The organism is Limimaricola cinnabarinus (assembly GCF_047631075.1).
GTDB lineage: Bacteria > Pseudomonadota > Alphaproteobacteria > Rhodobacterales > Rhodobacteraceae > Limimaricola > Limimaricola cinnabarinus.
In genome coordinates this window covers 112,603-195,939 of sequence record NZ_JBLHYX010000004.1, presented here as the reverse complement: position 1 = coordinate 195,939, position 83,337 = coordinate 112,603, and the positions used below count along the sequence as shown (strand labels likewise).

Annotated in this window: 74 protein-coding genes and 4 tRNA genes (1 of these 78 only partly in view); 36 read left to right on the top strand and 42 right to left on the bottom strand. The window is 67.4% G+C overall.

Annotated features, from left to right (window positions below; genetic code table 11):
• Positions 1–181: 181 nt before the first annotated feature.
• From ACJASC_RS05425 to ACJASC_RS05415, 3 genes are all read left to right on the top strand, one after another.
• A complete protein-coding gene (locus ACJASC_RS05425; RefSeq protein ID WP_415144194.1) occupies positions 182–709 on the top strand; it encodes a methyltransferase domain-containing protein in 528 nt (175 codons plus the stop codon).
• A complete protein-coding gene (locus ACJASC_RS05420; RefSeq protein ID WP_415144192.1) occupies positions 699–1,859 on the top strand; it encodes an NAD(P)/FAD-dependent oxidoreductase in 1,161 nt (386 codons plus the stop codon). Before ACJASC_RS05425 ends, ACJASC_RS05420 begins: the two co-directional genes overlap by 11 nt.
• Positions 1,860–1,990: 131 nt before the next feature.
• Positions 1,991–2,155, top strand: coding sequence for an RSP_7527 family protein (locus tag ACJASC_RS05415; RefSeq protein WP_415144190.1), 165 nt, complete (start codon positions 1,991–1,993; stop codon positions 2,153–2,155).
• A gap of 7 nt (positions 2,156–2,162) precedes the next feature.
• Here the strand turns inward: ACJASC_RS05415 and ACJASC_RS05410 are convergent, their stop codons facing one another.
• From ACJASC_RS05410 to ACJASC_RS05345, 14 genes are all read right to left on the bottom strand, one after another.
• The gene (locus ACJASC_RS05410) at positions 2,163–5,663 is read right to left on the bottom strand and encodes an indolepyruvate ferredoxin oxidoreductase family protein (protein ID WP_415144188.1); all 3,501 of its coding nucleotides are present in this window, start codon (positions 5,661–5,663) and stop codon (positions 2,163–2,165) included.
• The gene (paaZ, locus tag ACJASC_RS05405) at positions 5,663–7,708 is read right to left on the bottom strand and encodes a phenylacetic acid degradation bifunctional protein PaaZ (RefSeq protein ID WP_415144186.1); all 2,046 of its coding nucleotides are present in this window, start codon (positions 7,706–7,708) and stop codon (positions 5,663–5,665) included. The genes ACJASC_RS05410 and paaZ overlap by 1 nt, the downstream gene beginning before the upstream one ends.
• A 3-nt stretch (positions 7,709–7,711) precedes the next feature.
• Positions 7,712–8,782, bottom strand: coding sequence for a 2Fe-2S iron-sulfur cluster-binding protein (locus tag ACJASC_RS05400; protein ID WP_415144184.1), 1,071 nt, complete (start codon positions 8,780–8,782; stop codon positions 7,712–7,714).
• Positions 8,782–9,267, bottom strand: a complete 486-nt coding sequence (paaD, locus tag ACJASC_RS05395) for a 1,2-phenylacetyl-CoA epoxidase subunit PaaD (protein ID WP_415144182.1) — start codon at positions 9,265–9,267, stop codon at positions 8,782–8,784. Before paaD ends, ACJASC_RS05400 begins: the two co-directional genes overlap by 1 nt.
• Positions 9,268–9,272: 5 nt before the next feature.
• Positions 9,273–10,022, bottom strand: coding sequence for a 1,2-phenylacetyl-CoA epoxidase subunit PaaC (gene paaC, locus ACJASC_RS05390; RefSeq protein ID WP_415144180.1), 750 nt, complete (start codon positions 10,020–10,022; stop codon positions 9,273–9,275).
• On the bottom strand, positions 10,022–10,306 hold the full coding sequence (gene paaB / locus ACJASC_RS05385; protein ID WP_415144178.1) for a 1,2-phenylacetyl-CoA epoxidase subunit PaaB: 285 nt from the start codon (positions 10,304–10,306) through the stop codon (positions 10,022–10,024). The genes paaC and paaB overlap by 1 nt, the downstream gene beginning before the upstream one ends.
• Positions 10,303–11,280, bottom strand: coding sequence for a 1,2-phenylacetyl-CoA epoxidase subunit PaaA (gene paaA / locus ACJASC_RS05380; protein WP_415144176.1), 978 nt, complete (start codon positions 11,278–11,280; stop codon positions 10,303–10,305). Before paaA ends, paaB begins: the two co-directional genes overlap by 4 nt.
• 153 nt (positions 11,281–11,433) lie before the next feature.
• Positions 11,434–12,285, bottom strand: coding sequence for a PaaX family transcriptional regulator (locus tag ACJASC_RS05375; protein ID WP_415144174.1), 852 nt, complete (start codon positions 12,283–12,285; stop codon positions 11,434–11,436).
• Positions 12,286–12,468: 183 nt separating this feature from the next.
• Entirely contained in the window at positions 12,469–12,912 is a 444-nt protein-coding gene (paaI, locus tag ACJASC_RS05370; protein ID WP_415144172.1) for a hydroxyphenylacetyl-CoA thioesterase PaaI, read from the bottom strand.
• 279 nt (positions 12,913–13,191) lie between these two features.
• Complete coding sequence (locus ACJASC_RS05365; protein WP_415144170.1) at positions 13,192–14,214, bottom strand: dipeptide ABC transporter ATP-binding protein; 1,023 nt, start codon at positions 14,212–14,214, stop codon at positions 13,192–13,194.
• Positions 14,211–15,188, bottom strand: coding sequence for an ABC transporter ATP-binding protein (locus ACJASC_RS05360; RefSeq protein ID WP_021692511.1), 978 nt, complete (start codon positions 15,186–15,188; stop codon positions 14,211–14,213). Before ACJASC_RS05360 ends, ACJASC_RS05365 begins: the two co-directional genes overlap by 4 nt.
• A 4-nt stretch (positions 15,189–15,192) precedes the next feature.
• Positions 15,193–16,101 carry an ABC transporter permease subunit gene (locus tag ACJASC_RS05355; protein WP_415144167.1) on the bottom strand — a complete coding sequence of 303 codons (909 nt, stop codon included), beginning with the start codon at positions 16,099–16,101 and terminating at the stop codon, positions 15,193–15,195.
• Positions 16,101–17,108, bottom strand: a complete 1,008-nt coding sequence (locus ACJASC_RS05350; protein WP_415144165.1) for an ABC transporter permease subunit — start codon at positions 17,106–17,108, stop codon at positions 16,101–16,103. Before ACJASC_RS05350 ends, ACJASC_RS05355 begins: the two co-directional genes overlap by 1 nt.
• Positions 17,109–17,443: 335 nt before the next feature.
• Positions 17,444–19,027, bottom strand: coding sequence for an ABC transporter substrate-binding protein (locus ACJASC_RS05345; protein ID WP_415144163.1), 1,584 nt, complete (start codon positions 19,025–19,027; stop codon positions 17,444–17,446).
• A gap of 223 nt (positions 19,028–19,250) precedes the next feature.
• Between ACJASC_RS05345 and ACJASC_RS05340 the strand changes: the two genes are divergently transcribed.
• The 4 genes from ACJASC_RS05340 (at position 19,251) to nadC (ending at position 24,218) form a co-directional block, all read left to right on the top strand.
• Positions 19,251–20,684 (top strand): hypothetical protein, encoded by a 1,434-nt coding sequence (locus ACJASC_RS05340; RefSeq protein WP_415144161.1) that lies wholly within the window; start codon positions 19,251–19,253, stop codon positions 20,682–20,684.
• Positions 20,685–20,756: 72 nt separating this feature from the next.
• Positions 20,757–21,809, top strand: coding sequence for a quinolinate synthase NadA (nadA, locus tag ACJASC_RS05335; protein ID WP_415144159.1), 1,053 nt, complete (start codon positions 20,757–20,759; stop codon positions 21,807–21,809).
• Positions 21,810–21,816: 7 nt separating this feature from the next.
• On the top strand, positions 21,817–23,379 hold the full coding sequence (locus tag ACJASC_RS05330; RefSeq protein WP_415144157.1) for an L-aspartate oxidase: 1,563 nt from the start codon (positions 21,817–21,819) through the stop codon (positions 23,377–23,379).
• Positions 23,376–24,218: a carboxylating nicotinate-nucleotide diphosphorylase gene (nadC, locus tag ACJASC_RS05325; protein WP_415144155.1), complete on the top strand. Its 843-nt coding sequence runs from the start codon at positions 23,376–23,378 to the stop codon at positions 24,216–24,218. The genes ACJASC_RS05330 and nadC overlap by 4 nt, the downstream gene beginning before the upstream one ends.
• Here nadC and ACJASC_RS05320 read toward each other — a convergent pair.
• The 5 genes from ACJASC_RS05320 to ACJASC_RS05300 form a co-directional block, all read right to left on the bottom strand.
• Positions 24,215–25,426, bottom strand: coding sequence for an OpgC family protein (locus ACJASC_RS05320; RefSeq protein WP_415144153.1), 1,212 nt, complete (start codon positions 25,424–25,426; stop codon positions 24,215–24,217). The genes nadC and ACJASC_RS05320 overlap by 4 nt on opposite strands.
• Complete coding sequence (gene mdoH, locus ACJASC_RS05315) at positions 25,419–27,179, bottom strand: glucans biosynthesis glucosyltransferase MdoH (RefSeq protein WP_415144151.1); 1,761 nt, start codon at positions 27,177–27,179, stop codon at positions 25,419–25,421. The genes ACJASC_RS05320 and mdoH overlap by 8 nt, the downstream gene beginning before the upstream one ends.
• A 1-nt stretch (position 27,180) precedes the next feature.
• Positions 27,181–27,390, bottom strand: coding sequence for a hypothetical protein (locus ACJASC_RS05310; protein ID WP_415144149.1), 210 nt, complete (start codon positions 27,388–27,390; stop codon positions 27,181–27,183).
• Positions 27,375–28,985, bottom strand: a complete 1,611-nt coding sequence (locus ACJASC_RS05305; protein ID WP_415144147.1) for an OpgD/OpgG family glucan biosynthesis protein — start codon at positions 28,983–28,985, stop codon at positions 27,375–27,377. Before ACJASC_RS05305 ends, ACJASC_RS05310 begins: the two co-directional genes overlap by 16 nt.
• 138 nt (positions 28,986–29,123) lie before the next feature.
• Positions 29,124–30,944 (bottom strand): PAS domain-containing protein, encoded by a 1,821-nt coding sequence (locus tag ACJASC_RS05300; protein ID WP_415144145.1) that lies wholly within the window; start codon positions 30,942–30,944, stop codon positions 29,124–29,126.
• A gap of 233 nt (positions 30,945–31,177) precedes the next feature.
• Here ACJASC_RS05300 and ACJASC_RS05295 point away from each other — a divergent pair, with 233 nt between their 5' ends.
• Entirely contained in the window at positions 31,178–32,362 is a 1,185-nt protein-coding gene (locus tag ACJASC_RS05295) for a M24 family metallopeptidase (RefSeq protein ID WP_415144143.1), read from the top strand.
• A complete protein-coding gene (gene argE / locus ACJASC_RS05290) occupies positions 32,359–33,483 on the top strand; it encodes an acetylornithine deacetylase (protein WP_415144141.1) in 1,125 nt (374 codons plus the stop codon). The genes ACJASC_RS05295 and argE overlap by 4 nt, the downstream gene beginning before the upstream one ends.
• A 45-nt stretch (positions 33,484–33,528) precedes the next feature.
• On the opposite strand, the gene ACJASC_RS05285 is transcribed toward argE, so the two are convergent.
• A complete protein-coding gene (locus tag ACJASC_RS05285; protein ID WP_415144139.1) occupies positions 33,529–34,059 on the bottom strand; it encodes a copper chaperone PCu(A)C in 531 nt (176 codons plus the stop codon).
• Between the two features lie 189 nt (positions 34,060–34,248).
• Between ACJASC_RS05285 and ACJASC_RS05280 the strand changes: the two genes are divergently transcribed.
• A complete protein-coding gene (locus ACJASC_RS05280) occupies positions 34,249–35,265 on the top strand; it encodes a glycosyl transferase family protein (RefSeq protein ID WP_415144137.1) in 1,017 nt (338 codons plus the stop codon).
• On the top strand, positions 35,262–36,212 hold the full coding sequence (locus ACJASC_RS05275) for an NAD(P)-dependent oxidoreductase (protein ID WP_415144135.1): 951 nt from the start codon (positions 35,262–35,264) through the stop codon (positions 36,210–36,212). Before ACJASC_RS05280 ends, ACJASC_RS05275 begins: the two co-directional genes overlap by 4 nt.
• Here the strand turns inward: ACJASC_RS05275 and ACJASC_RS05270 are convergent.
• Entirely contained in the window at positions 36,209–36,751 is a 543-nt protein-coding gene (locus tag ACJASC_RS05270; protein WP_415144133.1) for a L,D-transpeptidase, read from the bottom strand. The two genes, ACJASC_RS05275 and ACJASC_RS05270, sit on opposite strands and share 4 nt — an antisense overlap.
• Before the next feature lie 66 nt (positions 36,752–36,817).
• Positions 36,818–37,018: a heavy-metal-associated domain-containing protein gene (locus ACJASC_RS05265; RefSeq protein ID WP_415144131.1), complete on the bottom strand. Its 201-nt coding sequence runs from the start codon at positions 37,016–37,018 to the stop codon at positions 36,818–36,820.
• A gap of 173 nt (positions 37,019–37,191) precedes the next feature.
• On the opposite strand from ACJASC_RS05265, the gene ACJASC_RS05260 reads away from it, so the two are divergent.
• Positions 37,192–39,645, top strand: a complete 2,454-nt coding sequence (locus tag ACJASC_RS05260) for a heavy metal translocating P-type ATPase (protein WP_415144129.1) — start codon at positions 37,192–37,194, stop codon at positions 39,643–39,645.
• Positions 39,642–40,028 carry a Cu(I)-responsive transcriptional regulator gene (gene cueR / locus ACJASC_RS05255; RefSeq protein ID WP_021692534.1) on the top strand — a complete coding sequence of 129 codons (387 nt, stop codon included), beginning with the start codon at positions 39,642–39,644 and terminating at the stop codon, positions 40,026–40,028. The genes ACJASC_RS05260 and cueR overlap by 4 nt, the downstream gene beginning before the upstream one ends.
• A gap of 4 nt (positions 40,029–40,032) precedes the next feature.
• Here the strand turns inward: cueR and ACJASC_RS05250 are convergent, their stop codons facing one another.
• The 4 genes from ACJASC_RS05250 to ACJASC_RS05235 all read right to left on the bottom strand — a co-directional run bounded on the left by ACJASC_RS05250 (position 40,033) and on the right by ACJASC_RS05235 (position 44,521).
• Entirely contained in the window at positions 40,033–41,529 is a 1,497-nt protein-coding gene (locus ACJASC_RS05250; RefSeq protein ID WP_415144126.1) for a replicative DNA helicase, read from the bottom strand.
• A 212-nt stretch (positions 41,530–41,741) separates the two neighbouring features.
• On the bottom strand, positions 41,742–42,416 hold the full coding sequence (locus ACJASC_RS05245) for an orotate phosphoribosyltransferase (protein WP_415144124.1): 675 nt from the start codon (positions 42,414–42,416) through the stop codon (positions 41,742–41,744).
• A gap of 24 nt (positions 42,417–42,440) precedes the next feature.
• Entirely contained in the window at positions 42,441–43,493 is a 1,053-nt protein-coding gene (gene pyrC / locus ACJASC_RS05240; RefSeq protein WP_415144122.1) for a dihydroorotase, read from the bottom strand.
• Between the two features lie 74 nt (positions 43,494–43,567).
• Complete coding sequence (locus ACJASC_RS05235; RefSeq protein ID WP_021692538.1) at positions 43,568–44,521, bottom strand: hypothetical protein; 954 nt, start codon at positions 44,519–44,521, stop codon at positions 43,568–43,570.
• Between the two features lie 246 nt (positions 44,522–44,767).
• On the opposite strand from ACJASC_RS05235, the gene ACJASC_RS05230 reads away from it, so the two are divergent.
• Both ACJASC_RS05230 and ACJASC_RS05225 read left to right on the top strand, forming a co-directional pair.
• The gene (locus tag ACJASC_RS05230) at positions 44,768–47,008 is read left to right on the top strand and encodes an OmpA family protein (RefSeq protein ID WP_415144120.1); all 2,241 of its coding nucleotides are present in this window, start codon (positions 44,768–44,770) and stop codon (positions 47,006–47,008) included.
• A gap of 103 nt (positions 47,009–47,111) precedes the next feature.
• Positions 47,112–48,086, top strand: coding sequence for an XdhC family protein (locus tag ACJASC_RS05225; RefSeq protein WP_415144118.1), 975 nt, complete (start codon positions 47,112–47,114; stop codon positions 48,084–48,086).
• A 56-nt stretch (positions 48,087–48,142) separates the two neighbouring features.
• Here the strand turns inward: ACJASC_RS05225 and infC are convergent, their stop codons facing one another.
• Entirely contained in the window at positions 48,143–48,688 is a 546-nt protein-coding gene (gene infC / locus ACJASC_RS05220; RefSeq protein ID WP_369385339.1) for a translation initiation factor IF-3, read from the bottom strand.
• 179 nt (positions 48,689–48,867) lie between these two features.
• On the opposite strand from infC, the gene ACJASC_RS05215 reads away from it, so the two are divergent.
• Positions 48,868–49,461, top strand: a complete 594-nt coding sequence (locus ACJASC_RS05215) for a hypothetical protein (protein WP_415144116.1) — start codon at positions 48,868–48,870, stop codon at positions 49,459–49,461.
• A 105-nt stretch (positions 49,462–49,566) separates the two neighbouring features.
• Here ACJASC_RS05215 and ACJASC_RS05210 read toward each other — a convergent pair whose 3' ends face one another.
• Genes ACJASC_RS05210 through ACJASC_RS05190 form a run of 5 tightly spaced genes read right to left on the bottom strand, consistent with a single transcriptional unit; the run spans position 49,567 to position 53,624 of the window.
• Entirely contained in the window at positions 49,567–50,397 is an 831-nt protein-coding gene (locus tag ACJASC_RS05210; RefSeq protein ID WP_415144114.1) for a ferredoxin--NADP reductase, read from the bottom strand.
• A 52-nt stretch (positions 50,398–50,449) separates the two neighbouring features.
• Positions 50,450–50,857 (bottom strand): DUF934 domain-containing protein, encoded by a 408-nt coding sequence (locus tag ACJASC_RS05205; RefSeq protein WP_415144112.1) that lies wholly within the window; start codon positions 50,855–50,857, stop codon positions 50,450–50,452.
• A 49-nt stretch (positions 50,858–50,906) separates the two neighbouring features.
• Positions 50,907–51,650, bottom strand: a complete 744-nt coding sequence (locus ACJASC_RS05200; RefSeq protein ID WP_021692545.1) for a phosphoadenylyl-sulfate reductase — start codon at positions 51,648–51,650, stop codon at positions 50,907–50,909.
• Complete coding sequence (locus ACJASC_RS05195; RefSeq protein ID WP_021692546.1) at positions 51,640–53,322, bottom strand: nitrite/sulfite reductase; 1,683 nt, start codon at positions 53,320–53,322, stop codon at positions 51,640–51,642. The genes ACJASC_RS05200 and ACJASC_RS05195 overlap by 11 nt, the downstream gene beginning before the upstream one ends.
• 2 nt (positions 53,323–53,324) lie before the next feature.
• The gene (locus ACJASC_RS05190; protein WP_415144109.1) at positions 53,325–53,624 is read right to left on the bottom strand and encodes a DUF2849 domain-containing protein; all 300 of its coding nucleotides are present in this window, start codon (positions 53,622–53,624) and stop codon (positions 53,325–53,327) included.
• Positions 53,625–53,765: 141 nt separating this feature from the next.
• On the opposite strand from ACJASC_RS05190, the gene ACJASC_RS05185 reads away from it, so the two are divergent.
• On the top strand, positions 53,766–54,227 hold the full coding sequence (locus tag ACJASC_RS05185; protein WP_021692548.1) for an Lrp/AsnC family transcriptional regulator: 462 nt from the start codon (positions 53,766–53,768) through the stop codon (positions 54,225–54,227).
• Between the two features lie 7 nt (positions 54,228–54,234).
• Here the strand turns inward: ACJASC_RS05185 and ACJASC_RS05180 are convergent, their stop codons facing one another.
• Positions 54,235–55,401, bottom strand: coding sequence for a cytochrome P450 (locus ACJASC_RS05180; protein ID WP_415144107.1), 1,167 nt, complete (start codon positions 55,399–55,401; stop codon positions 54,235–54,237).
• 59 nt (positions 55,402–55,460) lie between these two features.
• Here ACJASC_RS05180 and ACJASC_RS05175 point away from each other — a divergent pair, with 59 nt between their 5' ends.
• From ACJASC_RS05175 to ACJASC_RS05155, 5 genes are all read left to right on the top strand, one after another.
• A complete protein-coding gene (locus ACJASC_RS05175; protein WP_415144105.1) occupies positions 55,461–57,176 on the top strand; it encodes a sensor histidine kinase in 1,716 nt (571 codons plus the stop codon).
• The gene (locus tag ACJASC_RS05170; RefSeq protein WP_415144103.1) at positions 57,173–58,420 is read left to right on the top strand and encodes a sigma-54-dependent transcriptional regulator; all 1,248 of its coding nucleotides are present in this window, start codon (positions 57,173–57,175) and stop codon (positions 58,418–58,420) included. The genes ACJASC_RS05175 and ACJASC_RS05170 overlap by 4 nt, the downstream gene beginning before the upstream one ends.
• Before the next feature lie 216 nt (positions 58,421–58,636).
• Positions 58,637–59,641: a DctP family TRAP transporter solute-binding subunit gene (locus ACJASC_RS05165; protein WP_415144101.1), complete on the top strand. Its 1,005-nt coding sequence runs from the start codon at positions 58,637–58,639 to the stop codon at positions 59,639–59,641.
• An 89-nt stretch (positions 59,642–59,730) separates the two neighbouring features.
• Positions 59,731–60,423 carry a TRAP transporter small permease gene (locus tag ACJASC_RS05160; protein WP_021692553.1) on the top strand — a complete coding sequence of 231 codons (693 nt, stop codon included), beginning with the start codon at positions 59,731–59,733 and terminating at the stop codon, positions 60,421–60,423.
• A gap of 2 nt (positions 60,424–60,425) precedes the next feature.
• Complete coding sequence (locus ACJASC_RS05155) at positions 60,426–61,853, top strand: TRAP transporter large permease (protein WP_021692554.1); 1,428 nt, start codon at positions 60,426–60,428, stop codon at positions 61,851–61,853.
• A 69-nt stretch (positions 61,854–61,922) separates the two neighbouring features.
• On the opposite strand, the gene tpiA is transcribed toward ACJASC_RS05155, so the two are convergent.
• The 6 genes from tpiA to ACJASC_RS05125 form a co-directional block, all read right to left on the bottom strand.
• Complete coding sequence (gene tpiA / locus ACJASC_RS05150) at positions 61,923–62,672, bottom strand: triose-phosphate isomerase (protein WP_415144098.1); 750 nt, start codon at positions 62,670–62,672, stop codon at positions 61,923–61,925.
• Between the two features lie 118 nt (positions 62,673–62,790).
• Positions 62,791–63,171: a HesB/IscA family protein gene (locus tag ACJASC_RS05145; protein ID WP_415144096.1), complete on the bottom strand. Its 381-nt coding sequence runs from the start codon at positions 63,169–63,171 to the stop codon at positions 62,791–62,793.
• Between the two features lie 63 nt (positions 63,172–63,234).
• The gene (locus tag ACJASC_RS05140) at positions 63,235–64,896 is read right to left on the bottom strand and encodes a mechanosensitive ion channel family protein (RefSeq protein ID WP_415144094.1); all 1,662 of its coding nucleotides are present in this window, start codon (positions 64,894–64,896) and stop codon (positions 63,235–63,237) included.
• Between the two features lie 127 nt (positions 64,897–65,023).
• Positions 65,024–65,380, bottom strand: a complete 357-nt coding sequence (locus ACJASC_RS05135; RefSeq protein WP_021692558.1) for an SUF system Fe-S cluster assembly protein — start codon at positions 65,378–65,380, stop codon at positions 65,024–65,026.
• Between the two features lie 136 nt (positions 65,381–65,516).
• Entirely contained in the window at positions 65,517–66,530 is a 1,014-nt protein-coding gene (gene arsB / locus ACJASC_RS05130; RefSeq protein WP_415144206.1) for an ACR3 family arsenite efflux transporter, read from the bottom strand.
• 29 nt (positions 66,531–66,559) lie between these two features.
• A complete protein-coding gene (locus ACJASC_RS05125; RefSeq protein WP_415144092.1) occupies positions 66,560–66,904 on the bottom strand; it encodes an ArsR/SmtB family transcription factor in 345 nt (114 codons plus the stop codon).
• Positions 66,905–66,985: 81 nt separating this feature from the next.
• Here ACJASC_RS05125 and tgt point away from each other — a divergent pair, with 81 nt between their 5' ends.
• From tgt to ACJASC_RS05105, 4 genes are all read left to right on the top strand, one after another.
• Positions 66,986–68,110, top strand: a complete 1,125-nt coding sequence (tgt, locus tag ACJASC_RS05120; RefSeq protein WP_415144090.1) for a tRNA guanosine(34) transglycosylase Tgt — start codon at positions 66,986–66,988, stop codon at positions 68,108–68,110.
• 176 nt (positions 68,111–68,286) lie between these two features.
• Entirely contained in the window at positions 68,287–69,384 is a 1,098-nt protein-coding gene (locus tag ACJASC_RS05115) for an alkene reductase (protein WP_415144088.1), read from the top strand.
• A gap of 205 nt (positions 69,385–69,589) precedes the next feature.
• Positions 69,590–72,004 carry an endopeptidase La gene (gene lon / locus ACJASC_RS05110; protein ID WP_415144086.1) on the top strand — a complete coding sequence of 805 codons (2,415 nt, stop codon included), beginning with the start codon at positions 69,590–69,592 and terminating at the stop codon, positions 72,002–72,004.
• 104 nt (positions 72,005–72,108) lie between these two features.
• Positions 72,109–72,183: transfer RNA gene (locus ACJASC_RS05105), tRNA-Val, on the top strand.
• A 41-nt stretch (positions 72,184–72,224) separates the two neighbouring features.
• Here the strand turns inward: ACJASC_RS05105 and ACJASC_RS05100 are convergent.
• Positions 72,225–73,148: a 5'-methylthioadenosine/S-adenosylhomocysteine nucleosidase gene (locus ACJASC_RS05100; protein ID WP_415144084.1), complete on the bottom strand. Its 924-nt coding sequence runs from the start codon at positions 73,146–73,148 to the stop codon at positions 72,225–72,227.
• 172 nt (positions 73,149–73,320) lie between these two features.
• Between ACJASC_RS05100 and ACJASC_RS05095 the strand changes: the two genes are divergently transcribed.
• The 4 genes from ACJASC_RS05095 to ACJASC_RS05080 all read left to right on the top strand — a co-directional run bounded on the left by ACJASC_RS05095 (position 73,321) and on the right by ACJASC_RS05080 (position 74,604).
• The gene (locus tag ACJASC_RS05095; RefSeq protein WP_415144082.1) at positions 73,321–73,950 is read left to right on the top strand and encodes a histidine phosphatase family protein; all 630 of its coding nucleotides are present in this window, start codon (positions 73,321–73,323) and stop codon (positions 73,948–73,950) included.
• Positions 73,951–73,962: 12 nt separating this feature from the next.
• Positions 73,963–74,038 (top strand) — tRNA-Val (locus ACJASC_RS05090).
• A gap of 378 nt (positions 74,039–74,416) precedes the next feature.
• Positions 74,417–74,493 (top strand) — tRNA-Asp (locus ACJASC_RS05085).
• Between the two features lie 34 nt (positions 74,494–74,527).
• Positions 74,528–74,604: transfer RNA gene (locus ACJASC_RS05080), tRNA-Asp, on the top strand.
• A 232-nt stretch (positions 74,605–74,836) separates the two neighbouring features.
• On the opposite strand, the gene ACJASC_RS05075 is transcribed toward ACJASC_RS05080, so the two are convergent.
• Entirely contained in the window at positions 74,837–76,219 is a 1,383-nt protein-coding gene (locus tag ACJASC_RS05075; protein WP_415144080.1) for a M20/M25/M40 family metallo-hydrolase, read from the bottom strand.
• Between the two features lie 207 nt (positions 76,220–76,426).
• On the opposite strand from ACJASC_RS05075, the gene hemA reads away from it, so the two are divergent.
• The 5 genes from hemA (at position 76,427) to ACJASC_RS05050 (ending at position 82,002) form a co-directional block, all read left to right on the top strand.
• Positions 76,427–77,650 carry a 5-aminolevulinate synthase gene (gene hemA / locus ACJASC_RS05070; RefSeq protein WP_415144204.1) on the top strand — a complete coding sequence of 408 codons (1,224 nt, stop codon included), beginning with the start codon at positions 76,427–76,429 and terminating at the stop codon, positions 77,648–77,650.
• A 122-nt stretch (positions 77,651–77,772) separates the two neighbouring features.
• A complete protein-coding gene (locus tag ACJASC_RS05065; protein ID WP_415144202.1) occupies positions 77,773–79,071 on the top strand; it encodes a helix-turn-helix domain-containing protein in 1,299 nt (432 codons plus the stop codon).
• A 47-nt stretch (positions 79,072–79,118) separates the two neighbouring features.
• The gene (ispG, locus tag ACJASC_RS05060; RefSeq protein ID WP_415144078.1) at positions 79,119–80,249 is read left to right on the top strand and encodes a flavodoxin-dependent (E)-4-hydroxy-3-methylbut-2-enyl-diphosphate synthase; all 1,131 of its coding nucleotides are present in this window, start codon (positions 79,119–79,121) and stop codon (positions 80,247–80,249) included.
• Positions 80,250–80,421: 172 nt separating this feature from the next.
• The gene (locus ACJASC_RS05055; RefSeq protein WP_415144076.1) at positions 80,422–81,213 is read left to right on the top strand and encodes a DUF1236 domain-containing protein; all 792 of its coding nucleotides are present in this window, start codon (positions 80,422–80,424) and stop codon (positions 81,211–81,213) included.
• A 177-nt stretch (positions 81,214–81,390) separates the two neighbouring features.
• Positions 81,391–82,002 (top strand): DUF1236 domain-containing protein, encoded by a 612-nt coding sequence (locus ACJASC_RS05050; RefSeq protein ID WP_415144074.1) that lies wholly within the window; start codon positions 81,391–81,393, stop codon positions 82,000–82,002.
• Positions 82,003–82,323: 321 nt separating this feature from the next.
• Here the strand turns inward: ACJASC_RS05050 and ACJASC_RS05045 are convergent, their stop codons facing one another.
• Positions 82,324–83,076 (bottom strand): DsbA family protein, encoded by a 753-nt coding sequence (locus ACJASC_RS05045; RefSeq protein ID WP_415144072.1) that lies wholly within the window; start codon positions 83,074–83,076, stop codon positions 82,324–82,326.
• 139 nt (positions 83,077–83,215) lie between these two features.
• On the opposite strand from ACJASC_RS05045, the gene ACJASC_RS05040 reads away from it, so the two are divergent.
• Positions 83,216–83,337, top strand: partial view of a pyridoxal phosphate-dependent aminotransferase gene (locus ACJASC_RS05040; RefSeq protein ID WP_415144070.1) — the start only. Its footprint extends 1,039 nt past the window's final position; only the first 122 of its 1,161 coding nucleotides appear in the window; it begins with the start codon at positions 83,216–83,218; the stop codon falls past the right edge of the window.

Genomic DNA, 83,337 nt, shown 5'->3' with positions numbered 1-83,337 from the left:
CGGCTTCCTGCTCCTTGATCATCCCGATGATCTGCGCCTCGGTGAAGCGGCTCTTTCGCATCGTCTGCTCCTTTGCAATTGAGCAAACTCTACATCAGACTGAGGGATCTCGAGGGGGGCAGGTCACACCCATACGGCCGCCGCGCTGATCCGGGCGCATGTGACCGGACCGGTACGCGAGATGGTTGACCTGGGCTGCGGTGACGGCGTCGGTGCGCTGCGGCTCGCGCGCAGGCTCGGTCCGGTGAAAGATGCGCCGCATCTGGTGCTGCTCGACATGCAGCCCGTCGTGTCGCCCGAGACCCAAGCCGCGCTGGTCGCGCTGGGGTGGCGGGTCGATATCGTTGCCTCCGACGCCGAACGCTGGATCGCGGCGCAGGCAGAGCCGGCCGATCTGGTGGTTGCCAACCTGTTTTTGCACCATTTCGAAGGCGCGGCGCTTGAGTCGCTGCTTGATGCGACTGCCGCTCATGCGCGCCACCTCGTGGCGACGGAGCCACTGCGCACGCGCCTGTCCTATGCCGCCTCCCGCATGGTGGGGGTGATCGGGGCCAACGCGGTGACACGGCACGACGCACCCGCCAGCGTCAGGGCCGGGTTCCGGGATGACGAGCTGTCTCGGCTCTGGCCTGGGCAGGTGAAGTTCGAGGGCCGCAAGGGGCCGTTCGGCCATGGCTTTGCCGCCCTTGGGGTCGGTCATGACGCATGACGCCATCATCATCGGCGGCGGGCCGGGCGGCGCGTCGACGGCGATCGGATTGGCACGGGCGGGGCTGCGCGTGGCGCTGGTCGAACGCTCCGAGTTTCCGCGTCGCAAGGTCTGCGGCGAGTTCATGTCCGCGGCCAGCCGGCCCGTCCTCGAAGCCCTTGGTGTGGTCGAAGAATGGGACGCCGCGGCAGGGCCCGAGATCGGGCGGCTGGCGCTGTTCACGGGCGAGCGTGTGGTGACGGCGCCGATGCCCGTCTCTGCCGGGCGGGGGCGCGGGCTGGGACGCGACGTTCTCGATGACCTGCTCGTGGCGCAGGCTCGCCGCTGTGGCGTCGAGATCATGCAGCCCTGCCGCGCGACCGGGTTCGAACGGGATGCAGGTGGGCATCATGTGACGCTGGCCACCTCGCAGGGCACAGCCGCGTTGGCCGCACCGATCCTCGTCGCGGCGCATGGCTCGTGGGAACGCGGACCGCTCTTCACGCAGGCCCCAAAGATGCACGCGCCAAGCGATCTCCTCGGTTTCAAGGCGCATTTCCACGGCGGCACTCTCGCGGCCGACCTGATGCCGCTTCTGTCCTTTCCGGGGGGCTATGGCGGTATGGTGCGGGTCGATGGCGGGCGGTTGTCTCTGTCGTGCTGCATCCGGCGCGACACGCTCGAAGCGTTGCGGCGTCCGGGCGATACGGCGGGGGCCGCGCTGCAGGCGCATCTCGTCCGTTCGTGTCGCGGCATTCGCGAGGCGCTGGGCGGGGCCGTGCTCGATGGGCCATGGCTGGCGGCGGGGCCCATCCGCCCGGCGCTGCGGCCCTGCTACGCGGAGGGAATCTACCGCGTGGGCAACCTCGCGGGCGAGGCGCATCCGGTGATTGCCGAAGGAATTTCCATGGCGATCCAATCGGGCTGGCTGCTGTCGCGGATGCTGGGCGAGATCGACGTGCACGACGCGCAGGCGCGCGATGCCGCCGGGGCGCGCTATCAGGCGGCATGGCGGCGCCAGTTCTCAACCCGCATCCGTGCCGCCAATGCCTTCGCCAATCTCGCGATGCGGCCTGATCGATTTGCCGCGTTGGGCCGGGTCATCGCGGCGATGCCGGCGACACTCACGCTTGGTGCCCGGCTCAGCGGCAAGGTGAAGCCGTTGGGTTGAGCCCGCCGGGGCAGGGCCGCCTAGTGCCATGCGGAGGCTGCATGGCGGCAATGACTGGTATTCCGCGGGGTTCGCGGCCATTTCGGTGGTGCGGGCGACAGCGCTCGCAGTTGAGCCCAAGAGAGCCGAAGATGACCCAGATCGTTCGTTACACCCACCCCACCCCGTCCGAAATCGATGCCGTGATGCTCGAAGCCCGCCAGATGCGGTCCAAGATGGTTTCGGCCATGGCGCGTGGACTGCGCATGAAGCTGCGCGGTTTGTTCGCCGGCGGCAAGGCGACCGCCGCCGCCTGATCCCGGCTCAGCGGAGCGGCGCCGCGCCGCTCCGCTGCCGATGCAATGTCGCGCGTTGCACCTCGACACGGGGCCGAACCTTGGCCGCCGCCTCGGCCTTGACCGGACCAAAGCCGCGGATTTCCATCGGGGCCGACAGCAGTCCTACGCAAAGACCGGGTTCGCATGATCCGGCAGCCTCGGCACAATCCGACATCACCCCTTCGAACCAGCCGATCAATTCGCGCTCCATGCGCCGTTCTTCGGTGCGGCCGAAGGGATCAAACACGGTGCCTCTGAGCCGCTTCATCCGGGCAAGCCCCCCAAACACCGGGCGGATCCAGCGGCCGAAGCCATGCTTGCGCGGACGTCCGCGCGAATCGCGTCCCAATGGCAGAAGCGGCGGCGCGAGATGGTGCCTGAGCGTGAAGCCCTCCTCGAACTCGGCCGCGAGCCGGGCGTGGAACCCGGCATCGCCATGCAGCCGCGCGACCTCGTATTCGTCCTTGTAGGACATCAGCTTGAACAGCGAGATCGCGGCCAGCCGCGTCAGGGCTTCGGCCTCGGGCCGCGGCAGGTCGAGCGCGGTATGAAAGCCCGAGAGCCTGTCGCGGTAGCGCTGGGCCCATGCGGCGTCCTGATACTCGGTCAGGAATTCGGCGCGGCGCGATATCAGCCACTCAAGCGGCTCCGGCGCAGTGGGCGTCTGACCCAGAGCCTCTGTCAGAAGATCGGGCCGCGCCGCCATCAGCCGACCATAGGCCAGCGCCATGTGGTTCGTCTCGACCGCGACGCCGTTCAGCTCCACCGCCCGCTCCAGCGCGGCGAAGCCGACCGGCACGAGCCCGCTTTGCCATGCATGGCCCAGCATCATCACATTCGAGAACACCGCGTCGCCCAGAAGCGTCTCGGCGGCGGCATTGGCATCGAAGGCGTCGATCCGGTTCGCGCCGACGGCGGCCGCGATCGCGGCCTCGCGCGCATCGACGCGCAGATCGGCGTCGCGGTGCAGCACCAGATCGCCGGTGGGCATCTCGGCCCGGTTGAGCACGACACGCGTGCCACGCCGGTAGCACACGCTGGCCCTCGGCGAGGACGAGGCGACGATGTCGCAGGCGATCACAGCATCTGCCATGCCCGCCTCGACGCGGACCTGATGAATGTCTTCGGGGCTTCGGGCGAGGCGGATATAGCTCAGCACCGTACCGAACTTCTGTGCGAAACCGGTAAAGTCGAGCACGCTCGACCCCTTGCCCTCCAGATGCGCGGCCATGGTGATCAGCGCGCCCACGGTGACGACGCCGGTGCCGCCGACACCCGAGACCAGAAGCTCGTAGGGTGTCGAAAGATCGGTCAGAGCAGGCACCGGCAACTCGGCGGCCATGGTCCGCGCGTCCAGCCCCGCGCCCTCGCATTTTCTGCGCGTCGCGCTCTCGACGGTGACGAAGCTCGGGCAGAAGCCTTCGAGGCAGGAGAAATCCTTGTTGCAGCTCGAGAGGTTGATCTTCCGCTTGCGGCCGAACTCGGTCTCCTTCGGCTCGACGCTGAGGCAGTTCGAGGCAACCGAGCAGTCGCCGCAACCCTCGCAGACCAGCTCGTTGATGACGGCAAAGCGCTTGGGGTCCTCCAGCGTGCCGCGCTTGCGGCGGCGGCGCTTTTCGGTGGCACAGGTCTGCTCGTAGATCAGCACCGTGACGCCCGGGATCTCGCGCAGTTCGCGCTGGATCCGGTCGAGATCGCGGCGATGGTCGATGGTCGTGCCGACCGGGAAATCGGCGTGCTCGAACTTCAGCGGGTCGTCGGAGACCAGAGCGATCCGCTCGACCCCTTCGGCACGGCAGGACTGGGCGATGCCCTGCACGCTCACCGGGCCGTCCACCGGTTGGCCGCCGGTCATGGCGACGGCGTCATTGTAGAGGATCTTGTAGGTGATGTTGGCTTTCGCCGCGACCGACTGCCGGATCGCGAGGCTCCCGGAGTGATACCAAGTGCCTTCGCCCAGGTTCTGGAAGATGTGGCGGCCGCCATTGAACTTGGACGCTGCGACCCAGGGCACGCCTTCGCCGCCCATCTGTGCGTAGCCCAGCGTCTCGCGATCCATCCAGGACGCCATGACGTGGCAGCCGATGCCCGAATTCGCTTGGCTGCCCTGGGGCAGCTTGGTCGAAGTGTTGTGCGGACAACCCGAGCAGAAATAGGGCGTGCGGGTCGCGCCGGGGATCGACAGGATCGGGGGCGGCGTCTCGGTCAGCGCGCGCGCCTTGGCCGGAAACCCCTCCTCGGGAAACAGCTTGTCGAGCCGCTTGGCCAGCACCGGCAGCAGCACCTTGGGCGACAGCTCCCCTGTCCATGGCAACAGCGCATTGCCCGGCCCGTCGAACTTGCCGACCATGCGCTCGGGCTTGTGGCCGGGCCAGTCGTAGAAATATTCCTTGAGCTGGCTTTCGATGATGCCGCGCTTTTCCTCGACGACCAGCACCTCCTGCTTTTCCTGAACGAAGTCGAGCGCGGCCTTTCGCGCCAGAGGCCAGACCATGCCGACCTTGTAGATGTCGATCCCGAGACGGCGGCATTCGGCCTCATCGAGCCCGAGCAGCCGCAGCGCCTCCATCAGGTCGAGATGGCCCTTGCCGGTGCTGACGATGCCGAAGCGGGCATCCTCGATGCCGTATATCGCGCGGTCGATCGGGTTGGCCTCGGCAAAGGCCTGCACGGCGGCGAGCTTGTGCTGCATCCGCGCCTCGATCTCGGGGCTGGGCAGGTCCGACAGCCGCACATGCAGCCCACCTTGGGGTGCCAGATAGTCGGGCTGCCTAAAATCGCGCGGCGGCGACAGCTCGACCGACTGGCCGCTCTCCACCGTCTCGGAAATCGCCTTGAAGCCGACCCAAGCGCCGGAAAAGCGCGACAGCGCGAAGCCCCATTCGCCGAAGGGGAGGTATTCGGCGACCGAGGCCGGGTTCAGCACCGGCATGAACCACGCCATGAAGGCGACGTCGGACTGGTGCGACATCGAGGACGACACGCAGCCATGATCGTCGCCCGCCACCACCAGCACCCCGCCCTTGGGCGATGAACCATAGGCGTTGCCATGCTTGAGCGCGTCGCCCGAACGATCGACGCCCGGCCCCTTGCCGTACCACATGGAAAACACGCCCTCGACCTCGGCACGGGGATCGAGCGCGACCTGCTGAGCGCCGAGCACGGCAGTGGCGCCAAGATCCTCGTTCACGGCGGGCAGGAACTCGATCCGGTGCTCTTCGAGCTGCATCTTGCCGCGCCACATCTCCATGTCGAGCGCGCCCAAGGGCGAGCCGCGATAGCCCGAGACAAAACCGGCGGTGGTCAGCCCTGCCGCCCTGTCGCGGCGAGACTGGTCGAGCATGATCCGCACCAGCGCCTGCGTGCCGGTTAGGAACACGCGGCCTTGGGTCTGCCTGTAGCGATCCTCCAGCGCATAGGCGGCGAGCGTCCCGGACGGTTGGGCGGGCTGCGGGGCGGCGTCCTGCTGTGTGATATCGCGGACCATCACCATGTCCTTTGCTCCTTGGCCACCAGTGTCAGCACGTCGTATTGCGCCACCACCTCGGCATCCTCGCGCAGCACGGTGCAGTCCCAGCGCACCTCGCCGTAATCGTCGATCTCGCGTGGATTGATCTGCTTGGCGGTGAGCTGGGCGCGCAAGCTGTCGCCTGCGTTGACCGGGGTCATGAAGCGCAAATTGTCGACGCCGTAGTTCGCTAGCACCGGACCCTCGTCGGGCTGCACGAAGAGCCCGGCGGCGAAGGAGACGATCAGGTAGCCATGTGCGACGCGGCCCTCGAAGAACGGGTTCCGCCGGGCAGCGGCCTCGTCCATGTGGGCGTAGAAGCTGTCGCCGGTGAAATTGGCGAAATGCTCGATATCCTCGAGCGTCACCTTGCGGGTCTTGGTGACGATGGTGTCGCCGATCTCCAGCTCGGCGAGCGACTTGCGGAACGGGTGGATGTCGGTCTCGCGGCGGCTCGCGCCGGGCATCCACTGGCCGATCACGGCCGTCAGTTGGTCGGGCGTGCCCTGCAGGGCGGTGCGCTGCATGAAGTGCTTCACCGCGCGCATGCCGCCCAACTCCTCGCCACCACCGGCGCGGCCCGGCCCGCCATGCACCATCTGGGGCAGGGGGGAGCCATGGCCGGTCGAGGTCTTGGCCGAGCGCCGGTTGCCGAACAGCACCCGGCCATGCAGCTTGGCGATGCCGCGCCCGAGGGACTTCGCGACCTCCGCATCGTCGGTGAAGACCGAGGCCACCAGCGAACCCGAGCCGCGATTGGCGATCTCGATTGCCTCGTCGAGGCTGTCATAGGGCATCAGCGTGCAGACCGGGCCGAAGGCCTCGATCTCGTGCGGGGCCTTCGCGGTCAGCGGCGCGTCGCAGACCAGCACGCAAGGAGACATGAAGGCGCCTTTCTCCGGCACCGGACCCGGCGCGATCACGATGCGTGCCTCGGCCCCGATCGCCTCGACGGCGCGGCGAACTTCTTCGACCTGATCGATCGAGGCCAGCGTACCCATGCGGGTGGCCGCATCGCCGGGATGCCCGATCACGGTTTTCTCGATCCGTGCCCGCAGCGCCTCGATTGCCGGTTCGATCAGCGCGCGCGGCAGGATGGCGCGGCGAATCGCGGTGCACTTCTGGCCCGCCTTGGCGGTCATTTCTCGATGCACTTCCTTGATGAACAGTCCGAATTCAGGGCTGTCTGGCGTGGCGTCTTGACCAAGGATGCAGGCGTTCAGACTGTCGGCCTCGGCGGTAAAGCGCACCGCGTTCTCGATGATCGCAGGCGTGTGGCGCAGCTTGCGCGCGGTCGTGGCGGAGCCGGTGAAGGTCACCACGTCCTGACAGGTCACGCGGTCCAACAGGTCGCCGGTGCGACCGCAGATCAATTGCAGCGCGCCCTCGGGCAGCTTACCGGTCTCAAGGATCAACCGCACGCAGGCCTCGGTGAGATAGGAGGTCTGGCTTGCGGGCTTCACGATGGCGGGCATGCCCGCGAGCCATGTCGGCGAGAGCTTCTCCAGCATCCCCCAGACCGGAAAGTTGAAGGCGTTGATGTGGATCGCCACCCCCTCCAGCGGCATCAGGATGTGCTGACCGATGAAGCTGCCATCCTTCGACAGGATCTCCGGCGCGCCATCGGGAACGACATGGGCATTGGGCAGCTCGCGCCGGCCCTTGGAGGCGTAGGAGAGCATCGTGCCGATGCCACCCTCGATATCGATCCAGCCATCCGAACGGGTCGCCCCCGTGGCGGTGGAGATCGCGTAAAGCTCCTCCTTGCGCTCCATCAGCGCCAAACCGATCCGCTTCATAATCATCGCGCGCTGATGCGTCGTCATCTCGCGCAGGGCGGGGCCGCCGACCTCGCGGCCATGGCGCAGCATCTCGCCCATGTCGATGCCAGTGGCGTCGACGCGGGCCACTGGATCACCGGTCGCGGCATCGGCCACGACCTGACCCTCGCCGGTGCCGGCCTGCCAGCGGCCCGCGACATAGCTTTCAAGGTGGCGCGGCTCGGTGGGGATGGCGTCCCGCATCTCTCAGTGTCCTTCGTATTCGATGACGATCTCATCCGACAGCGGCAGGCACTGGCAGGTCAGCACCAGACCGTCCGCCACCTCGTTGTCCTCGAGAGCGTAGTTCTGCATCATCTCGACCGCGCCCGACTTCACCCGGCCGATGCAGGTCGAACAGACCCCCGCCTTGCAGGAGAAGGGCGCGTCGATCTCGTGTTCGCGCGCTGCCTCCAGCACCGATTGACCGGTGCGCGGCATGGTGAAGCTGCGCGACACGCCGTCGAGGATCACGGTCGCGCTGATCATCTCGCCGCTCTCGCGCGCGGCCTGGGCGGCCTTGCGCATCTTGGCGCGTCCGGGCTGCGCCGCGCCGAACAGTTCGAACTTGATGCGGTCCTTCGGCATGCCCGCTTCCTCAAGCGCGCGCGCCACGTCCTTCATCATTGCCTCGGGGCCGCAGATGAAGGCCATCTCGGCCTCTGGGCTCACCCATGACCCGAACAGCGCATGGCATTTCTCGGCGTCGATCCTGCCCGAGAACAGCTCGATCTCCTGCGCCTCGCCGGAAAAGACATGCACGACATTCAGCCGGTCGAGATAGCGGTCCTTGAGATCGCCGATCTCGCGCTTGAACATCACCGATGACAGCTGCCGGTTGCCATAGACCAGCGTGAAGCGGGCGCGGTCCGAGCCCGCGAGGATGCTCTTGGCGATCGACAGAACCGGGGTGATGCCCGATCCGGCGGCGAAGCCGAGATAATGCCTTTCACCAGCGTCCTCGGGGGCGGCGAAGCGGCCCTGCGGCGGCAGCGCGTCGAGCGTGTCGCCAACCTTCAGTCCGTGCTTGGCAAAGCTCGAAAACGCCCCGCCTTCGACCTTCTTGATGCCGACCCGCAGCCCTTCCTCTGGCGCGGCGCAGATCGAGTAGGAGCGGCGCAGTTCCTCACCTTCGAATTCGCGGCGGAAGGTGAGGTACTGGCCGGCGCGGAAACGGAATTTCTCGCAATCGCCTTGGGCGGGGGCGAGCGAGACCACCACCGCGTCGCGGGTGTCGTGATCGATGCCGGTGACGGTCAGCGGATGAAACTCTTGCATCAGATCGCCTTGAAGTAATCAAAGGGCTCGCGGCAGTCGCGGCAGCGGAACTGCGCCTTGCAGGGGGTGGAGCCGCGCGCCGCGATGGCCTCGGTGTTTTTCGACCCGCAAAGCGGGCAGGCGGCGCTCTGAGCCGACAGCATGCCCGCACAGTTGACCGCGTTCAGCTGTGGCGGTGCGATGCCGTAATCGAGCAGCTTCCGCCGGCCCTCGGGGCTGATCCAGTCGGTCGACCATGGCGGCGACATGCGGCGGCGCACCTCCACCTTGTCGATGCCGCGGTCATGCAGCGCGGTTTCGATATCAAGCGCGATCACCAGCGTCGCGGGGCAGCCTGCATAGGTCGGCGTAACGTCGACGACCAACGTCTCATCCTCCCAGCCGACACCGCGAACGATGCCGAGGTCGACGACCGAGATCGCCGGGATCTCGGGGTCGGGCACCTTGCCCAGCCAGCCACGCACGGTGTCGGGATCGGGGCGCATCGCACTTACCAGCGCGCGTCGGGGAAGCTGCGCGGGACCTGCTGCATCTCGGCCAGAATGTAGCCCATGGTCTCGGTGTGGATGCCGGTGCGGCCACCGGTGCGGGCGTGACCGTTGCCGGGGATCGCCAGCGTCGCGCGGTCCAGCGTTACGGCAGTTTCGGCCTCGAAAGCGCATGCCACGCGGTCGAGCGGGGGCAGCATGCCGATCCCGACGAGCGCCTGCTCGACGGCGTCGGTTGCCATTAGGTCGGCGGCATAGGGCCAGAGCGCATCAAGCGCGCCCTGCATCATCGCGTGGCTTTCCTCCGAGCCGTCGCCCAGCCGCACGATCAGATCGCGCGAGCGGTCGATGTGATAGCGCACTTCCTTGACCGACTTCTGCGCCAGTTCGCGGATCGCCTGATGGCCGCTCTCGCACAGCGTCTCCTGCATCGGCAGGTGCCACGCATCGAACAGGTATTGCCGCATCAGCGCGTGGGCGAAGTCGACATCGGGCCGCTCCACCAGCTGCGCGTTGAGGAACTGCCGCTCGGTGCGGAAGAAGGCGAGGTCGTCAGGCGTGCGGCCTTGTCCCTCGGCTTGGGCGGCGATCTTGTACCACAGCTGGGTCTGGCCGATCAGGTCGAGGCCCATATTGGCGAAGGCGATGTCCTCTTCCAGCACCGGCGCGTGGCCGCACCACGCCGCCGTCTGCTGTCCGAGGATCAGCGTCGTGTCGCCCATGCGCAGGCAGAAGGTGACGAGCGGGTCCATCACATCGCCCCCACGTCGTCGGGAATCTCGAAGAAACTCGGGTGGCGATAGACCTTTGATTTCGGCGCGGCAAAGTTCTGCTCGGCCATGTCGGGATCGAAGGCGGTGATCTTGTTCGATTCCACCACCCAAATGCTCATGCCCTCGTTGCGACGCGTATAGACGTCACGCGCGTTCCTGAGCGCCATCTCGGCGTCGGGCGCGTGCAGCGAGCCGACATGCCGATGCGACAGCCCGTGCTGGCCGCGAATGAAGATTTCCCACAGAGGCCATTCCTTGCTCATGCCGCCCCCTCCGCCACCATGTTCCGTCGTTTCTCGGCATGGGCAGTCAGCCCGTCGCGATACCACGCGCCGTCGTCCCATGCCTTGTTGCGCGCCGCCAACCGGTCGCGGTTGCATGGGCCGTTGCCCCTGAGCACCTCGTGAAACTCGGACCAGTCCGGCTCTCCGAAATCATGGCCGCCCTTCTCTTCGTTCCAAGCGAGGTCCGGGTCGGGCACTTTGAGGCCCAGCCACGCGGCCTGTGGCACGGTCTGGTCGACGAATTTCTGGCGCAGTTCGTCATTGGTGTTCTGCTTGATGCCCCACTTCATCGACTGCTCGGAATGCACCGAGTCCTTGTCGGAGGGGCCGAACATCATCAGCGAAGGCCACCACCAGCGATCGAGCGCGTCCTGCGCCATCGCCTTCTGGTCATCGGTGCCCTGGCACAGCTGGCGCATGATATCGAAGCCCTGCCGCTGGTGGAAGCTCTCTTCCTTGCACACCCGGATCATTGCACGGGAATAGGGGCCGTAGGAGCAACGTTGCAGCGGCACCTGGTTCATGATCGCGGCGCCATCCACGAGCCAGCCGACGGCACCGATATCGGCCCAGGTCAGGGTCGGGTAGTTGAAGATCGAAGAGTACTTGGCCTTGCCCGACAAGAGCTGCGCCGTCATCTCGTCGCGGCTGATGCCGAGCGTCTCGGCGGCGCAGTAGAGGTAGAGACCATGGCCCGCCTCGTCTTGCACCTTGGCGAGCAGGATCGCCTTGCGCTGAAGGCTCGGCGCGCGGGTGATCCAGTAGCCCTCGGGCAGCTGGCCCACGATCTCGGAATGGGCGTGCTGGCTGAGCTGGCGGATCAGCGTCTTGCGATAACCCTCGGGCATCCAGTCATTCGCCTCGATCCGCACGCCGCGATCGATCTTCTCCTGAAACTCCCGGTCCTTCTCCGAAGCTTCGGCGGCCCCGGTCTCGACAAGCTGTGCATACATGTCGGATCTCCTGCGGCGGCTACGGTCCATCCCGCACACGAAGCACGGGGCTTCTTGGAAGGTGTGACATATTAAGGGGCACATTTCAAGATACGCTTGCTATAATAGGTGATGCTTCACCGCAGGCCTGTCCTGTCAGGTCTGCGAAACAGGTCAGTCGTAGGAGAGATCTGCGATGCGCCGGGCGATCCGTGTCGGATCGGCCCGCAGCGGTCCGTCGCGATCGATGAAATCACGTAACACGGCGGCATCGGCGCCGGGGGTGAGATGCAAATAGAGCCGTGCGAACAGCGCGCGCACCTCCGGCCCCTGCCAGTCGTCCGGCAGCAGGCCCAAGGGCAGGGCCGGGTCCGACAGCGCGATGTCGCGGTAGACATGAACCAGAAGAAGCCGCAGGCCCAGCGCCTCCTCGGGGCTGCAAGCAAGCCTTTCCAAGGGCGCGAAGCCTTCCATGAAATGCCGCATCCGTTCGGCCAGCGCATCAAGCGGCCATGCGGCGCGGGCCATCTCGCTGAGATCGTCCCCGGTTGTCGCGCGAAAATGCGGCGCGCCCAAAGGGGGCAGGCCATCGCCCCGGTCGGGCAGGATCGCGAGGTAGGGCTCTGCCATGCCGAAGCGCAGCCGGGTGAGCCGCGTCACCAGCGCCTCGCGTCCCGGCCCCTGCGGCAGCGTCACGAGGTGCCAGCCCCTGAGCGGCTCGACGCGCGGGCGGCGATAGATCAGCCGCGCCGCGCGCTGAAATTCGTCCTCGGCGGCAGGTGTGAGGCGGTAGAAGCTGCGGCGTCCGTCCTTCACCCCCTCGATCCGCTCGGCCGCCACCAGGCGCGAGACGGCGGTGCGGACCCTGCTTTCGCTCAGCCCCACGGCGGCGCAGGCGGTGATGATGTTGCCCATCCAGATCTCGCCGCCCCGCGGGGCCACCACATCACCATAGAGTGTGACGATGAAGGCTCCGGCGCTGACCGGGTTGGCGGCGACGGCTCGATCGAGAAGGTCAGGCGACATGTCGGCTCCGGATGATGCGCAAGGGGCGGTGTACTGCCCTCGGGTCAAAGGCACAATTCACCGGGCGAAACCGGCGCATGCCCCGGCACGACCGAGAAGCGGCCCCGGCGCGGACGTGCCGTGTCCTGCGCCGAACCCGATGGCTCCATGCGCCGAAGGCGCGCGTAGGGGCCTCGGCACCGGTCATCCGCGACGCGGCACCACGATCCGCGAGGTGCCGCGAAAGCTGGCGATCAGGGTCCCGTCCTCGCGCCGCACCGCCACGTCGTAGAGCCCCGAGCGTCCGGCTCGCGTCACCTCGGTCCCGGTCCCGATCAGCAGGTCTCCAAGCCGCCCCGGCGCGTGGTAGACGATGTCACACTGAACGCCGACGGCCTGATAGTCATAGCTGTTGGCAGCGAAGGCAAAGACGCTGTCGGCGAAGGCGAAGGTCAGGCCGCCATGCAGCGTGCCATGGCCGTTCACCATGTCCTCGCGCACCCGCATCGTCATGACGGCCCGGCCGGGGCCGACCTCCACAAGGGCCATTCCCATCGCCTTGCTGGCCGTGTCTTCGGCCCACATCTCTGCGGTGCGCTTCTCGGCCTGCGCCTGCGCGTCGGGGATCCGTTCCACCCCGCCGCTCAAGGCAGTTCTCCGGCGCGGCACGGAATGCCCTTTTGTGTCGCGGGGGCTGTGCTCATGATCCGAGGTTCTGGGGCGAGATGTTCGCTCATGACCTCTCCCTGAAATATCGAATGCCCGACAAAAGGGCCACGCATTCTATGGCTTTCCTCAAGAATTGTGCGGCATGGAGGTGCGGCTGGGGCTGGCACGGGGTGGCCGATCGCCGACCCCGGCAAAGAAGCGCCGCGGTGTCTGCCCCGGCTGCGTCAAGGGCATCACTCTGCTCTCCTTTCGCACGCCTCAGCCTGCCGGTGCCTCGGCCGATGGTTTGCCGTCCCCTTCGGGAAAGAAGCAGGCCGATTTCTGCGTCGCCCCGTCGAGCAGGGGACGCGCGGCGCGGCACTTGTCCTGCGCCTTCCAGCAGCGCGGCGCGAAGGCGCAGCCCGGTGGCACCGCCAGCGGCGACGGCAATTCGCCCTGAAGCTTGATGCGTTCCTTGCTGGCCTCGGGATCGGCGCGCGGCGTCGCCGACAAGAGCGCCTTGGTGTAGGGGTGCTGCGGGTTGTCGAAGATCATGTCCTTCGGGCCCGTCTCCACCGCCCGGCCCAGATACATCACCGTCACGTCGTCGGCGACATGACGCACCACCGACAGGTCGTGGCTGATGAAGAGATAGGCCAGCTGCATCCGCTCCTGCAGGTCGATCAGCAGGTTCAGCACCGAGGACTGGATCGACACGTCGAGCGCCGAGACCGGCTCGTCGAGCACCAGCACCTCGGGCTCGAGCATCAACGCCCGGCCGATGGCGATGCGCTGGCGCTGTCCGCCCGAGAACATGTGCGGGTAGCGGTCGAAATGCTCGGGGCGCAGGCCCACGAGGCGCAGCATCTCGCGTGCCTTGGCCTCGCGCTCGGATTTCGGCATCGAGGCGCGGTTGATGAGCAGCGGCTCCATCAGGATCTGCCCGATCCGCTGGCGCGGGTTGAGCGAGCCGTAGGGGTCCTGGAATACGATCTGCACCTTGGACCGCAGGCCTTTCCAAGCGTCCGGCGTGGCGTCGGTGCCCGAGATCGACAGCTCGCCGCGCGTCGGCTCCTCGATCAGGGTCACGACGCGGGCCAGCGTGGACTTGCCGCAACCGGATTCGCCCACCACGGCCAAGGTACGGCCGGGGCTCAATTCGAAGTCGAGATCCGACAGCGCGCGCACGGTCTTCGGCTTGCTGAACAGCCCGCCGCCCACCTCGTAGTGGCGAGTCAGCCCGCGCGCGGTGACGACGGGGCCGGTCTTGGTAGTCGGGGCGTCGGTGGTCACGGCACTCACGAGGCAAGCCTTTCGTCGGTGTTGAGCGGGTAGTGGCAGCGCGCGAGGCCGAGATCCGGCCCGCGCGGTGCGGGGGGCACCTTGCGGCAATGGTCGTCCGCATAGGGACAGCGCGGCGAGAAAAGGCAGCCCTGCGGCCGGTCGAACTGCCCCGGCACCACACCGGGGATGGTGGGGAGCCGCTTGTCGGTCGCGCGCTCGGGCAGGGCGGCCAGAAGCGCCGAGGTGTAGGGGTGATGCGGCGACCGGAACAGCGGGCGCACCGGTTGCTCCTCGACCTTTTGGCCCGCGTAATGCACCGAGACGCGCTGCGCCGTTTCCGCAACCACGCCCATGTCGTGAGTGATCAGCACCAGCCCCATGCCGGTTTCGTCGCGCAGCCGTACCAGCAGATCAAGGATCTGGGCCTGGATCGTCACGTCGAGCGCGGTGGTCGGTTCGTCGGCGATCAGCAGCTTGGGGCTGCACGAGATCGCCATGGCGATCATCACCCGCTGGTTCATGCCGCCCGACATCTGGTGCGGAAAGGCTTTCAACCGCTGTTCGGGGTCGGGGATGCCGACCAACTCAAAAAGCTCCAGCGCCCGCGCCTGTGCGGCGCGACGGTCCATCCCGAGATGGATGCGCAGCGCCTCGCGGATCTGGAAGCCCACGGTGAAGCAGGGGTTGAGCGAGGACATGGGCTCTTGGAAGATCATCGCCAGATCCTTGCCGACGATCTTGCGGCGGGCGCGGGCCGACATCTTCGACAAGTCGTGCCCGTCGAAGACCATCTCGTCGGCCGTCACCTTGGCGGTCCAGGGCAGCAACCCCATCAGCGCCAGCATCGACACCGACTTGCCCGATCCGCTTTCGCCGACGATGGCGAGAACGTCGCCCTTGTCCACGTCGAGATCGACTTGGTCGACGGCGCGGAACCGACCGCCGGTGGTCGCGAACTCGACCGAGAGGTTGCGCAGTCTCAGAAGGCTCATGAGATCAGCTCCGCTTCAGTTTCGGGTCGAGCGCGTCGCGCAGACCGTCGCCCATCAGGTTGATGGCGAGCACGGTGATCAGGATCGCGAGGCCGGGGAGGGTAACCACCCACCACGCACGCAGGATGAACTCGCGCGCTTCGGCCAGCATGGTGCCCCATTCCGGGGTCGGCGGCTGCGCGCCCATGCCGAGAAAGCCCAAGGCAGCGGCGTCGAGGATCGCGGTCGAGAAGCTGAGTGCAGCCTGCACGATGATCGGCGCGAGGCAGTTGGGCAGCACCGTGACGAACATCAACCGCCACAGCCCGGCACCCGCAACGCGGGCCGAAGTGACGTAATCCTTGCCCAGCTCGCCGATAACGCTGGCGCGGGTGAGGCGCACGTAATGCGGCTGCAGCACGATCGCGATGGCGATCATCGCATTGGTGAGCGACGGCCCAAGGATCGCCACCAGAACCAGCGCCAGCAAAAGCGACGGGAAGGCGAGGATGATGTCCATCAGCCGCATGATCAGCGCGTCGAGCCATTTCGGAGAGAAACCCGCCAGAAGACCCAAAAGGATGCCGCCCGACGCCGCGACGACGACCACGACGATGCCGACGAAGAACGAATACCGCGCGCCGTTCAAGAGCCGTGAGAGCATGTCGCGACCTAGCGGATCGGTGCCCAGCGGGAAGCTCCAGTTGCCGCCCTCCTGCCAGACCGGCGGGATCAGCGCGAATTCGCGGAACTGCTGGGTGGGGTCGTGCGGTGCGATCCACGGCGCGGTGGCGGCAACGATCACGAAGACGACGAAAATCCAGAACCCGAACACGGCACCGCGGTTTTCGCGAAAATAGAACCAGAACTCGCGCAGGCGACCGGGGCGCTGCTCGACCTGGGTTTCCACCTCTTTGGAGAGTGCGTGGTCCATCAGCGCTTCCTGATCTTGGGGTTGATGAGGCCGTAGAGCAGGTCGACGGTCAGGTTCACCACCATCACCATCACGGCGATGAGCAGCAGCCCGCCCTGCACGACCGGGTAGTCGCGGCGGAAGATCGAATCGACCATCCACTTGCCGATGCCCGGCCATGAAAAGATCGTCTCGGTGAGGATCGCGCCCGCGAGCAGCGTGCCGACCGAAAGGCCGATCACGGTGATGACGGGAATGAGCGCGTTGCGGAGCGCGTGGATGCCGTTGATCCGGCCCGGCGGCAGGCCCTTGGCACGCGCCGTGCGGATGTAGTCTTCACCAAGGACTTCCAGCATCGCCGAACGGGTCTGTCGCGCGATCACCGCGAGCGGGATGGTCCCGAGAACGATGGTCGGCAGGATCAGGTGTCGCACGGCGGAGGTGAAGGCGCCGCTCTGGCCCGACAGCAGGCTGTCGATCAGCATGAAGCCGGTGGTGTCGGGAAAGTAGTAAAGCAGGTCGATCCGACCCGAGACCGGGGTCCAGCCGAGATTGCCCGAAAACACGATGATCAGCAAAAGCGCCCACCAGAAGATCGGCATCGAGTAGCCGATAAGGGCGGTGGACATCAGCGCACGGTCATAGAACTTGCCACGGTTCATCGCGGCGATGACACCCGCCGGAAGGCCAAGGGCCACCGCGAAGATCATCGCACAGATCGACAGTTCCAGCGTTGCCGGGAACAGGGCGAAAAACTCGTCCCACACGGGCCGCTTGGTGACATAGCTGGTGCCGAGGTCGCCTTGCAGAACGCCGGTCAGATATTCCCAGTACTGTACGAGGACGGGGCGGTCGAAGCCGAACTGGATCACCAGCTCGTCATAACGCTCCTGCGACATGCCGCGTTCGCCCGCCATGACGATGATCGGATCGCCCGGCAGCACGCGGATGAAGGCGAACGAGATGAGGGTCACGCCGATGAAGGTCGGCAGGAAGGTCGCGAAGCGCAACAGCACGTAGCGCAGCATCTAGCGGCCCGCCTTGCAGTGGCCCCGGCGCGCGGACGCGACGGGGCTGATGAATGAGAGGATGACCATGCCGGTTCGGGTCTCCTGTTGCTGGTGCATCTGGGCGTCGGTCGGGGCGATCGAGGTCGAGGAAGGGAGGCATTCCAGCGCGGGAACGCCCCCGCAGTGGGCCAAATAGCACAAGGATCACGAAACTGTCGAGTTATCGTGATCCTTGACGCGGGGCCCGGTCCAGCCTGCGCCCCGGCCCCCGGCACGGTCAAGCGACAGGCCCCAAAGACGCGTAGGGCCCGGAGCCATGACAGCCCCGGACCCCGGAGTTCAGCGCAAGCGGATTACTCCGCGATGCTCACATCGTGGAAGATGTGGCCGCCCAGCGGGTGCACCACATAACCTTCGACCTCTTCGCGCATCGGCATCGACACGACCGAATGGGCGATGGTGGCCCAGGGCGCCTGCTCCTTGAACACCATCTGCGCCTGCTCGTAGAGCGCCGCGCGCTCTTCCTGCGTGGTCTTGGTCTTGGCGTCCTGGATCAGCGCCTCGAACTCCTCGTTGCACCACTGGGCACGGTTCGAGCCGCCGACGCCGTCACAGCCGAGCAGCACGGCGAGGAAGTTGTCCGGATCGCCGTTGTCGCCGGTCCAGCCGAGCAGCACCGCGCCGTCGCGATCGACCTCCTTGGAGCGCTCGAGATACTCGCCCCACTCGTAGGAGACGATTTCGACATCGACGCCGATCTCGGACATGTCCTCTTGGATCAATTCGGCCATGCGCCGCGCGTTCGGGTTGTAGGGGCGCTGCACCGGCATCGCCCAGATCTTCATCGACAGGTCGGTGACGCCGGCCTCTTCGAGCATTGCCTTGGCGGCTTCGGGATCATGCTGATCGTCTTCGACCGCGTCGTTGTAGGACCACATGGTCGGTGGGATCGGGTTCTTGGCGACCGAGCCCGAGCCCTGGAACACCACGTCGAGGATCGCCTGCTTGTCGATCGCCATGTTGAGGGCGCGGCGCACCTCGGGCTGGTCGAACGGCGCCTGCTGGGTGTTGTAGGCAAGGTAGCCGACATTGAGGCCCTCTTGCTCCATCACCTCGATGCCCTCGGCCTCCTTCATCGCGGCGATGTCGGCGGGGTTGGGATAGGGCATGACGTGGCACTCGCCCGCCTGCAGCTTCTGGTAGCGCACGCTCGCGTCGGGCGTGATCGCGAAGATCAGGTTCTCGACCTTGGCAGGCTCGCCCCAATAGTCGTCGAAGCGCGCGAAGCGGATCACCGCGTCCTTCTGGTAGGCGACGAAGCTGAACGGTCCGGTGCCGATCGGCTGCTGGTTCAGCATTTCGGGGTTGTCCTTGACGCTCTCGGCGTATTCGGCCGAAAGGATCGAGGCGAAGTCCATCGCCATGTTGGCGATGAAGGGCGCCTCGGGACGGGTCAGCGTGAACTTGACGGTGTAGTCGTCGATCTTCTCGATGCTCTCGACGAGATCGGGCATCGACATGCCTTGGTAATATTCCCAGGTGCCGCCGGAGGCCTTGTTGAAGGGGTGGTTCTCGTCGCCCTGACGCTCGAACGAGAAGATCACGTCATCGGCGTTGAAGTCGCGGGTCGGCGTGAACTGGTCGTTGGAGTGGAATTTCACGCCCTGACGCAGGTTGAAGGTGATCTCAGTGCCGTCCTCGGACACGTCCCAGCTCTCGGCGAGGCCGGGCACCACTTCGGTGGTGCCTGTCTTGAACTCGGTGAGGTGGTTGTAGACCGTGTGCGACGAGGCGTCGAAGGTGGTGCCGGAGGTATAAAGCGCGGGGTCGAAGCCCTCGGGGCTGCCTTCCGAGCAATAGACGAGGTTCTGCGCTTGCGCGGCGCCCGCGAGGGCAAGGGTGGCCGCGCCTGCGGCGAGCCATGTCTTCATCTTCATGTTGTTCTCCCTGACTGCCCGGCCATTCCGGCACACGAGGTGACGGCAGGCCGATGCGTTGTGACGGCAGGTTGTCCCAGCGGGCCACGTCAGGCAAGACCCTGCGTCCCTCTGACCCGGCGGAAACGCGACGGATCGTCCTCATTGCCCGCCATGTCCGGGCCGTCTTGCGGCTGCGGGGCCGCGCGGGCATGGTCGCGCCAGTTTTCCCGGACCCGGACTCATGGCCACCCGATCGCCCCTTCGTCGCACCGCCCCCTCCAATGCGGATGCGCCACCCGTCGCCGCGCGGGCCGAGCCGCTGCTCGGCGCGGCGCTGGTCGCCATGACGATCTTCGTCACGCTCAAGGATTGGGCCCCATCAAGCGGCGCGGGCCTGTGGGCCGCTTGGAGCGTGCCCCCGGTGATGGCGCTGCTGGCATGGCGGTTGCGCGGGCGCAGGCTGGGTTTCGTGGTGGTGGCGCTCGCCGTCACTGCGGCGCTCCGGGCGCAGGGCGGCGACTGGACGGCGCGCGTGCTGGCTGGGCTCGGCTCGGCGGCTTTCATCGGCGGGTTCTTCGTCGCGCTGGCGACGTTGCGCTCTGCGGCCGAGACCTCGCCTGCGATCCGCGCCTGCGGCCGTTATCTGGCGGGGCAGCCGCCCGGTCGGCGCTACCTTGCGCTGACGCTGGGCGGGCAGGCCTTCTCGGTGCTCTTGAACTACGGCTCCATCGCGCTTTTGGGCAGTCTCTCGGTCGCCAGTTCGGCCCGCGAGAGCGACCCGGAAATTCGGTTCCACCGCACGCGGCGGATGCTGCTGGCGATCCAGCGCGGCTTCGTGTCGGTGCTGCCATGGTCGCCGCTGTCGTTCTCGGTGGCAATCACCGGCGCGCTTTTGCCCGCCGCGCCCTACAAGGCCACGGTCCTGCCCGCCCTCGTCACCGGGCTCATCGTCGCCGGCACGGGCTGGGCCATGGACCAGATCTTCAAGCCCAAGCTCACCCATACTCCGCTGCGCCACACCCCGGAGGGCGGGCCGGGCGCGGTGTTGCCGCTGTTGTTGCTGCTGGCGCTTCTCGGCGTGCCGGTCTGGCTTCTGCACGTGGTGTTCGAGGTGCGCGTGGTCGGCGCGGTGCTTCTGGTGGTGCCGCTGCTGGCGCTGGGCTGGCTGGTGCTGCAGGAGGGCGCGCGCGGTGCCGTCGGACGGGCGGGGCATTACGCCGCCCGGGAGCTGCCGCGCTACCGTCCCGAGCTGACGCTGCTGATGATGGCGGGCTATATCGGCACGACCGGGGCGGGGCTGCTGGCACCGCATGTGGCCGAGTTCGCGCCGCTGATCGAGGCGCTGCCCGGGCCGCTGATCCTCGGACTGCTGGTCTGGTTCATCCCCGTCACCGGCCAGCTCGGCATGAACCCGATCCTGAGCGTGACCCTGCTGTTTCCGCTCCTGCCCGCACCCGAGGCGATGGGGGTGAGCCCGGTGGCGCTTTTCGTCGCGATCACCGCCGGCTGGGCGCTGTCGGGCATCACGTCGCCCTTCACGGCGACGACGCTGCTCACCGGCAATTTCGCCGGCAAGAGTGCGCTGCATATCGGGCTGAAATGGAACGGTGCCTATGCGCTGGTCACCGGTACGCTGCTCACGCTTTGGGCGGTGGGCTTCGGATTGTGGTCCTGAACGCGCGATCTGGAACTTCTCGTTCCGCCCCTGTATGAGGCAACCCCAACCGGCTGACGCAAGGTGAGGCACATGTTCGAGACACGCATCATGCGCGAGGAACTCGCGCGGCACTACGACCTCGCACCATCGCTGGAGTCCGCCGAACGGCAGGCCCATCTCTATGCGCGCATGAACAAGGTGCTGAGCCCCGTCGACTGGGCGACCTACGCGCCCTATGTCGAGGCGATCAACACGCTCAAGCGCGAGCGTGACGCGGTGATCCTCGCGCATAACTACATGACGCCCGAGATCTATCATGGCATCGCCGATGTGGTGGGGGACAGCCTGCAACTCGCCATCGAGGCCACCCGCGTCGAGGCGCAGGTGATCGTGCAATGCGGCGTGCACTTCATGGCCGAGACCTCGAAGATCCTGAACCCGGCCAAGATCGTGCTGATGCCCGACATGAACGCGGGCTGTTCGCTGGCCGAAAGCATCACCGCCGAGGGCATCGCCGAGATGCGCCGCCAATACCCGGGCGCGCCGGTGGTGAGCTATGTCAACACCACGGCGGAGGTGAAGGCCGCCTCCGACATCTGCTGCACCTCGGCCAACGCGCTGCAGATCGTCGAGGCGATGGAGAGCGATACGGTCATAATGACCCCTGACCAGCACCTCGCGCGCAACGTGGCCAAGGACAGCACCAAGCGCATCGTCTGGTGGGAGGGCAGCTGCATCGTCCACGAGCAGTACACCGCCGAGGAGATGCGCGCCTACCGCGCCGCCGATCCGGAGGTGAAGATCATCGCCCACCCTGAATGCACGACCGAAGTGACGGCCGAGGCGGATTTCACCGGCTCGACCAGCGGCATCATCGACTGGATCGACCGCGAGCGGCCCAAGAAGGCGCTTCTGGTCACCGAATGCTCGATGGCCTCGAACATCACCGACGCCTTCCCGGACGTGGCGTTCCAGAAGCCGTGCAACATGTGCCCCTACATGAAGATGATCAGCCTCGAAAAGGTTCTGTGGTCGCTGCACAGCATGTCGCCCGAGGTGATCGTGCCCGAAAAGATCGCGGTGCCGGCGCGCCGCGCCGTGGAACGGATGATCGAGCTGTCGCGCAGCCTCGCCAAGGCCTGATGTGACGATGACCCGCCTGCGCACCGAGCGCGTCGTCATCATCGGGGCCGGTCTCGGCGCGATTTCCGCCGCCCTTGCCCTCGCGCCGCGCCCGGTGCTGATGATCGCGCCGGAGCCGCCGGGGCAGGGCGCGAGCAGCGCCTGGGCGCAGGGCGGCGTCGCCGCCGCCATGGACGCCGCCGACAGCGCGCAGGCCCACGCCGCCGACACGGTGGCGGCGGGTGCCGGCACGGTCAATGCGGCCATCGCCGATCTGGTCACGCAGGCAGCGCGTGAGCATATCCACGAACTGACCGGCCTCGGCACGCCCTTCGACCGCGATGCGCAGGGCGGCTACGTGCTGTCGCGCGAGGCGGCGCATGGCGCGGCGCGGGTTGTGCGGGTCAAGGGCGATCAGGCCGGTCGGCAGATCATGGACACGCTGATCGCGGCGCTGGCGCGCACGCCGTCGGTGCAGATCCTGTCCGGCGCGCTGCTCACCGGCATCGAAGCATCAGGCGGTCGTGTCACGGGCGTCGAGATCGAGAGCGTCGATGGCTCGGCCCCCGTCATCATCGAGGCGCCCGCCGTGCTGCTGGCGGGGGGCGGCTCTGGCGGGCTGTGGCTGCACACGACCAACCCGGCCCGCATCCGGGGCCAGGTAATCGGCGCCGCGGCGCGCGCGGGCGCCATCATCGCAGATGCCGAGTTCGTGCAGTTTCACCCTACCGCCATCGCGACGGGCGGGGACCCGCTGCCGCTTGCGACCGAGGCGCTGCGCGGCGAAGGGGCGTGGCTCGTCAACGATGCGGGCGAGCGGTTCATGACGGCGCTGCATCCGGACGCCGAGCTTGCGCCGCGCGACATCGTCGCCCGTGCCGTCTTTGCCGAGCGGCAGGCAGGCCGCGATCCGGCGCTCGACACTCGCGCGAGCCTTGGCGCGAGTGTGGTCGAGAAGTTCCCGGCGGTAGCCGAGGCCTGCGCGCGCGCCGGGATCGATCCGGTCCACGGCACCATCCCGGTCGCCGCGGCCGCGCATTACCACATGGGCGGTGTCGAGACCGATGCGCAGGGGCGCAGCAGCCTCGCAGGGCTCTGGGCCTGCGGCGAGGCCGCCTCGACCGGCCTGCACGGGGCGAACCGCCTCGCCTCCAACGGTCTGCTCGAGGCGCTGGTCTTCGCGCGTCGCTGCGCCGAGGACATCATGCACGGCGCAGGCGTGCCCGAGGCTGCGCCCGAGATCGCCGTCGCCTTTGCTGCCGGTGGCCGTCGTCCCGCCTCCGAAAGCGTGGCGGCGCTGCGCCGCCTGATGACCGACCACGTCGCGGTGCTGCGCGACGGGCCGGGCCTGCGCCGGGCGCTGGCGGGCATCGCCGCGCTGGAGGCCGTCGAGCCCGCGCCCGCGTTCCGCACCATGACCGCGACCGCGACGTTGATCGCCGCTGCCGCCCTGCGGCGCACCGAAAGCCGGGGCGGCCACTGCCGCACCGATTTCCCCGAGACCGACCCTGCGCAGGCGCATCGCAGCCGCCTGACGTTCCAAGATGCCCTGACCATCCGCGCCGACTGCGCGGCCACGGAGACCGCATGACCCTGATCCCCGACCTGTTGCTCGAGCCGATGGTGCGCCATGCGCTGCACGAGGATCTGGGCGCTTACGGCGACGTCACCACCCGCGCCGTGATCCCCGCTGGGACGACCTATGCCGCGCGGATCAATGCGCGCGAGGCGGGCGTGGTCTCGGGGCTTCAGATCGCGGCCATCGCCTTTCGTCTCGTCGACCCGGCGCTGAAGATCACGACGCGTCTCGGCGACGGCGCGGCCTGCGCCCCTGGCGACACGCTGATGGAGATCGAGGGATCGGCCGCGTCGATCCTCACGGCCGAGCGCGTCGCGCTCAACTTCGCGGGGCGGCTCTCGGGGATCGCCACGCTGACCGCCGGTTTCGTGAAGGAAACGGCAGGGACGGCCACCCGCGTCACCTGCACCCGCAAGACCACGCCCGGCCTGCGCGCCGCCGAGAAGCTCGCGGTGCTGCATGGCGGGGGCTTCAACCACCGCTACGGCCTCTCGGACGCGATCCTGATCAAGGACAACCACATCGCCGCCGCGGGCGGCATCCGCGCCGCCTTGGAGGCCGCGACGGCCTCGGCCTCGCACATGCTCAAGATCGAGATCGAGGTCGATACGCTCGATCAACTCGCTCAGGTGCTGGAGGTCGGCGGCGCCGATGTCGTGCTGCTCGACAACATGTCGACCCCCGATCTTGCGCGCGCCGTCGAGATGGTCGGCGGGCGTCTCGTCACCGAGGCCTCGGGCAACATGCGGCGCGAACGGGTGGCCGAGGTCTGCGCCACGGGGGTCGACTACGTGTCGTCGGGCGCGCTGACCCATTCGGCGCGCACCCTCGATCTGGGGCTCGACTTCTAGGCGGCGAGCGCCTTTTCCGGCGTGGTCGGAGCTACCGTGGCAGGCGCCGCCCTGTCGCGATCAGTAGGCCAGTGGTGCCGCGCAGCCGCGAAGGCGAGCTGCAGCGCCAGTCCGGCCCCGAGCATCATCGTGTCGAGGACGAAGTTCTCGCCCGTCTCGGTCTTGATGCCTTGGATCAGGTAGATGGTGATCGACCCCAGAGCGAAGACCGGCAGCGCCTGCCGCCCCAGAAGCGCGAAGGGGGCGGCGAGCCGCGAGGCGCAGGCGCGCCGCACCATGCCCCATGAGGCCAGCACATAGAACAGCGCCAGCAGATGCAGCAGGCGCGGCAGGCTCAGATAAGGTTTGCTGAAGCCGGTCATGAAGCCCGGCGCACCATGCTGGTTGGCCATCCACAGCAGGTGATTGCCGGTCTTGCCGAAGCCCGGCAGGTTCATCCAGGCCAGCGACAACACAAGGAACCCCACCGCCAGCGCCATGAGCCATCGCCGCGCGGGCACCAGCCTGCGGCCCTCTTTGGCAGCGATGCCGCTGACGATGCCCAGCACGAACAAGAGCTGCCACGCGGGCGGGCTGAACTGCCAGCCGCCGGTGGGGTAGTTGGGCAGGGTCAGCCGGAAATGCGCCGCCGCCATCCACAGGAGCCCCGAGGCCGCGAGCGCCCACAGAGGTCGGCGCACCGCCGCCCAGAGCACCAGCGGCGCCGCCATCAGCAGCACGAAATAGAGCGGCAGGATGTTGGCATAGCCGATCTGGAAACCCAGCGTCGGCACCCCGATCAGGAAGCCCAGAGGATCGCGGAACAGCAGGCCCATGCCGTGCTTCCACAGCATTGCGGGGATGTCGGCGAAACTCGCCAGCGCCGCCGCGATCGCCAGCGCGCCGAAGGTGATCAGAAGATGCACGAGGTAGAGCGTCCAGGCGCGACGCCAGATCCGGGCCACGCCCTGCCAAGGCCAACGGACGCGAAAGCCCGCCGAATAGGCCAGCCCCGCCGAGATCCCCGCCATCAGCACGAAGCCCTCGGCGGCGTCCGAGAAGCCGAAGTTGCGGCTGGTCCAATTCTCCCAGAAGTTGCCCGGTACGTGATTGATGTAGATCATTACCAGCGCAATGCCGCGCAGAACGTCGAGCCGCGGGTCGCGGGTTTTGGGAAGCTGGCGGGCCACTGGGATCGAGACGGGTGCCGGCGCGGAGGTGTCAGGCATGTTGCGGCTCCTGCCGGGGTGGGGCGGCGTCGGCGTCGGTCAGCGGCCCCCACCGGTCGAGCGCCTCGTCCTGACGGGCGAGGATCGGGTCCGGGCAGGTTTCGGAGGGCACGGAGAACAGCGCGCGGCAGGGCAGGGAGGTGGCCCAGATCACCAGCGGCGCAGCGATCATCGGCCCTGCGATAGGCAGCAGCCAGCCCACCAGTTCAGGCGAGAGCCGCCATGAAGCGATCAGCCCGCCCAGCCCTATGAGCGAGATCCAGCGGCTCGCCTGCCAGCTCTCGAAAAGGCTCAGACGCCCTTCGCCGCGCGCCGATGCCGGCCAGCCGCCGTCGCGACCCGACAGCACCTGCAGCACCGAGCGGGTCTGGAACATCAGGAAGATCGGCGCGGTAACGCTCGACATGGCGATCTCGGCCAGCGTCGAGACCATCAGCCGCCACGCTCCACCGAACCCCGTCGCCCGGCCCGAGCGGATCGCCTGAATCGCGATCAAGAGCTTGGGCAGGATCAGGAGCCCCAGAACGCCGATGATGAGCCCGGCGGTGCGGGTGGTCTCGTTGGGCGGCAGCACCGGGAAGGACCAGCCCGCCAGCGGAAAATAATCGGGCTCGGCGCGCAAGGCGGGCGCGAGGATAGAGGTGGCCAGAAACCCGAGCCAGAACAGCGATGAGACATAGGCGAGGATGCCTTGCAGAAACACGAAGCGGCTCCATGGGAGCAGGCCGGGGGCCGTCAGCAGCCGCGCGTGCTGCAGGTTGCCCTGACACCAGCGGCGGTCGCGCTTGGCATGGGCGAGGATGTTCTCGGGGCCTTCTTCGAAAGAGCCCGCGAGATCCTCGTCGAGCCGCACGATCCAGCCTGCGCGCGCCAGCAGCGCGGCTTCGACATAGTCGTGGCTCAGGACATGGCCACCGAAGGGAGGCGGACCCGACAGGTCCGGCAGCGCGCAGCTTTCGGCGAAGGCGCGCACGCGCACCATGGCGTTGTGACCCCAGAACGGGCCGGTCTCGCCCTGAAGCCGCGCCACGCCGCGCGCGAAGACGGGCGAATGCAGCGCCGCCGAGAATTGCATCGCGCGACCGAAGAGCGAGTTCGCGCGGATCACGCCGGGAAGGCTCTGCAGCAGGCCGAGGCGTGGCTCCTCCTCCATGCGGCGGGCCATCTCGATGATGGTTTCGGGCGACATCAGGCTGTCGGCATCGAGGATCAGTGCAAACTCGTAGGCCGCCCCCGAGGTCTTGATGAAATCCTCGATATTGCCCGCCTTGCGGCCATGGTTGGAGGTCCGGCGGCGGTAGAAGATGCGCGCTTCGGCGTCACGCGCGCGCAAGAGCGCGAGATACCACGCCGCCTCGCGCGCGGCACCATGGGGAGAGCGGGTGTCCGAAAGGATCGCGAAATCGAAGAGCCCGGCCTGCGGCGTCTCCGACAGCGCCTCGTCCATCGCGGCGATGCGGGCGAAGGTGGCGCGCGGGTCTTCCTCGTGCACCGGCACGAGGATCACGCAGCGGCCCTTCGGCTCGGCACGGCGCGGCACGACCGCACGGCCCGGCCATAGGCCGAGCATCGCCTGCGACGCCCCCCATGCCAGCCAGAAGGTGGCCATGAGGATCAGCAGGCTGCGCGCGAACTCGACCCACAACCCGCCGGTCTGACGCTGTGCAAAGAACAACGTGAAGGCGCCGGCGGCAAGCGCGAGGCTCGCGCCCAGCGCCACCACCCGTGCCCGCGTCGGGCCGGTTCGGCTCATGTCAGGCGTCCAGTCTCGGCGCGAGAAGCGCCCTCAGGCGGGCCAGCAAGGCAGGTGTCACGTCACGCTCCAGGCGTTGGCGCGGCATGGCCAGCGGCGCGTCGGGCAGCGCGCCGCGTCGCGCGGCCTCCGCCTCGAAGGTGACGATGCCGGTGTCGGTGTCGGTGTCGTGCCGCGAGTGGGTCCGGTCGAGCATCAGGCGTTGATCCATTGATAGAGCCAGCTTTCCGAGAGCTTGCGGCCATAACCGGCCACATGCGCGGTCAGTTCGACCGTGGCGTTCGGCGCTGCCGAGACGTCGAGCACCGCGCGCCACTGGCCGCTGGCCTCGATCCGCTCGAGCGTCCGGGACGTGATCTCGCCGCCATGTGCCTCGGCCTTGAGCTCGACCTCCGCGTCCCCGGACAACCGCTCCAGCGCGCCGCCCTTGAGATCTATGACGAATTTGCGGGTACCGGCGGTGCTTTCGACGCCCGACACCCCGCCCGCGCCGGCGCGGGTCTCGGCCACATGGGCAATCTCGGCGGCGGGGTCGAGGGGCAGGTCGCCCCAGAGCAGGCGGTAGGAGAACTCCCGCTCATCGCCCGCGGAGATTTTTCCTTCGGGCACCCAGAAGGCAACTATGTTGTCGTTTGCCTCGAGATCAGTCGGAATCTCGACGAGCCGCACCGCGCCGCGGCCCCAGTCGCCCGTAGGTTCGACCCTGAGCGAGGGGCGGCGGTCATAGCGCGCGCCGCTGTCCTGATAGGCCTCGAACGCGCGGTCCCGCTGGTAGAGTCCGAAGGCGCGCGGGCTTTCCTCTCCGAAATAGGACGAGGCGAGGCGCGGGGGGTTGTTGAGCGGACGCCAGATCACGTCGCCGTCGCGCCGCTCGATCCTGAGCCCGTCGCTGTCATGAACGGCGGGGCGGTAATCGTCGAAGGCGGCGCGGTTCTTTTCGGAGAACAGGAACATCGAGGTCAGCGGCGCGATGCCGAGCTGTTCGGGCGCGCGCCGGAAGAACAACCGCGCCGTCACGTTGATCTCGGTCTCGCGGCCCGGCGTCACCACGAGGCGGTAGGCTCCGGTCAGCGTCTCGCCTTCGAGCGCGGCATAGATCGTCACCGCCCGCTCACCGGTTTCGAGCCAGAACCGGGTGAAGCGCGGAAACTCTTCGGCACGCGAGGTCGCGGTGTCGATAACGACGCCGCGCGCGCTCAGGCCATAGCGGCTGTCACGGCCCAGAGCGCGAAAGTAGCTGGCCCCGAGAAAGGCCACCATCTCGTCCTCCCGGTCGGGACGGTTCAGCGGCGCATTGAGCCTGAACCCCGCGACGCCGGGCAGATCGGCCATCTCCCCGGCTTTGTCGCTGAGCCGCCCGCGATAATCGAAGTCCTGCGTGCCGAACCGCATCGGCCGGGCCATGCCCTCGCGCAGATCGTAGAGCCGCACCGGTTCCTCGAACAGCCAGCCCATGTGGAAGGCATGCAGCCGGAACGGCGTTTCAGCGCCACGCCAGCGCGCGCGCTCGGCCTTGAAGGCGATGAGACGGTAATCGTCGTAGCCCAGCGGCCCGAGCGGCAGCTCGGCCTGTTCCGGGGCGGCGGGGGCCTTCTTGGCGCGGGCGCGCATCTCCGCCGTCAGGCTGTCGAAGTCGAAGGGCCGGGGCATGTCCTCCTCGGCGGGGGGAATGACCTTCGGAGGGGCGTTCTGGGCCAGCAGCGGGCCGGCGCCGCCGAGACCGGCGAGAAGCGTGGCGGACGCACCGATGGCGCGCAGCAATCCGCGGCGATCGAAGCACGGTGTGGTGGGGTCGAAATCGGGCATGTCTGATCTTTGAGTACTGGGAGCGCTGCCGGAATCGACCGGCGCGGTTGGTTCTCCCATGCGGCAGTGCGGCGCGGGTTGCAATGCGGATATGGATACGGTGGCCTCGCGCGCAAGAAGGCGCGACCCGCGCGCCTGTCAGAGTGGCGCAAGTGTGATCTCGTGATGCATTCCGGGCAGGCTGCGGCTCTCGATCCGTGCGCCGATCTGCGCGCACAGCCCCGCGACCAGCCCCGAGCCGAGACCCGAATCCCGATCCGGTCTCGGCTGCGCGCCCTGAATCGGCCCGACCCCGTCATCGGCGATGATGACCCGGACCTCGCCTTCGGGGCCATGCATCAGCCGCAACGTGATCTGTCCCGCGCCCTGCGGAAAGGCGTGCTTTATGGCATTGGTCACCAGTTCGTTCACCACGAGCCCCAGCGGCACCGCGCGGTCGAGGTCGATCTCCACCGGCACCACCTCGCAGGCGAGCCGGATGTCGGTCTGCGCGAGCGCGGAACGGCGCAGTTTTTCGGCGAGATCCCCGAGATAGGCGTCGAAGCGCAGCCGTCCCGTGCCCTCCGCAAAGCCGAGCTGCGCGTGCAGGTCGGCCACCGCCTCGATCCGCTTGGTCGCCGCGGCGAAGGAGCCGGGCTGGCCCGAACGGTTCGCCTCAAGCCGCAGCATCGACAGGATCAGATGCAGATTGTTCTTCATGCGGTGGTTCAGCTCGGTCAGCAGCATCTGGCGGCGGGCCAGCTCGGCCTCGCGCTCGACCTCGTGGCGCTTGGCCGCCGTGATGTCGGTCATCGCACCGATCATCCGGGCGCTGCCATCGGCGAGCCGGACCAGGCGTCCGCGCGTGCTGACCCAACGGGTTTCGCCGCCATTGCCCGGCCCGGACACACGGTAGACGCGCGCCATCTCGCCACCCGCCTTCAGCGCGCCGAGCACGCCCGCGCGCAGCGCCTCGCGGTCCTCGGGATGCACCCGGTCGAAATAATCCGACATCGGCGCCGGGGCGTCGTCAGGCGCCATGTCGAACAGCGCGCGGGTGCGGGGCGAGGCCACGACCTCGCGGCTGACGGGGTCAAGCTCCCAGGTGCCGACGGCGGCGACCTCGATGCTCATCCCCAGCATCATCGCCGCGCGCTCGCGCGCCACCTCGGCCTCGCGCTGCTCGGTCACATCGAAGTTCACGCCGGTCAGCCGCAGGGGCCGGCCCCTCGCATCCCGCAAGATCCGTCCCCGCCCCTCGATCCAGCGCAGGCCGGTCTCGGGATGATCGACCCGAAAAGACATGTTGAGCTGGCTCGCGCCGTTCGGATCGAGGCAGCCTTGGAGGTCCAAGGCGCAGCGTTCGCGGTCCTCGGGATGGAGCCGGCCGAGCCAAGCCGCGATCAACCCATCAGGTTTGCCCTGCGCGCCTAGATCGGGCGACAGCGCATAAAGCCGGAACATCTCGGGGGACCACGTGATGCGATCCTCCACCATGTCCCAATCATAGATGCCGAGAGCGGCCCCTTCCTGCGCCAGCTGCAGCCGCGCCTGCGTGCAGCGCAACGCGGCCTCCGTCTCGTGGCGGTCGGTGATGTCGACGCAGCTGCCGATGAATCCGACGAGACGGCCGCACTCCGACAGCCGCGGCTTGCCGGTGTCGAGAAACCACCGCCAGACCCCGTCATGGCGGCGCAGGCGATACTCGATCTGGAACGGGCGGCCGTCGGACAGCGCCGAGGAGTAGCTGTCGAGACCCGGCAGGTCGTCGGGGTGGATGCCGGTGATCCAGCCGCCGCCGATCTCCTCATCGAGGGTGCGTCCGCGAAACTCGAGCCATGCGCTGTTGAAATAGGTGCCTTCGTAATCTGGGTCCGACAGCCACATCGGCAGGGGGGCCTGATCGAGAGCAGCCAGGAAGGCCGCGTCCTCGCGGCGGCGTCCGGAGCCGCGCAGGTTCCCCGTGTCGATCGCTTCCATGACCCCCTCCACCTGCCGGCGCTCTTATACTTTGGTGTAGCCGCAACCCGGCAATCTTGCCAAGAGAGCCGGGCGGGAGGCCGGCATCGGCGGATCGACGCCGAAATGCGCAATGTCATGGCAGGAAGTCGCGTCTTGACCGTCGGTCGGTTTCGGGCAGAGAAATGGCGCGGAAGCGATTGACCCCGAGACCCGCCGCGCGCTCGCCTGATCCCATGTCTTCAGGAGTGCCTATGGGACCGCATGCCGCCCCCTTCGACCGCCCAGAATACGACCGCCGTCTCGTCGCCGCGCGCGAGGCGATGGCGCGCGCTGGGATCGACCTGCTCTTTGTCACCGATCCGTCGAACCAGAACTGGCTCACCGGCTATGATGGCTGGTCCTTCTACGTGCATCAGGGCGTCATCCTGCCGATGGAGGGCGCGCCGGTCTGGTGGGGTCGGCTGCAGGACGCCGCCGGGGCGCAGCGCACCGTCTGGATGGGCGAGGATCGAATCCTCGGCTATGACGACCGCTACGTGCAGTCCGCGACGCGCCACCCGATGCAGGATCTCGCCGCGCGGCTGATCGGCATGGGGCAGGGCGGCGGACGGATCGGCGTGGAGATGGACAACTACTACTATTCAGCCAAGGCCCATGCCGTGCTCGAGACCGCGCTGCCGCAGGCCACGCTGATCGACGCCACGGCGTTGGTGAACTGGTGCCGGCTGGTGAAATCGGCGCCTGAAATCGCGATGATGCGCCGCGCCGCGCGCATCTCCGAGACGATCGCGCGGCTGGCGATCGAGCTGGCCGAACCCGGCCTGCGCAAGAACGACCTCGTGGGCGAGGTGATGCGCGCCGCCATGCGCGGCGTGGGCGAGGATTGGGGCGATTATGCCGCCATCGTGCCCTTGATGCCCTCGGGCGCCGATGCGAGCGCGCCGCATCTGACCTGGAATGGCGAGGAGATGAAGCGCGGCGAGGCCACCTTCTTCGAACTGTCGGGCTGCGTGCGCCGCTACCACGCGCCCTTGTGCCGCACCGTGCATCTGGGCCAGCCGCCCGCCGAGATGGTCAGCGCTTCCGAGGCGCTGTGCGAGGGGCTGGAGGCCGGGCTCGACGCCGCGCGCCCCGGCAACACCGCGCAGGACATCGCCGCCGCCCTGCACGCGCCGCTCAGACGCATCGGCATCCATCGGCCCAATCGCTGCGGCTACCCGGTGGGTCTCAGCTATCCGCCCGATTGGGGCGAGCGCACCGCGAGCCTGCGCAAGGGCGACCTGACGGTGCTGGAGCCGGGCATGACGTTCCATTTCATGCCGGGGATCTGGATGGAGGGCTGGGGGCTCGAGACGACCGAGACGATCCTGATCCGCGAGGCAGGCCCCGCCGAGACGTTGTGCGACCTCGACCGCAAGCTCTTCGTCAAGCCATGAGTGCGCTGAAGGAGACCATCGCGCTTCTGGCCGAAATGATCGCGCATCCCACCGTGTCGGACCGGGGCAACCGCGACCTGGTGGACCTGCTCGCGGTGCGGCTGCGGGCCGACGGGGCGCGGGTCCGCGTCCTGCCCGACCAAGGGGGCGACAAGGCGAACCTGCTGGCCAGCTTCGGCCCCGAGACGGGTGGCGGCCTGCTGCTCTCGGGTCATCTCGACGTGGTGCCGCCCGGGGCGGGCTGGTCCTCCGATCCGTTTCGCCTGCGCCGCGCGGGCGGGCGGCTCTTCGGGCGCGGCAGCTGCGACATGAAGGGCTTTGTCGCCGCCTGCGTCACCATGGCCCCGACACTGGCCGCGCGCGGCGACCCGATTCACCTCGCGCTCACCCATGACGAAGAGGTGGGGTGCCTCGGCGCACAGGCGCTGGCGGCGGTGATGGCGGCGCAGGGGCCGCGCCCCGCCATGGCGATCATCGGTGAGCCGACGCGGATGCGGGTGATCGAGGGGCACAAGGGCTGTTTCGAATACACCACCCGTTTCACCGGGCGCGACGGTCACGGCTCGGCCCCCGAACGGGGCATCAACGCCGCGCAGGCCGCGGCGCGCTTCGCGCTGCGGCTCGATGCGCTGGCGGCTCAATTGCGCGACATGCGCCCCGAGGGTCCGTTTGCCCCGCCATGGGCCACGATCAGCGTCGGGCGGATGGTGGCGGGGGTGGCGCGCAACGTCATCGCCGGGCAGGCCGAGGTGGAATGGGAAATGCGGCCCGTGACCGAGGCCGAGGCCCTCCACGTGAAACACGCGCTGGCCGATCATGCCGAGGCCGAGATGGCGGCGCATCCGGGGCTTGTCATCGAGACCGAATGTTTCGGCGAGGTGGCGGGGCTGGAGCCGCACGAGGCCAATGCCGCGCGCGACCTGTTGCTGAAGCTTGTGGGCGGCGCGCCCGGCCTCGTATCCTTCGGCACCGAAGCCGGGATATGGCAGTCGCTCGGCATGGATGCGGTGCTGTGCGGGCCGGGCGACATCGCGCAGGCGCACCGGCCCGACGAGTATCTCAAGGAAAGCCAGCTCGCCGCCTGCCTCGACATGTTCGAGGCATTGGCCGCCCGGCCCTAGGCTTCTCAGCCCTAGGCTGCGTGATCGGGCTGGGACCTCGGAGCCTTATTCGGCGGAGGGGGGCTCCATGTCTTCTTGATCTATATCGCCGTGCTCCATCATGTCGCCGTGTTCCATACCCTCATTGGCACCGGCCCCCGGGCGCTGCTCGACCACGAACTCGACCGCGACCTCGCCCGCCTGCTCGAAGATCAGCGTCGCCGGAAACCGCGCGCCGGTCTCGAAGGGGCCTTCGAGCCCCATGAACATCACATGCCCGCCCATGCCGGGGGCAAGGGTCACCGTTTCGCCCGGGGCGATCACCACGCGGTCGAGCGGTTGCATCGTCATCATGCCGTCCGTCTCGACCGAGCTGTGCAGCGTCACCTTGGGAAAATCGGCCTCGACCCCGATCAGCGCGTCGGGCGTGCCACCGTCGTTGCGGATCGTGAAGTAGCCCGCCCCGGTGGTGGCGTGGGTCGCGGTCTCGATCGCAAAGGGGTGCAGCACGGTCAGGTCGCCGGTCCGGAAATCATGCGCCTGTGCGGCGCTGGTCAGGCCGAGGGTCATGAAAAGGGCGAGGGGGCGGAGCATCATGGGATTGTCCTTGGTTCACGTACGCCTCAGGGCGCCCCCTGCCCATATCAGCGCCACACCGGCACAAAAAGCGGCCCCTCGTCGCACCCCCGCAGGGCGCGCGGGCCGCTGCGCATTGACCTCGGCCCCTTCCTCTGCGCCTGTGTCGGCCTAATCTGAGGCAGCATAGAGATGCGAGGGGCAGGGACCATGACACAGCCATCCGCACGACACGACGCCACGGCGCTCGCGCCCTTCATGGGCGCGGTGGCGCGCGGGCCGGGGCGCGGCCGCCACCTGACACGCGAGGAGGCGGCTCAGGCGCTGCGGCTCATTCTCGACGGCACCGCGGCACCCGAGGCGGCGGGCGCGCTGCTGATGGTGATGCGCTACCGCGGCGAGAACGCCGAGGAGATCGCCGGATTCGCCGACGCATTGGCAAGCGGCGAGGACTGGCGGCAGGCCGCGCCCGCGCTCGATTGGCCCTCCTATGCCGCAGGCCGCACGCGCGGCCTGCCGTGGTTTCTGCTCGCGGCCAAGCTGGTGGCCGGGGCGGGGCACCGCGTGGCGCTGCATGGCTGGAACGCGCATCGCCACGAGATCCGCGACGCGCTGCCGGGTCTGGGCATTCCCGTGGCCGAGACGGGCGACGCCCTCGCACGCGGGCTCGACGCCCGCTCCATCGCCTATGTCCCGCTCGAAGCCTGGTCGCCCGGCGGTCATCGGTTGATCCGCCTGCGCGAGGTGTTCGGGCTGCGCTCCTGTATCAACACGGTGCTGCGCGTCGCCAACCCGTTCGGCGCGGGCGCGCAGGTCCAAGGCGTGTTCCACCCCTCCTACCGGGGGCTGCAGACCGACACGGGTGCGCTCATGGGTCAGCGCAACCTGATGATCCTCAAGGGCGCGGGCGGCGAATTCGAGCGCAACCCCTCCAAGGAGATCGAGCTGTTCGGACTGCTCGACGGCGAAGAGGTCGATCTCACCGCGCAGGCGCTGCGCGACGAGACCCGTCGCCTGGCCGATCCGGGCGGTCAGCCGCAGGACTTGCGCCGCCTCTGGACCGGCGAGATCGACGACGCCTTCGCCACCGCGCTGGTCACCGGCACGGCAGCGCTGGCGCTACTGGCGCTGCGCGCCGCGCCCGGCCTCGCGCGGGCCGAGGCGCTGGCCGAAGCGCTGTGGCAGGCGCGCGATCGCGACGCGTTGCCGGGCGGGATCGCGGCATGAAGGCCTTTCCGATGTTTCTCGCCACCACGGGTCGGCGCATCGTGATCCTGGGCGGCGGCGAACAGGCGGCGCAGAAGGCGCGGCTGGTGATCCGCACCGATGCCGAGATCATCGTCGCCGGGTTCGATTTCGACGACGAGCTGCGGGCTCTGGCCGAGGAGGGGCGGGTGCGCCTCGCCGATGCGCACGAGATCCATGCCGATCTCTTCGAGCGCGCCGCCATTGTTTTCGTCGCCACCGGGTCCGCCGGGGCCGACGGGGCGCTGCACGCGCTGGCCAAGGCGCTCGGCGCGCCGGTAGTGAACGTGGTCGACCGGCCCGCGCTGTGCGACGCGCTAACGCCTTCGATCGTCGATCGCGATCCGGTGGTGGTGGCGATCGGCACCGAGGGCACGGCCCCGGTGCTGGGTCGGCAGATCAAGACCGCGATCGAGACAATGCTGGAGCCGCGCCTGGGCGCTCTGGCCGCCCTCGCGGGCAGAATGCGCGGCGCGGTGGGCCAGAAGCTCTCGGCCCGCGCGCGTCGCGATTTCTGGGTCTGGGTCTTCTCCGGTCCGGTGCGCAGCGCCCATGCGACCGGCTCCGAACGCCGCGCGGCGCAGCTTTTGAAGGCGCGGCTGGAGGAGGGACCCGGTCCCGTCGAAGGCTCCATCGCCTATGTCGGCGCGGGGCCTGGCGACGCGGATCTTCTGTCCTTGCGCGGAGTGCGCCGGATGCAGGAGGCGGATCTCGTGGTGCATGGCCCCGATCTCGCCCCCGGTATCCTCGAACTGGCCCGCCGCGACGCGGAGCGCAAGGTCTCGGGCGACCCGGTCGCCGACGCGCTGAGCGCCGCCCGCGAAGGCAGTCGCGTCGTGCTGCTCGTCCCGGGTGCCGGGGCCGAGATGCCGGCCGATCTCGCTTCTCTCACCGACCTCTCGGTCGAGCACGTGCCGGGGATCGGTTAGACCACGGTGACGTGGCTGCCGATGGCGACATTCTCGTAGAGTGCCATCACGTCCTCATTGCGCAGCCGGATGCAGCCGTTCGAGACCGAGGAGCCGATGGTCTCGGGATTGGTGGTGCCATGGATGCGGTAATAGGTGTCGCGCCCGTTGCGATAGAGATAGAGCGCCCGCGCGCCGAGCGGGTTCTCGGGGCCGCCGGGTACGCCGTCGGCGTATTGCGCGTATTTGTCGGGTTCGCGCGCGATCATGTCGTCGGTGGGCCGCCAAGACGGCCACTCCGCCTTGCGCTGGATCACCGCCGCGCCCTTGAATTCGAGACCTGCGCGGCCGACGCCGACGCCGTAGCGCATCGCCACGCCGGGGCGGCGGATGTGATAAAGGTGGTAATCCTCGGGGATCACGTAGATGTCGCCCGGCATCAGCCCCGGATGCACCCGCACCTCGGTGGGAAGATAGACCGAACGGTCATGCGCCCGCGCCGTGTGCGCGACGGGCGCCATGAGCCCGGCAAGAAGCAGGCTGCGGCGTGTGATGGTCATCTGGTCCTCCTCATCGGTCCCATTTGCACGATCCCCCGACGTTCCGGTCGGTGTCCCGAGGCCGTCTCAGCCCGCGATCTGCGCTGGGTAGCCCGCTTCGGCAAGCTTGGCGCGCACCGCCTCGTCGGGGGCCGCGCTTGCGATTTCGGCGGTGCGGCTGTCGAGATCGACCGCGACGGTGGCCGAAGGGTCGAGCTCGCGCATCGCTGTCTCGACGGCGGCGCGGCAGTGGCCGCAGTTCATGTCGGGGATGGAGTAGCTGGTCATCGAAGCCTCCCTTTGGAGCGTGTGTCCTCGATATGAAGGGGCGCGCGGCGGCTCGGTCAAGCGCCGTGGGGCTGTTATCCGATGACAGCCCCGGTGACCCCTTGACCTTCCCATCACAGGAACCCTTATCTGACGGGTCAACCTCAACCGAAGGCCCCTCGAAGGATTTCCGGATGACCGTCCAGCCGCTCTCGTTTCAGATCGACAACATGTCCTGCGCCTCCTGCGTGGGTCGGGTGGAGCGCAGCCTGCGCGCCGTGCCCGGCGTGACCGAGGCGCGGGTGAACCTCGCCGCCGAGCGGGCCGAGGTGCAGGGCGGGCAGGCAGGGGAGCTGGTTCAGGCGCTCGAACGCGCGGGCTATCCGCCGCGCCGCGAGACGGTTCGCCTGCGCGTCGAGGGCATGAGTTGCGCTTCCTGCTCGGGCCGGGTCGAGCGCGCGCTTGCCGCCGTGCCGGGCGTGCTGGCCGCGCGGGTCAACCTCGCCGCCGAGACGGCGGAGGTGGAACGATTCGCCGGATCGGCGGCGATGACCGATCTCGTCGCGGCGGCACAGGCGGCGGGCTATGCCGCGCGCGACGCCGAAGGTCGCCCCGACGAGGCCGCGCCCGAGGATCGCAAGGCCATGGAGGCCACGGGCTTGCGCCGCCGCACATGGATCGCGGCGGCGCTGACCCTGCCGGTGGTGGTGCTGGCGATGGGCGCGCATGTGATCCCGGGCTTTCACATGGCGATCGAAGGGTCGATCGGCATCCGGGCCAGCTGGCTGATCCAGTTCGCGCTGACGACGCTGGTGATTGCTTGGCCGGGGCGGATCTTCCTGACCCGGGGTCTTCCGGCGCTTGTGCGCGGTGCGCCAGACATGAACAGCCTCGTAGCGCTGGGCACGCTGGCGGCATGGGGCTATTCCACCGTCGCCACCTTCGCGCCGACCCTGCTACCCGAAGCCGCGCGGACCGTCTATTTCGAGGCGGCGGGCGTCATCATCACACTGATCCTGCTCGGCCGGGCGCTCGAAGCGCGGGCCAAGGGCCGCACCGGGGCTGCGATCCGGGCGCTGATCGACCTGCAATCGTCGGTGGCGCGCGTCGAGCGCGGCGGCGAGGTGGTCGAGATCGCGACAGAGGCGCTGCTGCCCGGTGACGTCATGCTGGTGCGTCCCGGCGACCGCATCGCCGCCGATGGCGAAGTCGTCTCGGGCGAGAGCCGTGTCGACGAGGCGATGCTCACCGGCGAACCGCTCCCCGTGGCCAAGCGCGCGGGCGACGCCGTCACCGGCGGCACCGTCAACGGCACCGGCGCGCTGCGCGTGCGGGCCACGCGCGTCGGCTCCGAGACGCGGCTAGCGGGGATCATCCGCATGGTCGAGGCGGCCCAAGGGGCCAAGCTGCCGATCCAGGGCCTCGTCGATCGCATCACACTGCGTTTCGTTCCGGCCGTGCTGGTGTTGGCGGCGTTGACCGTGGGCGCGTGGCTGCTGTTCGGGCCTGCGCCCTCGCTCACTCACGCGCTGGTCGCCGGGGTCTCGGTGCTGATCATCGCCTGCCCCTGCGCGATGGGCCTCGCGGTGCCGACCTCGATCATGGTGGGCACCGGGCGCGCGGCCTCCCTCGGGGTGCTGTTTCGGCGCGGCGATGCGCTGCAGGCGCTCGACGGGGTCGGGATCGTGGCCTTCGACAAGACGGGCACGCTGACCGAGGGCCGCCCGGCTCTGACCGACATCTCCGCGCTGGCCGACGTCGACGAGGATGCGATGCTGGCCGATGTCGCGACGCTCGAAACGCAATCCGAGCATCCGCTCGGCGCGGCGATCGTGGCCGCCGCCGGCGCGCGCGGGCTGTCGTTGGGGCGGGCGCAAAGCGTCGAGGCGGTGCCGGGGCGCGGTCTCAGGGGCCGGATCGGCGACCGCGCGCTGCTCGTGGGCAACGCCCGGCTGCTGACCGAGGCCGGGATCGACGCGGCACCGCTCGCTGACCTTGCCCGCGCCCATGCTGAGCGGGGCCGCACGCCGGTTCTCGTCGCCATCGATGGCAGGCCGGTGGCCGCACTCGCCGTCGCCGATCCGGTGCGCCCGGAGGCGCGGGCCGCCGTCTCGGCGCTCAAGGCGATGGGCGTCGAGGTGGCGATGATCACCGGCGATGCGCGCGCCACGGCGCAGGCCATCGCGGCGGAGCTGGGCATCGACCATGTCGAGGCCGAGGTGATGCCCGAAGGCAAGCTCGCCGCCGTCGAGGCCTTGCGCGCGCGCGGCTCCGTGGCCTTTGTCGGTGATGGCATCAACGACGCGCCCGCGCTCGCGGCGGCGGATGTCGGCATCGCCATGGGCGGCGGCACCGAGGTCGCGATCGAGAGCGCCGAGGTGGTGCTGTCCTCTGGCCGCATCGGGGCGGCGGTCGATGCGCTCGCGGTGAGCCGCCGCGTGATGCGCAATATCCGCCAGAATCTCGGCTGGGCCTTCGGCTATAACGTGGCGCTGATCCCGGTGGCGGCGGGGGCGCTCTACCCGTGGAACGGCATGCTGCTGTCGCCGGTGTTGGCGGCTGCGGCGATGTCGGCCTCCTCGGTGCTGGTGCTGTCGAACGCCCTGCGGCTGCGGAGCATGACATCCGTGATGGGAGAGACGGCATGAACATCGGAGAGGCCGCGAACCGCGCGGGGCTGCCCGCCAAGACGATCCGCTACTACGAGGAGATCGGCCTCGTCTCGCCGCCGCGCGACGCCAACGGCTACCGCCGCTTTGGCGAGAAGGAGGTCCACAAGCTGGCCTTCCTCGCCCGCGCGCGGGGTTTGGGATTCTCGATCGAGGACTGCCGGATGCTGCTGTCGCTCTATGAGGACCGCGCCCGCGCCAGCGCCGAGGTCCGCGCCCTGGCCCAACGGCATGCGGGCGAGATCGACGCGCGCATCGCGCAGCTCGAACAGATGCGCGCGACCTTGGGCGATCTGATCCATGCCTGCGCGGGCGACGAGCGGCCCGACTGCCCGATCCTGAAGGATCTGGCCGGGCAGTGACGCCTCAGAAATCGCGCGGCGCCGCGCCGTCCTGCCACGGCTTGATGAGGTTGCCGAACCGGGTGAACCGGCCCTCGAAGCTCAGATCGACCGAGCCGATGGGGCCGTGGCGCTGCTTGCCGATGATGACCTCGGCCTTGCCGTGCAGGCGCTCCATCTCGTCCTGCCAGACCGCCATCTTGTCCATCTCGTGGTCGCCCGGCTTCTCGCGCTCCTTGTAGTATTCCTCGCGGAACACGAACATCACCACGTCGGCGTCCTGCTCGATCGAGCCGGATTCGCGCAGGTCCGAAAGCTGCGGGCGCTTGTCCTCGCGGTTCTCCACCTGACGCGACAGCTGCGACAGCGCCACCACCGGCACGTCGAGCTCCTTGGCGATGGCCTTGAGGCCCTGGGTGATCTCCGACACTTCGTTGACGCGATTCTCGCCTTTGCCGGTGCCCTTCACCAGCTGCAGGTAGTCCACGAAGAGCGCGTCGAGCCCATGCGTCCGCTTGAGCCGTCGCGCCCGCGCGGCAAGCTGGGAGATCGGCAGGGCCGGGGTATCGTCGATGTAGAGCGGGCAACTTTCGAGCTGCTTGGCGGCATCGACGAAGCGGCGGAACTCGGTCTCGGTCATGTCGCCGCGGCGGATCTGCTCGGAAGGCACTTCGGAGGCCTCCGACAGAATACGTGCCGCAAGCTGCTCGGCCGACATTTCGAGGCTGTAGAACCCCACGACGCCGCCATTGATCGCGCCTTCGGTGCCGTCCGGCGTGGTGCCGCGCTTGTAGGCCTTGGCGATGTTGAAGGCGATGTTGGTCGCAAGCGACGTCTTGCCCATCGACGGGCGCCCCGCGAGGATCAAGAGGTCCGAGCGATGGAGCCCGCCGAGCTTCTTGTCGAGATCGACGAGCCCGGTCGAGACGCCCGCGAGGCCGCCGTCGCGCTGATAGGCGGCGTTGGCGACCTTCACCGCGTCGGTGACGGCGCGCAGGAACGACTGGAAGCCGCTCTCGGCGCTGCCCTGCTCTGCCAGCTTGTAGAGCTTTTGCTCGGCCTCGACGATCTGCTCCTTGGGCTCGGAGGAGACCTCGACCTTGGCGGCGCGGTCGGCGATGTCACGGCCCAGCAGGATCAGCTCGCGCCGGATCGCCAGATCGTAGATCATCTGCGCATAATCGCGCGCGGCGAAGCCCGAGATCGCGGCGCCCGCGAGGCGCGCGAGATAGGCGGGACCGCCCAGTTCCTTGAGCCCCTCGTCGTCTTCGAGGAATGTCTTGAGCGTGACGGGCGAAGCCAGCGCGTTCTTGGCGATGCGCTGGGCCGCCACGTCGAAGATGCGGGCATGTACGGGATCGTAGAAGTGATCCTTCGACACGATCATCGCGATCCGGTCGAACACGTCGTTGTTGGTGAGGATCGCGCCCAGAAGCTGCTGCTCGGCCTCGATCGAATGCGGCATCTGCTCCGGCTTCGCCTCTTCGAGCGCGCCCGGACGGAATGTCGTGATCTCGTTCATCGCATCTACCCCATGGCCCCGCGCGCCGTGCCCGCGGCGCGTATCGTCGCTGATAGACGGCGACGGGGCGGGGACGCAACTTGTATAAGGCTGTGGATAAGCGGTGGAGAAGTCGCGTCCTGCCACATCTTGGCCCGAGGTTGCCCCTCAGGTCAACATGTGGTTGACGCTAGGGGAGGGCTTGTCGGCCATTGCTGGCCGATCGTCACCTCTCAGCCACGGGCCGCGGCCCAGCCCGCGGGATTGCGCAGGTAACGCTCGACCTCGTCGAGGGTATCGGTGTCGAACGCTTCGCTCCGGCGCGCCTCGGCCAGAACGTCCCACCACGTGCACAGGTGGATGAGGCCGATGCCCTTTTCGGCCAGCGCCTCGGTCACGCCCTCGAAGATGCCGTAATAGAAGATCACGGCGGTCCAGTCGCACGACGCCCCGGTCTCGCGGATCGCCTCGACGAAGCTCAGCTTCGAGCCGCCATCGGTGGTCAGGTCCTCGACGAGGATCGCGCGCTGCCCTTCGGTCATTACGCCCTCGATCCGGGCGTTGCGGCCATAGCCTTTGGGCTTCTTGCGCACATAGGTCATCGGCAGGGCCAGCCGCTCGGCGATCATCGCGCCGAAGGGGATGCCCGCGGTCTCGCCGCCCGCGACGTTATCGAAGGCCTCGAAACCCGCCTCGCGCATGATCTGAACGGCCAGGAAATCCATCACCGTGGCGCGAATCCGCGGAAACGAGATCAGCATGCGGCAATCGACATAGGTCGGGGCCTGCTTGCCGGAGGCATGGGTGAAGGGCTCGGTCGCGTTGAACTTCACCGCGCCGATTTCCAACAGCATCCGCGCGGTCAGCCGCGCGATCTCGTCCTTCGGGGGGTAGCCGGTGGGGATCATCTCGAACTCTTCGTCTGTGGGGGATCAGTCTTCGACGCGCCAGTGCAGCGCGAAGCCCGGGTCGAACACCGTGACGGGGCCGTCGCCGGTCTCGATCCGTTCGGGATAGGTCACGGGTGCGCCTCGAACCAGCGTGATGGTGTCCTCGTTGACGGGCAGCTTGTAGAAGCGCGGCCCGTTGAGCGAGGTGAAGGCTTCGAGATGGCTCAGCCGTCCCGCCGCCTCGAACACCTCGGCGAGGCACGACATGGTGTTGGGCGCAGTGAAGATGCCCGCGCAGCCGCAGGGCTGCAGCTTGGCCGGATCGCTGTGCGGCGCGCTGTCGGTGCCGAGGAAAAACCGCGGATCGCCCGAGACCGCCGCCTGCACCAGCGCCACGCGGTGGCGTTCGCGCTTGGCCACCGGCAGGCAGTAGAAATGCGGCTTGATGCCGCCTGCGAGGATGTGGTTGCGGTTGATGATCAGGTGATGCGTGGTGATCGTCGCGGCGAGGTTGCGCGGGCTGTCACGCACGTAATCCACCGCATCCGCCGTCGTGACATGCTCCATCACGATGCGCAGGTCCGGCGTCTTGCGGCGGATCGGTTTGAGCACCTTGTCGATGAACACCGCCTCGCGGTCGAAGATGTCGATCGCGCCGTCGGTCACCTCGCCATGCACGCAAAGCGGCATGCCGATCTCGGCCATCGTCTCGAAGATGGGCCGCACCTTGTCGAAATCGCGCACGCCGGAGGCCGAGTTGGTCGTGGCCCCCGCCGGGTAGAGCTTCACGGCGGTGGCGATGCCGCTGGCATGGGCGCGACGCACCTCCTCGGGATCGGTGTCCTCGGTGAGATACAGCGTCATCAGCGGCGTGAAGCCCGATCCCTCGGGGAGGGCGGCGCGGATGCGTTCGCGGTAGGCCTCGGCCTGCGCGGCGGTGACGACGGGCGGCACGAGGTTGGGCATGATGATGGCGCGCCCGAAATGGCGGGCGCTTTCGGGCGCCATGGCCTCGAGCATCGCGCCGTCGCGCAGGTGCAGGTGCCAGTCATCGGGGCGGCGGAGGGTGATCGAGGTGGGGCGTACGTCTTTCATGGCCGCTGCCTTACACCGACCGGCCGGGCCTGACCATAGGTCACGATCCGCCCGGTCCCGGGGTCATTCGCGGATCAACTGGCGCGCGATACCGCGACGGGGATCGGCCGCGCTGGCTCACCGAGTAATTCGAGCCTGCGGGCGTAGTGCTGCGCCTCGGAGGTGGTGAGCCCGTGGCGGCACAGCCGGGCCAGAAGCGCGGGCCGGTCCGCCGATTCGATCCGCCGCATCAGGCCGCGCAGATAGGTCGCGTTGCCACGACGCGCGCGCCACAGACGGGCGAAGGCGACCTTGTCGAGCCGGTCCTCCATCGCGAGATCCAGCAGCGGTGCGGCGACGCCGCCTTGATCGAGAATCTGTTCGAGCCGCGTGCCCGCATGGGCGGCGCGCAGTGCCGTGACGTTGGACCGCCTGTAGAGCGCCGCGTGGATCGCGTCGGCGGCATGGTGCGGGTCGTAAAGGACGGTCACGCGCGCGGCTGCGTCCACCATGTCGGGCGCATAGCCGTAGCGGCTGGAGAAATCGAGCCGACGTGCGCCCAGAAGGCGTCGGTCCCAACCCGCGATCTCGGGGTCCAGCGTGGCGAGCGGGCGCAACGCCAGCACCCGCGCGCCGGGGGCTGCGACCGAATAGGCGGCGGCGGCATAGCCCCCCGCATGATGCCCGTAAAACAGGACGCGATCGAAATCCTCGAAGAAGCCCTCGTCCACGAGGCGGTCGATATAGCCCCAGACCCGCGGCGCGCGGAACAGCCCGTCACCCTCGGAGATCAGCGCCAGCAGCGACCAACCATTGCGCGCCACCGCCTCGAAGCCGCGCGGCAGCGCCCGGGGGCTTCGGCGAATCGCATCGCGGGTCTCGAAGGTGACGAGCAGCTTCGGCCCTGCATCGACGAACAGGGCCGCGTGTTCAGGGCCCAGCCGCTCGTAATAGCCATGCGCATCACCGATCCGGTCGAGCCTTTCATGCCAGTCCTGCGGGGTCAGGCCGCTCAGATCCTCGTCCAGAACGGGCATGGTTTCGGTCATCTGGCGCTCCATGGCTGGGGACGCGGGACAGGCTGTCCCATGGCTGTTCAAAATCCTGCGCCATTGCGGCGGAAGTTGGCAAGGCAGGTGCTCAATTTCCGTCGCGACCGGCGGCCTGTCGCCCAATGTCTATGCGGTGTTATTGCATAGCCGAGGGGGGCGATGGAACTGGGGACGGTGCCGGAAGCGTTGCCTTGCCGACGCCATCGCCGCGGTCCGCGGAGACCGGCCCGAGAGGAGAGTAGAATGAAGCGTACCTATCGAACCAGCACGGCCCTCGTGGCCAGCCTGTCGCTGATGATGCCCTATGGAAGCGCGGTCGCCCAAGCTCAGGGCGCGTCGGGTCAGGCCGATGGCGCCGGACCGCTCGTCTGCCTTGACGGCGCCGTGCCGCCCTGCGCTCAGGATCCGCAAACGGGCACGCCGCTGCTCGATCTGCCGATCGAGACCTTGCGGGCGTTGGCGGTCGAGGACCGTCTCGATGCGGCGCTGCTGACGGAGTACGGCCTGTCGATCGATCTGCTGCGCGAAGGCTCGGATGATGATCTGCGCCAAGCCGTGGCCGATGCGCGCGCTGCCGCGATCGAGGCCGCGAATGCCGCGACGGCTTCCGCCAACGTTGCCGACACCGTCCCTGCGACGAACGAGAGCGATGTTCAGACCGAGAGCGGGGCCGAGGCTCCGGGTATGGCCGATGCTGGGGCAGCAGAGGCCGAAGCCACCACGGAAGCCACTGCAGGAACCGCTGCGCAAGACGACGCCCGCGCTGCCGATCTGCAGGCCGAACTCGAAGCTCAGGCCGCGGCGCAGGCCGAGACCGAGGCTGCCGAGCAAGACGAGGCGCTCGAAGCAGCCTCCGAAGCCGAGGCGGAGCAGAACGCTGCTCGTGCAGCCGAGGAACAGGCTGCGGCTGATGCTCAGGCCGCCGCTGACACTCAGGCTGCCGCGGACGCCCAAGCTGCCGCTGACGCTCAGGCCGCCGCTGACGCCCAAGCTGAGACTGACGCTCAAGCTGCCGTTGACGCTCAGGCTGCCGCGGATGCAGATGCGGCTGCAAAAGCCGAAAATGCTGTTGAGGCTGAGGCTGCCGGAGCTGCCGATATGAACAGCGAAGCCCGCAAGGCCGAAAAGCAGGCGGATCTGGAGGCCGCGATGGCGGCGCAGCTCGAAGCCGAGACCTCTACCGAAGCTGAAGCCGAGACCTCTACCGAAGTTGAAGCCGAAACCACGGCCGAAGCCGAGACTGAGACTGAGACTGAGGCGCAGAACGAGATCACGGCTGAGACCGCCGATGAAACTCAGGGCGATGCGGCGCAGATGACCGAAGAAGAGCGGGCCGAGCGTCGGGCCGAACGTGCCGAGCGTCGCGCCGAACGCCGCGCCCAGGACGATCTGGAAGAAATCGATCCCACTGCCGAAGAACCTCAGCAGGAGGTGGCCGCCGCCGCCAGCGCCGATGCCGAGGCTGCCGAGGTCGTCGAGACCGAGATCGACGAGGAGAACTCGCGCCAGAGCGACGAGGAATTCGCCGCTTCCATGAGCTCCGATGCCGACGCCGCCGCTGCGGTTGAGAGCGATGATGATGACGGTCTCTCCAACTTCCAGAAGGCGCTGCTTCTGGGCATCGGTGCCGTGACCGTAGGCTCGTTGCTCAACAACAACCGTGAGGTCGTGGCCAATACCGGCGACCGCGTCGTGGTCGAGGGCGACAACGGTCTCGAGATCTACCGTGACGACGACGCTCTGCTGCGTCAGCCCGGCGCCGATCTGCGCACCGAGACCTTTTCGGACGGCTCCTCGCGCTCCACACTGACGCGTGAGGACGGCACGCAGGTCGTGACGATCCGCAACGCGCAGGGCCAGGTCCTGCGCCGCAGCCGGATCTTCGCCGACGGTACCGAGGTCGAGCTTTTCGACGATCTCGCCCAGTCCGAGCCCGTCGACGTGCGCAGCCTGCGCGAGATGGAGCCCGCGCCGGTCAACCTGTCGGCAGCCCAAGCTGACCGGGCGGCGCTTCTCGAAGCCCTGCGCGCCGAGCAGGCGGTCGATACCGGCCGCAGCTACTCCCTGCGTCAGGTGCGCGAGATCGAGGCGGTTCGGGCGCTGGTCCCGGCGATCGACCTCGACACGCTTACCTTCGCGTCGGGCTCTGCTGCGCTGCGCCCCGAACAGGCCGCGACCCTCGTGGATCTGGGCCTGACGATCGAGGACCGGCTGGCCGAGAACCCCCGCGAGGTGTTCCTGATCGAAGGCCACACCGATGCGGTCGGCAATGACGCGTTCAATCTGGCCCTGTCGGATCGCCGCGCCGAAACGGTGGCTCTGGCGCTGACCGAGAACTTCAACATCCCGCCCGAGAACCTCGTGGTTCAGGGCTATGGTGAGCGGTTCCTCAAAGTGCAAACCGAAACCGACGAGCAGGCCAACCGCCGCGCCTCGGTTCGCCGGATCACGCCGCTGCTGCAGCAGGTCGCCTCGGCGCAGTAATCCGATCACGGCGATATGACGCGATACGGCAACGGGCCGCCCTTCGGGGCGGCCCGTTCGCTTTGCGGCTTGTCGCATATTTGGCGGAGGTTAGCTTGGCTGCATGACAGATGCATTCCCCGATATCCCCGCCATCGCGCTCGACTGGCACCGCGCGGGACGAGGCGCCGCCCTAGCCACCGTGATCGAAACATGGGGCTCGGCGCCGCGCGCGGCGGGCAGCCAGCTCGTGGTTGATCGGTTCGGCGCGATGGAAGGCTCGGTCTCGGGCGGTTGCGTCGAGGGCGCGGCGGTTACCGAGGCCATGGCCGCGATCGCGGATGGGCTGTCGCGCCTGCTCGATTACGGCGTGGCCGACGAGGACGCCTTCGCGGTGGGTTTGGGCTGCGGCGGGCGCATCCGGGTGCTGGTCGACCCGGTCGGCGGAGCCATGGACGAAGCGCTGCTTGCCGATCTGGTGGCGGCGCGCGCGCAGCGGCGGCCGGTGGCGCTGGTGGTCGATCTGGAGGGCGAGCGGCGGGTGCTGGAAGGGCCCGACGCCCATGCCGAGCGTTTCGCGGGCGACCAATCCGGCATCGATCCCGACGGACGCTTCGTCGGGTTGCACAATCCGCCCTTGCGGCTTGTGGTGGTCGGGGCCGTGCATATCGCGCAGGCGCTGGTGCCGATGGCGCGTATCGCGGGCTTCGACGTGGCCATCGTCGATCCAAGGGACGCCTTCGCAGCGCAGGTACGGTTTCCCGGCGCGCGATTGATCCATGATTGGCCGGATGCGGCGCTGGGGGCGCTCGCCCCGGATGCGCGCACGGCGGTGGTCACGCTGACGCATGACGCGAAGATCGACGACCCGGCGCTTCGGGCGGCGCTGGAGTCGCGGGCCTTCTATATCGGTTGTCTCGGCTCAACGCGCACCCATGCCAAGCGGCTCGAACGTCTCGTGGGCGAGGGGGTGTCCGGGCTTGAGCGGCTCGACGCGCCGGTGGGGCTCGATATCGGAGCGCGCGGCCCGGCTGAGATCGCGGTGTCGATCCTCGCGGAGATCGTCGCGGCGCTGCGGCGCCCCAGAGCGACCCTCTGATGAACGAAAGGCCACCCCGTCGGGTGGCCTTTCCTGTCGATAGGGTAACGATCGGCTTATTTCTGGATCGGGCCGATCATCATGACCATCTGGCGGCCTTCCATCTTGGGCATGTTCTCGACCTTGCCGATCTCGGACACGTCCTCGGCCACCCGCTCGAGCAGCTCGCGACCCAGTTCCTGGTGCGCCATCTCGCGGCCCCGGAAGCGCAGCGTGACCTTGACCTTGTCGCCGGTCTCGAGGAAGCGCAGAACGTTCCGCATCTTCACGTCGTAATCGTTCGTATCGGTGTTGGGGCGGAACTTGACCTCCTTTATCTCGAAGGTCTTCTGGTTCTTGCGCGCCTCGGCCTCTTTCTTCTGCGTCTCGTACTTGAACTTGCCGAAATCCATGATTTTGCAGACCGGGGGCACGGCATTGGGCGAGATCTCGACAAGATCGAGACCGGCCTCCTCGGCCAGCGCCAAGCCACGCTCGGGGCTGACGACGCCGACATTCTCGCCGTTCTGTCCAATCAGTCGGATTTCGGCCACGCGGATACGATCGTTGACGCGGGGGCCGGTGTCGCGCGTGGGGGGCGCGTTATGAGGTCTGCGGGCTATGGTGCACGTCCTTCGGTTGTTCGATTGGGTAGGGCGAAAGGTAGTCGCCCCGGTAGTGCGTTTCAAGCTGCAAAACAAGGCCATTTGATACCCTGCGCTTCCCTCGCGCCATGGCATCTGCCATATCGGGCGCTATGTGGGCCGACAAAGGTTCAGGATTTTCAATAAGGATGAGCACAATGATGAAAATTGTCGGCATCATCGTCGCCGCGGTGCTTGCGGTTGTCGTGGTGACAAGCATCTGGGGCGGCGACGACGCCGAGGTCACGACGAACTCCGCGATCAATGACGACGGCATCGATCAACTGGCCGAACCCCCCACCGCCGATATCGTGGACGAAGAGGCGGAGGCGCCCGCCGCCGATATCGAACCCAATGACGAAATGGGCGAAATCACCCCACCCGAAGGGGACGTTGCAGCGGATGCCGAGGCCCTGACCGAAGAGGTCGAGGCCGAGACCATGCCCGCGCCCGAGGGCACCGAGCCGGTGGTCATGCTCGACGACGAGGCCTTGGCCGAAGAGGTCGAGAACGCCGCCGAAGCCGCAGCCGACACCGAGGTCGCCGGGACCAACGAAGGTCTCGCGATCCTCGAAGAGGCGTTGCGCCCCGAAAGCTTTGACTACGAGGCCGTGCAGCAGGCGATCTCCGACAGCGCGCTCGAGGTCACTCGCAGGGAGCAGTTGGCCAACGCGCTCGAACGCGCGCGTCGCTATCCCGCGATCCGCGATTCGCTGCTCGAGGACATTCGCGCCGAGCTGGGCGTCGAGTGATCGCAGCCGCGGCCCGCATGCCGGGCCGCACCTTGCCCAACTGAAAACGCCGCGCGGAGCGATCCGCGCGGCGTCGTCGTTTCTGGCGTTCGTCCCCGGTCGGGATCAGCCGACGAAGGCCTTCTCGATCACGAACTCGGCCGGATCGGAATTGGCACCCTCGCGCAGACCCGCCTGTTCCAGGAGGGCCTTGATGTCGAGGTTGAAGCCGAGGCTACCGCAGACCATGGCGCGGTCGGTCGCAGGATCGAGCGCCGGCACCCCGAGATCCGAGAACAGCTCGCCATTCTCGATGAGATAGGTGATGCGGCCCATCTTCGCGCTCTCCTCGCGCGTGGTGGTCGGATAATAGACCAGCTTGTCGAGGTTTTCTTCGCCGATCAGCTCGCGCAGCATCTCGTCGGTCTTGACGCTCTCCACCAGTTCGCGGCCATAGGTCAGCTCGGCCACGTCGCGGCAGGTATGGGTGACGATGACCTGTTCGAACTTCTCGAAGGTCTCGGGGTCGCGCAGCAGCGAGGCGAAGGGCGCGAAACCGGTGCCGGTCGAGAACAGCCACAGCCGCTTGCCGGGGATCAGAGCGTCATGCACCAGCGTGCCCACCGGCTTGGGGCGCATGATGATGTGGTCACCCTCCTGAATGTGCTGCAGCTTGGAGGTGAGCGGGCCGTCGGCAACTTTGATCGAGTAGAACTCCAGCTCCTCGTCCCAGTTGGGCGAGGCGATGGAATAGGCGCGCATGAGCGGCTTGCCGTTGTCGCCCATCAGGCCGATCATCACGAACTCGCCCGAGCGGAAGCGCAGGCTCGCGGGGCGCGTGATCCGAAAGGAAAACAGGCTGTCGGTGTAATGACGCACGGCGGTGACGACCTGCGCATCGGGAGATTGGGCCACGCGGGCGGCGTTGGTCTGGGTCACTGGGCTTTGCTCGGTCATGTCTTTCTCGCTCGGCTCGAATAGGGGAGGGGGCGGGCGGCGTAAAGGCGGCTCAGCCGCGCAGCCGCGCCTGATAGTCGTGGGCTTTCCAGTCGGCGCGGGCCAGCCACTGATCCTCGGGCTGGCGCTGGGCCAGATCATCGGAGATCTCGACCTCGTCGAAACCCGAACGCCGGGCCATGGCGTATTGATCCGCGATCACGTGACCGGTCGCGCGCAGCCGACCGGTAAAGCCCAAGGAGCGCAGGTCGCGCCCATGGGTGAAGCCGCGCCCGTCCGAAAAGGCGGGGAAGGTCACGCGGATCGCCGCGATCTCGCCCAGCCGACCCACCAACGTGCGCGGATCGTCGGCGGGCGCGATCTCGATCGCGGTGTCCTCGGCGCTCGCCTCGGCCAGCGGCACGAAGCCGCCTTCGAAATCATCGGGGCCAAAGCCCTTGTCGGTCACGATCACGGTCATCTCATCCTCTCGGGGCCGCGCCCCTGTCTGCTTGCGGTCCGGTGCGGTTTCAGGCGTCGGCGGGCTTGCCGCGCACCATTCTGCCATTCACGAAGTGGATGCCGCATTCTTCCTTGTCGCTGTCGCGCCAGCGCCCTGCGCGGGGGTCTTCGCCCGCCGCCACCTTGCTGGTGCAGGGCGCGCAACCGATCGACGGATAGCCTTGGGCCACCAGCGGGTGCCGCGGCAGGCGGTTCTCGGCGATATAGTCCTGCAGGTCGCTGCTGGTCCAGTGGGCCAGCGGGTTGATCTTGATCCGCAGGTCGTCCTCGTTCTCGAAGAACTCCAGCGCCGCGCGGGTCTTGCCCTGGTAGCGTTTGCGTCCGGTGATCCAGCTGTCGAAACCGGAAAGCGCGCGCTGAAGCGGCTCGGTCTTGCGGATGGCGCAGCACAGATCGGTGTTCGAACGATGCAGCAAGTTCTCGGGGTCATGCTCGGCCAACGCCTCGGGACGGGCCTTGATGGTCCGCATGTCGGTAAAGCGCAGCCGCTCCGCGAGATCCTGCTGATAGGCGAGGGTCTCGGGAAACAGCATCTCGGTGTCGACGAAAAGCACCGGCGTGGTGCGATCGATCACCGAAACGAGGTGCAGGAGCACGACCGATTCCGCACCGAAGGAGCTGACCATGGCGATCCGCCCGAGCGCATGCTCGGACAGGGCCTTTTCAAGCACCGCCGTCGCCCCATGGTGGCGGTAGCGGGCGTTCAGCTCGGCGACGGTCTCGTCGATGCGATGCGGCGTCTCATGCAGCATCGGCCCGCTCCCGTTTCGCCTCTTGCTCAGGATAGAGCACCGACTTGAACGGCGCGGGCCCGAGGCGGCGATAGGCGGCGAGGAACGTCTCGTCGGGGCTTGAGCGTAGGTCGAGATAGCCCAGCACCAGCCGCTCGACCGCAGGCACGATCTCCTCGGCCGAGAAGCCGGGGCCGGCACGCTCGCCGATGCTCGCGGTTTCGTCGCCCGAGCCGCCCAGCGTCACCTGGTAGTTCTCGACGCCGGCGCGGTCGAGGCCGAGGATGCCGATATGGCCGACATGGTGATGGCCGCAGGCGTTGATGCAGCCCGAGATCTTGATCTTGAGCGGGCCCACGTCGTGCTCGAGCTTCAACTCCTCGAAGCGCAGCGCGATCTGCTGGGCCACCGGGATCGAGCGGGCGGTGGCCAGCGCGCAGTAATCCATGCCGGGGCAGGCGATGATGTCCGACACCAGCCCGATATTGGCGGTGGCGAGGCCGTGCTCGCGCAGCTTGGCGTGCAGCTTGGGCAGGTCCGATTTGTGGACATGCGGCAGGATCACGTTCTGCTCGTGGCTGATGCGCAACTCGTTATGGCCGTAAAGATCGGCGAGATCGGCCAGCACGCGCATCTGCTCGGCGGTGGCGTCGCCAGGCGTCTCGCCATGCTTTTTGAGCGAGACCGAAACGATGGCATAACCTTCGGCGCGATGCGCGGTCAGGTTGGTGTCGGCCCATGAGCGGAACAGCGCATCGGCGGCATAGGCGTCGTCGTAGGCTTTGAGCGGTGCGTTGCGCCACGCGGGCGGGGCGAATTGCGCGCGGATCTCCTCGAAGAGCTTCACGTCCACGCCCGAAAAGGCGGGCTTGGTGCGGGCGAACTGCTCGTTCACCGCGTCGCGGAACGCCTCGAGGCCGTTCTCGAAAACGGTGATCTTGATGCGTGCCTTGTACTTGTTGTCGCGCCGGCCCAGCAGGTTGTAGGCGGCAACGATCGCCTCGCAATAGGGCAGCAGGTCGTCTTGGGAGACGAACTCCTCGATCACCTTGCCGATCATCGGGGTCCGGCCGAGACCGCCGCCCACGAGCAGCTTGTAGCCGATCTCGCCATGGGCGTTCTTAACGATCTGGATGCCGATGTCATGCGCTTGGATCACCGCGCGGTCATGCGCGGCGCCGGTGACGGCAATCTTGAACTTGCGCGGCAGGAACTGGAATTCCGGGTGATCGGTGGACCACTGGCGCAACAGCTCGGCCACGGGGCGCGGATCGGCGATCTCGTCGGCGGCGGCACCGGCGAAGTGATCGGCGGTCACGTTGCGGATCGTGTTGCCAGAGGTCTGGATCGCGTGCAGGCCGACATCGGCCAGCGCCTGCAGCATCTCGGGCACGTCGCGCAGCGCCGGCCAGTTGTACTGGATGTTCTGACGGGTGGTGAAATGGCCGTAGCCGCGATCCCACTTCTCGGCCAAGAGCGCCAGTGTGCGCATCTGGTCGGAATTGAGCGTGCCGTAAGGGATCGCCACGCGCAGCATGTAGGCGTGCAGCTGCAGGTACAGCCCGTTCATCAGGCGCAGCGGACGGAACTCGTCCTCCGTGAGCGAGCCGTCGATCCGGCGTTCCACCTGGCCGCGAAACTGGTTGACGCGCTCTTGGACGAAGGCGCGGTCGAAGTCGTTGTAATGATACATGCTCAGATCTCCACTTGCTTGCCGTGGGCATAGTTCGACGGCCCGCGTGTGCGGAAGGTTTCGCGAAAATGCGTCGGCTCGGGGCCTTGGGCGCCCGCCACGGCATCGGCGAGATAGGGGCCGACGACGGTGGCCGCGTCCGACTGCGCGGTGAGCAGCCGCAGTTCGGCATGGGCCTCCTCGTCGAGCAGTTCGGCCTCGCGCATGTCCGGGGTCCAGCGTCCCTCGGCGGTCAGCCAGACGGCGTCACCTTCGAGAAGGCGGTTGGCGGTCACGACCTTGGGCGTGAACTTGCGGGGCATGGCGCGATCTCCGTCTTGTGTTCAGGGGCTGATATAGGACAGATGTCTTGCTTTTGGCCACCCACCGGGGCAGATAAGGAATGCGTGTTCCGCCATGGGCAATTGGGGGGACATGCGTTCCAGATTGGAGGAGAGCCGCGAATGTCGTTCCAGCCCGATGAGATCGACCGGAAGATCCTGATCGAGTTGCAGCGCGATGCGGGCCGGTCGCTCGACGACATCGCCAAGGCGGTGGGGTCGTCCAAGACGCCGGTCTGGAACCGGATCCGCAAGATGCGCGAGCGTGGCATCATCGGACCGCAGACCGTCATCCTCGATGCCGAGGCGCTGGGCTTCGAGGCCTGCTTCTTCGTGTTGATCCGCACGAGCGCGCATGAGGCCGATTGGCAGGCCAAGTTCCTCGCCACACTGCGCGACCGCCCGGAGGTGCAGGAGGCTCACCGGCTGGCGGGCGACATCGATTACATCCTCAAGGTGCGGGTGCGCAACGCGCGCGCCTATGACGCCTTCTATCAGGCTCTGATCGCCGAGGTGCGGGTGCAGAGCGTCACTGCGCTCCTGTCGATGGAGGAGATCAAGTCGACGGTGGCGCTGCCGCTCTGAACTGGTCTCAGAACGCGCGGACCGTCAGCTTCTCCAGCCCGTGGAAATGATAGAGATCGGCGTAGCGCGGCGGCTCGGCGAGCTTGAGGTCGGGGCAGTGCCGCATCAGGGATGTGAGGGCGATCCGCATCTCCAGCCGCGCCAGCGGGGCGCCGACGCAAAAATGGATGCCCGCGCCGAAGCCCAGATGCGCGGGCCCCTCGCGGCGCGGGTCGAAGCGATGCGGGTCGATATAGGCCGCGGGGTCGCGGTTGGCCGCGCCGAGCAGGCAGGCGATCCGGTCGCCGCGTGCGAAGCGGTGCCCGAGGATCTCCAGATCCTCATAGACCCATCGGGTGAACATGTGCAGCGGCGGATCGAGCCTGAGCAGCTCCTCGATGCAGGGCGCGTCGATCTCGCGGTGATCCTGTTCGAGTAGCGTCTTTACCGCGTTGCCCAAGCTGTGCACCGTCGCCTCGTGGCCCGCGTTCAGCAGCAGGACGCAGGTCGAGACCAACTCCTCGGTGGTGAGTTTCTCGCCCTTTTCCTCGGCGGCGATCAACTCCGAGATCAGGTCGTCACCGGGGCTGCGCCGCTTGTCAGCGATATAGACGGCGAGAAAGTCGCAGAACGCCTGCGTCGCCATCTCGGCGGCGTCCTCCATGGTGCGGGTGCGGCCTGCCTGATACATGCCGACCATGGCGTTGGACCAGGCCAGCAGATCGTCGGCCCGGCTTTCGGGCAGGCCCATGAGACGGGCGATGACGATGACCGGCACATGCCGCGCATAGGTGTCGAGAAGGTCGAACGGCCCTTGCGGAAACCCGTCGATCAGCCGGTGGCACAGCGCCTCGATCTCGGGCGCGAGGGCGTTGACGCGCCGCGAGGTGAAGGCGCGCAGCACCAGACCGCGCAGCCGCGTGTGGGCGGGCGGCTCCAGTTCCAGCATCGAATGCGCCTCGCAGGCGTAGAAGGCCGAGAGATGGTCGGGGATCTCGGCCGCGTGCTCCACCGGCGCCTCGCGGCCCATGCGCCGGTCGCGCAGCACCAGCGACACCGCCTCGTGCGTGGTGGCGCAGGCCATGCCGTAATCGGTCCAGCGGAACAATGGCCCCGTCGCCCTTGCCCGGTCGTAGAACGGGTAGGGGTCCTGCACAAAGGCGGTCTCGGTCGGGGCTTGGGTCAATTCCTGCATGACAAGACCGTGACCCGTGGCTCTGGTCTTGGCAAGCGCGCAAGCGATAGGATGCGGCGATGGACGGATCGCGGATCAGGCGGGCGCTGCGGGTGCTCGGATTTCTGGCACTGGTGACGGCGCTCGCGCTGGCGGTGCAGCATTGGGGGTATCGCGCCGCCCTGACCGACATGTCGCGCCGGGGTGCTGCGGATCTGGCGCTGGCCTCCGACCGGCTGACCGGAGAATTGCAGCGCTATCGCCAGCTTTCGGTGCTGACCGCGCGCCATCCCTATCTCGCGCCGCGGCTGACGGGGCCGGATGCGGGCCGGGCCGAGGCGCTGTTGCGCCAGACCGCCGACATGACCGGCGCGCTCGACATCGTGCTGCTCGACACCGAAGGGCGCGAGATCGCGGCGGCGGGCCGGGTGACACGGCGAAGGGATGCGGGAACGCCTTGGTTCGAACGGGCGATGGACGGCGCTCTCGGCGTGGCGCATCTGTCGAGCCGACGCTACGGTCGACGCGTCTTCTTCTTCGCCGCGCCGATCTTCTCTCCGGACGGCCCGGTCATCGGCGCGGTTCTGGTGATCACCGATGTCGAGGCGATCGAGGCGAGCTGGCGCGGCGATCGCCCGGCGCTGTTCTTCACCGATGATGCCGACCGGGTCTTCGTGTCGAACCGCTCCGAACTGGTGGGCCGCAGCGATCTGGGCCTCGTGTCGCGTCACCACACCGCCGGGCACGAGATCTGGCGCATGCGGGCCGGCCCCTATCTGCCCGAGCGCGGCCTGCACCTGACGCAGCCGCTTCCGGTGATCGGGCTTCGGGGCGAGGCGCTGCTCGACACCGCGCCCGCGCGGCGCATCGCGCTGTTGCAGGCCGCCGCCGCCGCTGCGCTCTGCCTCGCCTTTGGGGCGCTGCTGTTCCTCGCCACGGTCCGGCGGCGCACGCTGGCGCGCGCCAATGCCCGGCTCGAAGAGAGGGTGGCGCGGCGCACCGTGGCGCTGCAGGCGGTCAATGCCAACCTGCAGCGCGAGGTGGCCGAGCGGGCGGCGGCGGAGGCGCGCCTGCGGCGCGCGCAGGCCGATCTGGTACAGGCGGGCAAGCTGTCGGCGCTGGGCCAGATGTCGGCCGGAATCAGCCACGAGCTGAATCAGCCGCTGATGGCGATCCGCAGCTTTGCCGAGAACGCCGAGACTTTTCTCGCACGCGGCAATCCGGAGGCGGCGGGCCGCAATCTGGGCCGCATCTCGGAGCTGGCGCGCCGCATGGGGCGGATCATCCGCAACCTGCGTGCCTTTGCTCGGCAGGAGAGCGAGGCGATGGTCGATGTCGATCTGATCGCCGTGGTCGAGGCGGCGCTCGAGATGGCGGGCGCGCGGGCCCGGCAGGCCGAGGTCGAAATTCTGTGGACCCCGCCCGCCGCCCCGGTGCTGGTGCGCGGCGGCGAAGTGCGACTGCAGCAGGTGGTGCTCAACCTCGTCGGCAACGCCATCGACGCGATGGAGGGCCGCGAGGCCAAGCGCCTCGCCATCGATATCGCGCAGGGGGGGGACCGCGTTCGGCTCATCGTGCGCGACAGCGGGCCGGGGATCAGCGCGCCGGACCGGATCTTCGATCCGTTCTACACCACCAAGGAGGTCGGGGCCTCCGAGGGGATGGGCCTCGGGCTCTCGATCTCCTATGGCCTCGTGCAGAGCTTTGGCGGCGCGATCCGGGGCCGCAACCACGAGGATGGCGGCGCGGAGTTCACGGTCGAACTCGACCGCGCGAGGGCGAGCGAGGCGGCATGACGACCAAGGTATTGCTGGTGGATGACGACCGCGAGGTGCGCGAGGCGCTGGGCCAAACGCTGGAGTTGTGCGATCTCGACCCGATCCTCGCGGGTTCCTACGTCGCGGCCAAGGACCACATCGCGCCTGAGTTCGACGGCGTGATCGTCACCGACATCCGCATGCCGGGGCGCGACGGGTTTCACCTTCTGGCCCGCGCCCGCGAGGTCGATCCCGACCTGCCGGTGATCCTGCTGACTGGTGAGGGAGACATTCCGATGGCGGTGCGGGCGATGGAGCAGGGCGCGCATGGCTTTCTCGAAAAGCCCTGCGGTCCCAAGGATTTCGTCGCTGCCGTGAAGCAGGCGCTGGGCCTGCGGGCCGAGGTACTGGCCGCGCGCCGTGCGCAAGCCGCCAAGGTTGAGGGCGACGCCGCGGCGCGGATGCTGGTGGGCCGGTCGCCGCAGGCCGAGGCGATGCGGACGCGGGTGCGCGCCATTGCGCGCGCCTCGGCCGAGGCGCTGGTCTGCGGCCCGCCAGGCAGCGGCACCTCCAAGGTGGCCGAGGTGATCCACCTGCTTTCGGCCTCGGCCCGCGCGCCTTTCGTCAAGCGGGCAGGGGCCGGGCTCGACGAGGCCGGTCTCGTGGCGGCGATGGAGGAGGCGGGCGGCGGCACGCTCTATCTCGACGAGATCGCGGCGCTGCCGCCGGGCACGCAGTACGCGCTGCTCGACCGGCTCGAAAGCGGTGGCGCGCGGCCCCGCGTCATCGGCGGCAGCACCCGCGATCCGGGCGCGGAGGCCGAGGCGGGGCGGCTCAACGCCGAACTGTTCTGGCGGCTCGACCTGATGCGCGTGACGATCCCGGCCCTGCGCGAGCGGCCCGACGACATCCCGGTGCTGTTTCGCCACTACGTCGCGCAGGCCTGCGAGCAGGCCAACCTGCCCATGCCCGAAATCGAAGCCGAGCTGCTCGCCCGGCTGATGGCGCGCGACTGGCCCGGCAACGCCCGCGCGCTGACCTCGGTGGCGATGCGCGTGGCGATGGGCCTCGATCCCGGCCTCGAAGCCCCAGTCCTCACGCAGGACGAGCCGGGCCTCGCCGAGCAGCTTGCGCGCGTCGAGCGCTCCTTGCTGATTGAGGCGCTGCGCCGTCACGAGGGCCACGCCACTCGCACCGCAGAGGCGTTAAAGCTGCCGCGCAAGACGTTCTACGACAAGCTGACGCGCCATGACTTGCGACCCGAAGATTACAGGCATGAATGATTGTGTGGATTTCCGCACAGTTTGAGCCCTGTCTTGTGCGGATCTTCGCCCAGTCCTTCTCATCCCTCCGGATGATTTCCTGAATTGCAGTCAGCAAACCTTTGTCCGGTAAGCAATTTTTACCAGTAATTGCCTTGGGCGGTTTCCAGCTTGAGTGGCGGCATCTCTGCCTGTTTTCTCGGCTCACAAGAAACAAGGTCCTCTGGGAGGAGACACATGAAGTATCTTTCGCTCGCCGCCACCGCGGCCGCTCTCGCCATCGCTTCGCAGGCCGCGCAGGCCGATCCGATGGGCTGCGACGAAGGCGAAACCGTGGTGAAGTTCAGCCACGTCACCAACACCGACAAGCACCCCAAGGGGATCGCCGCCGAGCTTCTCAAGACCCGCGTCAACGAGGAGATGGAAGGCACCATGTGCATGGAGGTCTTCCCGAACTCCACGCTCTATACCGACGAGCAGGTGATCGAGGCGATGCTGCGCGGCGACGTGCAGATGGCCGCGCCGTCGCTGTCGCTGTTCGAGAGCATCACCAAAGCCTACCGCCTGTTCGACCTGCCGTTCCTGTTCGATGACATCGCCGCCGTGGACGCGTTCCAGGCGTCAGAGCCGGGTCAGGAGATGCTCGACAAGATGCAGCGCCGCGGCGTGCAGGGTCTGGGCTTCTGGCACAACGGCATGAAGCAGATGTCGGCCAACAAGCCGCTGCTGGAGCCGACCGATGCCCAAGGCCTGAAGTTCCGCGTCCAGCCCTCCGACGTGCTGGTCGCGCAGATGGAGGCGCTCGGCGCCAGCCCGCAGCCGATGGCCTTCGCCGAGGTCTACGGCGCGCTGCAGACCGGCGTCGTCGACGGTCAGGAGAACACCTGGTCCAACATCTACGGCCAGAAGTTCTTCGAAGTGCAGGACGGCATCACCGAAACCAACCACGGCGTGCTCGACTACATGCTCGTGGCGAGCGTCGATTTCCTCGACAGCCTCGATCCGGAAGTGCGCGAGCAGCTGGTGACCATCGCCGAGGAAGTGACCGCCGAGCGCAACGCCGCCGTCACGCAGGTCGACGAAGAAGCCCGTCAGGCGATCATCGACGCCGGTGGCGAGATCCGCGAGCTGAGCGAAGAGCAGCGCGAGGCTTGGGTCGAGACCATGAAGCCGGTCTGGGCACAGTTCGAAGAAGAGGTCGGCGCCGACATGATCGAGGCCGCCCAGACCGCGGGCAAGTAAGCTAGACTGACCGGGCAGGGGCCGGGCCGCCGCCGTGCGGCCCGGCCCCTCGCATATCCGCAACACCGCAACTTGAGGGGACACGGGGGATGAACGCCGTCCACAACAGGCCCGACAAGGGCCGCTTCGCCCGCTTCGTCGAGGAGTTCGAGGAAGGCACCATCGCCTTCCTGCTCGGCGTGATGACGCTGCTCACCTGCACCAACGTCATCATGCGATACGGCTTCAACAGCTCCATCATCTGGAGCCTGGAGACGGTGCTGACGCTGTTTGCATGGCTGGTGCTGTTCGGCATCGCCTACGGCTTCAAGATCACCGCGCATCTCGGGGTCGACGCCGTCATCAACCTGCTTCCCAAACGTGGTCGCCGCGTCGTGGCGCTGATCGCCTGCGCCGCATCGCTGGCTTACGGCGTGCTGCTCCTCAAGGGGGCGTGGGACTATTGGGCGCCGTTCGCGGACCTGCCCAAGACCACCGGCACATGGCTGCCCACCGGCTTTGACACGGCCGCCCGCACCACCTCCTATTTCGAGACCGACCAGATCCCGATGTTCGACTGGCTGCGCTTTCTCGAAGGCTGGATCAACTACGACGAGCGCTACTCCAAGATGCCGCGGGTGATCCCCTATCTGATCCTGCCGATCTCGGCCGCGCTGATCCTGTTCCGCCTGATTCAGGCCACGATCCGCGTCTGGAAGGGCGAATCCGAAAGCCTGATCGTCAGCCACGAAGCCGAAGACGCGGTCGCCGACGCCGCGCATCTCAACCGGGAGCTCTCCTGACCATGGAAGTCGTCTTTCTCTTCCTGATGATCGTCGGCCTGTTGCTGATCGGCGTGCCCATCGCCATCGCGCTGGGCCTGTCCTCGATCGTCTTCCAGCTGCTGTTCTCCGAGACCTCGCTGGCCTCGATCGCGCAGTCGCTCTACCAGTCCATGGCGGGCCACCCCTCGCTTCTGGCGATCCCGTTCTTCATCCTCGCCTCGTCCTTCATGTCGACGGGCGGCGTGGCGCAGCGGATCATCCGCTTCGCCATCGCCTGCGTCGGCCACTTCAAGGGCGGTCTCGCCATCGCGGGCGTTCTGGCCTGCATGATGTTCGCAGCACTTTCGGGCTCGTCTCCCGCAACCGTGGTGGCCATCGGCTCGATCGTCATCGCGGCGATGCGGCAGGTGGGCTACACCCGCGATTTCGCCGCTGGTGTGATCTGCAACGCCGGCACGCTGGGCATCCTGATCCCGCCCTCGATCGTGATGGTGGTCTATGCCTCGGCTACCGATGTGTCGGTGGGACGGATGTTCCTCGCGGGCGTGATCCCCGGCCTTCTCGCGGGCGTCATGCTGATGGTCACTATCTACGTGATGGCCCGGATTAAGGACATGCCTGCGGGCGAATGGCTCGGCTGGGGCGAGATCTGGGCCAGCTTCCGCGATGCCTTCTGGGGGCTGTTTCTGATCGCGATCATCATGGGCGGCATCTATGGCCACCCGTGGATCGATTTCTCCGCTAGCTTCCCGATCGTCTGGGCACCGGGGGCCTTCACCCCGACCGAGGCCGCCGCCGTCGCCGCCGTCTATGCCTTCATCGTCGCCACATTCGTCTATCGCGACATGGGGCCGCTGGCGGCGAAGGAAAAGGGCGGCAGGCCGACGCCGCTCTACCGGGCGCCATGGGCACTCGGCACCGGGTTCATTCACCGCGACACGCGCAAGACCCTGTTCGAGGCAGGAAAGCTGACCATCGTGCTGATGTTCATCATTGCCAACGCGCTGATCCTCAAGCACGTGCTGACCGACGAGCAGATCCCGCAGCACATCGCCAGCGCGCTTCTGGGTGCCGGTCTGGGACCCATCACCTTCCTGATCGTGGTCAACGTGATCCTGCTGATCGGCGGCCAGTTCATGGAGCCTTCGGGGCTTCTGGTGATCGTCGCGCCGCTGGTCTTCCCGATCGCGATCCAGCTTGGCATCGACCCGATCCATCTGGGCATCATCATGGTGGTGAACATGGAAATCGGCATGATCACGCCCCCCGTCGGTCTCAACCTCTTCGTGACCTCGGGCGTCGCGGGGATGTCGGTGATGGGCGTGGTGCGTGCGGCATTGCCGTTCCTCGCGGTGCTTTTCGTGTTCCTGATCATCGTCACCTATGTGCCGTGGATCTCCACCGCCCTGCCCAACGCGGCAATGGGACCCGAGATCATCGTGAATTGAGGCGAGACGTCCTCGAACGACGAAGGGCGCCCCGAGGGGCGCCCTTTCTTTTTCTTGCCGGTGTCTTGTTCAAAGGGAGGATTCGAGTGCCGAGATGATCGGCGAGAAGTCGGTCGATTTCAGGCTCGCCCCGCCGACCAGCGCGCCGTCGACATCGGCCACGCCGAAGATTTCGGCGGCGTTGTCGGGCTTGACCGAGCCGCCATAGAGCAGCCGGATCGCGTCGGCCTCGTCGCCGAACCGCTCGCGCAGCTTGGCGCGCAGCGCCTCATGCACCTCGCCGATCTGTTCGAGGCTCGGCACCTTGTCGGTGCCGATGGCCCAGATCGGCTCGTAGGCGACGACGGTATTGGCGCCGGTGGCGCCATCGGGCAGCGAACCCGCGAGCTGCGCCGCCACGATGTCGAGCGTCTCGCCCGCCTCGCGCTGCGCATCGGTTTCGCCCAAGCAAACGATGGCGGTGAGGCCCGTCTTGTGCGCCATCTCGGTCTTGGCCCGGACCATCTCGTCGGTCTCGTGGTGATCGGCGCGGCGCTCCGAATGGCCGAGGATGACATAGCGCGCCCCCGACTCCTTGAGCATCTCGGCCGAGATGTCACCGGTATGCGCGCCGCTGGCCTCGGCGTGGCAGTCCTGACCACCGACGCGGATCGGCTGACCGCCGAGCGCGAAAGCCATGCGCGAAACCAGCGTCGCGGGGGGGCAGACCACGATGTCGACGCGCGGCGCCGCCCATGCGATGCCCAGGGCCTCGATCTCCTTGAGATCGGCGTTGGTGCCATTCATCTTCCAATTGCCCGCGACAAGTTTGCGACGCATGTGTCGTCCTTTCGTGTGAGAAGAGTTGCGCCTGTGTAGACCATATGCGCCGATGGCAAAAGCCGAGGGGCCGGCCCCTTTCGGAACCAGCCCCCGCGCAGGCGATGCGTTTCGCAACTCAGCCGCTCTGACGCGCGGCGGTCAGCTCCGTGACATCCTTGAACTTGATCGATTCGCCGCAGCCGCAGGCGTCCTCGACGTTCGGGTTGCGGAACTTGAAGCCCGATTCCAAAAGCGAGGTCTCGTAGTCGATCTCGGTGCCGAACAGGAACATCTGCGCCATCGGCGCGATCATCACTCGCGCGCCGTCCTGATCGACCGTCTCGTCGTGGGGATCGGCTTCGTCGACATAGTCCATGGTGTATTCCATGCCGGCGCAGCCGCCTTTCTTGAGGCCGATGCGCAGCCCCGCATGGCCACCTCTCTCCATCAGCCGGGCGATCTGACGGGCGGCGGCGGGGGAAATGCTGACGGCCTGCTTGCCGGGGATCGAGAACATGCGTGCCTCCTGTCTGGGCTCGCCCCCAACATAAGGGCAGGGCGCGCCCGTCTCAAGGCGCACTCACGCGCTCTCGGCCGGTGTCACCTTCGGAAACATCGGCCTGCCATCGGCCTGCATCTCGGCCATGCGCTCCAGAAGCGCCTCTCGCATCGCACAGGAGGCGGTCCATGAGCTGTTGGCATCCGCGCAGGCGACGCAAAAGGTCACGGTCTTGCCGAACACGTCATGGCCGGTGGTGAGCACCATATGCGAATCCCGCTCGCCAAGCCCTTCGATGTCGCCCTTGTCGACGAATTCGTAGAAGACCTCGCGCAGAGGGGCCACGGCGGCGTCATGCGCCAAGCGGATCTCGACCTGCCGGATGATCGACGGCTCGCGCATGGTCCAGTTCTCGAAGGGTTCGTTCACGAACTCCGAAACGGGGGCCACGATTCGCGCCCCGGTCCAGCTGCGCAGCTGCACATAGGTGAAGTTGATCCGCTCCACGTTGCACCAGTAGTCGCGGTAAAGGACCGTATCGCCGATCTTGGCCGAGCGGTTCATCGCGATCTGCAGGCTGGCAAGGATGTTGCCGAGGATATGGCGCGCGGCAAAGCCGATCAGCAGGGTCAGCGCCCCGGCCGAGGCCAGGAGCGACAGGCCCAGCGCGCTGGTCAGGTTCGCCTCCGACAGCACCACGCCGCCGCCCACGATCACGATCAGCACGATCAGGATGCGCCGCCCGGCGGCGATGCGGGTGGCGAGGTTGCGACGGTCCTCCATGTTGGCGTCGAACAGGTTGTCGTCGTCGAAGGGCACGATCCGGTTGAGCACCGCGTCGACGCCGTTGAGCACGAAGAGGATCGCCGCCGCGGTGAAGCCCAACACGATGAGCGGCGTCAGCACGGTGTCGATCTTGCCAGAGAAGATGAAGATCGCATCGGTGACGAGCGCCGCCGTGCCGGTGACGACCGCGACGATGATCGGCGTCCGCGTGGCGCGCAGGATGTCGGTGAGCGTCCGGCTACGCACCCGCGCGGCCACGGCCGCCTGCAACCGCCCGATGAAAAGCCCCGCCAGTGTCGCGAGCCCGATGAGCAGCGGCAGGCCGACGAGTTCCCAGCGCATCAGCCCCCACGCCGCCTCCTCGCGCCACGAGGGGGGAAGCTCCTCTTCGATCCATGTCGGGCCGTAGAGCGCGTGCAGGGCCGGAATGTTGGCGACGGTCTGGCTGGAAAAGACCCAGACCGGCGATCCGTCCTCGGGCTTCACACGGTTGAGCCGAAGCGCCACGGGGCGGGTTTCGAGATCGACGATGTCGATGAGGATCGAACGCTGCGGCTGACCCGCCACCGGGTTGTCCGAGCTGCCGCGCGTCTCGAGCGCGTCGGGGCGTTCGAGCAGGTCGGACCAGTTGATCACTGCCTTGCGATCAAGGACCTGAACGAGATCGGCGGCAAGGCGGGGGCCCTTGGCGGCCTGTTCCTCGGTCGCGATGTCCGACAGGTCGAGAAGATGCGCCGCCGTCGTGCGGTCGCCCTCGCGCACAAGATCGAGCAGCGCCTCCATCGTCGATTGCGGCGTGGCGCGGTCGAGATCCTCTGGCGGCGGGCCGAGGCCCTCATTGAGGCTTTCGATCTCGAAGAAGGCGGTGCTCTCCTGCGCGGTCGCGGCGCAGGCGGCCACGATCCAGATCAGGGCAACGGCGATCCAGTGGCGGGGGGCGAGGGCTATCACGGACATGAGAGCCAAACAGGGGCGGGACAATGCGGTTCCCTGCATATGTGTCGCGGTATACGAACGCGGCGTCACGCCCATGAAAAAGGGCGCCCAAGGCGCCCTCGTTCGCGACCCTTGCGGGGCCTCGCGATCACATGAAGCCGAGCTCCAGCCGCGCCTCGTCGGACATCATTTCCATGCCCCATTGCGGCTCCCAGACCAGATCCACGTCCACCTGCTTCACGCCCGGCACGGCGCCCACGGCGTCGGCAACCCAGCCGGGCATCTCGCCCGCGACGGGGCAGCCGGGGGCGGTCAGCGACATCTTCACGTTCACCGCGCTCTCGGCGTCGATATGGATCGTGTAGACGAGGCCGAGGTCATAGATGTTCACCGGGATCTCGGGATCGTAGACCGAGCGGCACGCCTCGACCACCTGATCATAGAGCGGATGGTCGGTCGTGGAGGGCGCGATCAGCGGCGTGCCTTCGAGTTGGGTGTCGGGCATGGGCTGTCCTTGGGCTGGAGCGGGGCGCGCTTTGGCGGCGCCGATACCTGAGCGATCATATAGGAAAAGCGGGTCGGTTGGTAAAGGGCGTGGGGGGTATTCGCGGATCCGGGGGGGCGACGACCACCGCCATGGCTCAGACCGTCGCGAATTGCTGGCGGGTGCGGTTGGCGAAGGCCACCAACGACAGCATCACCGGTACCTCGACGAGCACGCCGACCACGGTGGCGAGCGCGGCGCCGGAGTGCAGGCCGAACAGGCTGATCGCCACCGCGACCGCCAGTTCGAAGAAGTTCGAGGTGCCGATCAGGGCGCAGGGAGCGGCGATGCGGTGCGGCACCTTCAGCGCATAGGCCGCGGCATAGGCGATGGCAAAGATGCCGTAGCTCTGGATCAGGATCGGCACGGCGATCAGCGCGATGATCAACGGCCGATCGAGGATCACCTCGCCCTGCAAGCCGAACAGGATCGCCACGGTGGCGATAAGCCCCATCGCCGAAACCGGCTTCACCCTGGCCTGAACCCGGGCGATGCGCTCGGGGCCGCGCAAGAGGCGTCGCGTCAGCAGGCCCGCGCCGAGCGGCAGCGCCACGTAAAGGAGCGTCGCCAGAACCAGCGTCTCCCACGGCACGGCGATCTCGGTCACGCCGAGCAGCAGCGCGACGATCGGCGCGAAGGCCACGACCATGATCAGGTCGTTCACTGAAACCTGCACCAGCGTGTAGGTCGCGTCGCCACGGGCAAGCTGCGACCAGACGAAGACCATCGCGGTGCAGGGCGCCGCGCCCAAGAGGATCAGCCCGGCGACGTATTGCGCGGCGTCCTCGGGCGCGATCCAGGGGGCGAATAGATGCTCGAAGAACAACACCGCCAGCAGCGCCATGCTGAACGGCTTGATCAGCCAGTTGACCGCCAGCGTGATCAGCAGCCCGCGCGGCTGGCGCGCGATGCCGCCCAGCGCGGCGGGATCGACCCCGAGCATCATCGGATAGACCATGGCCCAGATCAGCACCGCGACCACGAGGTTGATCGAGGCGATCTCGGCTCCGGCGATGAGCGCGAAGAGCCCCGGCGTCGTGGCGCCCAGAGCGATTCCACCGAGCATGGCAAGCCCGACCCAGAGGCTGAGCAGCCGCTCGAAGCCCGCCATCGCGGCGGGCGGTTGCCCGGCTGTGTCGGTCATTCCGCCTCCCGAGGCGCGCATGGGGCCATGCCGGTCAGGGGGGCGCAGATTTCCGGCCGACCGCCGCAGCAATCCTCCATCAGGAAGGAGATCAGCTCCCGCGTCGTATCGAAGTTTGCAAAGTAGCGGATCGACCGGCCCTCGCGGCTGTTGCGCACGAGGCCCGCGCCGTGCAGCACCGACAGGTTCGCCGACATGGTGTTCTGCCGCGCACCGAGCGCCGCGGCGATCTCACCCGCGGCCATGCCTTCGGGGCCGGCCTTGATCAAAAGGCGGAAGGCGTCGAGCCGTGAGGGCTGGGCGAGGGCGGCGAAAGCCGCGATGGCGCTGGTCTGTTCCATGAATCTCGAAATATTGATGAGATGGCCGCTCGTCAAGCCTGCCGATTGCGCGATGGCGCGCCGCGCGCTATCGCGCAGAGCATGAGCTTTTCCTTTGCCTTGAACGCCACAGATGGCGCCGCTCGCACCGGGGTCATCTCGACCCCGCGCGGCGAGATCCGCACGCCCGCCTTCATGCCGGTCGGCACCGCTGCCACCGTCAAGGCGATGAGGCCCGAAAGCGTCCGCGCCACCGGCGCCGACATCCTGCTGGGCAACACCTATCACCTGATGCTGCGCCCTTCGGCCGAACGGATCGACCGGCTTGGCGGGCTGCACAAGTTCATGAACTGGGACCGGCCGATCCTGACCGACAGCGGCGGCTTTCAGGTGATGAGCCTCGCGAGCCTGCGTAAGCTCACGGAAAAGGGTGTCACCTTCAAGAGCCATATCGACGGCTCGAAGCACGAGATCACGCCAGAGCGCTCGATGGAGATCCAGAAACTCCTGGGCTCGGACATCGTCATGGCCTTCGACGAATGCCCCGCATTGCCCGCCGACCGCACCCGCATCGCCGAATCGATGCGCCTGTCGATGCGCTGGGCCCAGCGGTCGCGCGACGCCTTCGGCGACCGGCCCGGCCATGCGCTGTTCGGCATTCAGCAGGGCGGGCTGGAGCGCGACCTGCGCGAGGAAAGCGCCGAGGCGCTGCGCGCGGTCGGCTTCGACGGTTACGCGGTGGGTGGCCTCGCGGTGGGCGAGGGGCAGGAGGCGATGTTCGGCTGCCTCGACTACGCGCCCGCGCAGCTGCCCGAGGACAAGCCTCGCTATCTCATGGGGGTGGGCAAGCCCGACGACATCGTCGGTGCCGTGAAACGCGGCATCGACATGATGGATTGCGTTCTGCCGTCGCGTTCGGGGCGCACCGGACAGGCATGGACCCGGCGCGGGCAGGTCAACCTGCGCAACGCGCGCCACGCCGACGATCCGCGTCCCTTGGACGAGGCCTGCACATGCCCGGCCTGCGCCAATTATTCACGAGCCTATCTCCATCACGTGGTGCGCAGCCAGGAGATGATCGCGGGTATGCTGCTGACCTGGCACAACCTGCATTATTATCAGGAGCTGATGGGCGGCATGCGCGACGCCATCGCCGCCCGAGATTTCGCGGGCTTCGAAACGCGGTTTCACGCGATGCGCGCCGAGGGCGACATCGACCGGCTCTGAAGCCCGAGGCGAATTTCCGAGGCGTCGGAAGGGGTAGCGGGACTGGGCCCGCGCGCCCCGGCCGGTTCCGCTAGGAATGGTGCTTGGGCGCACAATCTTTCGTGCATGATCTTGCCTCTTGCGGCAACGCAGCGGCGGCATAGGTCCCCTCGAACCGTTTCGGAGAGGACCGACGAATGACCGATAAGCTGTTCACCCCCGGCAAGCTGGGCGATGTCGAGCTGAAGAACCGTGTGCTGATGGCACCGCTGACCCGCAACCGCGCCAGCAAGGAGGGTGATGCGCCCTACGACATCCATGTCGAATATTACCGCCAGCGCGCGGGCGCGGGGCTCATCATCAGCGAGGCCACGCAGATCACCCCCGAGGGCAAGGGCTATATCCAGACCCCCGGCATCTACAGCCGCGAGCAGATCGACGGCTGGAAGAAGGTAGTGAACGCGGTGCATGGCGAGGGCAGCAAGATCGCGCTGCAGCTTTGGCATGTCGGCCGGATCAGCCATGTATCGCTTCAGGAAGGCGGCCAGAAGCCGGTTGCGCCCTCGGCCATCAAGGCCGAAGCGCAGACCGTGACCGAGGAGGGCTTCGTCGATGTCTCCGAGCCGCGTGCGCTGGAGCTCGATGAGATGCCGCGCGTGGTCGAGGATTATCGCCGCGCCGCGCAGAACGCCAAGGAGGCAGGCTTCGACATGGTCGAGATCCACGCCGCCAACGGCTACCTGCTCGACCAGTTCCTGCGTGACGGCGCGAACAAGCGCGACGACGCCTATGGCGGCAGCCCGGAGAACCGCGCGCGCCTGATCCTCGAAGTGGTCGATGCCGTGGTCGAGGTGTACGGTGCGGGCCGCACCGGCATCCGCCTGTCGCCGCTGATCGAGGTCGCGGGCCTGAAAGACAGCGACCCGATGACGGTCTTCGGCTATCTGATCCCCGAACTGAGCCGTCGCGGTCTGGCCTATATCCACATGGTCGAGCCGGGCACGCAGGGCGATCTCGATCAGGAACTCGGCCAGCAGACCGCGCGCCTGCGCGAGCTGTTCGACGGCGCCTACATCGCCAATGCGGGCTATGGCCGCGCCACCGCGATTCGCGTGGTCGGAAGCGGTCAGGCCGACTTCGTGGCTTTCGGTCGGCCCTACATCGCCAACCCCGATCTGACCGAGCGGCTCGAAGTCGATGCCGATCTCAACGAAGGCGACCAGTCGACCTATTACGGCGGCGGCGTCGAGGGCTATCTCGATTACCCGACACTCGAGGAGAGCCGGGCGGCCTGACCGGGCTTTCCATGACATCGGCGCGGGCGGTATCTTCGGATCTTGCCCGCGCCACCGCGCCGGGCCACATTGGCGCGACTGCCGGGCGAGGCGCGCTTGAACTGGCGGGCCGCATCACCCAAGTAACACTCCGGACAGGAGATGGTCACAAGGCTGCCGCACAGCGGGGTCAGACCGTCTTGCCAAGAACAAGGATACAATGAGCATGCAAGAGCCCCTCAGCTCCTCCTACCCGGTGCTGCCTCTGCGCGACATCGTGGTGTTCCCGCACATGATCGTGCCGCTGTTCGTGGGCCGCGAGAAATCCGTGCGCGCACTCGAGGAGGTCATGGCCGACGACAAGCAGATCCTGCTGTCGAGCCAGGTCGACCCCGGCGTCGACGACCCCTCTGCCGAAGGCATCTACAAGGCCGGCGTGCTGGCCAACGTGCTGCAGCTTCTCAAGCTGCCAGACGGCACCGTGAAGGTGCTGGTCGAAGGCAAGTCGCGGGTGCGGATCGCGGAATTCATTGAAAACGACAGCTTCTTCGAGGCCCGCGCCGAATATCTCTCCGAAACGCCGGGCGACCTTGAGATCGTGACCGCCCTCGTGCAGAGCGTCGCGCAGGAATTCGAGCGTTATTCGAAGATCCGCAAGAACATCCCCGAAGAGGCGCTTTCGGCCGTCACCGAGGCGACCGATCCCGCCAAGCTCGCCGACCTCGTCGCAGGCCATTTGGGCATCGATGTGAAGCAGAAGCAGGATCTCCTGGAGACGCTCGACGTCGCGCAGCGTCTCGAGAAGGTCTATGGCCTGATGCAGGGCGAGATGTCGGTGCTGCAGGTCGAGAAGAAGATCAAGACCCGCGTGAAGTCCCAGATGGAGCGCACCCAGCGCGAATACTATCTGAATGAGCAGATGAAGGCCATTCAGAAGGAGCTGGGCGACGGCGAGGACGGCCAGAACGAGGTCGCCGAGCTTGAGAAGCGCGTCGCGGAGGTCAAGCTGTCGGACGAGGCTCGCGAGAAGGCCGAGGCCGAGATCAAGAAGCTCAAGAACATGAGCCCGATGTCGGCCGAGGCCACGGTCGTGCGCAACTACCTCGACTGGCTGCTGTCGATCCCGTGGAACACCCCGTCCAAGACCAAGAAGGATCTCGGTCTGGCGCAGAAGGTGCTCGACGACGACCATTTCGGCCTTGAGAAGGTCAAGGAGCGGATCGTCGAGTATCTGGCTGTCCAGCAGCGCTCCAAGAAGCTCAAGGGGCCGATCATGTGCCTCGTCGGCCCTCCGGGCGTCGGCAAGACGAGCTTGGGCAAATCGGTCGCCAAGGCCACGGGGCGCGAATTCATCCGCATCTCGCTCGGCGGCGTGCGTGACGAGAGCGAGATCCGCGGCCACCGTCGGACCTATATCGGCTCCATGCCCGGCAAGATCATCCAAGCGCTGAAGAAGGCCAAGACCTCGAACCCGCTGATCCTGCTCGATGAGATCGACAAGATGGGCCAGGACTTCCGTGGCGATCCCGCGAGCGCGATGCTCGAGGTGCTCGACCCCGAACAGAACGGCACCTTCGCGGATCACTACCTCGAGGTGGAGTACGACCTCTCGAACGTGATGTTCCTGACCACGGCGAACTCCTACAACATGCCGGGGCCGCTGCTCGACCGGATGGAGATCATCTCTCTTGCCGGCTATACCGAAGAGGAAAAGCGCGAGATCGCGCGTCAGCACCTGCTGCCCAAGGTTCTCAAGAACCACGGACTGAAACCGGCCGAGTTCAGCATCGACGACGCGGCGCTCACCGAGATGGTGCGCACCTATACCCGCGAAGCCGGGGTGCGGAACCTCGAGCGCGAGCTGTCGAAGATCGCCCGCAAGGCGGTGACCAAGATCGTGCGCAAGGAGGTCAAGGCCGTCGAGGTGACGCCGGAGAACCTCAACGACTATCTCGGCGTGAAGCAGTTCCGCTACGGGCTGGCCGAGAAGGAGGATCAGGTGGGCGTGGTCACGGGTCTGGCATGGACCTCCGTGGGCGGCGACCTGCTGCACATTGAGGCGCTCAAGCTGCCGGGCAAGGGCCGGATGAAGACCACCGGCAAGCTCGGTGACGTGATGAAGGAATCGATCGAGGCGGCGTCGAGCTATGTCCGTTCGATCGCGCCTTCGATCGGGGTGAAGCCGCCGCGTTTCGACCGGATGGACATCCATGTCCACGTGCCCGATGGCGCAACGCCGAAAGACGGCCCCTCGGCCGGCCTTGCCATGGTGACGTCGATCGTGTCGGTACTGACCGGCATTCCGATCCGCAAGGACATCGCCATGACCGGCGAGGTCTCCTTGCGCGGCAACGCCATGCCGATCGGCGGCCTCAAGGAGAAGCTGCTCGCGGCTCTCAGGGGCGGCATCAAGACGGTGCTGATCCCCGAGGAGAACGAGAAGGATCTCGCCGAGATCCCCGACGTGGTGAAGAACGGGCTGAAGATCATCCCGGTGACCCATGTCTCGGAGGTTCTGCGTCACGCGCTGGTGCGCCAGCCCGAGCCGATCGAGTGGGACGAGGCGGCGGAAGAGGCCGCCGCCGCGGCCCGCGCGCTCGAAGGCCGCGACAGCGGGGCGGGCACCGCCGCGCATCACTGAACGACGACAGGGCGCCCCTCGGGGCGCCCTTTTCGCATTTGCGCGAAATTGCCGTCCGGAGGGTCTTGCGCCGCTTGGCGGGGATCGCTAAACGACGCGCCAACGGGTGATTAGCTCAGTGGTAGAGCGCTTCGTTCACATCGAAGATGTCAGGGGTTCAAATCCCTTATCACCCACCATGATATGGAAGGCGCGTCCCGAGGGGCGCGCCTTTTGCGTCTCAGCCCTTGGCCTGCGGCAATCGCGCCAGCACCGCGCGCATCAGCCGGGCCGAGTTTCCCGCAGCGACGGCCAGGAAGGCCGCGATCTCGTTCTCCCCGTCGCCGCCGCCCGCGAGGTCCGACAGCGAGCGAAACGCCACGAAAGGCGTGGCGTTGGCATAGGCCACCTGTGCAACGCTGGCGCTCTCCATGTCGAGCACACGCGCCTCGAAGCAGGCGAAGGCGTGGTCGCGAAACCCGGCATTGTCCATGAACACAGGCCCCGAGACGCCGTTGCCGCCGACCATGACCCGAGGTGCTGTCTCGCCGCAGGCCATGAGTTCGAGCTCCTGCGCCGCCGCGCGCGCGATTTCGAGCAGATCGGGATCGCTGTCGAACCAGAACCGGCTTTCGGGCAGGGTGCCGCCCGGCGGCACCACGTCGACACCGCGGCTGTGGATCATGCCGAAATTCGCCACCGGCGCCCCCATCCAGCCGGGCAGGGCATAGCCTTCTTCGGTCTCGCGCGCGAAGGCGCCTTCGAGGTAATGGCCCCAGCGCTCGGCCACCACCACGTCGCCAATGCGCAGATTCGGGTCGACGCCTCCCGCGATGCCCGAGAACAGGATCGACGTGACGTTGAAATGATCGAGCGCCGCCTGCGTGGTCATCGCCGCGTTGACCATCGAGATGCCCGACAGGAACAGAACCACCTCGCGACCTTCGAGCCGTCCGGTGATGTAGGTCGCGGGGCCGATGCGTCGGCTTTCCGCACCCTCCACCGCTGATTCGAGAAGCGCGATCTCGGGCGCGAAGGCCGAGATCACCGCGATGCGCGGGCGGTCGTCGGGCGGCGTCGTGGCGGCGGGTATGGCGCGCGTGGTCGCCTCGGCTGCGTCGTCGGTGGCCGCGGTGATGGCGGCGGCGATGGGAAACTGGGTCATGCGCTCTCCGGGGCTGATTGCCGGCCCCTGCTACGGCGCGCGGGCCGGGCGGGTCCAGTGCTCCGTGGCACCCAAGCTTCGGGCCGCGGCCGGCTTGCGATCGGCCACGAGGGCGGGCAGGTTGGTCCTTCGCCTAGCCCGACCCCAGCCTGAACCCGCCAGAGGCCGCCCCATGCCGGACCCCACAGCCCCGCCCACGACCCGCACCGGGATCCCCGAAATCTACGTGATGCGGCATGGCGAGACTGAATGGAACGCGGTGCGCCGGATGCAGGGCGGGCGCGATTCGCCCCTGACGGCGCTGGGGCAGGCGCAGGCTCGCGCCATGGGCCGTTGCCTGTCGGGGCGCGGCGTCGGACCCGCCACGCACCGCCTGCTGTGCTCGCCGCAGGGCCGCGCTATCGAGACCGCGAGACTGGCCTTCGGCATCACCCCCGAGACCGACCCGAGATTGCGCGAGATCGCCATGGGAGAGTGGTCGGGTCTCGACCGCGCACAGATCGACGCGCGCTGGCCGGGCCCACCGGGCGAGCATTTCATCGACTTCTATGCCCGTGCCCCGAACGGCGAGGGCTTCGCTTCGCTCTGGGCGCGCTGCGCGGATCTGCTGGCCTCGCTCGACGGCCCGGCGATCCTCGTCACCCACGGCATGACCTCGCGCGTGCTGCGCACCATCGCCACGGGGGGGGGGCGCGCCGATCTGGCGCGGCTGCCGGGCGGGCAGGGGGTGGTGTTCCGGGTGGTGCAGGGACGACACGACGGGTTCGACGCGGCTCTTGCGGCCCGCGAGCCAGAGGGCTAAACCGACCCGCGCGGGTGGTTAGCTCAGTTGGTAGAGCGTCTCGTTTACACCGAGGATGTCGGGGGTTCGAGCCCCTCACCACCCACCACTTTCCCGCATGAACTCCCCATGCTCTTGCGATCCTCCGCACGAGTGGAGACGTGCCATGTGGATGCCGCAGAACGGGTGGCCTACCCGAGCCGGATGCCCAGCGGCGATCCGTGACACCAGCGTCGACCCCGATTCCATCGAGACTCTCATCTTGCCGCGCGAGCGATTTCACGCGAAGTCGGTTTCGCCTGATACCGGGTGAAACCGAGCATGTCTCGATGCCCTGACGACCATTTCCGGGTCGCCCGACGACCTGCCCCGGGGTCATTTGGACAATCTCGCGGCGGGGACGATTTTGCGCCGATCGGCGCTTGACGCCCCCCGCCACTGTGCCTAGAACCCGCCTCACGTTCGGCGCTGCCGGGCGACGAGATGCGCGGTTGTAGCTCAGTTGGTTAGAGTACCGGCCTGTCACGCCGGGGGTCGCGGGTTCGAGCCCCGTCAACCGCGCCATTCTCGTCTGTCCCACACGCTCCGAGCCTTGTGCGCGGTTGTAGCTCAGTTGGTTAGAGTACCGGCCTGTCACGCCGGGGGTCGCGGGTTCGAGCCCCGTCAACCGCGCCACTAGATTGCTAAGACGGCCCCGTTGCTCCTTCGAGCGCGGGGCCGTCTGCGTTTCGGGTTTCATGCGGCGCCTGCTGAAATCGGCGGACCCGAGGGGTTCCGGAGTGAAGCGACCCAAGCCAGCCGCCCGGCGGGCGGCGAATGCATTGGGAGCGCCGCCCTTGGGCCACTTCATTCTTCGAATACTCATGCCCCGGCGGGCCATCCGCGCCGTCGCCGGGGCCCGTTGCGCTCAGCCTCGCTCCGACAACGCCGCGAGCACACGCGCCCAGCTGCGAATGCCCTTGTGGAAGCTTCGCAGGTCGTACTTCTCGTTCGGGCTGTGAATCAGGTCGTCATCATTGGCAAAGCCCACCAGCATCGAATCCATCTCCAGCTCGGTCTTGAAGTAGCCCGCGATCGGGATCGAGCCGCCGGCGCCGACGAAGGCCGCCGGATTGGGCCATTCGGCGCTAAGCGCCTGGCGCGCGGTTTCGAAGGCCGGGTCGTCCGTCGCCATAACGCTTGCGGGGGCAGCGCCGTGGCCGTGGAATGCGACGCTGCAATCGGGGGGCAGCATCGACCGAACATGGGCGCGGAAGGCATCGCGGATCTTCTCGGGGTCCTGCGCTCCCACCAGGCGAAAGCTGATCTTGGCGCAGGCCTGGCTCGGCAGCACCGTCTTGAAACCCGCGCCGGCATAACCGCCCGAGATGCCGTTGACCTCGCAGGTCGGCCGCGCCCAGATCATCTCGAGCGCGGTGCGATCCGCTTCGCCCGCCGGATGGCTCAGCCCGACACCGCCGAGGAACGCGCCCTCGTCGAAGCCCAGGCTTTCCCACTGCGCGCGCAGCTCGGGCGTGATCTCTGGCACGCCGTCATAGAAGCCGGGCAGGGTGACGCGGCCATGATCGTCGTGCAGTGCCGAAATGATCCGCGCCAGCACTTTGATCGGATTGACCGCCGGACCGCCATAGGCGCCCGAATGCAGGTCGCGGTCGGGGCCGGTGATGACGATCTCCTCACCCACGAGGCCGCGTAGCATCGTGGTGATCGCGGGGGTGTCGCGGTCGAACAGACCGGTGTCGCAGATCAGGGCGAGATCCGCCTTCAGCTCCTCGGCGTGGTCGCGCAGGAACGGCACCAGCGAGGGCGAGCCCGATTCCTCCTCGCCTTCGAACAGGATCGACACGCGGGCGGGCAGGGCGCCATGCACCGCGACCCAGGCCCGGCAAGCCTCGACAAAGGTCATGAGTTGTCCCTTGTCGTCCGAGGCGCCTCGGCCACGGATGACGCGGCCCGCAGGCGTCTCTTCGAGCGATGGCTCGAAAGGGGGTGTCTTCCACAGCTCCAGCGGATCGGCGGGCTGCACGTCGTAATGGCCATAGAACAGCAGGTGCGGGCCGCCATCTCCCATGCCGCCGGTGACCATCGGATGGCCCGGCGTGTCGCGCAGCGCCGCATTCTCGAAGCCGATGGAGCGCAGATCCTCGACCAGCCATTCGGCGGCGGCGCGGCAATCGGCGCGATGCGCGGGGTCGGTCGAGATCGAGGGAATCCGCAGCAGTCGCAGCAACCGATCCGTGGCGGCCTCGAGATCGGCGTCGATACGGGCGAGAACGGGGTCGAGAGTCATCAGAGCTCCTGCTATAATTGCGCCGAAGGGTGACGCCAGGCGGCGGCCCTGTCCAGCATCGTGGCGTTGTTGCGCCCCTTGCATGGCCAATCTGCGGCCGCGTGGCAAATTGTAGCGTGTTGTTCGCGGGCGTCAGGGCCTATATGGAACCGGACGGCGAACCGCCGGGGTGATCGGCCCCGTCAGACGAAAAGGGGAAGCATGCCCGTGGATTACGAAGCAGGGCTCGACGAAGCCATCGGCAAGCTCCACAGCGAAGGCCGCTATCGCACCTTCATCGACATCGCGCGCCGCAATGGCCAGTTCCCGCATGCCACCTGGCATCGGCCCGACGGCACCGAGGCGCCGGTGACGGTCTGGTGCGGCAACGATTATCTCGGCATGGGCCAGCATCCTGCCGTGCTGGGCGCGATGCACGAGGCGCTCGACGCCGTGGGCGCGGGCTCGGGCGGTACGCGCAACATCTCGGGCACCACGGTCTATCACAAGCGGCTCGAGGCCGAACTGGCCGATCTGCATGGCAAGGAGGCGGCACTGCTGTTCACCTCTGCCTACATCGCCAATGACGCAACGCTGTCGACGCTGCCGCGGCTGTTTCCCGGGCTGATCATCTATTCGGACGCGCTCAACCATGCGAGCATGATCGAAGGCGTGCGCCGCAATGGCGGCGCCAAGCGGATCTTCCGGCACAACGATCTCGCGCATCTGCGCCAGCTTCTCGAGGCCGACGACCCGGCCGCGCCCAAGCTCATCGCTTTCGAGAGCGTCTATTCGATGGACGGCGATTTCGGCCCGATTTCCGAAATCTGCGATCTCGCCGAGGAGTTCGGCGCGCTGACCTATCTCGACGAGGTGCACGCGGTCGGCATGTACGGCCCGCGCGGCGGCGGCGTCTCCGAGCGTGACGGCCTCGCGCATCGGGTCGATCTGATCAACGGCACGCTGGGCAAGGCCTATGGCGTGATGGGCGGCTATGTCGCGGCCTCGGCCAAGATGTGCGACGCGGTGCGCTCCTATGCGCCGGGCTTCATCTTCACCACTTCGCTGCCGCCGACCGTGGCGGCGGGCGCTGCCGCAAGCGTCGCGTATCTCAAGACCGACCAAAGCCTGCGCGACAGCCATCAGACACAGGCGCGGATCCTCAAGACCCGGCTGCGCGGTCTCGGCCTGCCGATCATCGACCACGGCAGCCATATCGTGCCGCTGATCGTCGGCGACCCGGTGCACACCAAGCTGATTTCGGACATGCTTCTCGCCGATTACGGCATCTACGTGCAGCCGATCAACTTCCCCACCGTGCCGCGCGGCACCGAGCGGTTGCGGTTCACGCCGTCGCCTGTGCACGGTGCGCGCGAGATGGACGCATTGGTGCGCGCACTCGATGCGCTCTGGTCGCATTGTGCGCTGAATCGCGCCGAATTGACCGGTTGACGACATCTCCCCGTGCGGGCCGACGGCCCCCGTGCTAGGATGAACTCCAAGGCCTTTCGGGAGTTGTGCACAAGACAGCCCCGGATTGCCACCGGGGGCGGGCAGTGACGGGAACACTCGATATGATCGGGCGGAGCTTCAGGCGCGCGAGCGCTGTGCAGGAGGTCGAAACCAAGGGTTTCGACGCTTTCGAGCTTCGGCTTGGCGATCTCATGCGTGGCGAACGCGCGACCATGGGCAAGAGCTTGCTCGACGTGCAGCGCGAGCTGAAGATCAAGGCCGCCTATATCGCCGCGATCGAGAACTCCGATCCCACCGCCTTCGATACCCCCGGCTTCATCGCGGGTTATGTCCGCTCGTATGCGCGTTATCTCGGCATGAGTCCCGATACCGCTTACGAGACCTTCTGTCGCGAGTCGGGCTTTACCACCGCGCATGGCATGTCCGCCGCTGCCTCGACGGTGCGCCCCTTGCGCGCGTCGCAGAGCACCAGCCTCGGCAAGGACATCTTCGCCGATTCCGCCACTCCTTTCCTGCCGCCGGCCGAACGGATCCTCGCGGGTTTCGAACCGCGCGCTCTGGGCTCCGTCGTCGTTTTGCTCGCTTTGATGGGCGGTCTGAGCTATGGTGGCTGGTCGATCCTGCAGGAGGTGCAGAAGGTGCGTCTGTCCCCGGTGGAGCAGACGCCGATGCTTCTGGCGCAAGTCGATCCGCTGGCCGGGGGTGGCCGTGCGGAAACCACGGATGCCGCCACGCCGGATCTGACGCTGGCCTCTGCCGCACCCGATGCGCTGGACCGGCTTTACCGCCCTCAGGCCCTCGACGTGCCGGTGATGACGCCGCGCGACGGCCCGATCGCGGCGCTGGTCACCATCCCGCGCCGTCCCGGTCAGGACGCGCAAGTGTCGCTCGCCGGTCTCGATGAAACGACGCCCGCGCGTCCCGCGATGGGGCCCAGCCCGATGCTTGCGGCACTCGGCGCCGATCAGGCCATCGAAGAGCCGAGCATCGAGATCCCCGATATCGAACTGGCTCTCGCCGAGGCGGGTGTCGAGGTCCCCAACGTGCGTGTGACCGAAGACCCCGCGCCGACCCTCAACATGGTCGCGGTGCGCCCGGCTTGGGTGCGCGTCAAATCCGCTGATGGCACGACGCTCTACGAGGGCATCATGAATGCCGGCGACACTTGGGAGGTGCCGTCCCTCGAACAGGCGCCGACGCTGCGCGTCGGGGAGTCGGGCGCCGTCTATTTCGCCATGAACGGTCAGCATTACGGCCCCGTGGGCGATGCCGGGACCGTGACGTCGAACCTGGCCTTGTCGGTGGACAATCTGGCCACCACCTATCAGGTTGCCGACCTGCAGAGCGATTCCGACCTTGCCAAGCTGGTTCGGGTGGCAGAGGTCGCGACCACAGAATGACGCCGCGCCGGTCCTGACCCCGCGGCCTGATCCGCGAGAGGTTTTTCATGTCCCTTCATGCCCACCGCCCCTGGCGCGAGATCCAGCGCCGCAAGTCGCGTCAGATCATGGTGGGCCGTGTTCCCGTGGGGGGCGATGCGCCGATCTCGGTGCAGACGATGACCAACACCGACACCACGGATGTGCGCGCCACGCTGGACCAGATCATCCGCGCCGCCGATGCCGGGGCCGACATCGTCCGCGTTTCGACCCCCGACGAGGACAGCACCCGCGCCCTGCGCGAGATCTGCGCCGAAAGCCCGGTGCCGATCGTCGCGGACATCCATTTCCACTACAAGCGCGCGATCGAGGCCGCCGAGGCGGGCGCGGCCTGCCTGCGCATCAACCCCGGTAACATCGGTGACGCAAAGCGGGTTGCCGAGGTGGTGCGCGCGGCCAAGGATCACGGCTGTTCGATCCGCATCGGCGTCAACGCGGGATCGCTGGAGCGGCACCTCCTCGAGAAATACGCCGAGCCGTGCCCCGATGCGATGGTCGAGAGCGGCATGGACCATATCAAGCTGCTTCAGGATCACGACTTTCACGAGTTCAAGATCTCTGTGAAGGCCTCCGACGTGTTTCTTGCCGCCGCGGCCTACCAGCAGCTGGCCGACGCCACCGATGCCCCGATCCATCTCGGCATCACGGAGGCGGGCGGTCTCACCTCGGGTACCATCAAATCCGCGATCGGTATGGGCAATCTGCTTTGGGCCGGGATCGGCGACACGATCCGCGTCAGCCTGTCGGCGGACCCGGTCGAGGAGGTGAAAGTCGGCTTCGAGATCCTCAAATCCCTCGGCCTGCGCCATCGCGGCGTCAACATCATCTCCTGCCCCTCCTGCGCGCGGCAGGGCTTCGACGTCATCAAGACGGTCGAGGCGCTGGAAAAGCGGCTCGAACATGTGAAAACGCCGATGTCGCTGTCGATCATCGGCTGCGTCGTCAATGGCCCGGGCGAGGCGCTGATGACCGATGTGGGCTTTACCGGCGGCGGGGCCGGGAACGGCATGGTCTATCTCGCGGGCAAGCAGAGCCACCGCATGTCGAACGACCAGATGGTCGATCACATCGTCGAGCAGGTGGAGGCCAAGGCCGCCGAGATCGAGGCGCGTGCCGCGACCGCCGAAGCCGCCGAATAGCCTTCCCCGAGGTTCCTCGAAACCGGTCAGTTCCCGCCGAGAGATCGGCGGAAACCCCCACCATTCGCGATGATCATCCGCGGGTTGGACGGACCTCGGTGCCGGGTGAAACCGTTTCTCTTCCAAGCGCGACCGGCGATCTGCCGTTGCAACACAGAGAACGGAAAGACCTATGACCAAGCAATCGCTTTTGATGACCACCGCCGCCGCCCTCGTCGCCGCGATGCCGGCTTTCGCCCAGACCAACACGACGAACGAGACGAGCACTGGCGCGCAGGTCGAGACGTCCACCGACGTCGAAGCCAATGCCGAAACCGGCGCTTCTGGCGAGACGACGGCCAATGCCGAGACCGCGATGTCCGGCACCACAGCGACCGCCGCCGCAGAGTTGAACCTGCGCGCGGGCCCCGGTCCTGATATGGAGATCATCGACGTGATCCCCGCCGATGGCGAGGTGACGGTTGAGGGCTGTCTCGAGAGCGCGAACTGGTGCCGCGTGACGCTCGACGGCACCACAGGCTGGGCTTACGGCGACTATCTCACTGTGCAGATGGCCGAAGCTCCCCAGCCGGTCGTGCTCTATGAGAATCGCAGCGAACTCGAAGTCGAGACCGTGACCTACGACAACGAGGTCAACAACGCCGCCGCGACCGCTGCTGGTGCCGCAACCGCCGCCGCCGGTGCCGCCGTGCTGGCCGCCGGTCCCGTGGGCATCCTCGGTGCGGCCGCCATCGGCGCGGCGCTGGGTGATGGCGCGACTCCGAACGAGCAGACCATCACCTACGTCCGGGAGAACCCGATCGATCCGGTCCTTCTCGAAGGTGAGGTCGTGGTCGGTGCCGGCATCCCGCAGGAGGTCGAGTTGAGCCCGATCCCGGACGCCGAATACAGCTACCTCTATGTGAACGGCACCCCGGTGCTGGTCGAGCCCGAGGAGCGTCGGGTGGTCTATATCGTCCGCTGATCGCTGACAGACTGTTTACGGAAAAGGGCGGCCCTCGGGTCGCCCTTTGCTTTAAGGGGCGGCCTATATGCCACGTCTGATATCCAGCCACGAAGGCAGTGGATCAAAGCGCGGCTCGGCGGCGTTGGAGATCCGACAAGCGCGGGCCATGGCGGCCCCGCAATCCGGAGACACTCCATGAACCGCATGCTGTCCACCTTCGTCGCCGCGGGCGCGCTCACTGCCCTTGGCGTCCCGGCCTTCGCCCAAGCCACGGCCAACGCCACCGTCGATCTCAACATCCGCGCCGGGGCCGGCCCGGCTTATGAGGTCGTCGGCCTGATTCCGGCGGGCGAAGAGGTTGAGGTCGCGGGTTGTCTCGACCCCGCGACGTGGTGCGAAGTGACTTTGGGTGAGACGAGCGGCTGGGCCTCGGGCGGCTATCTCACTGCGATCGTCGAAACCACGCCGGTGGTGATCTACGAAAACGCCGACGCGGCGGGAATCACCACCGTCACCTATGACCCGACACTGCCCGACGGCACCGTGACCCTGAACGGCGAGGTGATCGCCGCCGACCCAGGCGGCGAGACCACCAGCCTCGAGATCGCCGATGGCGCGATCACCTATCTCAACGACAACCCGGTCGAACCGATCTACCTCGACGGCGAGGTAGTGGTGGGCGCGGGCCTGCCCGAAACCGTGGTGCTGACCCCGATCCCTGAAAACCCAATGGCCTATGCGAACGTCAACGGCCAGATCGTGATGGTCGAGCCCGAGACCCGTCGCGTCGCTTACATCCTGCGCTGAAGCTGATCAGATCCGGTTCAACGGATTTGTGAAGCCAAGATGCGAGGGGCTGAAACCCAGCCCCTCGCAGTGCCGATGCGCCGCTTTGTGCGGCCTGTCGGAGGTGAGCCGCAGCAATGCGTAACCTACGGCACAAGCGTGCGTCCCAGTTTCCTCCGACGCAAATCGGCCGAAAGGCCCGACTGCGCGGTCATTCGGTCGAAAGCTTTGAATGAGCTTTCGAGAAACACCGTCAGCATCTTCGGCCCAGATTGTCTTCGGCCAGCGGTGCCGCAATCGCGGCGACGTCGCCGCGACCAGCCGCACGACATTGCGCCTCGCTCATTCGGCGCGGTTCTGCGCCACCATCTCGCGCATCTGCTCCAGCGGCACGTAGCCGCGCAGCATCTGGTCGCCCATCACGAAGCTTGGTGTGCCGCTGATTTGCATCGCTTGGGCCAGCTGATGGTTCCCGGCGATGATGGCGGCCACGCGCGGGCTCGCCATCTCGGCCTGCACCGCTTCGAAATCGGCATCGAGGCTGTCGGCCAATGCCGTGAGCGATTCTTCGGATACGTCGGCGCGCATCGTCATCAGCGCGTTGTGCGCCTGCTTGTATGCCTCGTCGCCCTCGATCTCGCGCACCGCGAGCGCGAATTGCGCCGCCATCGTCGATTGCTCGCCCAGAATCGGAAATTCCTTGAGGATGTAGCGGATGTTGCCATCCGAAGAGATCAGTTCCTCGACCTCGGGAAAGGCACGGCGGCAATAGCCGCATTTGTAATCCATAAACTCGACCACCGTGATGTCGCCATCGGGGTTGCCGCCCTGCCAGTCGCCTTCGCTCTCGAAGAGCGCCGCGGCGTGGCTGTCGATCATCGCGCTGTCGCCCTGCGCGGCAACCTCGGCCTGCTTCTGGTCAAGAACGGCGATTGCCTCCATCAGCACCTCGGGGTTCTCCAGCAGGTAGGCGCGCACCTGTTCGCCGAAGGCGTCGCGCTCGGCGTCGGTCATCGCGTCGAGTTCGAGTGCTACGGCGGGGCCGGCGGCGAGGGCCAGCGTGACGGGCAGGGCGCGGATGAGGCTGCGCAGCATAGGGAATGTCCTTTCCTCGTGTCGGATCGTGCAGATCACATCGCCGCCGCCCTGCCAAGTTCCCGCGCGGGAGGGTGCGGGCCATTGACGGCAGGGGCGCGGGATTGGCACAACCCGGCCAAAGCTTAGGGAGCAGGGCATGCGGAACTCAAGGCGCGGCGAGGTTGATCCCTTCATCGTGATGGACGTGATGGAGGCGGCGCGGCAGGCCGAGGCGGCGGGACGGCACATCATCCACATGGAGGTGGGGCAGCCCGGAAC

What these genes read in the sequence shown, in the direction of transcription:
- ACJASC_RS05055 (WP_415144076.1), top strand. Translation starts at nt 80,422, where the DNA reads ATGACCAAGCAATCGCTTTTGATGACCACCGCCGCCGCCCTCGTCGCC.
- paaC (WP_415144180.1), bottom strand. Translation starts at nt 10,022, where the DNA reads ATGGACCCGCTCGTCACCTTCTGCCTGCGCATGGGCGACACGACGCTG.
- ACJASC_RS05275 (WP_415144135.1), top strand. Translation starts at nt 35,262, where the DNA reads ATGAAGGCCTTTCCGATGTTTCTCGCCACCACGGGTCGGCGCATCGTG.
- ACJASC_RS05180 (WP_415144107.1), bottom strand. Translation starts at nt 55,401, where the DNA reads ATGCAGGAATTGACCCAAGCCCCGACCGAGACCGCCTTTGTGCAGGAC.
- ACJASC_RS05260 (WP_415144129.1), top strand. Translation starts at nt 37,192, where the DNA reads ATGACCGTCCAGCCGCTCTCGTTTCAGATCGACAACATGTCCTGCGCC.
- ACJASC_RS05415 (WP_415144190.1), top strand. Translation starts at nt 1,991, where the DNA reads ATGACCCAGATCGTTCGTTACACCCACCCCACCCCGTCCGAAATCGAT.
- ACJASC_RS05065 (WP_415144202.1), top strand. Translation starts at nt 77,773, where the DNA reads ATGATCGGGCGGAGCTTCAGGCGCGCGAGCGCTGTGCAGGAGGTCGAA.
- ACJASC_RS05340 (WP_415144161.1), top strand. Translation starts at nt 19,251, where the DNA reads ATGGCCACCCGATCGCCCCTTCGTCGCACCGCCCCCTCCAATGCGGAT.
- ACJASC_RS05375 (WP_415144174.1), bottom strand. Translation starts at nt 12,285, where the DNA reads ATGTCGCCTGACCTTCTCGATCGAGCCGTCGCCGCCAACCCGGTCAGC.
- nadC (WP_415144155.1), top strand. Translation starts at nt 23,376, where the DNA reads ATGACCCTGATCCCCGACCTGTTGCTCGAGCCGATGGTGCGCCATGCG.
- ACJASC_RS05050 (WP_415144074.1), top strand. Translation starts at nt 81,391, where the DNA reads ATGAACCGCATGCTGTCCACCTTCGTCGCCGCGGGCGCGCTCACTGCC.
- ACJASC_RS05195 (WP_021692546.1), bottom strand. Translation starts at nt 53,322, where the DNA reads ATGTATCATTACAACGACTTCGACCGCGCCTTCGTCCAAGAGCGCGTC.
- ACJASC_RS05200 (WP_021692545.1), bottom strand. Translation starts at nt 51,650, where the DNA reads ATGCTGCATGAGACGCCGCATCGCATCGACGAGACCGTCGCCGAGCTG.
- ACJASC_RS05160 (WP_021692553.1), top strand. Translation starts at nt 59,731, where the DNA reads ATGAACGCCGTCCACAACAGGCCCGACAAGGGCCGCTTCGCCCGCTTC.
- ACJASC_RS05190 (WP_415144109.1), bottom strand. Translation starts at nt 53,624, where the DNA reads ATGCCCCGCAAGTTCACGCCCAAGGTCGTGACCGCCAACCGCCTTCTC.
- ACJASC_RS05045 (WP_415144072.1), bottom strand. Translation starts at nt 83,076, where the DNA reads ATGCTGCGCAGCCTCATCCGCGCCCTGCCCGTCACGCTGGCCCTCGCC.
- ACJASC_RS05165 (WP_415144101.1), top strand. Translation starts at nt 58,637, where the DNA reads ATGAAGTATCTTTCGCTCGCCGCCACCGCGGCCGCTCTCGCCATCGCT.
- ACJASC_RS05330 (WP_415144157.1), top strand. Translation starts at nt 21,817, where the DNA reads ATGACCCGCCTGCGCACCGAGCGCGTCGTCATCATCGGGGCCGGTCTC.
- nadA (WP_415144159.1), top strand. Translation starts at nt 20,757, where the DNA reads ATGTTCGAGACACGCATCATGCGCGAGGAACTCGCGCGGCACTACGAC.
- ACJASC_RS05425 (WP_415144194.1), top strand. Translation starts at nt 182, where the DNA reads ATGGTTGACCTGGGCTGCGGTGACGGCGTCGGTGCGCTGCGGCTCGCG.
- ACJASC_RS05125 (WP_415144092.1), bottom strand. Translation starts at nt 66,904, where the DNA reads ATGGAACAGACCAGCGCCATCGCGGCTTTCGCCGCCCTCGCCCAGCCC.
- ACJASC_RS05305 (WP_415144147.1), bottom strand. Translation starts at nt 28,985, where the DNA reads ATGCCCGATTTCGACCCCACCACACCGTGCTTCGATCGCCGCGGATTG.
- argE (WP_415144141.1), top strand. Translation starts at nt 32,359, where the DNA reads ATGAGTGCGCTGAAGGAGACCATCGCGCTTCTGGCCGAAATGATCGCG.
- ACJASC_RS05170 (WP_415144103.1), top strand. Translation starts at nt 57,173, where the DNA reads ATGACGACCAAGGTATTGCTGGTGGATGACGACCGCGAGGTGCGCGAG.
- paaB (WP_415144178.1), bottom strand. Translation starts at nt 10,306, where the DNA reads ATGAGCAAGGAATGGCCTCTGTGGGAAATCTTCATTCGCGGCCAGCAC.
- ACJASC_RS05155 (WP_021692554.1), top strand. Translation starts at nt 60,426, where the DNA reads ATGGAAGTCGTCTTTCTCTTCCTGATGATCGTCGGCCTGTTGCTGATC.
- ACJASC_RS05320 (WP_415144153.1), bottom strand. Translation starts at nt 25,426, where the DNA reads ATGCCTGACACCTCCGCGCCGGCACCCGTCTCGATCCCAGTGGCCCGC.
- ACJASC_RS05295 (WP_415144143.1), top strand. Translation starts at nt 31,178, where the DNA reads ATGGGACCGCATGCCGCCCCCTTCGACCGCCCAGAATACGACCGCCGT.
- ACJASC_RS05140 (WP_415144094.1), bottom strand. Translation starts at nt 64,896, where the DNA reads ATGTCCGTGATAGCCCTCGCCCCCCGCCACTGGATCGCCGTTGCCCTG.
- ACJASC_RS05265 (WP_415144131.1), bottom strand. Translation starts at nt 37,018, where the DNA reads ATGACCAGCTACTCCATCCCCGACATGAACTGCGGCCACTGCCGCGCC.
- ACJASC_RS05420 (WP_415144192.1), top strand. Translation starts at nt 699, where the DNA reads ATGACGCATGACGCCATCATCATCGGCGGCGGGCCGGGCGGCGCGTCG.
- ACJASC_RS05345 (WP_415144163.1), bottom strand. Translation starts at nt 19,027, where the DNA reads ATGAAGATGAAGACATGGCTCGCCGCAGGCGCGGCCACCCTTGCCCTC.
- ACJASC_RS05230 (WP_415144120.1), top strand. Translation starts at nt 44,768, where the DNA reads ATGAAGCGTACCTATCGAACCAGCACGGCCCTCGTGGCCAGCCTGTCG.
- ACJASC_RS05175 (WP_415144105.1), top strand. Translation starts at nt 55,461, where the DNA reads ATGGACGGATCGCGGATCAGGCGGGCGCTGCGGGTGCTCGGATTTCTG.
- ACJASC_RS05285 (WP_415144139.1), bottom strand. Translation starts at nt 34,059, where the DNA reads ATGATGCTCCGCCCCCTCGCCCTTTTCATGACCCTCGGCCTGACCAGC.
- ACJASC_RS05410 (WP_415144188.1), bottom strand. Translation starts at nt 5,663, where the DNA reads ATGGTCCGCGATATCACACAGCAGGACGCCGCCCCGCAGCCCGCCCAA.
- ispG (WP_415144078.1), top strand. Translation starts at nt 79,119, where the DNA reads ATGTCCCTTCATGCCCACCGCCCCTGGCGCGAGATCCAGCGCCGCAAG.
- ACJASC_RS05350 (WP_415144165.1), bottom strand. Translation starts at nt 17,108, where the DNA reads ATGCTGCGCTACGTGCTGTTGCGCTTCGCGACCTTCCTGCCGACCTTC.
- paaZ (WP_415144186.1), bottom strand. Translation starts at nt 7,708, where the DNA reads ATGCGGGACGCCATCCCCACCGAGCCGCGCCACCTTGAAAGCTATGTC.
- mdoH (WP_415144151.1), bottom strand. Translation starts at nt 27,179, where the DNA reads ATGAGCCGAACCGGCCCGACGCGGGCACGGGTGGTGGCGCTGGGCGCG.
- ACJASC_RS05245 (WP_415144124.1), bottom strand. Translation starts at nt 42,416, where the DNA reads ATGATCCCCACCGGCTACCCCCCGAAGGACGAGATCGCGCGGCTGACC.
- ACJASC_RS05270 (WP_415144133.1), bottom strand. Translation starts at nt 36,751, where the DNA reads ATGACCATCACACGCCGCAGCCTGCTTCTTGCCGGGCTCATGGCGCCC.
- tpiA (WP_415144098.1), bottom strand. Translation starts at nt 62,672, where the DNA reads ATGCGTCGCAAACTTGTCGCGGGCAATTGGAAGATGAATGGCACCAAC.
- ACJASC_RS05355 (WP_415144167.1), bottom strand. Translation starts at nt 16,101, where the DNA reads ATGGACCACGCACTCTCCAAAGAGGTGGAAACCCAGGTCGAGCAGCGC.
- ACJASC_RS05135 (WP_021692558.1), bottom strand. Translation starts at nt 65,380, where the DNA reads ATGCCCGACACCCAACTCGAAGGCACGCCGCTGATCGCGCCCTCCACG.
- ACJASC_RS05205 (WP_415144112.1), bottom strand. Translation starts at nt 50,857, where the DNA reads ATGACCGTGATCGTGACCGACAAGGGCTTTGGCCCCGATGATTTCGAA.
- ACJASC_RS05075 (WP_415144080.1), bottom strand. Translation starts at nt 76,219, where the DNA reads ATGACTCTCGACCCCGTTCTCGCCCGTATCGACGCCGATCTCGAGGCC.
- ACJASC_RS05115 (WP_415144088.1), top strand. Translation starts at nt 68,287, where the DNA reads ATGACCGATAAGCTGTTCACCCCCGGCAAGCTGGGCGATGTCGAGCTG.
- ACJASC_RS05225 (WP_415144118.1), top strand. Translation starts at nt 47,112, where the DNA reads ATGACAGATGCATTCCCCGATATCCCCGCCATCGCGCTCGACTGGCAC.
- ACJASC_RS05360 (WP_021692511.1), bottom strand. Translation starts at nt 15,188, where the DNA reads ATGAGCCTTCTGAGACTGCGCAACCTCTCGGTCGAGTTCGCGACCACC.
- ACJASC_RS05145 (WP_415144096.1), bottom strand. Translation starts at nt 63,171, where the DNA reads ATGTTCTCGATCCCCGGCAAGCAGGCCGTCAGCATTTCCCCCGCCGCC.
- paaA (WP_415144176.1), bottom strand. Translation starts at nt 11,280, where the DNA reads ATGTATGCACAGCTTGTCGAGACCGGGGCCGCCGAAGCTTCGGAGAAG.
- arsB (WP_415144206.1), bottom strand. Translation starts at nt 66,530, where the DNA reads ATGGCGGGCTTCGAGCGGCTGCTCAGCCTCTGGGTCGGGCTTGCCATG.
- ACJASC_RS05310 (WP_415144149.1), bottom strand. Translation starts at nt 27,390, where the DNA reads ATGGATCAACGCCTGATGCTCGACCGGACCCACTCGCGGCACGACACC.
- ACJASC_RS05235 (WP_021692538.1), bottom strand. Translation starts at nt 44,521, where the DNA reads ATGACCGAAACCATGCCCGTTCTGGACGAGGATCTGAGCGGCCTGACC.
- ACJASC_RS05400 (WP_415144184.1), bottom strand. Translation starts at nt 8,782, where the DNA reads ATGCAAGAGTTTCATCCGCTGACCGTCACCGGCATCGATCACGACACC.
- ACJASC_RS05250 (WP_415144126.1), bottom strand. Translation starts at nt 41,529, where the DNA reads ATGAACGAGATCACGACATTCCGTCCGGGCGCGCTCGAAGAGGCGAAG.
- cueR (WP_021692534.1), top strand. Translation starts at nt 39,642, where the DNA reads ATGAACATCGGAGAGGCCGCGAACCGCGCGGGGCTGCCCGCCAAGACG.
- pyrC (WP_415144122.1), bottom strand. Translation starts at nt 43,493, where the DNA reads ATGAAAGACGTACGCCCCACCTCGATCACCCTCCGCCGCCCCGATGAC.
- tgt (WP_415144090.1), top strand. Translation starts at nt 66,986, where the DNA reads ATGAGCTTTTCCTTTGCCTTGAACGCCACAGATGGCGCCGCTCGCACC.
- ACJASC_RS05300 (WP_415144145.1), bottom strand. Translation starts at nt 30,944, where the DNA reads ATGGAAGCGATCGACACGGGGAACCTGCGCGGCTCCGGACGCCGCCGC.
- ACJASC_RS05280 (WP_415144137.1), top strand. Translation starts at nt 34,249, where the DNA reads ATGACACAGCCATCCGCACGACACGACGCCACGGCGCTCGCGCCCTTC.
- ACJASC_RS05215 (WP_415144116.1), top strand. Translation starts at nt 48,868, where the DNA reads ATGATGAAAATTGTCGGCATCATCGTCGCCGCGGTGCTTGCGGTTGTC.
- ACJASC_RS05210 (WP_415144114.1), bottom strand. Translation starts at nt 50,397, where the DNA reads ATGACCGAGCAAAGCCCAGTGACCCAGACCAACGCCGCCCGCGTGGCC.
- lon (WP_415144086.1), top strand. Translation starts at nt 69,590, where the DNA reads ATGCAAGAGCCCCTCAGCTCCTCCTACCCGGTGCTGCCTCTGCGCGAC.
- ACJASC_RS05095 (WP_415144082.1), top strand. Translation starts at nt 73,321, where the DNA reads ATGCCGGACCCCACAGCCCCGCCCACGACCCGCACCGGGATCCCCGAA.
- ACJASC_RS05100 (WP_415144084.1), bottom strand. Translation starts at nt 73,148, where the DNA reads ATGACCCAGTTTCCCATCGCCGCCGCCATCACCGCGGCCACCGACGAC.
- paaD (WP_415144182.1), bottom strand. Translation starts at nt 9,267, where the DNA reads ATGCGCCCCGATCCCGACACCGTGCGTGGCTGGCTGGGCAAGGTGCCC.
- ACJASC_RS05185 (WP_021692548.1), top strand. Translation starts at nt 53,766, where the DNA reads ATGTCGTTCCAGCCCGATGAGATCGACCGGAAGATCCTGATCGAGTTG.